This is a genomic window from Bradyrhizobium sp. 41S5, assembly GCF_011516665.3.
Lineage (GTDB): Bacteria > Pseudomonadota > Alphaproteobacteria > Rhizobiales > Xanthobacteraceae > Bradyrhizobium > Bradyrhizobium quebecense.
The window spans coordinates 4,966,340-5,077,482 of the sequence record NZ_CP083721.1; the positions used below are offsets into that span (position 1 = coordinate 4,966,340).

At 65.0% G+C, this 111,143-nt stretch carries 114 protein-coding genes, 2 tRNA genes, 2 pseudogenes and 1 riboswitch (2 of these 119 running past the window's edge); of the genes and pseudogenes, 34 read left to right on the top strand and 84 right to left on the bottom strand.

The features are described 5' to 3' along the window. Positions 1-913, bottom strand: partial view of a serine hydrolase domain-containing protein gene (locus HAP47_RS24230; RefSeq protein WP_231168356.1) — the 5' portion only. The gene continues 209 nt to the left of window position 1, outside the view; the window shows 913 of its 1,122 coding nt (coding positions 1-913); the start codon lies at positions 911-913; its stop codon lies beyond the left edge, outside the window. 138 nt (positions 914-1,051) lie between these two features. Continuing rightward, on the bottom strand, positions 1,052-1,975 hold the full coding sequence (locus HAP47_RS24235; RefSeq protein WP_173642453.1) for a division plane positioning ATPase MipZ: 924 nt from the start codon (positions 1,973-1,975) through the stop codon (positions 1,052-1,054). A 284-nt stretch (positions 1,976-2,259) separates the two neighbouring features. Between HAP47_RS24235 and panC the strand changes: the two genes are divergently transcribed. Continuing rightward, the gene (gene panC / locus HAP47_RS24240; RefSeq protein ID WP_173642452.1) at positions 2,260-3,111 is read left to right on the top strand and encodes a pantoate--beta-alanine ligase; all 852 of its coding nucleotides are present in this window, start codon (positions 2,260-2,262) and stop codon (positions 3,109-3,111) included. Between the two features lie 134 nt (positions 3,112-3,245). Here panC and HAP47_RS24245 read toward each other — a convergent pair whose 3' ends face one another. The 5 genes from HAP47_RS24245 to HAP47_RS24265 all read right to left on the bottom strand — a co-directional run bounded on the left by HAP47_RS24245 (position 3,246) and on the right by HAP47_RS24265 (position 6,456). Next, positions 3,246-3,686: a DUF1489 family protein gene (locus HAP47_RS24245; protein WP_173642451.1), complete on the bottom strand. Its 441-nt coding sequence runs from the start codon at positions 3,684-3,686 to the stop codon at positions 3,246-3,248. A gap of 119 nt (positions 3,687-3,805) precedes the next feature. After that, positions 3,806-4,747, bottom strand: coding sequence for a hypothetical protein (locus HAP47_RS24250; RefSeq protein ID WP_173642450.1), 942 nt, complete (start codon positions 4,745-4,747; stop codon positions 3,806-3,808). A gap of 151 nt (positions 4,748-4,898) precedes the next feature. Next, positions 4,899-5,102 (bottom strand): hypothetical protein, encoded by a 204-nt coding sequence (locus tag HAP47_RS24255; RefSeq protein ID WP_092114848.1) that lies wholly within the window; start codon positions 5,100-5,102, stop codon positions 4,899-4,901. 214 nt (positions 5,103-5,316) lie between these two features. Beyond that, positions 5,317-5,685, bottom strand: a complete 369-nt coding sequence (locus HAP47_RS24260; protein WP_173642449.1) for a YidB family protein — start codon at positions 5,683-5,685, stop codon at positions 5,317-5,319. 117 nt (positions 5,686-5,802) lie between these two features. After that, positions 5,803-6,456 carry a glutathione S-transferase family protein gene (locus HAP47_RS24265; protein WP_173642448.1) on the bottom strand — a complete coding sequence of 218 codons (654 nt, stop codon included), beginning with the start codon at positions 6,454-6,456 and terminating at the stop codon, positions 5,803-5,805. Between the two features lie 124 nt (positions 6,457-6,580). On the opposite strand from HAP47_RS24265, the gene HAP47_RS24270 reads away from it, so the two are divergent. Continuing rightward, positions 6,581-7,258, top strand: a complete 678-nt coding sequence (locus HAP47_RS24270; protein ID WP_173642447.1) for a DUF599 domain-containing protein — start codon at positions 6,581-6,583, stop codon at positions 7,256-7,258. Between the two features lie 13 nt (positions 7,259-7,271). On the opposite strand, the gene HAP47_RS24275 is transcribed toward HAP47_RS24270, so the two are convergent. From HAP47_RS24275 to psrA, 14 genes are all read right to left on the bottom strand, one after another. Continuing rightward, complete coding sequence (locus tag HAP47_RS24275) at positions 7,272-8,195, bottom strand: hypothetical protein (RefSeq protein WP_173642446.1); 924 nt, start codon at positions 8,193-8,195, stop codon at positions 7,272-7,274. Positions 8,196-8,388: 193 nt separating this feature from the next. After that, entirely contained in the window at positions 8,389-9,174 is a 786-nt protein-coding gene (locus tag HAP47_RS24280; protein ID WP_173642445.1) for an aldo/keto reductase, read from the bottom strand. A 72-nt stretch (positions 9,175-9,246) separates the two neighbouring features. Further along, positions 9,247-10,566: a cytochrome-c peroxidase gene (locus HAP47_RS24285; protein WP_231168357.1), complete on the bottom strand. Its 1,320-nt coding sequence runs from the start codon at positions 10,564-10,566 to the stop codon at positions 9,247-9,249. Between the two features lie 36 nt (positions 10,567-10,602). Continuing rightward, positions 10,603-12,312, bottom strand: a complete 1,710-nt coding sequence (locus HAP47_RS24290) for a phospholipase C (RefSeq protein ID WP_173642443.1) — start codon at positions 12,310-12,312, stop codon at positions 10,603-10,605. Between the two features lie 313 nt (positions 12,313-12,625). Continuing rightward, a complete protein-coding gene (locus HAP47_RS24295) occupies positions 12,626-13,510 on the bottom strand; it encodes an alpha/beta fold hydrolase (RefSeq protein WP_173642442.1) in 885 nt (294 codons plus the stop codon). Between the two features lie 45 nt (positions 13,511-13,555). After that, positions 13,556-14,968 carry a dihydropyrimidinase gene (gene hydA / locus HAP47_RS24300; protein WP_176396286.1) on the bottom strand — a complete coding sequence of 471 codons (1,413 nt, stop codon included), beginning with the start codon at positions 14,966-14,968 and terminating at the stop codon, positions 13,556-13,558. Then, entirely contained in the window at positions 14,968-15,732 is a 765-nt protein-coding gene (locus HAP47_RS24305; RefSeq protein WP_173642441.1) for an aspartate/glutamate racemase family protein, read from the bottom strand. The genes hydA and HAP47_RS24305 overlap by 1 nt, the downstream gene beginning before the upstream one ends. Continuing rightward, positions 15,729-16,547, bottom strand: a complete 819-nt coding sequence (locus HAP47_RS24310) for a GntR family transcriptional regulator (RefSeq protein ID WP_173642440.1) — start codon at positions 16,545-16,547, stop codon at positions 15,729-15,731. Before HAP47_RS24310 ends, HAP47_RS24305 begins: the two co-directional genes overlap by 4 nt. Beyond that, a complete protein-coding gene (locus HAP47_RS24315) occupies positions 16,544-17,320 on the bottom strand; it encodes a maleate cis-trans isomerase family protein (RefSeq protein ID WP_173642439.1) in 777 nt (258 codons plus the stop codon). Before HAP47_RS24315 ends, HAP47_RS24310 begins: the two co-directional genes overlap by 4 nt. A 54-nt stretch (positions 17,321-17,374) precedes the next feature. Continuing rightward, positions 17,375-18,679: an MFS transporter gene (locus tag HAP47_RS24320; protein WP_173642438.1), complete on the bottom strand. Its 1,305-nt coding sequence runs from the start codon at positions 18,677-18,679 to the stop codon at positions 17,375-17,377. Positions 18,680-19,048: 369 nt separating this feature from the next. Beyond that, positions 19,049-20,365: an MFS transporter gene (locus HAP47_RS24325; protein WP_210285373.1), complete on the bottom strand. Its 1,317-nt coding sequence runs from the start codon at positions 20,363-20,365 to the stop codon at positions 19,049-19,051. Positions 20,366-20,461: 96 nt separating this feature from the next. Beyond that, complete coding sequence (gene phnY / locus HAP47_RS24330; RefSeq protein ID WP_173642437.1) at positions 20,462-21,910, bottom strand: phosphonoacetaldehyde dehydrogenase; 1,449 nt, start codon at positions 21,908-21,910, stop codon at positions 20,462-20,464. Positions 21,911-21,934: 24 nt separating this feature from the next. Next, a complete protein-coding gene (phnA, locus tag HAP47_RS24335) occupies positions 21,935-23,179 on the bottom strand; it encodes a phosphonoacetate hydrolase (protein ID WP_173642436.1) in 1,245 nt (414 codons plus the stop codon). Positions 23,180-23,207: 28 nt separating this feature from the next. Then, entirely contained in the window at positions 23,208-24,338 is a 1,131-nt protein-coding gene (gene psrA / locus HAP47_RS24340; RefSeq protein WP_173642435.1) for an iron-containing alcohol dehydrogenase PsrA, read from the bottom strand. 80 nt (positions 24,339-24,418) lie between these two features. On the opposite strand from psrA, the gene HAP47_RS24345 reads away from it, so the two are divergent. Then, entirely contained in the window at positions 24,419-25,327 is a 909-nt protein-coding gene (locus HAP47_RS24345; protein ID WP_173642434.1) for a LysR substrate-binding domain-containing protein, read from the top strand. On the opposite strand, the gene HAP47_RS24350 is transcribed toward HAP47_RS24345, so the two are convergent. From HAP47_RS24350 to HAP47_RS24365, 4 genes are read right to left on the bottom strand one after another with little or no spacing between them, the layout of a single operon-like run. Next, positions 25,296-26,462 (bottom strand): MFS transporter, encoded by a 1,167-nt coding sequence (locus HAP47_RS24350; RefSeq protein ID WP_173642433.1) that lies wholly within the window; start codon positions 26,460-26,462, stop codon positions 25,296-25,298. The two genes, HAP47_RS24345 and HAP47_RS24350, sit on opposite strands and share 32 nt — an antisense overlap. Next, positions 26,459-26,884: an arsenate reductase (glutaredoxin) gene (gene arsC, locus HAP47_RS24355; protein WP_173642432.1), complete on the bottom strand. Its 426-nt coding sequence runs from the start codon at positions 26,882-26,884 to the stop codon at positions 26,459-26,461. Before arsC ends, HAP47_RS24350 begins: the two co-directional genes overlap by 4 nt. After that, positions 26,881-27,567 carry an aquaporin gene (locus HAP47_RS24360; RefSeq protein WP_173642431.1) on the bottom strand — a complete coding sequence of 229 codons (687 nt, stop codon included), beginning with the start codon at positions 27,565-27,567 and terminating at the stop codon, positions 26,881-26,883. The genes arsC and HAP47_RS24360 overlap by 4 nt, the downstream gene beginning before the upstream one ends. Then, a complete protein-coding gene (locus tag HAP47_RS24365; protein WP_173642430.1) occupies positions 27,567-27,926 on the bottom strand; it encodes an ArsR/SmtB family transcription factor in 360 nt (119 codons plus the stop codon). Before HAP47_RS24365 ends, HAP47_RS24360 begins: the two co-directional genes overlap by 1 nt. A gap of 49 nt (positions 27,927-27,975) precedes the next feature. On the opposite strand from HAP47_RS24365, the gene HAP47_RS24370 reads away from it, so the two are divergent. After that, positions 27,976-28,503: a DUF6428 family protein gene (locus HAP47_RS24370; protein ID WP_173642429.1), complete on the top strand. Its 528-nt coding sequence runs from the start codon at positions 27,976-27,978 to the stop codon at positions 28,501-28,503. Between the two features lie 90 nt (positions 28,504-28,593). Here HAP47_RS24370 and HAP47_RS24375 read toward each other — a convergent pair whose 3' ends face one another. The 4 genes from HAP47_RS24375 to mgtE all read right to left on the bottom strand — a co-directional run bounded on the left by HAP47_RS24375 (position 28,594) and on the right by mgtE (position 31,382). Then, positions 28,594-29,022: a DoxX family protein gene (locus tag HAP47_RS24375; protein WP_173642428.1), complete on the bottom strand. Its 429-nt coding sequence runs from the start codon at positions 29,020-29,022 to the stop codon at positions 28,594-28,596. Between the two features lie 75 nt (positions 29,023-29,097). Next, positions 29,098-29,307 (bottom strand): hypothetical protein, encoded by a 210-nt coding sequence (locus tag HAP47_RS24380; protein ID WP_173642427.1) that lies wholly within the window; start codon positions 29,305-29,307, stop codon positions 29,098-29,100. 198 nt (positions 29,308-29,505) lie between these two features. Beyond that, positions 29,506-29,826 (bottom strand): helix-turn-helix domain-containing protein, encoded by a 321-nt coding sequence (locus HAP47_RS24385; RefSeq protein WP_173642426.1) that lies wholly within the window; start codon positions 29,824-29,826, stop codon positions 29,506-29,508. A 143-nt stretch (positions 29,827-29,969) separates the two neighbouring features. Then, complete coding sequence (mgtE, locus tag HAP47_RS24390) at positions 29,970-31,382, bottom strand: magnesium transporter (protein WP_173642425.1); 1,413 nt, start codon at positions 31,380-31,382, stop codon at positions 29,970-29,972. Positions 31,383-31,481: 99 nt separating this feature from the next. Between mgtE and HAP47_RS24395 the strand changes: the two genes are divergently transcribed. Both HAP47_RS24395 and HAP47_RS24400 read left to right on the top strand, forming a co-directional pair. Continuing rightward, complete coding sequence (locus tag HAP47_RS24395; protein ID WP_173642424.1) at positions 31,482-32,321, top strand: polysaccharide deacetylase family protein; 840 nt, start codon at positions 31,482-31,484, stop codon at positions 32,319-32,321. Positions 32,322-32,417: 96 nt separating this feature from the next. Next, the gene (locus HAP47_RS24400; protein ID WP_173642423.1) at positions 32,418-33,797 is read left to right on the top strand and encodes a polysaccharide deacetylase family protein; all 1,380 of its coding nucleotides are present in this window, start codon (positions 32,418-32,420) and stop codon (positions 33,795-33,797) included. Positions 33,798-33,805: 8 nt separating this feature from the next. On the opposite strand, the gene HAP47_RS24405 is transcribed toward HAP47_RS24400, so the two are convergent. The 3 genes from HAP47_RS24405 to HAP47_RS24415 all read right to left on the bottom strand — a co-directional run bounded on the left by HAP47_RS24405 (position 33,806) and on the right by HAP47_RS24415 (position 34,855). Next, on the bottom strand, positions 33,806-34,180 hold the full coding sequence (locus HAP47_RS24405) for a hypothetical protein (RefSeq protein WP_173642422.1): 375 nt from the start codon (positions 34,178-34,180) through the stop codon (positions 33,806-33,808). Positions 34,181-34,432: 252 nt separating this feature from the next. Continuing rightward, positions 34,433-34,517: transfer RNA gene (locus tag HAP47_RS24410), tRNA-Leu, on the bottom strand. Between the two features lie 92 nt (positions 34,518-34,609). Further along, on the bottom strand, positions 34,610-34,855 hold the full coding sequence (locus HAP47_RS24415; RefSeq protein WP_021080574.1) for a FliM/FliN family flagellar motor switch protein: 246 nt from the start codon (positions 34,853-34,855) through the stop codon (positions 34,610-34,612). Between the two features lie 60 nt (positions 34,856-34,915). On the opposite strand from HAP47_RS24415, the gene lipB reads away from it, so the two are divergent. Beyond that, the gene (gene lipB / locus HAP47_RS24420) at positions 34,916-35,644 is read left to right on the top strand and encodes a lipoyl(octanoyl) transferase LipB (protein WP_173642421.1); all 729 of its coding nucleotides are present in this window, start codon (positions 34,916-34,918) and stop codon (positions 35,642-35,644) included. Positions 35,645-35,647: 3 nt separating this feature from the next. On the opposite strand, the gene HAP47_RS24425 is transcribed toward lipB, so the two are convergent. Further along, positions 35,648-36,073 (bottom strand): tautomerase family protein, encoded by a 426-nt coding sequence (locus HAP47_RS24425; protein WP_028336448.1) that lies wholly within the window; start codon positions 36,071-36,073, stop codon positions 35,648-35,650. Between the two features lie 116 nt (positions 36,074-36,189). On the opposite strand from HAP47_RS24425, the gene HAP47_RS24430 reads away from it, so the two are divergent. Next, entirely contained in the window at positions 36,190-37,047 is an 858-nt protein-coding gene (locus tag HAP47_RS24430; protein WP_173643142.1) for a LysR family transcriptional regulator, read from the top strand. Between the two features lie 32 nt (positions 37,048-37,079). Here HAP47_RS24430 and HAP47_RS24435 read toward each other — a convergent pair. Further along, positions 37,080-37,370, bottom strand: a pseudogene (locus HAP47_RS24435) (DUF1731 domain-containing protein); the annotation flags it as partial. Between the two features lie 150 nt (positions 37,371-37,520). Between HAP47_RS24435 and HAP47_RS24440 the strand changes: the two are divergent. After that, positions 37,521-38,333, top strand: coding sequence for a class I SAM-dependent methyltransferase (locus HAP47_RS24440; RefSeq protein WP_173642420.1), 813 nt, complete (start codon positions 37,521-37,523; stop codon positions 38,331-38,333). On the opposite strand, the gene HAP47_RS24445 is transcribed toward HAP47_RS24440, so the two are convergent. The 5 genes from HAP47_RS24445 to HAP47_RS41360 all read right to left on the bottom strand — a co-directional run bounded on the left by HAP47_RS24445 (position 38,330) and on the right by HAP47_RS41360 (position 42,074). Then, a complete protein-coding gene (locus HAP47_RS24445; RefSeq protein ID WP_173642419.1) occupies positions 38,330-38,629 on the bottom strand; it encodes an acylphosphatase in 300 nt (99 codons plus the stop codon). The genes HAP47_RS24440 and HAP47_RS24445 overlap by 4 nt on opposite strands. Then, on the bottom strand, positions 38,626-39,492 hold the full coding sequence (locus HAP47_RS24450) for an isocitrate lyase/PEP mutase family protein (protein ID WP_173642418.1): 867 nt from the start codon (positions 39,490-39,492) through the stop codon (positions 38,626-38,628). The genes HAP47_RS24445 and HAP47_RS24450 overlap by 4 nt, the downstream gene beginning before the upstream one ends. 101 nt (positions 39,493-39,593) lie before the next feature. After that, on the bottom strand, positions 39,594-41,609 hold the full coding sequence (locus HAP47_RS24455) for an acetyl-CoA carboxylase biotin carboxylase subunit (RefSeq protein WP_173642417.1): 2,016 nt from the start codon (positions 41,607-41,609) through the stop codon (positions 39,594-39,596). A 106-nt stretch (positions 41,610-41,715) separates the two neighbouring features. After that, entirely contained in the window at positions 41,716-41,892 is a 177-nt protein-coding gene (locus HAP47_RS24460; RefSeq protein WP_231168358.1) for a hypothetical protein, read from the bottom strand. Positions 41,893-41,945: 53 nt separating this feature from the next. Beyond that, a complete protein-coding gene (locus HAP47_RS41360) occupies positions 41,946-42,074 on the bottom strand; it encodes a hypothetical protein (RefSeq protein ID WP_256459046.1) in 129 nt (42 codons plus the stop codon). A gap of 158 nt (positions 42,075-42,232) precedes the next feature. On the opposite strand from HAP47_RS41360, the gene HAP47_RS24465 reads away from it, so the two are divergent. Both HAP47_RS24465 and HAP47_RS24470 read left to right on the top strand, forming a co-directional pair. Continuing rightward, positions 42,233-43,030, top strand: a complete 798-nt coding sequence (locus tag HAP47_RS24465; RefSeq protein ID WP_173642416.1) for a thermonuclease family protein — start codon at positions 42,233-42,235, stop codon at positions 43,028-43,030. A gap of 91 nt (positions 43,031-43,121) precedes the next feature. After that, on the top strand, positions 43,122-45,590 hold the full coding sequence (locus HAP47_RS24470) for a PAS domain-containing hybrid sensor histidine kinase/response regulator (RefSeq protein WP_173642415.1): 2,469 nt from the start codon (positions 43,122-43,124) through the stop codon (positions 45,588-45,590). A 19-nt stretch (positions 45,591-45,609) separates the two neighbouring features. Here the strand turns inward: HAP47_RS24470 and HAP47_RS24475 are convergent, their stop codons facing one another. The 4 genes from HAP47_RS24475 to HAP47_RS24490 all read right to left on the bottom strand — a co-directional run bounded on the left by HAP47_RS24475 (position 45,610) and on the right by HAP47_RS24490 (position 50,018). After that, entirely contained in the window at positions 45,610-45,798 is a 189-nt protein-coding gene (locus HAP47_RS24475) for a septal ring lytic transglycosylase RlpA family protein (RefSeq protein WP_371821652.1), read from the bottom strand. A 215-nt stretch (positions 45,799-46,013) separates the two neighbouring features. After that, complete coding sequence (locus HAP47_RS24480; protein ID WP_173642414.1) at positions 46,014-48,725, bottom strand: bifunctional diguanylate cyclase/phosphodiesterase; 2,712 nt, start codon at positions 48,723-48,725, stop codon at positions 46,014-46,016. 132 nt (positions 48,726-48,857) lie between these two features. Further along, a complete protein-coding gene (locus tag HAP47_RS24485; protein ID WP_173642413.1) occupies positions 48,858-49,376 on the bottom strand; it encodes a hypothetical protein in 519 nt (172 codons plus the stop codon). A gap of 147 nt (positions 49,377-49,523) precedes the next feature. Beyond that, positions 49,524-50,018 carry an ArsI/CadI family heavy metal resistance metalloenzyme gene (locus HAP47_RS24490; protein WP_173642412.1) on the bottom strand — a complete coding sequence of 165 codons (495 nt, stop codon included), beginning with the start codon at positions 50,016-50,018 and terminating at the stop codon, positions 49,524-49,526. 93 nt (positions 50,019-50,111) lie between these two features. Between HAP47_RS24490 and HAP47_RS24495 the strand changes: the two genes are divergently transcribed. The 5 genes from HAP47_RS24495 (at position 50,112) to HAP47_RS24515 (ending at position 57,317) form a co-directional block, all read left to right on the top strand. Then, positions 50,112-50,339, top strand: coding sequence for a hypothetical protein (locus HAP47_RS24495; protein WP_097675156.1), 228 nt, complete (start codon positions 50,112-50,114; stop codon positions 50,337-50,339). A gap of 74 nt (positions 50,340-50,413) precedes the next feature. Further along, positions 50,414-50,782 (top strand): hypothetical protein, encoded by a 369-nt coding sequence (locus tag HAP47_RS24500; RefSeq protein ID WP_173642411.1) that lies wholly within the window; start codon positions 50,414-50,416, stop codon positions 50,780-50,782. Between the two features lie 113 nt (positions 50,783-50,895). After that, the gene (locus tag HAP47_RS24505) at positions 50,896-52,119 is read left to right on the top strand and encodes an efflux RND transporter periplasmic adaptor subunit (protein WP_173642410.1); all 1,224 of its coding nucleotides are present in this window, start codon (positions 50,896-50,898) and stop codon (positions 52,117-52,119) included. Beyond that, positions 52,112-55,336: an efflux RND transporter permease subunit gene (locus HAP47_RS24510; protein ID WP_173642409.1), complete on the top strand. Its 3,225-nt coding sequence runs from the start codon at positions 52,112-52,114 to the stop codon at positions 55,334-55,336. Before HAP47_RS24505 ends, HAP47_RS24510 begins: the two co-directional genes overlap by 8 nt. Positions 55,337-55,475: 139 nt before the next feature. Next, positions 55,476-57,317 (top strand): alkaline phosphatase family protein, encoded by a 1,842-nt coding sequence (locus HAP47_RS24515; RefSeq protein ID WP_173642408.1) that lies wholly within the window; start codon positions 55,476-55,478, stop codon positions 57,315-57,317. A gap of 39 nt (positions 57,318-57,356) precedes the next feature. Here HAP47_RS24515 and HAP47_RS24520 read toward each other — a convergent pair whose 3' ends face one another. Next, positions 57,357-57,938: a hypothetical protein gene (locus HAP47_RS24520; protein ID WP_173642407.1), complete on the bottom strand. Its 582-nt coding sequence runs from the start codon at positions 57,936-57,938 to the stop codon at positions 57,357-57,359. 388 nt (positions 57,939-58,326) lie between these two features. Here HAP47_RS24520 and HAP47_RS24525 point away from each other — a divergent pair, with 388 nt between their 5' ends. Both HAP47_RS24525 and HAP47_RS24530 read left to right on the top strand, forming a co-directional pair. Then, positions 58,327-58,986, top strand: coding sequence for a peroxiredoxin (locus tag HAP47_RS24525; protein ID WP_173642406.1), 660 nt, complete (start codon positions 58,327-58,329; stop codon positions 58,984-58,986). 13 nt (positions 58,987-58,999) lie between these two features. Further along, positions 59,000-60,463: a cryptochrome/photolyase family protein gene (locus tag HAP47_RS24530; protein WP_231168359.1), complete on the top strand. Its 1,464-nt coding sequence runs from the start codon at positions 59,000-59,002 to the stop codon at positions 60,461-60,463. 8 nt (positions 60,464-60,471) lie between these two features. On the opposite strand, the gene HAP47_RS24535 is transcribed toward HAP47_RS24530, so the two are convergent. The 3 genes from HAP47_RS24535 to HAP47_RS24545 all read right to left on the bottom strand — a co-directional run bounded on the left by HAP47_RS24535 (position 60,472) and on the right by HAP47_RS24545 (position 63,280). Beyond that, entirely contained in the window at positions 60,472-61,344 is an 873-nt protein-coding gene (locus HAP47_RS24535; RefSeq protein ID WP_173642404.1) for a DMT family transporter, read from the bottom strand. Between the two features lie 241 nt (positions 61,345-61,585). Continuing rightward, positions 61,586-61,960 carry a hypothetical protein gene (locus tag HAP47_RS24540; RefSeq protein WP_210285372.1) on the bottom strand — a complete coding sequence of 125 codons (375 nt, stop codon included), beginning with the start codon at positions 61,958-61,960 and terminating at the stop codon, positions 61,586-61,588. A 144-nt stretch (positions 61,961-62,104) separates the two neighbouring features. Then, positions 62,105-63,280 (bottom strand): MFS transporter, encoded by a 1,176-nt coding sequence (locus HAP47_RS24545; RefSeq protein ID WP_173642403.1) that lies wholly within the window; start codon positions 63,278-63,280, stop codon positions 62,105-62,107. 116 nt (positions 63,281-63,396) lie between these two features. Here HAP47_RS24545 and HAP47_RS24550 point away from each other — a divergent pair, with 116 nt between their 5' ends. Then, positions 63,397-64,206, top strand: coding sequence for an AraC family transcriptional regulator (locus HAP47_RS24550; RefSeq protein ID WP_173642402.1), 810 nt, complete (start codon positions 63,397-63,399; stop codon positions 64,204-64,206). A 323-nt stretch (positions 64,207-64,529) separates the two neighbouring features. On the opposite strand, the gene HAP47_RS41365 is transcribed toward HAP47_RS24550, so the two are convergent. Both HAP47_RS41365 and HAP47_RS24555 read right to left on the bottom strand, forming a co-directional pair. Beyond that, the gene (locus HAP47_RS41365; RefSeq protein ID WP_256459054.1) at positions 64,530-64,652 is read right to left on the bottom strand and encodes a hypothetical protein; all 123 of its coding nucleotides are present in this window, start codon (positions 64,650-64,652) and stop codon (positions 64,530-64,532) included. A 231-nt stretch (positions 64,653-64,883) separates the two neighbouring features. Further along, positions 64,884-65,330, bottom strand: a complete 447-nt coding sequence (locus HAP47_RS24555; protein ID WP_173642401.1) for a hypothetical protein — start codon at positions 65,328-65,330, stop codon at positions 64,884-64,886. A 222-nt stretch (positions 65,331-65,552) separates the two neighbouring features. Here HAP47_RS24555 and HAP47_RS24560 point away from each other — a divergent pair, with 222 nt between their 5' ends. Beyond that, positions 65,553-65,840 carry a hypothetical protein gene (locus HAP47_RS24560; protein WP_173643139.1) on the top strand — a complete coding sequence of 96 codons (288 nt, stop codon included), beginning with the start codon at positions 65,553-65,555 and terminating at the stop codon, positions 65,838-65,840. 85 nt (positions 65,841-65,925) lie between these two features. Continuing rightward, positions 65,926-66,002: transfer RNA gene (locus HAP47_RS24565), tRNA-Arg, on the top strand. A gap of 1,086 nt (positions 66,003-67,088) precedes the next feature. Here HAP47_RS24565 and HAP47_RS41625 read toward each other — a convergent pair. After that, positions 67,089-67,343, bottom strand: coding sequence for a glycosyltransferase (locus HAP47_RS41625; RefSeq protein WP_173643138.1), 255 nt, complete (start codon positions 67,341-67,343; stop codon positions 67,089-67,091). Between the two features lie 718 nt (positions 67,344-68,061). Next, a complete protein-coding gene (locus HAP47_RS24570; protein WP_173642400.1) occupies positions 68,062-68,397 on the bottom strand; it encodes a VanZ family protein in 336 nt (111 codons plus the stop codon). A 600-nt stretch (positions 68,398-68,997) separates the two neighbouring features. Here HAP47_RS24570 and HAP47_RS24575 point away from each other — a divergent pair. Further along, complete coding sequence (locus HAP47_RS24575; protein WP_231168360.1) at positions 68,998-69,900, top strand: sterol desaturase family protein; 903 nt, start codon at positions 68,998-69,000, stop codon at positions 69,898-69,900. A gap of 97 nt (positions 69,901-69,997) precedes the next feature. Here HAP47_RS24575 and HAP47_RS24580 read toward each other — a convergent pair whose 3' ends face one another. Then, the gene (locus HAP47_RS24580; protein ID WP_173642399.1) at positions 69,998-71,008 is read right to left on the bottom strand and encodes an AraC family transcriptional regulator; all 1,011 of its coding nucleotides are present in this window, start codon (positions 71,006-71,008) and stop codon (positions 69,998-70,000) included. 175 nt (positions 71,009-71,183) lie between these two features. Between HAP47_RS24580 and HAP47_RS24585 the strand changes: the two genes are divergently transcribed. After that, on the top strand, positions 71,184-72,329 hold the full coding sequence (locus HAP47_RS24585) for an alkane 1-monooxygenase (protein ID WP_173642398.1): 1,146 nt from the start codon (positions 71,184-71,186) through the stop codon (positions 72,327-72,329). A 90-nt stretch (positions 72,330-72,419) separates the two neighbouring features. Here HAP47_RS24585 and HAP47_RS24590 read toward each other — a convergent pair whose 3' ends face one another. The 6 genes from HAP47_RS24590 to HAP47_RS24615 all read right to left on the bottom strand — a co-directional run bounded on the left by HAP47_RS24590 (position 72,420) and on the right by HAP47_RS24615 (position 76,325). After that, on the bottom strand, positions 72,420-73,136 hold the full coding sequence (locus tag HAP47_RS24590; RefSeq protein WP_173642397.1) for a hypothetical protein: 717 nt from the start codon (positions 73,134-73,136) through the stop codon (positions 72,420-72,422). Positions 73,137-73,294: 158 nt separating this feature from the next. Next, complete coding sequence (locus HAP47_RS24595) at positions 73,295-73,666, bottom strand: hypothetical protein (RefSeq protein WP_173642396.1); 372 nt, start codon at positions 73,664-73,666, stop codon at positions 73,295-73,297. Positions 73,667-73,803: 137 nt separating this feature from the next. Beyond that, on the bottom strand, positions 73,804-74,097 hold the full coding sequence (locus HAP47_RS24600; RefSeq protein ID WP_173642395.1) for a hypothetical protein: 294 nt from the start codon (positions 74,095-74,097) through the stop codon (positions 73,804-73,806). A 203-nt stretch (positions 74,098-74,300) separates the two neighbouring features. Further along, on the bottom strand, positions 74,301-74,723 hold the full coding sequence (locus HAP47_RS24605; protein WP_210285371.1) for a zinc-ribbon domain containing protein: 423 nt from the start codon (positions 74,721-74,723) through the stop codon (positions 74,301-74,303). 136 nt (positions 74,724-74,859) lie between these two features. Beyond that, positions 74,860-75,312, bottom strand: a complete 453-nt coding sequence (locus HAP47_RS24610) for a MaoC/PaaZ C-terminal domain-containing protein (RefSeq protein WP_173642393.1) — start codon at positions 75,310-75,312, stop codon at positions 74,860-74,862. A 149-nt stretch (positions 75,313-75,461) separates the two neighbouring features. Continuing rightward, positions 75,462-76,325, bottom strand: a complete 864-nt coding sequence (locus tag HAP47_RS24615; RefSeq protein WP_173642392.1) for a bifunctional 5,10-methylenetetrahydrofolate dehydrogenase/5,10-methenyltetrahydrofolate cyclohydrolase — start codon at positions 76,323-76,325, stop codon at positions 75,462-75,464. 15 nt (positions 76,326-76,340) lie between these two features. Continuing rightward, positions 76,341-76,420: riboswitch (ZMP/ZTP riboswitch) on the bottom strand. 217 nt (positions 76,421-76,637) lie between these two features. Here HAP47_RS24615 and HAP47_RS24620 point away from each other — a divergent pair. Beyond that, complete coding sequence (locus tag HAP47_RS24620; RefSeq protein WP_173642391.1) at positions 76,638-77,054, top strand: hypothetical protein; 417 nt, start codon at positions 76,638-76,640, stop codon at positions 77,052-77,054. A gap of 122 nt (positions 77,055-77,176) precedes the next feature. Here the strand turns inward: HAP47_RS24620 and HAP47_RS24625 are convergent, their stop codons facing one another. Both HAP47_RS24625 and HAP47_RS24630 read right to left on the bottom strand, forming a co-directional pair. Further along, positions 77,177-77,695: a hypothetical protein gene (locus tag HAP47_RS24625; protein ID WP_173642390.1), complete on the bottom strand. Its 519-nt coding sequence runs from the start codon at positions 77,693-77,695 to the stop codon at positions 77,177-77,179. Positions 77,696-77,906: 211 nt separating this feature from the next. Beyond that, a complete protein-coding gene (locus HAP47_RS24630; protein ID WP_176396285.1) occupies positions 77,907-78,467 on the bottom strand; it encodes a hypothetical protein in 561 nt (186 codons plus the stop codon). Between the two features lie 329 nt (positions 78,468-78,796). On the opposite strand from HAP47_RS24630, the gene HAP47_RS24635 reads away from it, so the two are divergent. Continuing rightward, positions 78,797-79,180 (top strand): VOC family protein, encoded by a 384-nt coding sequence (locus tag HAP47_RS24635; protein ID WP_173642388.1) that lies wholly within the window; start codon positions 78,797-78,799, stop codon positions 79,178-79,180. A 15-nt stretch (positions 79,181-79,195) separates the two neighbouring features. Here HAP47_RS24635 and HAP47_RS24640 read toward each other — a convergent pair whose 3' ends face one another. Further along, entirely contained in the window at positions 79,196-79,627 is a 432-nt protein-coding gene (locus tag HAP47_RS24640; RefSeq protein ID WP_371821653.1) for a hypothetical protein, read from the bottom strand. A 238-nt stretch (positions 79,628-79,865) separates the two neighbouring features. Here HAP47_RS24640 and HAP47_RS24645 point away from each other — a divergent pair, with 238 nt between their 5' ends. Continuing rightward, complete coding sequence (locus tag HAP47_RS24645) at positions 79,866-80,216, top strand: GrlR family regulatory protein (RefSeq protein WP_092114933.1); 351 nt, start codon at positions 79,866-79,868, stop codon at positions 80,214-80,216. 45 nt (positions 80,217-80,261) lie between these two features. After that, entirely contained in the window at positions 80,262-80,579 is a 318-nt protein-coding gene (locus HAP47_RS24650) for a PAS domain-containing protein (RefSeq protein WP_173642387.1), read from the top strand. Positions 80,580-80,613: 34 nt separating this feature from the next. On the opposite strand, the gene HAP47_RS24655 is transcribed toward HAP47_RS24650, so the two are convergent. The 10 genes from HAP47_RS24655 to HAP47_RS24700 all read right to left on the bottom strand — a co-directional run bounded on the left by HAP47_RS24655 (position 80,614) and on the right by HAP47_RS24700 (position 94,757). After that, the gene (locus tag HAP47_RS24655) at positions 80,614-83,295 is read right to left on the bottom strand and encodes a PAS domain S-box protein (protein WP_173642386.1); all 2,682 of its coding nucleotides are present in this window, start codon (positions 83,293-83,295) and stop codon (positions 80,614-80,616) included. 272 nt (positions 83,296-83,567) lie between these two features. Further along, complete coding sequence (locus tag HAP47_RS24660; RefSeq protein WP_173643136.1) at positions 83,568-84,449, bottom strand: DMT family transporter; 882 nt, start codon at positions 84,447-84,449, stop codon at positions 83,568-83,570. Between the two features lie 35 nt (positions 84,450-84,484). Next, complete coding sequence (locus HAP47_RS24665) at positions 84,485-85,429, bottom strand: alpha/beta hydrolase (protein ID WP_173642385.1); 945 nt, start codon at positions 85,427-85,429, stop codon at positions 84,485-84,487. Between the two features lie 117 nt (positions 85,430-85,546). After that, on the bottom strand, positions 85,547-86,347 hold the full coding sequence (locus HAP47_RS24670) for an NUDIX hydrolase (protein WP_173642384.1): 801 nt from the start codon (positions 86,345-86,347) through the stop codon (positions 85,547-85,549). 2 nt (positions 86,348-86,349) lie between these two features. Further along, entirely contained in the window at positions 86,350-87,306 is a 957-nt protein-coding gene (locus HAP47_RS24675; protein ID WP_141340969.1) for a dihydrodipicolinate synthase family protein, read from the bottom strand. A 111-nt stretch (positions 87,307-87,417) separates the two neighbouring features. Further along, on the bottom strand, positions 87,418-88,296 hold the full coding sequence (locus HAP47_RS24680; protein ID WP_173642383.1) for an SDR family oxidoreductase: 879 nt from the start codon (positions 88,294-88,296) through the stop codon (positions 87,418-87,420). Between the two features lie 80 nt (positions 88,297-88,376). Continuing rightward, on the bottom strand, positions 88,377-89,237 hold the full coding sequence (locus HAP47_RS24685) for a MaoC family dehydratase (protein WP_173642382.1): 861 nt from the start codon (positions 89,235-89,237) through the stop codon (positions 88,377-88,379). 206 nt (positions 89,238-89,443) lie between these two features. Continuing rightward, complete coding sequence (locus HAP47_RS24690; protein WP_173642381.1) at positions 89,444-89,833, bottom strand: Zn-ribbon domain-containing OB-fold protein; 390 nt, start codon at positions 89,831-89,833, stop codon at positions 89,444-89,446. Beyond that, positions 89,833-90,990, bottom strand: coding sequence for a thiolase domain-containing protein (locus HAP47_RS24695; RefSeq protein ID WP_173642380.1), 1,158 nt, complete (start codon positions 90,988-90,990; stop codon positions 89,833-89,835). The genes HAP47_RS24690 and HAP47_RS24695 overlap by 1 nt, the downstream gene beginning before the upstream one ends. Positions 90,991-91,262: 272 nt before the next feature. Beyond that, complete coding sequence (locus HAP47_RS24700) at positions 91,263-94,757, bottom strand: indolepyruvate ferredoxin oxidoreductase family protein (RefSeq protein WP_173642379.1); 3,495 nt, start codon at positions 94,755-94,757, stop codon at positions 91,263-91,265. A 234-nt stretch (positions 94,758-94,991) separates the two neighbouring features. On the opposite strand from HAP47_RS24700, the pseudogene HAP47_RS24705 reads away from it, so the two are divergent. Further along, positions 94,992-96,217: pseudogene (locus HAP47_RS24705) on the top strand (c-type cytochrome). A gap of 24 nt (positions 96,218-96,241) precedes the next feature. Here the strand turns inward: HAP47_RS24705 and HAP47_RS24710 are convergent. Continuing rightward, the gene (locus HAP47_RS24710) at positions 96,242-96,883 is read right to left on the bottom strand and encodes a trimeric intracellular cation channel family protein (RefSeq protein ID WP_173642378.1); all 642 of its coding nucleotides are present in this window, start codon (positions 96,881-96,883) and stop codon (positions 96,242-96,244) included. A 153-nt stretch (positions 96,884-97,036) separates the two neighbouring features. Here HAP47_RS24710 and HAP47_RS24715 point away from each other — a divergent pair, with 153 nt between their 5' ends. Next, the gene (locus HAP47_RS24715; RefSeq protein ID WP_173642377.1) at positions 97,037-97,450 is read left to right on the top strand and encodes a hypothetical protein; all 414 of its coding nucleotides are present in this window, start codon (positions 97,037-97,039) and stop codon (positions 97,448-97,450) included. 68 nt (positions 97,451-97,518) lie between these two features. On the opposite strand, the gene HAP47_RS24720 is transcribed toward HAP47_RS24715, so the two are convergent. From HAP47_RS24720 to HAP47_RS24730, 3 genes are read right to left on the bottom strand one after another with little or no spacing between them, the layout of a single operon-like run. Beyond that, the gene (locus HAP47_RS24720) at positions 97,519-98,337 is read right to left on the bottom strand and encodes an isocitrate lyase/PEP mutase family protein (RefSeq protein WP_173642376.1); all 819 of its coding nucleotides are present in this window, start codon (positions 98,335-98,337) and stop codon (positions 97,519-97,521) included. A 56-nt stretch (positions 98,338-98,393) separates the two neighbouring features. After that, positions 98,394-98,747, bottom strand: coding sequence for an antibiotic biosynthesis monooxygenase family protein (locus HAP47_RS24725; RefSeq protein ID WP_173642375.1), 354 nt, complete (start codon positions 98,745-98,747; stop codon positions 98,394-98,396). 32 nt (positions 98,748-98,779) lie between these two features. Further along, the gene (locus tag HAP47_RS24730; RefSeq protein WP_173642374.1) at positions 98,780-99,088 is read right to left on the bottom strand and encodes an NIPSNAP family protein; all 309 of its coding nucleotides are present in this window, start codon (positions 99,086-99,088) and stop codon (positions 98,780-98,782) included. Positions 99,089-99,190: 102 nt separating this feature from the next. Between HAP47_RS24730 and HAP47_RS24735 the strand changes: the two genes are divergently transcribed. After that, the gene (locus HAP47_RS24735) at positions 99,191-99,886 is read left to right on the top strand and encodes an ArsR/SmtB family transcription factor (RefSeq protein ID WP_173642373.1); all 696 of its coding nucleotides are present in this window, start codon (positions 99,191-99,193) and stop codon (positions 99,884-99,886) included. Between the two features lie 306 nt (positions 99,887-100,192). Beyond that, positions 100,193-100,462, top strand: coding sequence for a GCG_CRPN prefix-to-repeats domain-containing protein (locus tag HAP47_RS24740; protein ID WP_173642372.1), 270 nt, complete (start codon positions 100,193-100,195; stop codon positions 100,460-100,462). 69 nt (positions 100,463-100,531) lie between these two features. On the opposite strand, the gene HAP47_RS24745 is transcribed toward HAP47_RS24740, so the two are convergent. The 3 genes from HAP47_RS24745 to HAP47_RS24755 form a co-directional block, all read right to left on the bottom strand. Continuing rightward, the gene (locus HAP47_RS24745) at positions 100,532-100,831 is read right to left on the bottom strand and encodes a twin-arginine translocation signal domain-containing protein (RefSeq protein WP_173642371.1); all 300 of its coding nucleotides are present in this window, start codon (positions 100,829-100,831) and stop codon (positions 100,532-100,534) included. Positions 100,832-101,252: 421 nt separating this feature from the next. Continuing rightward, complete coding sequence (locus HAP47_RS24750) at positions 101,253-101,600, bottom strand: hypothetical protein (protein ID WP_173642370.1); 348 nt, start codon at positions 101,598-101,600, stop codon at positions 101,253-101,255. Between the two features lie 104 nt (positions 101,601-101,704). Continuing rightward, positions 101,705-103,237: an acyl-CoA carboxylase subunit beta gene (locus HAP47_RS24755; protein ID WP_097675108.1), complete on the bottom strand. Its 1,533-nt coding sequence runs from the start codon at positions 103,235-103,237 to the stop codon at positions 101,705-101,707. Between the two features lie 161 nt (positions 103,238-103,398). On the opposite strand from HAP47_RS24755, the gene HAP47_RS24760 reads away from it, so the two are divergent. Further along, entirely contained in the window at positions 103,399-103,800 is a 402-nt protein-coding gene (locus HAP47_RS24760) for a DUF4260 domain-containing protein (RefSeq protein WP_173642369.1), read from the top strand. Here HAP47_RS24760 and HAP47_RS24765 read toward each other — a convergent pair. Further along, positions 103,793-104,596: a PilZ domain-containing protein gene (locus HAP47_RS24765; RefSeq protein ID WP_173642368.1), complete on the bottom strand. Its 804-nt coding sequence runs from the start codon at positions 104,594-104,596 to the stop codon at positions 103,793-103,795. The two genes, HAP47_RS24760 and HAP47_RS24765, sit on opposite strands and share 8 nt — an antisense overlap. A gap of 280 nt (positions 104,597-104,876) precedes the next feature. Next, complete coding sequence (locus tag HAP47_RS24770; protein ID WP_231168361.1) at positions 104,877-105,803, bottom strand: DMT family transporter; 927 nt, start codon at positions 105,801-105,803, stop codon at positions 104,877-104,879. A 170-nt stretch (positions 105,804-105,973) separates the two neighbouring features. Here HAP47_RS24770 and HAP47_RS24775 point away from each other — a divergent pair, with 170 nt between their 5' ends. Further along, entirely contained in the window at positions 105,974-107,329 is a 1,356-nt protein-coding gene (locus HAP47_RS24775; RefSeq protein ID WP_173643134.1) for an aminotransferase-like domain-containing protein, read from the top strand. 60 nt (positions 107,330-107,389) lie between these two features. Here the strand turns inward: HAP47_RS24775 and blaOXA are convergent, their stop codons facing one another. The 4 genes from blaOXA to HAP47_RS24795 all read right to left on the bottom strand — a co-directional run bounded on the left by blaOXA (position 107,390) and on the right by HAP47_RS24795 (position 111,024). After that, entirely contained in the window at positions 107,390-108,202 is an 813-nt protein-coding gene (gene blaOXA / locus HAP47_RS24780) for a class D beta-lactamase (protein WP_173642367.1), read from the bottom strand. A 131-nt stretch (positions 108,203-108,333) separates the two neighbouring features. Next, positions 108,334-108,597: an EscU/YscU/HrcU family type III secretion system export apparatus switch protein gene (locus HAP47_RS24785; RefSeq protein ID WP_173642366.1), complete on the bottom strand. Its 264-nt coding sequence runs from the start codon at positions 108,595-108,597 to the stop codon at positions 108,334-108,336. Continuing rightward, positions 108,594-110,174, bottom strand: a complete 1,581-nt coding sequence (gene fliK / locus HAP47_RS24790; RefSeq protein WP_173642365.1) for a flagellar hook-length control protein FliK — start codon at positions 110,172-110,174, stop codon at positions 108,594-108,596. The genes HAP47_RS24785 and fliK overlap by 4 nt, the downstream gene beginning before the upstream one ends. Before the next feature lie 64 nt (positions 110,175-110,238). Then, positions 110,239-111,024: an ATP12 family chaperone protein gene (locus HAP47_RS24795; RefSeq protein ID WP_173642364.1), complete on the bottom strand. Its 786-nt coding sequence runs from the start codon at positions 111,022-111,024 to the stop codon at positions 110,239-110,241. Positions 111,025-111,094: 70 nt separating this feature from the next. On the opposite strand from HAP47_RS24795, the gene HAP47_RS24800 reads away from it, so the two are divergent. After that, positions 111,095-111,143: the start of a hypothetical protein gene (locus tag HAP47_RS24800; RefSeq protein ID WP_173642363.1), read on the top strand. 404 nt of this gene lie beyond the right edge of the window; only the first 49 of its 453 coding nucleotides appear in the window; the start codon lies at positions 111,095-111,097; the stop codon falls past the right edge of the window.

The following is a 111,143-nucleotide window of genomic DNA, read 5'->3' on the forward strand; positions in this document are numbered from 1 at the left end:
AAAGGTATCCATAGGATTGATGCTCCGTGGCCTTGAGTTTCGATTCCGTCGAAGTCTCGATCCATGCCTTTGGGACGATCTGGCGACCGTTCCAGCGGCCGCCTGCGAGGACAAGCTGGCCGATCTTTGCCATGTCGCGCGGTCGCAGGCGCAACCCGCCACCGGCATCGCTATCCCCTTTGACCCGGCTCCATTCGAAGCTGGTAATGCCCAGGGGCTCGAACAGCGCGGTGCGCGCAAATTCGTCGAGCGGATGTCCGGTCGCCTTGCGGACGATGGCCGACACCAGCGTAAGCGCACCGGTGTTGTAGAAGAACGCCTGTCCCGGCGGGGCCGTTGCCGAAAGACCGAGGACGTAACGGCACGGATCCGACGCCCGATGCATGCGCACCTCGTCGTTGTCGTCTCCGGTCGCCGGGGTCGCCTCCACCCACGCCAACCCCATCGACATGGTGAGGGCGTGCACGAGCTGGATGCGGTCCTTTTCGGGGGATCGCAGGTCTGACAATTCGGGGAAGAAGCTGAAGATCGGTTCGTTGACGCTGCGTATCAGCCCGCGATCGATCGCGATCCCGACGGCGAGTGACGCGACGCTCTTGGAAGCCGACTTGATGTTGTGCAGCGTATCGGCATTAAACGCGACGTCTTCGACCCGGCTGCCGTAGAAGCGGCTGGGGACCTCGTCGGAACCGCTGAAGTACCGCTCGAACACGAGCTTACCGCTGCGAACGACCAGGACCGCGTGCACATTGGCACCCTTCGCGAGCCGGTCAGCCATCCTGCACAGCGCGGCGCGGTCCGCGAGCCTGTCCTCAGCGATGGAGGCGACGGACCAACCATCGTCCCGCGCGACCGGAACTCCGCAGCCATCGGACTGTTCAGCGTACACCGGCAAGGTGGCGAGCGGTGCCAACGCAGTTCCTCCGAGAAGGGACATGAACCGGCGCCGTTCCATTCGATCCTCCGTTCATCACCTTGCGACCGCCCAAACCAATCGTCTGGCGAATCTGCCCGACGCTGGGCCGCCAGCGGGATTGCCGCCCTTGCGGGTCTAGCTGCCGATGATGTCGTCGACTTCCAACGGCTTGTCGACCTGGCTGAACCATTCGGCCCGGTTGGCGGCGCGGCGGCGGCCGCGCTCGTCGAGCGGCAGCTTGAGCTGGCGCAACAGGCCCATCACCTCCTCGCGAGCGGTGACGTGCCCGAGGCTCGGGCGAGTGCCGAGCGTCGCCTCGTCGATGTCGTCGAGCGCCGTCAGCCCGCGTGGGAAGAATTCGCGGTAGACCACCCGCTCGGCAAAGCCGTCGACCGAACGGAACCCGAGCCGCAGCGACAGCTGCTTCAAGCCATCGGCGACCAGCTGCTTGTTGCGCGAGCCAAGCATCGACAACCGGTTGCGCACCACGATCCAGTCGGTCGAGGCGCCGTCGAGCTGGCGGCGCTTGCGTCTGGTGTCGCGCACCATCTCCGCATAATGGCTTTCGCCGATCACCGCATAGGTCGCGGGATCGACGATGCCCAGCACGTCGAAATCGAGGAAGCTGTCGTTGATCGGCGTCACCAGCGTGTCGGCCATCGAATGCGCGAGCCGCATCAGGTAGCTGTCCGAGCCCGGGGTATCGATGACGATGAAATCATAGGCACGTTCCACCGCGCTCACCGCGGCCATGAACTGCTGGAATTCGGCGTTCTCGTTCTCCTCGATCTGCATCGTCTCGCCGTACTTGATGCAATAGTGCGCGGGGAGTTCGAGATCGAGACCGGAACGCCGCGCCCAGGCCTGGCGATTGCTGATGTAGCGGGTGAAACTTTGCTGGCGGCAGTCGAGATCGATGCTGGCAACGCGCTGTCCGGCCTTCAGGAGCGCAACGGCGATATGCAGCGCGGTGGTCGACTTGCCCGAACCGCCCTTCTCGTTGCCGAGCACCACGACATGTGCGGAGCCGGATTGACCCTGACTAGCCTGCACCAACATGATTCAATCCCCGCAATGATCTTCAAATCGCGCACGGCTGTGGTCAAGTGAAATGCATCACTGCGACAGGAAATCAATTGCAGCCGTCCTTAATGATGAATCGAGCACGCAAGCCGGCTGCGTCGATCGGCGGCACGAGGCCTGCGATCCATGCGCGTCCGAGATCGGGTAATGCTTGCGCGGCGGTTTGCCGATTGCGGTTCGGACTTGGTAAGCTCCGCCACCTGCCGAACGCCAAACGTTCCACCTGGATTCCCCCACCTTGCCCCACGAGTCGAGACCAGATGCCGCGAAATCCCACCGTCGTCCGTACCGTCCCCGCCCTTCGTCGCGCCGTCGACACATTGCGCGCCAAGAAGGCGACCGTTGCGCTGGTCCCGACCATGGGAGCCCTCCATGACGGCCACGTGTCGCTGGTGCGGCTCGCCAAGCGTCGCGCCAAGCGGGTCGTCGTCTCGATCTTCGTCAATCCGACCCAGTTCGCTCCGACCGAAGATTTCGGTTCGTATCCGCGCACCTGGAAGGAAGACGTTGCCAAGCTCGCCGCCGAGGGCGTCGACCTGATCTGGCACCCCGAAGTGAAGGCGATGTACCCCGACGGCTTCGCCACCCGGATCGTGCCCGAGGGACCGGCCACCGCTGGACTCGAGGATCGCTTCCGGCCGCATTTCTTCGGCGGCGTCGCCACCGTGGTCGGCAAGCTGTTCACCCAAGTCCGGCCCGATGTTGCGATCTTCGGCGAGAAGGACTTTCAGCAGCTTCGGGTCGTGACCCAGATGGCCGCGGACCTCGACCTCGGCGTCAAGGTGATCGGGTCGAAGACGGTGCGCGAACGCGACGGCCTCGCGATGTCGTCGCGCAACGTCTACCTCTCGACGGAGGAACGGCGCGCGGCCCCCGAGCTCAACCGTGTGATGAAGGAAGCGGCAGGCCGCCTGCGCGCCGGCGAGGACGCCGCGACCGCAATGGCCGACGGCGCGGCGCAGATCACCAAGGCCGGCTTCGCGCTGGATTATCTCGAGGTCCGCCACGCCGCCTCGCTGGCGCCGATCGGCTCGCTGAAGGACGGTCCGATGCGGATGCTGGTGGCGGCAAGGATCGGCGGCACGCGCCTGATCGATAACATCGCGGTTTAGGGCAGGATCCGGAAAACTGTGACGCGGTTCATGCACCGTGACAGTGCGAGCGGCTCATGAGGGCCCGGCCCCATCTGCGCGGCCCGGGGCGGCGCTTGCGCCGCGCCCGTCCGCGGCAGCCGTCTTCCGATTGCTCACAGCAATCCGAGGTCGCGCAACTCGCGGCGCATGGGCTCCGGCATCGACGCCACGCTGGCTGCGCTCGACTTGGTGAGATCTGCGGGCGCGGAGTCCGCGGTCAGGTAGCGCCAGCCCTGGAACGGCCGCATCGGCCGCGGCGAGACGGCGATCACCTTGGGCTGCATCACCAGCCGGCAGCGTCCGATGCCGTCCTTGTCGCGGAACGGCTCGATCGCGATGATCTTCTCGCGCGCGGCGACCTCGCCACGGATCACCCAATACAGCGAACCGCCGGCGAGGATCTCCTCCTCGCGCTTCGGCGTCATCCGCGTGATGTGGATGTGACGGAGCGGCAGGCCTTTTTTCTTCGCGGTCGCCATCCGTTCGGCGACCCAGCCCTTGAGTTCCTTGACCGAGTCGCAACCGACGGCAAGCTTGATGAGATGAAGCGGCATGCGCCGGATGTAGCGGCCGGCGCGCGCTTTGGAAAGGGAGCGTCATCAGCGGCAGTGGATATCGGGATTTGCTGCTCGGAACGGTGCAAGGACGGCGGCTCAAGCCGCCGTCGTCACGCTCATTCCTGGTTCGCGGCCGCTGGCGCACTCGCCGCGGCAGGCGGCTGCGCTGGCGCCGCAGCCGGCGCGATCTGGACCGGGCGCTTTGCTACAGGCGGCCGCTTCGGGGCGGGCGGCGCAGCGGCGGCGCGCGCGGCCGGCGGCTGGGCCGCTGCGGCCGGCTTCGCCGGTTCGGGCGTCATGATGCTGACTGGCGGCGTCGACGACGCGCTCGGAAACTCGGCGTTGGTCGGCTTGCCCGTGGGCATCGACGGCGGCAGCGCCGCCACCAGGCCGGCGGCGGCCGACGCCTGCGCGCCGGCCGGCGCGTTCCAGGACGCCGCGTAGCGCGTGACCAGATTCTCGTAGGTCCGCTCGTTCATATTGTTGATGATCTGGTGGTTGTCGCCCAGCGAGCGGAACGCGGGGCACGCGGTCGGCGTGCAGTGATCTCGCGCCATCAGTGCGTAGGCCACCAGACCGTAGCGGTCGTGCTCGATGGCGCGGCGCAGCGCCTGCAACTCGGTGGTCGAATTGCGCTCCGCGGTTGCGAGGTCGCCGAGCGCGGTCAGGCGCGAAATCTGCGCCGCCGCATAGCTCACCGCCGCCGCGGCCGTGTCAGACGAGCCGAACAGCACCTTCTCACAGGCGTTGAGGACGGCATCTCCGGCGAGGTCGTCGAGGCAGGCTAGCGCCGGCGCGGTCTGGCTGGTGAATTGCGCCGTCCGTGTGTCGGCAGGCGCCGCCTGCCCGCCCGGCCCGAAGCCGCGGATCGTGGCGGCGACCGCAACCGCGATCGACAGCAGCGTGATGACGGTCAGCGCGCCGTTGGCGACGGACTTTTCCGCGCGCAGCAGCGTGACCAGAACGACAACCCCAAAGAAGCCCGCCGCGGCCAGCGTCAGCCACATCGGGAAGGTCGGTGAGCGCCAGATCTGATCCAGCGAGGAAGCCCAATTCATGCGCGATGTCCCTCAACGCGGCGTAAGCACAACCGGCGACGGCGAGCGCCGCCATCCCGGCGTCCAACCCTCAGCACAATGGGTCTGCGAACAGGGCCTTTTGACGGCGACGGCGCGGAACCCGCTCCAGCCACCGGCTTGCGCACAACGTTCAGGACAGCGCGAGCTGACTCTCCTTGGCTACCCGTTCGAAAGCTTCAGTCGAGCTCTTGATGCGATACTGGCAATCGTCACCATCGGTCGGCAGCAGGCGGATCACCTCATAGGTGCCGCTCGCAGCGGGGCGCGCCACGTTGCTGGCCGTGAAATAGACGATCTCGCCAATCGAGTACTTATGCTTCAACGCCCTCTCCATTTTCTTAGAGATTGCTGGCTGAGCTGACAGTCCCGATAGCTCAAGCCGGCATTTTGAGAACCCTGCGGCAACCTAGCACATCGCACCGCCCCAAATCCAGCAAGATTGGGGCATGGCGAAGGAGCTATTTTGCAGGTTTTTCAGGGCGATAGGCAGCAACTTATGTGCCAGCCGGAAATTGCCCGCCGACCTCGGCCGGAACCCGGTTCCAAGTCTAGGCGGTATGCGGCAACTTGCCGTTCGGGCTAGCGCCGTCGACCGCAGCCGGAAGTTGCTGGGCCAGCACCTTGGACAGCTGGTCGACCGGAATGTTGAACTTGGCGGCGAGTTGCTTGACGGTGTCGCTGCCCAGCACCTGCTGGAGCTGCTCGGCGGTGATCGGCAGGTTCTGGCCGGTGCCGATCCAGGACTTGACCTGCTCGCCGAGGCCGGCCTGCTCGAGCTTGGCCACGATCGCCGACAGCCCGCCCTGCCCGCCATTGCCCATCACCTGGCCCAGCACGACGGGGATGACGGCCGCCCCGAGCTGGCCAAGCATGCCTTTCAGCTCCGGTGAGTTCTCCAGGGAATCGAGAATGCCCATGGTCTAAGTCCTTTCACGACTTGCAAAACCGGTTTTTCAGATTCGACGCCTTCGGCCCCGCGGCGTCAAGCCGCGATCTTTGCCGCCGCTGCCACAATTCGGCAGCGCCAGGACCGGTCAGGCGTCCTCGAATCGCTCGATCCGCAGCGTCTCGGCCAAGCCGTCGCGGGTCCATTGCTGGAACGCCGGAAGCTGCATCATGGCATCGACATAATGCTGCGCCTCGGCCTTCACCGGGATCGCGTAGGTGCGGAAGCGATGCACCACAGGCGCGTACATCGCGTCCGCCCCGGAGAATGCCCCGAACAGGAACGGACCCTGCTTGCCGTAGCGCGCGTGGCAGTCGGCCCAGATCTCCTCGATCCGCGCCACATTGGCCCGCGCATCGTCCGACAGCGCAACGGCGCGGATCGGCCGGTGCAGGTTCATGCCGCATTCGCTGCGCAGCGGCACGAAGCCGGAGTGCATCTCCGCCGAGATCGCGCGGGCATGCGCGCGCGCGGCCCGATCCGACGGCCACAGCTTCGCCTCGGGAAACTTCTCGGCGAGATATTCGATGATCGCCAGCGAATCCCAGACCGTGACGTCGCCGTCGATCAGCGTCGGCACCTTGCCGGCCTTGCTGAAGCTGAGGATGCGGTCCTTGTCGGCCTGGTCGGTGTAGAGCGGCACGAAGATTTCCTCGAACGGGATGTCGTTGGCGCGCAGCGCCAGCCAGGGCCGCATCGACCATGACGAATAGTTCTTGTTGCCGATGACGAGCTTGAGCATGCTTGTGAATCCTGTTGCCACCTCAGTTTGCCATAGTGCATTGCACGCGTTCAACCTGTACATGACGCGGGATGCGGATGCAGCGCGACGCGGACCTGCCGCGCATCGACGGAGGAAGGCACCAATGACCGGCTATTGGGTCGACATCCTGGCCGTCGGCTTCTTCGCACTGGAATGGCTGGTCTACGCCATCACGCTCGAGCACACCGCCTACGGACGCGACAGCCTGTCGGCGCGGATGCATGTCTATCGCGAGATCTGGGTGCGGAATCTGCTCAACCGCGATGCGCGGATGGTCGACATGCAAATCATGGCCAGCCTGCAGAACGGCACCGCGTTCTTTGCCTCCACCAGCCTGATCGCAATCGGCGGCGCGCTGGCGCTGCTGCGCGCGACCAGTGACGCGCTCGCGGTGCTCGGTGCACTGCCGGTCAACCTGACGCCGTCGCCCGCGCTGTGGGAGATCAAGTGCATCGGACTGATCCTGATCTTCATCTACACCTTCTTCAAATTCGCCTGGGCCTATCGCCTGTTCAACTATGTTGCGATCCTGTTCGGCGCGATGCCGCCGGCCGGGGAACGCGATACGCAGGAGGCCGAGGCCCATGTGATCCGCACCACGCGGCTGTTCGAGACCGCGGGCCGGCACTTCAACCGCGGCCAGCGCGCGTTCTTCTTCGCGCTCGGCTATCTCGGCTGGTTCGTCAGCCCCTGGGTGCTGTTCGCCACCACCGCCGCGGTCGTCATCGTGATCTGGCGCCGGCAGTTCGCCTCGAATGCCTGGCAGGCGATGGGAAGCTGAGACTTGCCTCCGCTCACGATGCAAAATCGCGCGGAGTGAAGTCGAGGTCGAGCACCTTCCATTCGCCGTAGCGATCCCGCGGCAGCATCGCATAGGGCTGACAGGCCTGCAGCGCCTCGGTCGCGCTCTTGAGCAGCAGCGGCCCCTTTTCCGATGCGGTGGCTTCGATCAGCAACGGCGCTGCGCCGAGCTTGCCGTCGGGCTTCATGAACACCCTGAGCTTGATCCTGACGTCATCGCCAGTGCTCAGCGTCGCCGGGAGCTTCATGCAGCTCTTCAGATGACGGCGGAATTCGGCGACCACGCTGGAGCCGACGTCGGCCTGCTCGGTGGCCGCGGCGTCGAAATTGTCCTTGCCGGGACCGGGGCCGTGCGGCGCTTCGGCCGGCGGCTTGATGGGGATGTCGGGCGGCAAACCGAGCATGACATTGTATTTGACGGACAGGTCCGGCTCGGGCTGCACATAGGCAGGTGGCGACGGCGTCGCTGCTTGCTGCGCCATTGGCTGGGGCATCGGCGGTGTCTGGGGTGCCGGCGTCTGCGGTGCCGGCGGCGGCTCGACCGCGGCATGCTGCGGAGCCGGGCTGGGTTTGGGCTCCGGCGGCGTCGCCTGCTTCTGCGGCGGTTGCTGCTGGGCCTGCTGCGGCTGAGATGCCGGAGCTTGCGCCGGTGGTTCGGACTTGACGGTGTCGACCGGCTTGTCGAGCGACGGCAACTGCAGCTCGGGTGTCGGCGACGGGCTCGGCACCGGATCGGGCTTGATCTCGCTCTCGATCTCGCTCCTGGCGACCTCCTGCGGCGTCACGATCTCGACCGGCACCGTGTCAGCGGCGACTGGATCGAACTGATGCACCTCCGAATACAGGAAAATCAGCGCGAGCAGCATCAGGTGCACGAACACCGAAGCCATCAGATCCGCGTTTGGCCGAAACTTCATCCCACTCGATCACATCAGTGTCGTCTCCCCGCCGGTCACAATACCGGCTGGAACCCGCCTGCCTCAATCCCCATTCGGTGCAAAACCGCAATCGGCCTGGGCGCAATAGCATGATCCGGACCGCTGCCCAGCCATTTTCCGCGCGGCGATTCACAGGCAAGGACCCATGCGCCATGGACGTTCAGATGGGCCGTCAGCGCGCGGCCGCGCCCCCGATTGCCGAAATCTCGCGCATGTCCTCATCCGACAACTCGAAGTCGAAGATGTCGAGATTTTCCTGGAGCCGCTCGAGCTTCGAGGTGCGCGGGATCGCCGAGACATTTTGCTGCACCAGCCAGCGCAGGCAGACCTGGGCAGCCGTCTTGCGATAACGGTCGCCGATCCGCGACAGCGCGCGATCACCCTTGACGCGTCCCTTCGCGATCGGGCTGTAGGCGACGAATGCCATGCCATGGCGCGTGCACGCCTCGATCACGTCGGCCTGGACCAGATAGGGATGGTACTCGACCTGATCGCAGGCGAGCGGCTCGGGGCACGCCGCCACCGCCTCCCCGATCAGCGCCGCGTTGAAGTTCGAGACCCCGATATGCCGCGCCAGCCCCGCCTGCTTGACCCGCGCCAGCGCGCCGAGCGTCTCGGCAAGCGGCACGTGCGGATGCGGCCAGTGCAGCAGCAACAGATCGACCTCGGTCAGACGCAAGCGCGCCAGGCTCTCCTTGGCCGAACGTTCGAGATCCTTCGCCATGAAATGTGTGGTCCAGACCTTGGTGGTCAGGAACACATCGTCGCGCTTGATGCCGGAGGCGCGCAGCCCCTCGCCGACCTCGCGCTTATTGTCATAGATCTGGGCGGTGTCGATGTGCCGGTAGCCGAGCCGCAACGCCTGCTCGACGATGCGAGCGCAGGTCCGCCCGCGCAGCTCCCAGGTGCCGAGCCCGATCGCGGGAATACCGGCACCGTTGCCTTCGACTACATTCATGCACGCATTATGCGCGCATGACGAGGACCTGCCAACTCACGCATGGGTTCCGCCATGAGCCGTTGCGACCGCTCACCACTCCGGCTGGTAACCGTCGGTCAACGTCTTCAGGAAGGCGATGATGTCGGCTTCGTCCTGCGCGGTCATCGCGGGTGTGTCGCCGAGATGGCGCTCGAACGGCGGATCGGCGACGTCGACATTGCCGTGATGCTTTTCCGGCAGATCGTCGTATTTCCGCACTGTACCGTCGGCCGCACGCGGGTAGACCTTCTCCGGATTGGTATCGCGGAAGTTATAGAAATCGAGCACCTGCTCAAGGCTCGTGAAGACGCCGTTGTGGAAGAACACGCGGCGGGCTGCGGTGTTGCGCAAGGTCGGCGTCAGAAACATCCCGCAATATTGCGTCTGCTCGGCAATGTCGGTGCGATACGGACCGCAGACCCCGAGATCGAAGTAGTTCGGATCGCGGTTGCTGGCGAGCGCGGCGTTGCGCGGCGCGCCAAGCGCCTCATACTGGTGATCGGTAAACAGCGGCGGCAGGCCGTCGCGGGTCGGCGCCGAGGTATGGCAGCCGGCGCAATTGGCCTTGTCCGGATCGTTGAACAATTGCAGGCCGCGCAACTCGTTCTCGCCCAGTCGTGCCCTGCCTTCCAGCCAGTAGTCGAACTTGCTGCTGTAGGGATGGAAGCTCGGTTCCTCGACCTGATAGCGCGCGACCGCGAACATCGCCTCCGCGACCAGCAGCCGCGTGTTGTCGAAGACCTGAGCGCCGAACAGTTCGGCAAAGCGCGGGGCATAGCTAGCCTGGCGCAGCTTCTGCGCCACCACCTCGATGCTGCCGCCATCCATCTCATTGGGATCGAGCAGCGGGAAGATCGCCTGGTCCTGCAGCGTATCAGCGCGGCCGTCCCAGAACAGTCCACCCTGCGGCACGATGTTGACCGCCGACGCCGCGGCCACGGTCGCGACCTTTTTCGCACGCGCAGCCTGCTGACCTGCCGCGGCCAGTTGCGCGAAGTCGACGACGTTGTCGTCCTCGTCCTTCTCCGGCCCGATGCTGAAATTTGGTTGCCGCTCCAGATAGGTCAGGCTTGGCACGGCGCGCGTACCCTGCCGCGATTGCGCGGGCCCGCCGGACATGACCGCGGCATCATTGGGCGGTCCGTAGGCGTGATCCGGACTGTGACAGGAGGCGCAGGACAATGCGCCCGACGACGACAGCGACGCGTCGAAGAATATCTTCTGGCCGAGCTGCGCCATGCCGGACAGCAGGGCGATCGGCGGACGCCTGAGCTGCACCGGATGCGGATTCGTCCCCGGAAGTCCTTGCGTCTCGACTGCCGCAACAGCGCCGGCCATGCAGAGCAGGCCGGCGCCGAGAAGCCACAACATGCGGCCGTTCATATGACGTCCAGTGATCCCAGAGCGTTAGTGATGGTGATGATCATCAGACGGGCTAACGATGACCGTGCCGGCCGTCGGATCGAGGAACAGCTTGTTCTGCTGATCGTCGCGGTCGTGATCGTGATCGTGATCGTGGCCATGATCGAAGTCGAACATGTCGGTGATCGATTCGACGCTGTCGTCGAATGCGCCGCCGCCGAGACGCTGGCCGTGCAGCCAGTTGTCTTCGATGAAGCGCACGACGGACGCCTGCGAGATGCGCGTGTGGCTGACGAAGTTCTTCTTGGCGTAAGGTGAGATCAGCAGGAACGGGATCCGCGTGCCGGGACCGCAGCGGCCGTTCACCGGCTGGCCGTTGAGGCCGTTCGGCTGCGTCTGCTTGCCGATACCGCGGCCGCACTGACCGGGACCGTTGACCTGGTCGGCGGTCGGATCATACGAGGCGCTGGTCGGTGCGATGTACTGGTGGTCATACCAGCCGTCGGAGTCGTCATAGGTGATGATGACCGCGGTCTCGCGCCACTCCTTCTGCGTCTGCAGGAAGTTGATCAACTCGACATTGCCCGCCTGCTCGTCGAGCGGATCGGAGTTGCCGGGATGGCCGTCCTGATAGGCCGGCATCTTGATGTAGGAGACGGCCGGGAAGTTGCCGGCCTTCACCGAGGCATAGAAGTCCTCGAGATCGTAGGCATGATTGGCCGGATCGACCGTCTTGCTGCCGGGAACGTAGGTGTGGCCGATCGCGTTCACCGAGCTAGGCCGCGCATGGGTCGGGTTGGCGGTCGACTTGTAGTACTGGAACCAGGCGTGGTGCGGGATGTAGTCAACGATGCTGCCGTTGACGTTGCTCGAGAAGGTGCTGCGGAGGCAGTTGGTGGTGCCGTTGCTGTTCTTGAGCGTCAGGTCGAAGCCGCCCATGAAGCTGCCCCAGCTGATGTGCTCGGCGTTGAGCAGGTCGCCGATGTTCTTGCTGGTCATCAGGACCTGGCTGGTCGTGCTCGAGCAGGAGTCATAGGCAGGGTCGGTATCGCCGATCAAGGTCAGGCCGCCCTGCCCGTCGGCGATCGACGACGTCGTGCCGACGATGTTCTGCGCACCGTTGGTCTGGCCGGCGACCACCTCGAGCGCGCCGGGCGTCGACGGACCAAAGGTGTCGGTCCAGGTGTTGTCGCTCATCGCGAAGTTCTGGGCGTAATTCCAGAACGCGGTGACGGTGTTGCCGTCGAAATAGCCCATCACCTGCCCGTTGGTGCCGAACGCGCCGACACCGCCGGCGGTGCCGCGGCCGGTGAACTTCGGAAACAGGTCTTCGTTGCCGTTGTCGACCGCCTGCTGCTCGGGCGTGTAGGCGTGGTTCTGCGAGCGCGTGTTGGCCTGGGTGCGATCGAGCCGGAACGGATTGGTCGCGCCCGTGCCGTTGGCCGGGTTGAGGTTCGGGTTGTTGGTCAGCAGATTGGCGTTGGCGAGGTTGTTGACCTTCGGTGTATGCGGCTTCGCCTTGAACGGAATGGAGCCGGTCGGGTTGGCCGCATTCGGGTAGGTTGCGAAATAGTGATCGAACGAGCGGTTCTCGTTGAAGATCACGACGAGATGCTTGATCGGCGTTGCCGTGTGAATGTCGTGCGGATGACGATGATCGTGATCTCTATCATCGTCGTGAGCAGCCGCGCTGCACACCACTGCAGCAGCAGCGACAAGACAGACTCCGACCGTTGAAAGGAATTTCACCTTCACTTCTTGCCCCATTTTTTAAGGATTTATGACGTCGACATGCGACACATTAGCCAGCGCGCGTAACAGCCCTGTGTCGGTTTTGCGATTGATGCGTCATCGCGACGCAATCGTCATGCGTTCGATTTCACGCGCCGGTTGCGGCACGCGTGAACAGATATTGCATCGATGTCATCAAATCGATCGCGACCCCAATGACGCCGGCACGCGCGTCATGATGAGACCTACATCCGCGCGTACCACGTTTTCATGCGCGCACGATCCAGGACTATTCCTGTAGTCGCACAATTCAACGCGACGTATCCGGCCGAGCCAACTAGTCCTTCATCCCCGTGATCGAAGCACTCACCGCTCTCGGATCGCGCTGCGGCCAGCGGCGGCTTTCGACCTGCGCCAGGAATTCGCCGACGATCCGGTTGTACTCGTCGGGCTCCTCGATGTTGATGGCATGACCGCAGTTCGGCATGACGGCGAGCGCGGCGGACGGAATGCTCTGCTTCATCAGGATGCCCGGCAGCAGGCACGGCCAATCCTCGTCGCCGGTGATGATCAGTGTCGGCACCGTGATGCGCTTCATCTCGTCGACCAGCGTGTAGAGCGAGGGACGCTCCTTCTGCACGCCCTGCTGGGTGTTGGCGGATCCCACCGCCGAGTGCTGGGCAAGCATGGCCTTGAACTCGGCGTGGCCGCGCGGGTCCTTGTTCTCGTACTGCACGCGGGTCGGACCGTAGGCGTAGCGTTCGGCGAACGCCGGCATGCCGTCCTTGCGGATCATGGCCGCGATCACGTCGGCTTCGGCGCGAAACGTCTCGCGCTTGTCGAGCTCCGCACCATAACCGCAGCCGCCGATGCACAGCGACAGCGCCCGCGTCGGGTGACGCAGTCCGAAGTGCAAGGTCGCGAAGCCGCCCATCGAGAGGCCGATGATATGCGCCTTCGGCGCGCCGATGTGATCGAGCACGGCAAGAATATCGTCGGCGGCGCGTGCCTGCGAATAGGACGAGACATCGTCGGGCACGTCAGACGGCGGAAAGCCGCGCGCATTATAGGCGATGGTGCGGAAGCGCTTGCCGAAATGCCGCATCTGCGGCTCGTAGCTGCGCAAATCGCCGGCGAATTCATGGACCAGGATCACGGGATGGCCGGATCCGGTCTCCTCGAAATAGAGCCGCACGCCGTCATCTGTTGTCGCGTAGGGCATGGTGGTCTCCTGCCTTCTTGTTTCGCGGGTTACTTCCTTCGCGTGTTACGGGATGGTCGCTCCCGCCGGAGGTTTGGCGCGCGGCAAGTATGTGCCGTGCTCCTTGCTGCCGACAAGGGCCCCGTCGTCGACGACCACCTTGCCGCGCACCATGGTCAGCACCGGCCAGCCGGTGACCTCGAGCCCTTCATAGGGCGTGTAGTCGGAGCCGTCATGGATCAGCTCGTGGCGGATCGTCACCTTGCGCTTGGGGTCCCACAGCGCGATGTCGGCATCGGAGCCGACGGCGATCGTGCCTTTGCGCGGATAGAGGCCGTAGATCTTGGCGTGATTGGTGGCGCTGAAGGCGACGAAGCTGTTGAGGTCGATGCGCCCCTTCACCACGCCCTCGGAGAACAGGATCGGCAGCCGCGTCGCCACCCCCGGGATGCCGTTCGGCACCCAGCGGAAGCTGGTACGCCCCTTGGGCGCGAGCTTTCCTTGCGGGTCGTCGTAGCGGAACGGGCAATGGTCCGACGAGAACACCGAGAACACTTTCTGCTGCAAGCCTTCCCAGCACGCCTGCTGGCTGGCGACATCGCGCGGCGGCGGCGAGCAGACGTACTTTGCGCCTTCCATGTTGAGCTGGTCGAGATCCTTCTCGGTCAGGACAAGGTATTGCGGACAGGTTTCGCCCATCACCCGCAAGCCCCGCTGCTGCGCGCGCCGGATCTCGTCCATCGCCTCGCGGTTCGAGACATGCACGATCATGATCGGCACGTCGACCAGCTCGGACAGCGAGATCGCGCGATGGGTGGCCTCGCGCTCGACCGGGATCGGCCGCGAGGCGGCGTGGAAGCGCGGCGCGGCGTTGCCGGCGCGTTCGAGCCGGTCGGTTAGGAAGCGGATCGCGTCGAAGTTTTCCGCATGCACCATCAGCATCGCACCGGTCTCGCGCGCGACCGACATGGTCTCGAGCAGCTCGCGATCCGACAGCGCCAGCCCCTCATAGGTCATGAAGACCTTGAGCGAGGTATAGCCGTCCTCGACCAGCGCCGGCAGCTCCTGGCCCAGCACGTGCTCGGTCGGATCGGTGACGATCAGATGGAAGGCGACGTCGACATGGCATTCGCCTTCGGCCAGCGAATGGTAGTGCTTGAGCGCCTCGCGCAGCGTCTGGCCCTTCTCCTGCAGGCAGAACGGCAGCACGGTGGTGTTGCCGCCGAACGCCGCCGAGCGGGTACCGCTGGCAAAGCCGTCGGCCATCACGATGCCGTCGCCCGACGGCTGGGCGAAATGGACGTGGCTGTCGATGCCGCCGGGCAGCACCAGCCGGTCGGTGGCGTCGATGATCGTGGCCGCATCGCCGAGATCGCGGCCGAGCGCCGTGATCTTGCCGTCGCGGATTCCGACGTCGCAGGCGAAGGTGTCGGCAGCGGTCACGACCGTGCCGCCGCGAATGATGGTGTCGAAGGACATCAGTCGGTTCCCTCTTTCGGTGAGCGATGTTCGATGATGGCGGCAAGCGGCTCGGCCAGCCCGAGCGTTGGTTTCGGATCGGGCCGTCGGAAGGTGCCGGCGACGGCCTTGCGCGGCTTGAGCACGGCAAGCGTCTCCGCCTGGCGCACGGCGGCCGCGACCGGATCGACGACGGGCACCGGAATGCGGTCGCGGACCTTCGCCGCGAGCCCGGCGAGCGGCGCGCCCGACAGAATGACGACGTCGGCGCGGTCCTGTTCGACCGCCCGGTTGGCGAGCGCGACCAGCAGTTCTTCCTTCTCGGCCTGCACGTCGGAGATCGACTGGAAGCTACCGTCGAGCGTGCGGATGCCGGCGCAGCGTGAACTCAGCCCGTGCATGGCGACGCATTCCTCGTACCAGGGTGCCAGCGCGCCGGCGAAGGTCACGATGGAGAACCGCCGGCCGAGCATGCAGGCGGTGAGCATCGCGGCCTCGGCCAATCCCACCACCGGAAACGCAAACAGCTCACGCGCACCGAACAGGCCGGGATCGCCGAATGCCGCGATGATGGCGGCATCGATGCCCGAGCCGGCCTCGGCCAGCATTTCCAGCGCGATCGCGCCGCCGATCTGCGCCTCGGCACGGGTCGCGATATAGGGCACGCCACGCGTCGCAGTCGCAGACACGAGCTCGGTGCCGGCTGAGGCTGCCTTGCTGCCGGCAGTATGGAGCAGATCCGTCACCGCGACTGTCGTGTTGGGATTGAGCAGCAGAATTTTCATGGCGCAACGTTCCTCATCTTGCGGCCGCGCGGCTTTGCCGGAGCGTCCGGTGCCGCGGCGTCATCCGCCCTGTCGTTGAGTGTCTTGCCATCCAGCGTCTCGGCGACGATCTCGCCGGTGCGGCGAACATGGTGGGCCAGGATTTGCCCGGCCCGCGCCGCATCGCGGCGCCTGAGCGCGGCCAGGATATCCTGGTGCTCGCGCACCGATTCATCCCAGCGCCCGAGCACCGAGAGCGCGAAGAAGCGCGCGCGCTCGGCCCGCGCCAGCAGCGCCTCATGCGTCGCCTTCAGCACCGCGTTGCGGGCGAAGCCGACGATCGCCGAATGGATCTGCTGGTTGACCTGAAAATAGTCGCGCAGCTCGCCGCGGCCGTGATGCCACTCGATCTTGTCCTGCAGCGCGTCGAGCCGTTCGAAGTCGGCGTCCTCCATCCGCAGCGCGGCGAGTTCGGCGGCGCAGCGCTCGATGCCGCTGACGGCCTCGAACAATTCGGCCAATTCGGCGCGGCGGAGCGGCGCCACCACGGCACTGTGGTTAAGCCTGAGTTCGACCAGGCCTTCGTTCGCCAATTGCTTCAGCGCCTCGCGCAGCGGGGTCCGCGAAATGCCGAGCGCGTCGGACAGGTCCGCCTCCCCCAGTGATTGCCCTGGCGCCAGCTCGCCGCGCACGATCATGGTGCGCAGCCGCGCCGCCGCCTGCTCGTGCAGTCCGACCCGCGGCACGCGCAGCCGGCGCCGTTGCTGCGCCGTGATCGCGCGCTTGGGATCCTTGCTCCGTCTGGTCGGCTTGGCTCTGGTCTTGGCTTCGGTCACCGCAAGCCTTCATCGTCATGATCGGGGATCGCGGTCGCTGCGCGCAGGTCGGGGTTGGTGAACAGGCTGCCCCAGCCGTGCACGCGCGACGGATCGCAGCCCACAGCTGTGAGACACGCCCACAGCGTCACCGCGATCGAATCCAGCACCGGCACGCCAAAACCGCGCTCCAGCCGTTCGGCGGCGCCCGCGCCGCGCATGTTGGTGCAGAGCACGACGGCGGCATCGCAGCCCTCGCGCACCACTTCCTCGATCAGGCTGGCGACCTCGGCTTCGCTGACCTCGGCAAAGGAGAAATTGTCCTGCAGCGCGAGATGCCGCTCGGCGAAGCAGTGCAGCCCGGCCGAGTTCCAGTTGGCGATGATCCTGTCCTGCACGTCCCGGCGATACGGCGTGACCAGACCGATGCGCTCGGCGCCGATCCGCCGCAGCAGGTCGCGATAGGCCAGCACCGTGGTGCAGGCCTTGATCCCGGTTGCCGCGGTAATCTGCTCGGACAGGCTCTCGTCGCGGTCGAAGCCGAGCCAGCTTGCCGAGGTGCCGTTCCAGGCGATGACGTCGACCTTGGCATGCGCCAGCAATTCTGCCGCGCGAAGAATCTCGTTGGCGTCGAACTGGCGCAGCGCCTGCTCCGACAGCGCGATCTCCGTCACCTTGAAGCGCGAGAAATGCGCCGAGACGTCGTCGACGCCCGCCAGCATCGCGCAGGTGATCGGCTCGAGTGCAGTATTCGACGACGGCGTCAGCATGCCGAGCCTGATAGGACGTGTCATTCGCGAGGCCTCATCAACCGGCCGAATCCCTGGCAGGATTCGGCCGTCTTCGTTTCAGACCGGGAGCTTGCGGCTGTAGTCGATCAGGATCGAGCAGATCAACAGCGCAATGCCCGCGGCGGCAAAATACATCAGGGCGAGGAAGTAGGAGCCGGTGACCTGCACGATGAAGCCGACGATCAGGGGTGTCGTGATGCCGGCGATGTTGCCGCCGAGATTCATGCAGCCGCCGAGGAAGCCGGACTTGCCCCGGCCCGCCAGCGCCGACGGGATCGCCCAGTACATGCCGCACCAGCGCAGGAAGAACAGCGTCGTCGACAGCAGCACCACGACCGCGACCGCATTGGTGACGTAGGCGACGAGGAAGATCGACACCGTCGCCATGATCGCCGCGATACCGAACAGGGTGCGGAACACGGTGTTGGGCGCCCCGCCCCGCGCCCGCCAGCCGTCGCCGATCCAGCCGCCGACCAGTTCGCCGACGAAGCCCGCGAAGAAGATGATGAAAGAGGCGCCGCCGAGCGCCTTGATGTCGAAACCGTGCACCTTGAACAGATAGGTCGGCATCCAGGTCAGCAGGCCATAGAACGTGGTGTTGAAGAACATCCAGCCCAGGCACATGCACCAGACCGAGCGGAAGCGGAAATAGGCCATCCCGCTTGCGCCGGACGACGGCGGCGTCGCCGCGTCCTCGATCGCATGCGCCTCCTCGAGATAGCGCGCCTCTGCTTCATTGACCGACGGATGCTCGCGCGGCGCGTTGCGGATGTAGTACCAGGCCCACAGCCCGCACAGCATCGTGCCGATGCCCGCGACGACGAAGGCGACGCGCCAGGAGCTGAACGCCGCCATCAGCCAGGCGATCACGATCGACCCGAGCGCAGCGCCAAGCGGCGCGCCGCCGTCCAGCAAGGTGGCGCCGCGGCCGCGTTCTGTCTGCGTCATCCAGATCGCATTGAGCTTGCCGCCGGCCGGATAGATCGGCGCTTCCGACGCGCCGAGCCCGAGCCGGGTCAGCAGCAGCAGCATCCAGCTGGTGGACAGCGCCGCCAGCGCCTGGAAGAAGCCCCAGAACAGCGTTGCGAGCGCGATCACGATCCGCGGCTTGAACCGATCGGCGAGCATGCCGCCCGGCACCTGCATCAGCGCGTAGGTCCAGAAGAACGAGCTCAGGATCAGGCCCTGCATCGCCGGATCGATGTCGAACTCCTTGGCGATGACGGGCATTGCGACCGAGAGCGAGGCGCGATCGATATAGTTGATCGAGATCAGGAACAGCATCAGCAGGAAGATCTTCCAGCGCACGCCGGAAGGCTTCGCCGTATCTGCCATTGCGATGGTGGACACCTGATCGCTCATTGCTCGCTCCTCTGCCGGCAGATTGTTTTTCGCCACGCGCGACCTTCGTCATTGAAGGTCATCGGACCCTCTCCTGCCCCGCGAGAAGTCTGCTTCAAGCCGCGTGAGGCGACAAGCACATTTTGCATTCTGCATGCAACTTTATCTATCATATTGATATTTATAGGTATTATTGATAATTAGACCTATTATTGGTCAGCCGTGGTGAGGAATTGGGCGTCAGCTCATGTACCCGCGGGAGCAATTTCAGGAAATTGGCCCGGCGTTGCGCCTCCGGCGATCGCGCACGGCGTCTGCTCATTTCAAAAAAATAGTCCGCGCTTCCGTGGAAGCGCGGACCTGTCGTGAGCCGCCGACGCGGATCGCGCGTCAGCGGCGGATGAAGGCCGCCACCACCGCGCTGGAGGTCGCGCAGACCGCGACCACGAGAAACACCAGCGACGTCTGGTTATGCTTGTCCATGAAATGGCCGATGATCGGCTCGCCGAGACCCGCGAACAGATAGGCGAAGGAGTTCATCACCCCGGTCGCGGTCCCTGCCCGCTTGTGGCCGACCAGATCCGGGCATAGCGCCCAGAACGAGGATTGCGGGCCGTAGGTGAAGAAGCCGCACAGGAACAGCACGGTCATGCCGAGATAGATCTCGGTGGTCGGGATCGCGTACATGCACAGCGCGGTGACCGCGGCGAGCACCATATAGAGCACGATGGCGAGGTAGCGGCGCGAGCCGAACACCTTGTCCGAGACCCAGCCGTTGCTGAAGGCGCCGACCGCCATGCCGACCGGCAGCGCGATGCTGATCCAGCGCGGATCGATCACCGAGGTGGCTCCGGCCTTGGACCAGTTGCTGCCGAGGAAGTGCACGGGCACCCATACCAAAAGGCCGTAGCGCGCTGCGTTCTGGAAGCCGATCGAGACGCCGGCGACCAGCAGGCGCCAGTTCGACAGCACCGCCTTGTAGCGCGCGAGCGAGCCCTCATTGGCGTCGACCGCGGCTTCGGTTGCGGTGTCGTCGTCGGCCTCGTCATGCGGCGAGGCAAAGCCCATGTCCTCGGGCTTCTCGCGCGCGATCAGATAGAACGCGATGCCACCGAGCAGCAGCAGCACCACCGGGATGCGGAAGATCCAGCGCCAGTCGAGCTGGAAATAGCCGACCACGACCAGCGAGGTGACGAACGACAGCACCGAGGCGAGACCGGCGGCGAACGTATAGAGCCCGTAGACCGTGCCGCGCTCGTGGCGGCCCCACCAGTTCGACAGCAGCCGGCTGCCCGGCGCCCACCCCATCGACTGGAAATAGCCATTGATGCCCCAGAATGCGGTGAGGCTGACGATGCCGGTCGAAAGGCTGGTGGCCCAGTTCATGATGAAGGACAGGATCGCGCCCGCGCTCATCACGCGGCGGCCGCCGAACTTGTCGCCGAGATTGCCGTTGATGGCCTGCCCGACCGCGTAACACCAGAGCAGCGCCGCGCTGGCCCAGCCCAGCGCCTCCTTGCTGACGCCGAACTCGGCCTGGATGCCGGGAATGGCGAAGCCGAAGGTTTGCCGCCCGGTGTAGAAGAACAGATAGCAGAACATCGCCGCGAACAGCATCCGCCACTGCGCGCGGCGGAACGATGTCGCAAGCTCCGGATTCTGGACTCCGACCGAGCCGACGCCCGCCGGACTGAACGTGATCGACATTGCAGCCTCCCCTGATGATTGTTTTGTTGTTCACCCTCGGCCGCCGCGCCGTTGTTGTTGTGCGCGTGCGGCCCTCCCTCGGATCGACGCGCGTCCCTAGACGGGCCAGGGCAGCGAATAGGTTTTGACGTTGGTGAAGCTCTTGATCGCCTCCTGCACGCCTTCCTTGTAGCCAAGGCCGGAGTCCTTGATCCCGCCGAATGGCGACATCTCGATCCGGTAGCCCGGCACTTCCCAAACGTTGACGGTGCCGACGTCGAGCTCGTTGACGAACCGCGTGATGTAGTCGAGCCGGTTGGTGCAGACACCGGACGACAGGCCGAACGCGGTCGAATTCGAAATCCGGATCACGCTCTCGATGTCGTTGGGCACGCGGATGATCGGGATGACAGGACCGAAAGTCTCCTGCATTACGAGCTCGCTGGTGTAGGGAATCCGGTCGACCACCGTCGGCGGATACAGCGCGCCCTTGCGGTCGTTGCCGTGCAGGAGCTCGGCGCCGTCGGTAACCGCAGCGTTGACGCGGCGCTCGAACTCCTTCGCCGCGCCCTCGTGAATCACCGTGCCGACATCGACCGTCGGGTCCATCGGATCGCCGCACTTCACTGTGCGCGCCTTCTTCAGAACCAAGGCGGCGAAATCGTCGGCGACGGCCTCGACGCAGAGGATGCGCTTCACGGCCGTACAGCGCTGGCCGGAATTCTTGGTCGCGCCGGTGACCGCAAGCTCGGCCGCCTTCTCGAGATCGGCGTCCTCCATCACGATCAGGGGATCGTTGCCGCCGAGCTCGAGCACCAGGCGCTTGTAGCCGGCTCTGTCGGCAATGTGCTTGCCCACCCTGACCGAGCCGGTGAAGGTCACGAGATCGGCGTCCGGATCGGTGATCATCGCGTCACCCATCGAATGCGGATTGCCCGTCACCACCGACAGCATCTCCGGCGGCAGCCCGGCCTCGTACAGCACGTCGGCGAGCGCGAGCGCGGTCAGTGGCGTCAGTTCGGTCGGCTTCAGCACCACGCGGTTGTTGGTCGCGATCGCCGGCGCGATCTTGTGGCTGACCATGTTGAGCGGATGGTTGAACGGCGTGATCGCCGAGATCGCGCCGAGCAGCGGCGTCCGCGTCGTGAAGATCTTGCGCGCCTTGCCCTGCGGGCTGATGTCGCAGGAAAACGTCTCGCCGTCGTCCTTGATCGCAAGCTGGCCGGCGAACGAGTAGACGTCGTAGGCGCGGCCGGCCTCGTAGAGTGAGTCCTTCCAGCACAGCCCGGACTCGGCGGTGATCAGCCGCGCGAATTCCTCCTTGCGGCTCGCCAGTATCTCGGCGGTGCGCAGCAGGATGCGCTGGCGCTCGTAGCGCGTCAGCTTTGGCTTGAACGCAGCCGCCCTGGCGAACGCGCTGCGCACATGCTCCGGGCGCGCCGCCGGAACCGTGCCCACGACCTTGTTGGTGTAGGGATTGAAAACCTCGACATGCTCGTCGGTGTCGACGAGGCTGCCTGCGATGCGCATCTGCTCATGGCGAACGGCCTGGCTCTGGATGTTCATGGTGGTGTCCTCCAGGTCTGGATGTCACTGGATGCGGTTGAGCGCGACGTCGAAGGCGTCGAAGTTGCGCAAGGCGTGACCGGCCGGCAGCGCGATCTTGCGGTTGGCGATCAGCGGCACCCGCTGCTCGGTGAGCCCGCCATGCGAGCGCAGCGGCTCGGTCAAGCCGGACAGATCGTGACGAGATTCGCTGGTGCCGAGCACCTTGTGCCTGGTCGAGATCACGACGATGTCGCCGATCCGGTCGGGCGGCAGCTCGAACCGGGCGCAGGCATCCTTGCGCGGCAGCGCCACCTCGATGCCCTTGATGTCGCGTAGCCGCATCAGCAGCGTGTCGACGTCGACACCATCGGGTGTGTAGATCGTCGCGAACGAGCCGAGCGAACCGTGATGGGCGACATAGGGATCGGTGATCGGCAGGATCACCCGTGCGGCGCCCGTACCCGTCCAGTCGTCCATGACGTCCTGGAGATAGATGACGTCGGGCCTGCCGTCGGGCAAGAACTTGTCGTTCATGCCGTGATCGGCGGTCGCCACGATGTTGCAGCCGAGCGCATCGAGCCTAGCGAGATAGCCGTCGATCATCGCGTAGAAGTCGTTGGCGACCTTGGTGCCGAACCCGACCTTGTGCTGGATGTAGTCGGTGGTCGACAGATACATCAGGTCCGGACGATGCCGCTCGACCAGCTTGACGCCGGCCGCGAACACGAAGCGCGACAGATCGGCCGAATAGACTTCGGGCAGCGGCAGGCCGACGAAGTCGAGCACGTTGTCGATGCCGTTGGCGGCCCTGGTAGCCTGGTCGGCCTTCTCCGATGAGAAGGCGATGGCGCGGCCGCTCGCATAGTCGAGCCCATAGGCGAGCAAGGTGCGCAGCTTGTCCTTGGCGGTGACGGCGGCGACCTTGTGGCCGGCGTCATGCACGCCGGCCAGGATGGTCGGCGCGCGCAGGAACTTCGGATCGTTCATCATGACTTCGGCGTCGTTTGCCGTGTCGTAGAAATAATTGCCGGCGATGCCGTGCACTGCGGGCGGCCGTCCGGTGATGATCGAAAGGTTGTTCGGATTGGTGAAGCTCGGGATCACGCTGGCGGCATGCACATGCGCGCCCTCCTTCATGAAGCGCGCGAAGGTCGGCGCAACGCCGGCCTCGATCGCCTGCTCGATATAGCCGGGCTCCGAACCGTCGAGGCAGATCACGACCGTCGGCCGCGTCGGCGCGTCGTAACGGCGTCCGTTGACAGTGATGGTTTTGCGATTGTTTTGCATTGTATCTCTCCCTATCGCTATGCCGTCGTCACGCGCTCGCCGCGCTCGGCATCCGCAGCATCTGCGATGCCTCAATCAGCCGTTCCTTGGACCCCAGGAAATTGCGGCCGCGCTCGCCCTCGAGCGAGTCCGCGATCAGCGCGTGCCACTCGCTACGCTCGATCCTGTAGGCGGCCGGATTGCAGGAGATGCCGAGACGGGCCATGAAGTCCTCGAGATCGTCGGCCCCGCGCGCCAGATCGGCGCCGAAGATCTGCCGGAGGCTGTCCTCGCAGAGCCCGCCGGCTCCCTTCACGCTCCGCAGCACCATCGGCAGCGAGAACGAGCAGGCGATGCCGTGCTGCACGCCATGCCGCAGCGTGATCGGATAGGACAGCGAATGCGCGATCGCGGTCTTGGTGTTGGAGAACGCGAGGCCAGCGAACAATGCCGCCTGCGCCATCCGGCTGCGCAGCTCGATATTGCCGAGATCGTTGGCGAGCCTCGGCAGCACGTCGAGGACACCGCGTGCCGCGGCCACCGCATGGTTGGCGGAGACCGGGTTGTTGTTGACGTTCCAGATGCTCTCCAGCGCATGCGACAGCGCGTCGAGCCCGGTGCTGATGGTGAGGAGCTGCGGCTTGCCGAGCATCAGGCGCGGATCGATCACCGCATGGGTCGGATAGAGCGACGGCCGTGCCAGCGAATATTTCTTGCCGTTGGCCTCGTCCCATACCGTGCCCCAGCACGTCACCTCGCTGCCGGTGCCTGCGGTGGTCGGCACGGCGATGATCGGAATGGCGGATAAGCGCTCGGCGCCCTGCTGCGTCTCCAGATAGGTTTTGACGATCGCAAAATCGCCGCCGGCTGCCGCGAACACCTTTGCGGAATCGATCACCGAGCCGCCGCCGAGCGCGACGATCACCTCGGGCTGTTTGGCGAGCCCGGCAAAGCGCCCGGTCTGTTCGGTGAGCAGGCGGTAGTCCGGATTGGGCGCGACATCGCGAATGGTCAGGACGGAAGGACCCGCCGCAGCGCGCAGCCGCCGCTCGAGTTCGGCGAAGACCGGCTCGTCATAGGTCACGAGCGCATAGGCGCGCTTGCCGATCAGCGCCGGCAGCTTGTCGAAGCTGTCGGCTCCGAATTCAACTCTTACCGGGTTGGAATAACTCCAGTTCATTCGCGCGTCCTCCATTTGGCGCGAAGGTACGGCGCCGGATGCTATTGACAAATTCATTCTTCGGATGCGTTCTATTTATTATGTCAATAGTGTTCAGCCAGCTGCGTGCCTTCCATGCGGTCGCAACGCATGGCGGCTTCACCGCGGCCTCGCGCGTGCTCAATGTCGGGCAGCCGACGCTCACGATCCAAGTCAAGGAGTTGGAGGAGACCTACGGCGTCGAGCTTCTGATCCGCAAGCCGCGGCACACCGAACTCACCGAAGCCGGCGCCGCGCTGTTCGAGATCACCCGCGGCATCATGACGTTCTGCGACGAGGCGCACGAACTCTTGGCCGCGCACGGCAAGGCAACCAAGGGGCATCTACGGGTTGCGACCGTCGGGCCGTTTCATGCCACCGAGATCATCGCCGCGTTCAAGCGCGATCACCCCGAGGTGCAGATCTCGACCCTGCTCGGCAATTCCGAACGCACTCTACGTCACATCGTCAATTTCGAGGCCGACGTCGCGATCCTGGCAGAGGTGCCGGAAGATCCGCGCGTCACCATGATTCCCTACCGCACGCATCGCGTGATCGTGTTCGTCAACCGGGATCATCCCTGGTTCAAACGGAAATCGGTCAGGCTGCGCGAGCTCGCCGACCAGCCCATCGTGCTACGCGAACGCGGCTCGACCACCCGACGCGCCTTCGAGGCGACGATGCAGGCCGAGGGCATCAGGATCGAGCCGGTGTTCGAGATCGAGAGCCGCGAGGGCGTGTGGAAGGCGGTCGAGCGCGGGCTCGGCATCAGCGTCGTCGCCGACTTCGAGTTCGTCCCGCATCCGAACCTCCGCGCGCTCGAGATCAGCGACCGCACCATCAAGACCCAGTACAGTATCGCCCATCACAGCGGCCGCGGCCACTCGCCGATCATCAAGGCGTTCATCGATACGGTTCGCCGGATGAAGGGTCGTGACGCTACCGCGAGGGCGTCGTCGGTTCGGCCTTGAGCGCGAACAACGCCAGCAGCGCGGCGAGACTGAGAGCCGACGTGACTGCGAACGTATAGCCGCCAAGTGGCGAGATCAGAAATCCGAATACCAGGGGCGCGATCGCTTGCGACAGTCGCGACGGCGCGCCGAGCAGCCCCAGCCGGTAGCCGTAATCCTTAGGACCGAATATCGCGAGCGGCAGCGTACCGCGCGCTATCGTCAGGATGCCGTTGCCGGCACCATGCAGCAGCGCGAAGATGCCGGCGAAGCCGCCGCCGAACAGGCCGATGACGCAGGCGCCCAAGGGGTGCGTGATGCAGGCCAATCGCGCCGACCATAGCGGATGGAAGCGCTTGAGCAGGCTCGCTTCGACAATCCGTGCCGCCACCTGCGCCGGGCCGATCAATGCGCCCGCCGCGATCGCCTGTGTCTGCGTCGCGCCCAACGCCTCCAGAATTCGCGGCAAATGCACCGCCATCGCGGACGTGACGCTCCAGGCGGCCGCGAAGGCAAAGGCGAGCAGCACCATCGCGCGGTCGATCGGAATATGCGGCTTTGGCGTGTCGGCCGCGATCCGATGCTCGCTCTTCAGCTTGGGGACCACGAAGCCGTTGAGCGGCAGGCAGATCAGAATGTGCGCCGCCGCCCAGCCGAAGCAGGTCCAGCGCCAGCCGATGGTTGCGAGGCCCCACGCGGTGAGCGGCCAGCCGATCGTGCTGGCAAATCCCGCGATCAAGGTGATGCCGGTGATGGAGCGGCGGGCGGTGTTGCCATAGATGCGCCCGAGTGCCGCGAAGGCCGCATCATACAGGCCAAGGCCCATGCCGACGCCGAGCAGCAGCCAACTTGCGGCCATCAGAACGCAGCCTTGCGAAAGCCCGAGCAGGATCAGGCCGGACGCCAGAATCAGGTTGGACGCGCAAAGCACTTCGCGCCCGCCCATGCGGTCGATCTGGCGGCCGACGCGGGGACCGAGCAGTCCTGATATCACGAGCGCCATCGAGAACGCGGCGAACAGCCAGTTCGTGGATATGCCGAGGTCACGTGCAATCGGGTCCGCGAGAATCGCGGGCAGATAATAGCTCGACGCCCAAGCCAGGGTTTGCGTGGTGCCGAGCGCGACGATCAAAACATTATCTGCACGGCGGCTCATCTAGCGTGCGCACCCGGCGTCCTCGGCGGAATCACTTCGCCGTCTTCCTTGACGAATCGGCCGATGTCGGCAACGGCGAGGAGATCAAGGACGGCCTCGGACGGCCGGCACAGCTTCACGCCTTTCGGCGAGACGACGATGGGCCGATTGATCAGGATCGGATGCGCCATCATGAAATCGATCAATTCGTCATCGCCCCATTTCGGATTGGCGAGATCCAGCTCGGCATAGGGCGTGCCTTTCTCGCGGAGCAGCGCACGCGGCGCGATGCCCATGGCAGCGATCAGCGCGATCAGCGTGTCGCGCGAGGGAGGAGTCTTGAGATATTCGACGATCTCGGGCTCCTCCCCGCTTTGGCGGATCATGGCCAGGGTGTTGCGCGACGTCCCGCAATCGGGATTGTGGTAGATCGTGATCGTCATCGGACTGCTTCCTTGGTGGTTTCGGCGCCCCGCAATAGCCAGGTCATGAATGCCAGCGCGACCATGGCCCCCAAAACCTCGGCGACGATGAATCCCGGCAGATCCTGCGCGCGGATGCCCGAAAACGTGTCGGTGAACGATCGCGCGATGGCGACGGCCGGATTGGCGAAAGACGTGGATGCGGTGAACCAGTACGCGGCCGTGATGTAAAGCCCGACCAGCCAAGGAATTGCGGCCTCACGAAACCGGAGGCCACCAATGATCGTTGCGACCAGTCCGAACGCGGCGACGAATTCGGCGAACCATTGCGGAAATCCCGTCCTTGCCTTGGCCGAGAACTCCAGGAGCGGCAGGCCGAACATGGCGTGCGCGACCATTGCGCCCAGGATTCCCCCGAGCACCTGCGCCGCGACGTACTGCGCGGCATGCGGCGGACGGAGCTCGCCCTTGAGCATGAAGACCAGCGTGACCGCCGGATTGAAGTGCGCGCCGGATATTGGCCCAAGGATCGTGATCAGCACCACCAGAATGGCGCCGGTCGGAAGGGTGTTGCCGAGCAGCGCCAACGCCACGTCCTTGGTCAGCGTCTCGGCCATGATGCCGGAGCCAACGACGGTTGCGACCAGCAGCAAGGTACCGAGGCCCTCGGCCACAAGGCGCCGCGGCAGGTCGAAGCCGCGCATCAGGCCCGCGCCTTCTTCTTGGCCGTGGACGGCCCGCACCGGGCATCGGCGAGCGCCGGCGCGCAGATTTCCGGGTGGCCCGCGCAGCAATCCTTCATCAGAAAGCCGATGAGATCGCGCAAGCCGGTGAAATCCGCCGAGTAGATGATCGAACGCGCCTCGCGACGCGGCACGATCATGCCGGCATGCTCGAGGTCCTTCAGATGAAACGACACATTGGATGGCGACACTTCGACCGCCTCGGCAATCGCGCCTGCCGCCATGCCATCCGGGCCGGCCTGTACCAGCAACCGCACGATCCGCAGCCGCGTTTCCTGCGACAGCGCGGCGAAAGCGGTTCGGGCTTGACGCTCCTCCATCTTTCGATAATCCTACAATTCAAGAATCATTGAAATGAGGATAGCAGCCATGGACACGCTTGCCAATACCCGATCGCCCGTCGGCGCCCTGCTGCCGGTCGAAGAGCTCTCGTCCGCAGCGCTGCTTTCCGGCCTCGAGGCGCACAAGGAAAAGCCGCTGATCTTCAGTTACGACGGCCGGGATGTCCGCCCCAGCTACCACGTGACCGAGGTCAAAACCGGCTCATTCAGAGGGCTCGATTGCGGCGCGAACCCCGAGAGCTGGAACGAGACCTTCATTCAGCTCTGGGACATCGAGGAGGAAAACCGGGGCTACATGCCGGCCGGGAAGTTCCTTGCGATCATCCGCAAGGTCGATGAGGCGGTCGGCCTCGATCCGCAAGCCAAGCTGACATTTGAAGTCAGCGATGGCATTCGGCCGATGCAAATCTATCGCGCGGAACGCATGGATGCCGGCGACGCCGCGATCCGCGTCTATCTCTCGGCGCGTCCATCGAGCTGCAAGCCGCGCGACCGATGGCTGCAGGAACAGCAGTCTTGCTGCACGCCGAAGGCCAAGCAGCCGTGCTGCGGTTGATGGAGTTTCGGCGAATGCCGTTCCCTCGAAAATGTCACGATATCGCGGGCACGGGTTGATCACGCAAGCGCGGGCCTGATTGCGAAACCATCAGGCAGTCGTCGGTTGAAGCCGACGCTCCCAGGGCAGCTTGGGGACCTTTAACGCAAACGCCCCATCACCCAGCAACGCCTGGACGGCCAGCATGATCGCCCACACCAACGGCATCTCCCAGCCCGCTTCCGTGAACCAGTAGCCCTTTCGAAGCATCCAGAAGTGGGTTGCGCCAAGCATCATGGGGATCGTGTAGATGCTCACCCAGCGCGTATAGATGCCAAGCAGCAGCAGAAGCGCCGATCCGAATTCGGCGCTTAGAGCGTAGGCAAGAACCCATTCAGGATAACCGAGTTTGGAAAGGCCGTTCCACCACAGGTTAATCGGCTTGAGCACGCATTTGCCGTAGAGATGAGCAATGAAAAGTCCGGCAAGCGTAACGCGGAGCAAAAGGGCAGCATAAGGCGCAGTTCTCTGATCGATCATGCATACCTCCCAAATAGAAGTCTGTCGCAATCGCAGAACAACGATGACCAGCTGGCCTAGCGCCCCGGTCGCGAGCTATCCGCCCTCATCGAAGCGAGCCAATGCTCCCTCGATGAGTTCGATCTCCTCCGCGAGGGTGTCGTTCACGACCGATGGCCCGAAACCTGGGACGCTATGGGTTCGAACATCGTCCAGCAGGTGTTGGCGATGGTCTCTGAGCTGTTCCAGCGCTTGACGGTTCTTCAGCAACACGTAACCGGCAATGATCTGCTCGATGGCCTTCATGGGAAATCCACGCTTCAAAATGGGAACGTACTGCAATGCTTCAATTAAAGCGGCCAAACCGCCTTGCTGGCAAGTACTAGTCCAGTGAGATCGTGCCGCGAGCGAGGGCCCCGTTGCCGTCTCCCCGCACGACACCGGTGTTGTGGCCGGCATGCGCGATCAATTGGCCGACAATGACGTCGCGCGCTACATATCAGCTTACGCCGCCGTCGGCTCGCTCGACAGCGCGGCGAACACCGTCTCCGGCGAATGGGCGATCACGGCGAGCAGCGCGCGGGCGGGTCCCCGCGGCGCGCGCTTGCCCTGCTCCCAGTTGCGGATGGTTTCCACGGGTACGCCGAGCTTGGCGGCGAATTCGAGCTGGGTGAGTTGGGCCCGGCGGCGCAGATCGCGCACGGCGGGTTGCGAGGCTGAAGGCTGCATCGCCGCCTCGGCCGGATGTGCGGGCGCGAGCGGGATTTCCTGCCCGTCGCGCAATTCGACGATCCGTCCGTCCGCCTTGAGCCGCAAGCGCTGCATGATGGCCCCGTGATGGCCCCTTGGAGATAGGAGCATCATCCGCCAACCCCGTTAAGGCGCGATTAACGATAAACGCGCCCGCCGGCGCCCCCGTCATGCATGATCTTGTCGGAAAACCGCTTCGCACTTTTCCGGATCATGCGCTATTTCAGCCCGAACCACAGCGTGGCGATGCCGAGAAACGAGAAGAAGCCGACCACGTCGGTGACGGTCGTGACGAAGGTGCCGGAGGCGACCGCGGGGTCGGCGCGCACCCGTTCGAGCACCATCGGAATCAGGATGCCGCCGAGCGCGCCGGCGACGAGGTTGCAGATGATGGCAAGTCCGATCACGATGCCGAGGCCGGGGATTTTGAACCAGGCCACCGCGGCGATGCCGGTGATGACGGCAAAGGCGAGCCCGTTGACGAGCCCGACCATGGTCTCGCGCAGCACCACGCGCGTCGCGTTGAACGCGCCGAGCTCGCGGGTGGCGAGCGCGCGCACCGCGACCGTCATGGTCTGGGTCGCGGCATTGCCGCCCTGGCTCGCCACGATCGGCGCCAGCACCGCGAGCGCCACCATCTTCTCGAGCTGGCCCTCGAACAGGCCGAGCACCGAGGAAGCCAGGAACGCGGTGGCGAGATTGACCAAGAGCCAGTTGAAGCGGCCGCGGGCGATGGTCCAGACCGTGTCGGACAGCTCTTCAGGATGGGTAACGCCGCCCAGCGCCTTGAGGTCCTCGTCAGCCTCCTCCTCGATCACGTCGACGACGTCGTCGATGGTGATCACGCCGACCAGCCGCTCGGTGGTGTCGACCACGGGAGCCGCGACCAGATTGTACTTGCCGAACATCCGCGCGACCTCTTCCTGGTCTTCCAGCGCGGAGACCCGGCGGCGGTCCTCGTCGATCAGGTCCTTGACCGGAACCGGGCGGCGGGTCCGCAGCAGCGCGTCGAGCGGCACCGCGCCCAGTAAGTGCTTGTCGGCGTCGACCACATAGATCTCGTAAAAGCGGTCCGGCAGATCGGGCGTGTCGCGCATGTAGTCGATCGCCTGCCCGACCTTCCAGTCCGGCGGCACCGCGATGAACTCGGTCTGCATGCGCCGACCGGCGGAATTCTCCGGATACAGCAGGCTCCGCTCGATGTCCTCGCGCTCGGCCGCCGGCAGCTTCTCCAGGATCTCTTCCTGGTCCTCCTCGTCGAGGCTTTCCAGCAGCTCGACGGCGTCGTCGGATTCGAGCTCGCGGACGCCCTCGGCAACGGTCTCCGGCTCGAGCTCCTCGAGGATCTCCTCGCGGACCGTCTCGTCGACCTCGTTGAGCGCCGAGAAGTCGAAATCCGTGCCGGTGATCTCGACCAGGGTGACGCGGTCGTCGGGCTCCAGCGCCTCGATCAGGTCGCCGAGATCGGCCTCATGCAGTTCCGCCACCACCTCGCACAGCAGGGGCCGGTCGGCGGCATGGATGGCCCGGGTGATGCCCGCGACGAATTCGGGGCGGAGCTGGCCCTCCTCGTCCCGCATCGGCATCCGGGCGAGCGGGTCGGCCTCGGCAACGTCGATATTCTCGGCCATGCCGTGATTCGCCGGTTTGACAGGAGTGGAAAAAGTGCTCTGATGAGTGCGGAACGGATTACCTAATCGACGGTGCCGAGTGCAATGAAAAATATTGCAATGAGAAACATGTCGAGCGGACCACGGTCAATCGTCACCGTCCTCGCGACGCTGCTCGCGCTCGCGCCTGTTGCGCTGATCCCGATCGCGCCGCTTGCGCTGATCGGCCCGGCGCAGGCTGCCGAATGCCCGCGCAAGGACGCGCTCGGCACCTCGCGTGTGCTCGAGGTCGATCCTGCGACCTATCCGCGCGTCGGGCTGAAGAGCTTTCCGCAAACCCTGCCGCTTCGGGATGGCGAGGTCGTGCTGACCTTCGACGACGGGCCGACACCTGGCGTCACCGACAAGGTGCTGACGGCACTTGCAACCGAATGCGTGCAGGCCACCTTCTTCATGGTCGGCCGCAACGCGGCCGATCATCCCGACATGGTCCGCAAGATCGCGCGCCTCGGCCACACCATCGGCTACCACACGTGGGACCATCCACATTCCAACAAACTCCCGACGGATCAGGCCGAAGCGAACATCAATCGGGGGATCGAAGCAGTCCAAACGGCCTTACGCGGCATCGCGAGCACGGTCCCGAGCACGCCGTTCTTCCGGTTCCCCTATTTCGAGTCGACGCCCGCTTTGCTCGAGCGCCTGGAAAAGCGCGGTATCGCGGTGTTCGGCGCCGATTTCTGGGCCAGCGATTGGAACAAGATGACCCCCGAGGAGGAACTCAAGCTGCTCACCGGGCGGCTCGAGGTCCATCGCAAGGGAATTATCCTGCTGCATGACCCGCAGATGCGGACAGCCGAGATGCTGCCGGCCTTCTTGAGGTATCTGCAGGAGCATAATTATCACGTCGTCCACATCGTCCCGGCGGCGATGAAGACCGTGTCTGACCGGACACATTGAACCCGGGACCCAAGGTGGATTACAGACCGTTAAGGCGGCATGCATGGGGCCGCACCTAAGGATTCGTCAGTGCGTTTGGAATGCGGCCGAGATGCGATGATTGCAGACGTCCTGGTGATGATCCGGAAGCGGTCGCGGACCGTGATCCTCGCGGCGCTGCTGGGCTGCTGCTTGATGACGCCGCAGGCCGGCCTCGCCGCGGATTGCCCGGGTAACCCCAACGCGCTCGGCACCTCGCGGACCATCGTCGTCGATCCCAGGGAACATCCGCGGATCGGCACCATGCAGTATCCGGAGACGCTGCCGCTCGCCGATCACGAGGTGGTGCTGACCTTCGACGACGGGCCGCTGCCGAAATACAGCAACCAGGTGCTCGCTATCCTCGCCAGCCAATGCGTCAAGGCGACCTTCTTCACCATCGGCTCCCAGGCCCGGTTCAATCCGGAGGGCGTGCGCAAGCTGGTCGCCGCCGGGCATACCGTCGGCACGCACAGCCAGAACCATCCGCTGACGATGAACAAGATGCCGCTCGAGCGCGTGCGGCAGGAAGTCGACGACGGCATCGCCTCGACGCTCGCCGCGCTCAACGGCGACAAGAGCAAGCTCGCGCCGTTCTTCCGGATCCCCGGCCTGATGCGCGCCGATATCCCCGAAGCATATCTGGCGTCACACGGCATCCAGGTCTGGAGCGCCGACTTCCCGGCTGACGACTGGCGCCATATCTCGCCGCAGCGGGTCTACGACCTTGCGATCCAGCGGATCGAGGCCAAGCACAAGGGCATCCTGCTGCTGCACGACATCCAGCCGCGCACCGTCGCGGCGCTGCCGCGCATCCTCAACACGCTGAAGGAGCGCGGCTACCATATCGTCCATGTCGTGCCCGCGACAGCGGACCGCCCGGCGACGCCGACCGAGCCGCAGCAATGGTTCATGCGTCCGCCGACCGAGACGGTCGCGATCACGCGCTGGCCCAAAATTCCGAATTTCGTCTTCACCGCGACGCGGACGCTGCCGGCCCCGGTGTTTGCCGACACGGATTGGCGCGATGCCGACATCCTCGATCACGCGCAGCGCGCGCGCGTCGGCGCATCGGTCCGCACGCTTTGGCCGCAGCCGCAGCCTGCCCAGTTGGCGTCGGCCTCGACATTGCCGATACCGGCCGGTGACGTGTTTCGCATTCCCGAAGCGCTGGACGTGACCCTGCTCGCGGCCCGCTCGGCGGCCGATCGCCGCCTCGCACAGCGTGCAACAGCTGCTGTCCCCGGCGTCGGCGCACCGCGCGCGCAGGCGATCTCCGCGCGCCAGGCCAGGCATCCGAAGCAGGCCGCGCATCAGATTCCCGCTGCGGCTCACGGCCGACTTCACGCCGCGCCGCTGCGTGTCGCACCGCCGGCCGCGAGCAATGCGTCGGTCCACGTCGCCAGGCGCACCCCGCGCGCCGAGGCCTCGGCGGCCAGCAAGCGCGTGCCTGACTAGCGCGCGATCTAGCTGACCACGATCTTGGCGACGCAGAGCAGGATCACCAGCGCCAGGAAGAAGATGTCGATATAGGATTTGATCTCGCCGGCATGCCTGAGCGCGGTGACGTCGGCGACGATCTGCTTGCGCGAGGCCACGGCATTGGGCCCCTCGCCGACCGCAGCGGCGAGCCGCCGCGTCTCGCCTTCAAGACGCTCGATACGCTGGAAGAAATAGAACGAGCGCAGGCCGGACAGGGCATGCATCGTTGCATAGACCAGGACCAGGATCGCGACCGTCGCGCGCTGCTCGTATTTCTCCAGCAGGTTCGGCGTGAAATAGACCAGTCCCAGGAACACGAAGTTGGAGAGGACACGGTACACGTAGCTAGCAAAGATCATCGAGATCTCCGGGTGGGGGCAGGCTTGCGGCCGCGCGGTCGGGAGACGCGGCGGCCTCCGGTCGGCAGCGCCACACCGGCAAAAGGCCATGCATCCGCGAATCTACCTGACCGGTGTTACAGGACCGCATCGACCGGCGCCTTCACGTCGCGCGCCGGCACTCGTCGGACCTGCCCCGGGGCGCGGGGCCGGCACCGCCAGGCCGCGGCCACGCTTCGAAAAATCCAGCGATTTCAAGGATCAACTGAGGTATGGTGCGCTCGGAGGGACTCGAACCCCCACGGTGTTACCCACTGCCACCTCAAGGCAGCGCGTCTACCAATTCCGCCACGAGCGCTAAGGATGTCGGATGGAACCCTAAGGCGCCGCCGCATCGAGGGGGCCATGTAACAAATCACGGATGCAGGGACAAGGCGCTTGATGCGTGAATTAACTGCGAACCCCGGGAGATTTCGGCAGCATCTGCTTGACCTCCACCGCAATCCGGTTGCGGTCGACCAAGACGACGCCGCTGGCCACCGGCAGGTTGTTGGCGAGGATCTTGACCTCGTCGGCCTCAGTGGCATCCAGTTCGATGATGGCGCCGCGGGATAGCCGCATGACCTGGTGAATCGGCATGGTGGTCGTGCCGAGGACCACCATGAGATCAACGCTGACTTTATCGAGGGTGGGCACTTCTGAACCGCCGAGCGGGAACTAAATTGTGGGTTCACCTGACCACGTTAGGGTTAGCTAATGGTTAACGACCGCCAAAGCCTGGATTTGACGACCTTTGCCCGCCCTTCGGGCGGCGAAGCGGTCGAATGGCGGATCGCGGACCGTCCGATGCCCTACCCCGATTCGCTCGCCGAGATGGACGCAAGGGTGGCGGCGATCGCCGAGGGCTCGACGCCGGAACTGGTGTGGTTGCTCGAGCATCCGCCGCTCTACACTTCCGGCACCAGCGGCAAGGCCGACGACTTGCTCGACCCGCGCTTTCCGACCTTCCAGAGCGGCCGCGGCGGCCAGGTCACCTATCACGGCCCGGGCCAGCGCGTTGCCTATGTGATGCTCGACCTCAAGCGGCGCCGGCCCGATGTGCGCGCCTTCGTCGCCTCGCTGGAGGAATGGATCATCCGCACGCTCGCCGCCTTCAACGTCCGCGGCGAGCGCCGCGAGGACCGCGTCGGGGTCTGGGTGCGGCGCCCGGACAAGGGGCCGGGCCATGAGGACAAGGTCGCCGCGATCGGCGTGCGGCTGCGCCGCTGGGTCTCGTTCCACGGTATCGCGATCAATGTCGAGCCCGACCTCTCGCACTTCCAGGCGATCGTGCCCTGCGGCGTGGTCGATCCGCGCTACGGCGTCACCTCGCTGGTCGATCTCGGACTGCCGGTCACGATGGCGGATGTCGACATCGCGCTCCGGCAGGCATTTTCCGAGGTGTTCGGGGACACCGCAGCGCGCCTGCCGGAAGCGACGTTGTAAGGCTCACGCCGCTTTCTGCGGCGCGACCTCGAGCTTGCCGGCGATGTAGCGGCGCTCCTGGGTCAGTCCGCCGAAGCCGTAGGCATCGCCCTTCACCTCATCGACATGGGCGTAGCTCTCGGTATGGAGCGGCCCGAGCAATTCACCCATCCGCTTGAACAGCGCCGCGAGATAGGCCGCCTTCTCGTCCTTGGTGTTGGTGCCTTCGGTAACGTGGATGTCGAGCCAATAGCTCGCGAGCCCCTGCTCGGCGAGCGACTTGCCGCCGGCGAACCAGTCGGCCGCGTCGGCGGACTTCACGATGATTGCAGTGACCTTGGGATCCTTGTGCAGAATCCCTGCGGTCAGGTCCGACACGGCAGCGGCGATGTCGGACTTCAGCGACGGCCTCTCGCGGGAAGTCGCATAGGTGACGGTGATGAGCGGCATGATCGGTCTCCTTGAACTCGGTTGGCGCGCGGTCAATCGCGCCTCCTCTAGCTAGACCCTTACGTATCATCTTGGTATCTTATCTATCTGGATAGCAATGATAACGTCTCTTGATCATGACGACGACGCTCGATATCGACACCGTGCAGGCCTTCCTCCTCGTCGCCAAGCTGCAGGGCTTCACCCGCGCGGCCGAGGCACTCGGCACCACGCAGGCGGCGATCAGCATGAAATTGCAGCGGCTCGAAGCCGTGCTCGGCAAGCGGCTGGTCGAGCGCTCGCCGCGCGCGGTGCGGCTGACCGCCGATGGCGCGGCCTTCCTGCACCACGCCCGCGCGCTGATCGAGGTACATGACCGCGCGCTGTCCGGCGAGACACCGGCGCGGCAGCGGTTGACGCTCGGGATCAGCGATCACGCCGCGGGGCCGGAACTCGTGCCGCTGCTGGAGCGGCTGCACGCAATGGCGTCCCAGCTCGCGCTCGCCGTGACCATCGGCTTCTCGCGCGAGATGCTCGACGCCTACGATGCGGGCGAACTCGACGCCGTGATCGCGCGCCAGGAAGGCGGCCGACGTGGCGGCGAGAAACTGGCCGAGGACGAATTCGGCTGGTTCGCGGCCAAGCGCCTCGTCTGGCCGCCCGGCGATGCGCTGCCGCTCGCAACACTGGCACCGCCATGCGGCGTGCGCGCCCTTGCCGTGCGCGCGCTCGACAAGGCCGGCATCGCGTGGATCGAAGGCTTCGTTGGCGGCGGCGTCACGGCGGTGGTCGCGGCCGCGCTCGCAGGCCTTGCCGTCGCCCCCCTCGTCCGCCGCATCGCGCCGCCGGGCCTGATCGACATCGGGCCCACGCACAAGCTGCCGCGGCTCGGCGCGTCAAAGGTGATGCTGCATTCGAAGGTGAGCGATCCCGCGAAGCTCGCGGCGTTGCGGACGCTGGCGGCAACATTTCGGAGCGTTGCCGCCGCGGCGTAGCACGCGCGAGAACACCGGCTATCCCAACCTCCTCACAAGATCGCCTCGAAAGCGCTGCGCAAGGTTTCGTGGCGGAACACAAAGCCGTTGCTGAGCGCCTTGTTCGGCAGCACGCGCTGGCCGCCGAGCAGCAGCTCGTTGGCGAAGTCGCCACCGACGCCGCGGAGCAGCGCGGCAGGCACGCGGAAGATCGCGGGCCGGTGCAAGCGGCGTCCGAGTTCCTCGGCGAATTTCGTGTTGCTCACCGGGATCGGTGCCGTCGCATTGACCAGGCCGGACAGTTCGGGTCTTGCGATCACATGCGCGATCAGCCTGACGACCTCAGCCGTCATGTCGATACGCGAGGCGATGATCTTGGGACGCTTGGCTTCAGTCCAAAAACCGAGGCGTTGGCGGGAGCGGATCGCTGGTTCATACTTCGGCGGCCTCGGGCCGTGACGGCCAAGGCTGGCCCGCTTTCGAAGGAACGCGTCATGACGGCCCCTCTTTCCGACAAGGTGTTCGCTGGATCGGTCCCGCAGCTCTACGACCGGCTCATGGTGCCAATGATCTTTGCACCCTATGCCCGAGACCTCGCGCAGCGCATCAAGAACCATCGGCCGCGTGACCTGCTGGAGATTGCGGCGGGCACCGGCGCCGTCACGACCGTCCTGGCGACGGAATTGCCCGACACCAGTATCACCGGCACCGACCTCAACGAGCCGATGCTGGCGCAGGCGAAAACGCACCTCGCGGGCAAAGCGAACATCAGCTGGCAGCAGGCTGACGCACTGTCCCTCCCCTTTGGCGATGCGAGCTTCGATATCGTCGCCTGCCAGTTCGGCGCGATGTTCTTCCCTGACCGTGTCAAGGGTTACGCCGAAGCGCGGCGTGTGATCAGGCCCGGCGGACGTTTCTTCTTCAACGTCTGGGACAAGATCGAGGAGAACGATTTCGCCGACGTCATGCAGCAGACGATGCATCGGGTGTTTCCAAACAATCCGCCGCAATTCATGGCGCGGACGCCGCACGGCTATCACGATCCGTCGCGCATTCACGCCGACCTGATCGCTGCAGGCTTCCGCGACATTGCCATCGAAATGGTCACCAATCGCAGTCGCGCCGGCTCGCCACAGGATGCCGCTCTCGCCTACTGCCAGGGCACGCCGATGCGCGGTGAGATCGAGGCGCGGGGGCAGCCCGGTCTCGAGGCTGCAACGCAGCGTGTGGCAGAGGCGTTGGCACACCGCTTCGGCAACGGTGCTATCGAGGGAAAGATTCAGGCGCTGGTGATCTCGGCGGCTTAGAGCGTCGGCAGGAGCGCGAACCGCTCGCCCGCCCCGCGCAGGTTCAAAAGGTCGGACGAGCCGGCACCTGCCTGCACACTGTCGACGAGCGCCGATGACGGCCCGCGCCAGCAGGCCGCGATCATGTCAGCGACAACGGCCTCGGGGCCAGCGAACACCGCCTCAACGCTGCCGTCGCGGCGATTGCGGACCCAGCCTTCGAGGCCGCGCGAGTTCGCCTGCTCGTCCACCCACGCACGATAGCCGACGCCCTGCACGCGGCCGCTGATCGTGACATGGCGGATCACACCGCTCATTTTCTCAGGCCGAGGAACTCGCCGCTGCGCGCCCTGGTCTGCACCTCGCGCATCACGCGGCTCGTCAGTTCGGACGAGGCGATGCCTTTCAGATTCTTCGGCGAGGTGCCTTCGCGCAGCGCCTTCAACGTCTCGTAGACGGCCTGGGTTGCGGCCGCGAACGGCGCGTGGCCCTGCAGCGCAATCCTGACGCGCTGGCTTGCCAGATAATCCAGCGCGGTCATCTCCTCCGGCGCGCCGCCAAGCACGATCGGCAGCGTCGTCGCGGCTGAGAGCGCCTCGAGTTCGCCGCGCGACGTGATGCCGGTGAAGAACAGTCCATCGACGCCGACTGCCTCATAGGCCCTGGCGCGCGTGATCGAGTCAACGAGATCAGTGATCGAAACGGCGCCGGTCCGGCCCAGGATGACGAGCGATGGATCGCTGCGGCCGTCAAGCGCGGCCTTCATCTTGCCGACGCCCTCCTCGAGCGGGATCAGCTGCGGCTTGGCTTGGCCGAACGCCTGCGGCAGCAACGTGTCCTCGATGGTAAGGCCGGCGGCACCGGCAGCTTCGACCTCCTGGACCGTGCGGCGAACGTTGAGCGCATTGCCGTAGCCATGGTCGGCATCGACAAGCACAGGCAAGGTCGACGCACGCGACATCCGGCGCACCTGCTCGGCGAATTCCGTCAGCGTGATCAGCGCAATATCGGGATCGCCGAGCACGGCGAGCGATGCCACCGAGCCGCCGAACATGCCGAGCTCGAAACCGAGATCCTCCGCAATCCGGATCGAGGTCGCGTCATAGACCGAGCCCGGGCGGATGCAGGTTGATCCGTTGAGAATCGATCGCAGTGCTTCGCGGCGTTCGCGGAAGGCCATGTATTCCTCTCCATCCACGTCATTGCGAGGAGCGAAGCGACGAAGCAATCCATTGTGTACGAGGAGAGATGGATTGCTTCGCTGCGCTCGCAATGACGAGTCTAGGCGAACTCCAGGATCAGTGCGTCGACCGCGAGCGTGGCACCGGCGGCGGCGTGGATCTTCTTGACCGTGCCGTCACGCTCAGCGCGCAACACGTTCTGCATCTTCATGGCTTCCACCACCGCGAGCGTCTCGCCGGCCTTGACCTCCTGGCCCTCGGTCACCGCGATCGACACCACGAGCCCGGGCATCGGACACAGCAACTTCTTGCCGGTGTCGGCGGCCGAGGTCACCGGCATCAGCCGCGCCGAGGTCGCCTCGGTCTCGGTGAAGACATAGACCGGCACCTCATAGCCTTGATGCGCGAGGCGGAAGCCGTTGTTGATCGCGCGTACTTGCACCGCGACAAAATTGCCGTCGATGGTGCCCTGCCACACCGGCTCGCCCGGCGCCCAGCTCGACACCAGATTGTGCGGATTGCCCGGCAACCCGTCGGCGCCGATGAAGCGCACCGCGATGGCGTCATCCTCGCGCGCGACGTCGAGCGCGATTTCGGCGCGATCGAGCCACACCGCGCGGCGGCGCTCGCGCTGCACCACGCGGCCGCCCATCTGGCCGGAAATCTGCCGCTTGCGCTCGCCCAGCACGTGATCGATCGCGGCACCGACCGCCGCGAGCCGCCGCGCGATCTCGCCCTCGGGTGCGCGCGCGGAGAATCCCTTCGGGAATTCTTCCGCGATGAAGCCGGTCGAGAGCCGGCCCTCACGCCAGCGCGGATGGTTCATCAAGGCCGACAGGAACGGAATGTTGTGCCTGATGCCGTCGACATAGAAGGCGTCGAGCGCGGTCGCCTGCGCCTCGATCGCCGCGGCCCGCGACGGGGCATGGGTGACGAGCTTGGCAATCATCGGATCGTAGTGGATCGAGATCTCGCCGCCCTCCTGCACGCCGGTGTCGTTGCGGATCGTGATGCCGTCATGGCTCGCCTCGGCCGGCGGGCGGTATTTCACCAGGCGGCCGATCGAGGGCAGGAAGTTGCGGAACGGATCCTCGGCATAGACGCGGGACTCGACCGCCCAGCCGGTCAGCGTGACGTCGTTCTGCGCGAGCGCAAGCTTCTCGCCGGCGGCGACGCGGATCATCTGCTCGACGAGGTCGATGCCGGTGATCAGCTCGGTGACCGGATGCTCGACCTGCAGGCGGGTGTTCATCTCCAGGAAGTAGAAGCTCTTGTCCTGGCCGGCGACGAATTCCACGGTGCCGGCCGAATCGTAGTTCACCGCCTTGGCCAGCGCGACCGCCTGCTCGCCCATCTTGCGGCGGGTCTGCTCGTCGAGGAGCGGCGACGGCGCTTCCTCGATGACCTTCTGGTTGCGGCGCTGGATCGAGCACTCGCGCTCGCCGAGATAGATCACGTTGCCATGCTTGTCGCCGAGGATCTGGATCTCGATGTGCCTGGGATCGACGATGAACTTCTCGATGAAGACGCGGTCGTCGCCGAACGACGACTTCGCCTCGGCCTTGGCGAGGTTGAAGCCTTCGGCGACCTCCGCCTTCGAATGCGCGATGCGCATGCCCTTGCCGCCGCCGCCGGCGGAGGCCTTGATCATCACGGGGTAGCCGATCTCGTCGGCGATCTGGACGGCGTGCTTGTCGTCCTCGATCACACCGAGATGGCCGGGCACGGTCGAGACCTTGGCCTTGGCAGCGGCCTTCTTGGATTCGATCTTGTCGCCCATCGCGGCGATGGCGCCGGGGTTCGGGCCGATGAAGACGATGCCGGCGGCTTCCAGTGCGCGCGGAAACGCCTCGCGCTCGGACAGGAAGCCGTAGCCGGGATGCACCGCCTGCGCGCCGGTCTTGCGGCAGGCATCGACGATCTTGTCGATCAGAAGATAGCTCTCGGCAGCGGCGGGCGGGCCGATCAGCACGGCGTCGTCGGCCATCTCGACATGCAGCGCGTCGCGGTCGGCCTCGGAGTAGACGGCAACCGTCTCAATCCCCATACGGCGCGCAGTCTTGATGACCCGGCAGGCGATCTCGCCGCGGTTGGCGATCAGGATTCGTTTGAACATGCTCTTCTTGCTTGGGCTTTGGGCAGGATTCCTCCCCGCGCAATCCGGCACGGGCGATTGGGCGTAACCACTCCGTGGTACAGGAAATTGCCCCGGAGGCAACGGTCTAATGCAGACCCGGCCCCGGCGCCTGGCCAGTCCTGACCTCATTCTCCAGGAATTCATTGGCCACGATCAGCGCCCGGATGGTCGCGCGCAAATTGCCGCCGCACGCGGAAATGGCCTGATCGACAGCCGCTTCCAGCCCGTCATCGTCATCAGATTCGGGCCGTGCAGACATCATGGGGCATCCGGGATTCAGGTGGCATATCATGTTCCTATTTTGTTCTCATGAAGTCAATCGGATCTTTGCTCTGAAGCTGTCTGCTCAGGCGCCTTTCGCTTGTGCCGGCAGCGCGCGAGGCATTGCAGCGTCCAGATGTCGGTGATGACATCGGCAATGATGGTGATGATGAACTCGGCCATGTCCGCATCCCTTCGATGGCAAGGTCCGGCCGTTTTACGTCGCGGAATGCCGATCGGGATGTGACGGCCCGCACGCATCTCGTGCGAACAGTCCTTGGTTGGATCGTACCTGCCTGTGCTAGAAGTTCGGCTGCCAGCCAAAGATCTGAAGTGAGAAAATGCGGTTTCGGAATCCGGTCATCACGACGCTTCTCCTGACATGCCTGTCCGCGAGCCCTGTCCTGTCTGCGACGGCTGCGCTGTCTGCGACCGGTGGCCTCTCGACCACGGCGATCGTCAAGGACGCCGGCACCGTTCAGCTCGGCAACACGGTTTATCGGCTCGACGGCATCGACGCGCCGGCGGCCGACCAGCTCTGCATCGACGAGCACGCCGACGTCTGGACCTGCGGGATTGAAGCGCGCGACCAGTTGACCAGACTGATCGGCGGCAAGCCGATTCACTGCGACGACATCGGCGTCGATCCGACCTTCAAGAAGCGCCGCCTCGGCGTCTGCAAGATCGAGGGCGATCCGACCAGCCTCAGCCAGGTGATGGTGCAGAAGGGCTACGCCCTCAACGTCGAGACATCGGCCACTGGCCGATTCAAGCCGGATCAAGCCACCGCCACGGACAATCGTGCGGGACTGTGGAAGGGCTGCTTCGTGGCGCCGCGCGATTTTCGTCTCGGCAGGAAGGACGGCGCCCTGCTCGGCAACGCCTGCCCGGCCGACCGCGACACGCAGATCCGCAATGCGCTCTTCCCCGACGACCTGCCGATGCCGGCAAGCTGCAACATCAAGGGCAAGTATGCCGTACGCGCCCGCGTCACCGGCAATGTCGGCATCTATCACCTGCAGGCGTGCCGCAGTTACCCCGGCCTCGGCAATCCGGATCGCTGGTTCTGCTCCGAGGAGGATGCGCAGGCCGCCGGGTTCCGCAGGGCCTATAATTGCCGCCCGCCCAAAGGCAAATGAAGGGCAAGTGACGGCCAAGTGATCGCCGCAAATCACGCTGGAAAAGCCGCCTCGTCCTGTGTGAAACTGCGCCGAGAGGTTGCCGGCGCGTATGACCCCACCCGATCCCGCTGATGTGCTCCCCGAGGCTGCGGCAGCCGAACGGCTGCGGCAGCACCTTGAGGAGATCGCGCGCGAACGCGATCGCGCCCATCGCGCGCTTCAGGAGCGCGAGGCCGAGCTGGCGCGGATCCAGCGTATCGCGCGGGTCGGCGGGCTCGAGATCGATTTCCGCGACGGCGTGCGCAACCGCCGCTCCCCCGAATATCTGCTGGTGCACGGCCTGCCGCCCGAGGAGGTCAACGAGAGCTATGAGAACTGGGTCGCACGCATCCACCCCGATGATCGCGAACGAACCATCAACCACCTGTTCGGCGTGCTCAAGGCCGGCGGCGAGGATTACACCGCCGAGTACCGCATCATCCGCCCGAACGACGGCGAGAGCCGCTGGATCCGTGTCGTCGCCAAGATCGACCGCGACCGCAGCGGCCGCGCGCTGCGGCTGGTCGGCGCCGATCTCGACGTCACCGACCAGATGCTGGCGCAGGAAACCCTGCGCGAGAGCGAGGAGCGCTTCCGCCTCATCGCCGACAGCGCGCCGGTGCCGATCTGGGTGACCAAGCTCGACCGCACCCGCTCCTTCGCCAACCAGGCCTATCTGGATTTCCTCGGCCTGCCGTTCGAGGAAGCGGTCGTGTTCGACTGGCGCAAAGCGCTGCACCCGGATGATCTGCCGAACATCCTGCAGGAGCAGATCACCGGCGAATTGTCGCTCAAGCCGTTCGTGCTCGAGGCACGCTATCGGAATGCCGCGGGCGATTGGCGCTGGCTGCGCTCGGAATCGCAACCGCGCTGGGACCCGAACGGCAAGCATATCGGCTTCATCGGCGTCGCCCACGACATCACGGCGGCCAAGGAAGCCGAGATCGAGCTGCGCAAGCTCAACGAGTCGCTGGAGCGGCGCATCCTGGAGCGCACGGCACAGCTCGAATCGCGCGAAGCGCAGACCCGCGCGATCCTGGAAACCAGCCATCAATATCAGATGTTGCTCAACCGAGATGGCGATCTGCTCTACACCAACCAGACCGCGCTGGCCGGCATCCGCGCCGCGGCCACCGACGTCGTCGGCAAACCGTTCTGGGACACGCCATGGTTCACTGCTACCGACGGCATCCCGCGCGTGATCCAGAATGCCTTTGCGACCGCGATGCGCGGCGAGGAAATCAAGATCGAGCTGCGGCTGCAGCTGCCGATCGGCGAGCGCTATTTCGATTTCGCGATGCGACCGCTGCAGGACCAGCACGGCACGATCGTCGGCGCGGTGCCGGAGGCCGTCGACATCACCGAACGGCGCCGCGGCGAGGACGCCCTGCGGCAATCGCAGAAGATGGAAGCGGTCGGCCAGCTCACTGGCGGCGTCGCGCACGACTTCAACAATCTGCTCACCATCATCCGCTCGGCGACCGACTTCCTGCGCCGCCGCGAACTGCCGGATGAACGGCGACGCCGCTACATCGATGCGATCTCGGAGACCGTGGAGCGGGCCTCCAAGCTCACCGCGCAACTCCTGGCGTTCGCGCGCAGGCAACCGCTCAATCCCGAAGTGTTCAATGTCGGGACGCAGGTCGATAGCGTGGTGCAGCTGATCCGCCCACTGGTCGGCTCGCGGATTCACATCGACGTCAGGATCGAGGATCCCGACTGCTTTGCGATCGCCGATATCGGTCAGTTCGAGACCGCGATGATCAACCTTGCGGTCAACGGCCGCGATGCCATGAACGGCGAAGGCCAGCTGACGATCGGCGTCAGGAAGGTCAAGCACATACCTGCCCTGCGCGCCCAGGCCTCGCGCAGCGGCGATTTCGTGACGGTCTCGATCCAGGATACCGGCACCGGCATCTCGCCGGAAAATCTCGACGCGATCTTTGAACCGTTCTTCACCACCAAGGAGGTCGGCAAGGGAACCGGCCTCGGACTGAGCCAGGCCTTCGGCTTCGTCAAGCAGTCCGACGGCGACATCGAGGTGACCAGCACGCCCGGGCACGGCGCGACCTTCACCATCTATCTGCCGCAGGCGATGCGCCCTGCGGACGCCAAGGTCGCGGCCAGCGCCGGCACCGAGCAGACCTCGATCGGCCGCGGCTATCGCGTCCTCGTGGTCGAGGACAACGACGATGTCGGCCAATTCTCCACCGAGCTGCTCGAGGATCTCGGCTATTCGGTCAGGCGCGCGGCAAACGCCAGCGCCGCGCTGTCGATCCTCTCCGAGAACGAGTTCGCCGCCGACCTCGTGTTCTCCGACGTGATCATGCCCGGCATGAACGGCGTCGAGCTCGCCGGAGTGATCCGCGATCGCTTTCCCGGCCTGCCGGTGGTGCTGACCAGCGGCTACAGCAACGTGCTCGCCGAGAATGCGCATAGCGGCTTCGAGCTGATCCAGAAACCCTATTCGGTCGAGGCGCTGTCGCGCACGCTGCGCAAGGCGATCGCCGAGCAGCGGGCGACCGTCTCAAAACCCTGATCCCGCCGCCGGCCGCGCGCTAATCGATCACCACATGGGCGACGCCGAGCTGAAGGATGCCGAGCGCACGCGCCGCCGTGGTCGAGACATCGATGATCCGTCCGCGAACGAACGGTCCGCGGTCGTTGACGCGGCAGCGGATCGATTTCCCGTGATAGGACACCGTGACCATGCTGCCGAATGGCCGCTTGCGATGCGCGCAGGTCATCTCGCCGCTCCTGCCGATGCCATGATAATAGGACGCAAGGCCACTCTCTGCGTTCGCCATGCATGAGGTAAATAGCAGCATGGCCGCGGACGTTATTGCGGTGTTCATTGATTGCCTGCCGGTCGAGCCCCGCAATGGAACGCGGCTCCACGATTTCGGTTCCGCGTCGGTCGCGCCGGCATGTCGATTTTTTGGAACTTTTCAGCGAGAAACGCTCAGGCGGCGTCCTCGACGCTATCGGCCGCAAGCAGCGTCCGGAGGTCCTGCGCAGGAACCGGCTTGCTGAACAGATAGCCTTGCATCTGCGTGCAGCCCAGCATCTGCACGGTGTCGCGCTGCTGATCGGTCTCGACGCCCTCAGCTGTCGTGATCATGTTGCGGTCGGCGGCGATCGAGACCACCGCGCGAATGATCGAGGCCGAGCCTGAGTTGCGGGTCACTTCCTTGACGAAGCTGCGGTCGATCTTGATCTTGTCGAACGGGAAGCGCTGCAGATATTGCAAAGACGAGTAGCCGGTGCCGAAATCGTCGAGCGCGATGTGGACACCGAGCGCTCGGAGCTGGCCGAGCGTGACCAGCGCCGCATCGTCGTCGGCGATCAGCACCGCCTCGGTGATCTCGAGTTCGAGCCTGCGCGGGTCGAGCCCGCTCTCGGCAAGCGCGCTCGCAACCTTGAGCGCCAGCGTCTCCGACTTGAACTGGATCGGCGAGACGTTGACCGCCAGGCGCACATGCGCCGGCCAGGCCGCCGCCTCGATGCAGGCGGTGCGCAACACCCACTGCCCGATCTCCTCGATCAGTCCGGTTTCCTCGGCGACCGGGATGAACCCCGCCGGCGAGATCATGCCGCGCACCGGATGCCGCCAGCGCAGCAACGCCTCGCAGCCGGTTACCTCGTCGCTGCGCAGGTCGACCAGCGGCTGATAGTGCAGCTCGAAGCGGTCCTCTGCCAACGCACTTCGCAGATCGGCCTCCAGCGCGCGGCGCAGATTGGCCTGCTTCTCCATCGCCGGATCGAAGAAGCGATAGGTCCTGCGCCCGGCGGCCTTGGCCGCGTACATGGCGAGGTCGGCGCATTTGAGCAGGCCGAACAGGTCGGAGCCGTGACGCGGGGCGATCGCGATGCCGATGCTGGCGTCGCTCGACAGCCAATGACCGTGGCTGTCGAACGGCGTACGCAGCGACTGATAGACGCGCGCGACCAGATCGCTGACGTCGTCGTCCGACATGATGTCATGCTGGACGATCGCGAACTCGTCGCCACCGAGGCGTGCGATGAAGTCGTTCGACCCGACCGACTGGCGCAGCTTCTCGGCCACGCGCCTCAGGAATTCATCGCCGATCGGATGACCCAGCGTGTCGTTGATCCGCTTGAACTCGTCGATATCGATGTAATGGATCGCGAACTCGGGGACGGTAGCCTCGCGCAGCAATTCTTCCGCGTGACGCTGGAACAGCGTCCGGTTCGGCAGATTGGTCAGGGCATCGTAATGCGCGAGATACTCGATCTGCGCCTGCGCACGCCGTCCGTCGGTGACGTCCTCGAGCGTGGTGGCCCAGCCGCCGTCAGGTGCACGCTTGTAGATCAGGCGGATGCTGCGGCCGTCGGGCGTCATGATCACCGAGTCCCGGATTTCATCACCCCTGGGATTGGTGAATCGCGCACAATATTCATCGACATCGCCGACGAATGAACCCAGCGCCTGGCGATGCAGGATCAGATCGCGCAGATGGCAGCCGGGCTTGGCGACATCGGACGACAGGCCGAACATGTCGATGTATCGCTGGTTGCAGATCACGAGCCGCGCCGAGGCATCAAACAGCAGAAGCCCCTGCGTCATGGTGTTGATGGCGGTGTCGAGATGTTGGCTCTTCTCGGACAGCCGGCGTTGGGCCGCATCGTGCTGCCGTCGCAGCTGACGGACGATCAGGAAGACCGCGAAGCTGATGACCAGTACCGCCAACACGGCTGCGCAGAATTGCAGCTTGGTCTGGGCGCGCCAGTCCTCCAGCGCGCTCGATGTCTTCGTGGTGGCGAGGATCAGGATCGGAAAATGCGACAGCGATCTGACCGCACCGACGTTCTCCTCGCCCGAGGCGCCGACGAACCGTCCCGACGTGTTGCCGCCAAAGCTGATGACCTTTTGGAAAACCGGCAGGTTGATGATGTTGCGGCCGATCACGCCGGCGTCCTGCGGATAGCGCGCGATGATGGTGCCGTCGCGGTGAATCATCGAAATCGCGGTGTCGCCGTTCAGTGCCAGCGAGGCAAGGAAATCCTCGAAATGGCTTGGCTCTACGCCGCGGCTCGCAAAGCCTATGATCTCGCCGTTGCGGCCGGTGATCTTGCGCGCAAAGATCGTGGTCCAGTTGCCCGTCACCTTGCTCGTCGCAGGTTCGACGATCACCGACGACGTCGGCCGTCCCGAGGTGAACTCCTGGAAATAGCGCCGTTCGGCAATGCTGATGTCGGGCACCGGCCACATCTCGGACGAGTTGATCAGCCATCCCTGGGCATTGAACAGATTGAGCCCGCCGACATGCGGCAGCGCGGCCAGCCGCGTGCGCAACATCTCGTGCGCGCTCAGCAGCGACATGTTCTTTTCGAACTGATCGGCAGTTTCGACCTGCTCCGACCGCAGATAGTTCACGATGTCGTCGTGGACATGCTGGAGGTCGCTGAGCTGCTGGTCGAAATGCCGCGACAGCAACAGCGCGGTGTTGTCGAGCTCGCGTTCGGACATCTCCAGCGCGCGCTCGCGAAACTGCAGCGCGAGATAGCCGGTGCCGAGCGTGATGGCGAGCACCAGCAGCGCGGCGCTCAGGACGAGCCACTGAATGGCGCCCATCCTGGTGGCGCGCAGCACACCCTTGATCGACAGCCGCCGGTGCTCCGGCTTCACGCTGTTCGTTGAGATAACCGACATTTTCCTGCCCCTGCGGGTGCCCTTGTACGGGAGCACAACCCAAGGGGTCGTTAGGAAAATCAGTTATCGGACTGTTAAGGTGGATGAGTACCTGAGCGCGATCCGCACGGGACGCCTCAGGACGCGACCGGCTCAGGCGACCCCGGTCGTCTCCTTCAGGCTGCAGTCGATCAACGCGCCCTCAATGCTGAATTTCGAGAATGGAGAGAACGGCGTCGCGGCCTTCAGCGCGGCGAAGAATTGCGAGTCGCCAGGACTCTTGAGGAGAAAACGGATGTGGCTGGCCGCCAGCGCATCACGCGACAGCCAGACGACGCCGGAGAACAGCGCCACGAGCATCTGCGCGTAAGCGCTGACGTCGGCGAGGCCGAGATCGTAAATCGGAGACACATTGATGAAACGCGCGCTGAGGGCCGGCGACGTATATCGGCTCATCAGGAGACGCCTGACCTGGCAGACCGCGTGGACCCGTTCGCCGTCGGTCAGGTGATACAGCCCCTGACTGTCACCTTCCCTGGCGGTCAGCGCTTCAAAGGCACCGATGCCGCCAAAGGTGGCAAAATCCTCTCCGACGCCTTCAGCGTCCTTCTTCCATTGTGCCTTGATGAGACGCCAGGACCGCTCGGGATCCTTGATTGGCAAAAGCCGCATGGTTAAGGGGCTGTTAGCACGGAGGGGATTCGTCGCTGGGATAATATGTCGCAGGCATTAAGCTTTTGCTTACAGCGGTAGCCGGCTGCGCCGACACGACGACTGCCTGGCGACGTCCTCGCGTCGGTATGCGCGACCGCCCCGAGCTCACGATCTGCAGCAGGCCGAAGCCTCGGGCGGCGCGGCCTGGGGCTGCGGCGCACAACAGGCGCTCTGCTGCCCGTCCAGCTTCTCGTGCGCGACGCGCGCGGTCCGCTCGCCGCTGCCGTCGCCGTAGACGATGCTTTCACCCGTCGTATGGAAGGTCTCCCACGCGATCCCCGCGGGATCGTCGATCCACGACTTCTCGGACTTGGCATAGCAGCAAACCGTCTGGCCCTGCTCGATCACCTCGCCGCCCGCCTTGCGTAGCCGGCCATAGACCTCGCCGAGCTCCTCGGCGCTTTCCACCTGAATGCCGAGATGATCGAGCCCCGGCTCGCGGCCGCGGGTCGAGATCGCGAAGTTGACGCGGGGATCGTCGAGCATCCATTTGGCATAGTCGGATTTCACGACCGTCGGTTCGGCGCCGAACAACGCCGAGTAGAAGCCGACCGATTGGTGGATGTCCTTGACGGCGACGTGAACATGCATGCGCTTCATGGGGGCAATCCTTCGGGCGGCGACGCTGGATGGATATTCCAGCCCAAGCATGCTCAGATATCAACAGCGTTACAACAGGAGTCCTGCTGCGGAATGGATGCGCTCACGCTGTTCGGTTTGTTCGCCGTGACGATGATGCTCGTCTGCTACGCAGCCGAAGATCGCAGCCCGTGGTTCATCCTGGCCTTCGCGGTCTCCTGCGCGCTCGGCTCGGCCTACGGCTTCCTGCAGGGCGCCTGGCCGTTCGGGCTGGTCGAAGCGATCTGGGCCGTCGTCGCAGCGCGCCGCTGGTTGATGCGCCGAACCGCTGAGAGCGTGTAACGTTATAGTATCCGCGGCAATTCCGTCGCAGCGTCGAACTTGAATGCGCGCGGTCGCGGCGCTAATTAGGCCCCATGGACGCATCGCGCACCCTGATTCAGTCTTCCGCCCATGCAGCAGGATCGCGCCGCTGGCGCAGCCTGCTTGCGGGACTGATTTCGCTTGCGCTGGTGCTGTCGTTCTTTCACGGCTGGGCCTTCGACGGCGATGACGATGCAGCTTCCGGCTTCTCGATCGCTCAGTCGATCATCGACACCGGCGGCAAGGCTCCCGCGCATCCGGCCTCACCGCACGGCGATCACTGCCTGACCCACGTCGCCTCCGTGGCGCCGCAGGAGACCGCATTCCCGATCGCCTATGCGCCGCATAGCTACGGCGACGGCAGCATCGGGCTGCCGACGTCGGCCGATCGCCTCTCCCCCTTCAAACCACCCCGCGCCTGATCCGGTCGGCATGACCGGCCGTGCGCCGCTGCCATCCGGTAGCGCGCACGCTTCCGCACAGATCGATGTCGCGACAGCGCAGGCCCATCGGCATGCGCTGCGGAGAGGCGCACATGAAACGGGTTGTTCTATTTTTCGCCGGCGTGGCTGCCGGCATTGCACTGATCATTCTCGCGGCCGGATGGATCGGCTGGCCGGTCAAGTTCCCAGCCGCGACGCAGGAGACTGCGACCGCAGATCCACCGAGGGCCGAGGCCAGGCATGAAGCCCCGGGACATATCGAACTCAGCGAAGACCAGATTCGTGAATCTGGCATCACGCTCGCACCGGCCAGCGGCGGCATGCTGAAGCGACATTTCCTGGCGCCGGGATCGCTGATCCCCGACGCCGATCATATCGGCCGCGTCTCGGTCCGCGTGCTCGCGACGGTCACGGAACTGCGCAAGCGACTCGGCGACGTGGTCGAGAAGGGCGAGATTGTCGCTGCGATCGAAAGCCGCGAGGTGGCCGACGCCAAGAGCGAATACCTCGCCGCGCGGCTCACCAACGACCTGCAGCAGACCCTCTATGCCAGACAGAAGACGCTGGTCGAAACCCGTATCGTCTCGGAAAACGAGTTCCTGCGCACGCGGCTGACCGCAAACGATGCCCAGATCAAGCTCGACGGCGCGCGGCAGAAGCTGTTTGCGCTCGGTCTGTCGGAAAGCGAGATCGCCGATCTGCCCAGCCAGCCGCCCGAAAGCCTGCGGACGCAGTTCCTGCGCGCGCCGATCAGCGGCCGGGTGTCCGAACGGCGCGTTGACCTCGGCGGCCTGATCGGGCGCGAGGGCCAGGAAAGCGAGCTCTACGTCATCGTCAATCTCGACGACATCTGGGTCGATCTGGCGGTCTCGCCGGAGGACATCAGCGCAGTTCGCGAAGGCGTGTCGGTCAAGATCCGCGCTATCGGCACCGAGGATGAAGCCAGTGCCGGCGTGATCTTCGTCAGCCCCCTGCTCGACCGCGAGACCCGCAATGCCCGCGTGATCGCGACCATGCCCAACAAGGATCACCGCTGGAAACCGGGCACCTTCGTCACCGCGGAGGTCCCGCTGTCAGGCGCGCCATCAACCGTGATGGTTTCGAAGAAGGCCATTCAGACCATCAAGGGGACGCCGACCGTATTCGTACGTGATGCCGACGGCTTCGAGGCAAGGTCGGTGCGGACCGGCCGTGAGGACGACGACGACCTCGAAATCGTCGCGGGTCTTGCCGCCGGCGAGACCATTGCAGTGCAGAACACCTTCACATTGAAGGCCGAGGTCGAGAAGGACGAAGCGGAGCACGACCATGATTGAGCGCATCATCGGTCTGGCGATCCAGCGGCGCTGGGTCGTCGTCACACTGGCAGCGGTCCTGATGTTTCTCGGCGGCCTCGCATTGACGAAGCTGCCGATCGACGCAGTGCCCGACATCACCAACAAGCAGGTCCAGATCAACACCGTCGCCCCGGCGCTGTCGCCGACGGAAATCGAGAAGCAGGTGACCTTCCCGATCGAGACGGCGCTGGCGGGCGCGCCAGGGCTGGAGAGCACGCGGTCGCTCTCGCGCAACGGATTCTCGCAGATCACAGCGGTGTTCAGCGAAGCCACCGACATCTATTTCGCCCGCCAGCAGGTCGGCGAGCGCCTGACCGAAGTTCGCGCGCGCCTGCCGCAACGCATCGAGCCGCGCATTGGCCCGACCACGACCGGTCTTGGCGAAATCTACATGTGGACCGTCCATTACTCCGGCCAGAAGGTGCAGACCGACGGCGCGCCGGGCCTGCAGAGCGACGGCCGCTTCCTGACGGCGGACGGCCAGGTGCTGCAAAGCGAGGTCGAGAAAGACGCCTATCTGCGCACGGTGCAGGACTGGATCATCAAGCCGCAGATCAAGATGGTGCCCGGTGTCGCCGGCGTCGATTCGATCGGCGGCTACCTCAAGCAGTACCAGGTCCAACCCGATGCGGCGAAGCTGATCGCGCTCGGCCTCACCTTCGCCGACGTCGCCAAGGCGATCGAGAGCAACAATGTCAGCCGCGGTGCGCGCTATATCGAGCGCAACGGCGAAGGATTCGTGGTGCGGTCCGGCGGTCGCCTCGAGAACATCGAGGAGCTCGGTGCCGTCGTCGTCACCACCCGCGGCGGCGTCCCGGTCCGGATCCGCGACCTCGCCTCGCTCTCGATCGGCGGCGAGACGCGCACCGGCAGCGCCAGCGAGAACGGACGTGAGGTCGTGGTCGGCACCGCACTGATGCTGATCGGCGCCAACAGCCGCACGGTATCGGCCGCGGTCGACGCCAAGCTGCGCGCGATCACGCCGTCCTTGCCGGCAGGCGTCGCAGTCGAGACCGTGCTCGATCGCACCCAGCTGGTCGATGCGACCATCGATACGGTGGCGCGCAACCTCGGCGAAGGCGCGCTGCTGGTGATCGCGGTGCTGTTCGTGCTGCTCGGCAATTTCCGCGCGGCATTGATCACGGCATTGGTGATCCCGATCGCAATGCTGATGACGGCGATCGGCATGTGGCAGGGCCGCATCAGCGCCAATCTGATGAGCCTCGGTGCGCTGGATTTCGGCCTGATCGTCGACGGCGCCGTCATCATCACCGAGAACAGCCTGCGTCATCTCGCCGAGAAGCAGCATGCGCTCGGCCGCGTGCTGACCCGCGACAAACGGCTGGCGACGGTACGGGCGTCTGCTGTGGAAATGGTGCAGCCGAGCCTCTACGGGCAGGCCATCATCCTGCTGGTCTATGTGCCGCTCCTCACCTTCAACGGCGTCGAAGGCAAGATGTTCGAACCGATGGCGCTGACCGTGATCCTGGCGCTCGCTGCCGCCTTCGTGCTGTCGCTGACGCTGGTTCCCGCGCTGATCGCGATCGGCATCACCGGCCGCGTGCAGGAGAAGGAGAACTGGCTCGTTGCCACATTAAAGCGCTGGTACAGCCCCCTGCTCCGGCGCGCGGTTGCAACGCCCCTGCCCGTCATCGCCGTGGCGGTCGTGTTGTTTGCGACCGCGCTGTTCGGCTTCTTCCGGCTCGGCCAGGAATTCATCCCCTCGCTCGACGAGAAGAACATCGCCATGCACGCGCTCAGGATTCCGAGCACGGCGCTGTCGCAGTCGCAGGTGATGCAACTCTCTGTCGAGAAGGCCGTCAGCCGCTTCCCGCAGGTGTCGTTCGTGTTCTCCAAGACCGGCACCGCGGAGGTGGCGAGCGACCCGATGCCGTCGAACGCCTCCGACACCTTCATCATCTTGAAGCCGCGCGCGCAGTGGCCGGATCCGTCGCTGACCAAGGAGCAGTTGATCGAAGACATTTCGAAGGCGGTCGGCCGGCTGCCGGGCAACGTCTATGAATTCACCCAGCCGATCCAGATGCGCTTCAACGAACTGCTCGCCGGTGTTCGCGGCGACATCGCGGTCAAGGTGTTCGGCGACGAGTTCGAGCCGATGCAGAAGGCCGCCAACCAGATCGCCGCCGCGCTGCGCGGCGTGCGCGGCGCGACCGACGTCAAGGTCGAACAGGCCGGCGGCCTGCCCGTGCTCGAGATCAAGGTCGACAAGGCGGCGATCGCCCGGCGTGGCCTGAGCGTCTCCGAAGTCCAGGACGTGATCGGCGCGGCGGTCGGCGGCCAGGATGCCGGCGTCGTCTACGAGGGCGATCGCAGCTTCGATATCGTGGTGCGCTTGCCGGAGAGCGTGCGCTCCGATCTCGAGGCGTTGAGCAATTTGCCGGTCGCCTTGCCGAAGGCAACGCCGAGTTCGCCGGTGCAGAGCCTGCCGCTCAACCGCGTTGCGCAGTTCTCCTTCACCGAGGGACCGAACCAGATCAGCCGCGAGAACGGCAAGCGCCGCATCGTGGTGACGGCCAATGTCCGCGGCCGCGATCTCGGCTCGGTGGTCGAGGAAGCTCAGGCAAACGTCACGCAATCGGTGCAGCTGCCGCCCGGCTACTGGATGACCTGGGGCGGCCAATCGGAAAATCTCGCCGCGGCGCGCCAGCGCCTTGCAGTCGTGGTGCCGGCCTGTTTTGCGATGATCTTCCTGTTGCTACTGGCGGCGATGGGTTCGGCGCGCGATGCGCTGCTGGTGTTCAGCGCGGTGCCGCTGGCACTCACCGGCGGCGTCGCGGCGCTGTGGCTGCGCGGCATGCCGTTCTCGATCTCGGCGGCGGTCGGCTTCATCGCGCTGTCCGGTGTTGCGGTGCTGAACGGGCTCGTGATGCTGAGCTTTGTCAGGCAATTGCGCGAGCGCGGTGTGCCGATCCGGGAGGCCATCGAGCAAGGCGCCCTCACCCGCTTCCGACCGGTGGTGATGACCGCGCTAGTCGCTTCGCTCGGTTTCGTGCCGATGGCGTTCGCCACCGGCACCGGCGCCGAGGTGCAGAAGCCGCTCGCGACCGTCGTGATCGGCGGCCTGATCAGCGCGACGCTGCTCACGCTTGCCGTCCTGCCCGCGCTCTATGCACGGTACGGGCATGCCGGCAGCGCTGCGCGCAATGAGAGAACTGCCGTTCAGCCCGCGGAATGACGGCCTGCTGACCGGCCGCCGCCAACAAAAATCCGGCAGTTGCAGCGCCCGGCAGGCGCTGTAACATTTCTGTCATATGGCAAAACTAAACGAAAGCTGCGGCGGCCTGCCGCGGGGTTTCATCAGGGGGAACAACAAAATGCGCCGTGCCATTACACTACTCTCCGCGAGCATGATCGCGCTCTCGGCGGGCGCCGCTTCCGCGCAAAATGCAAGACCCCGCAACCTCATCCTGTTCGTCCCCGACGGCCTGCGCGGCGGCATCGTAAACGCGGACACGGCGCCGACGATGGCCGACATCCGCGACAAGGGCGTCCACTTCAAGAATTCGCATTCGCTGTTTCCGACCTTCACGATGGCGAACAGCTCGGCGCTGTCGACCGGCCACTATCTCGGTGACACCGGCACCTTCTCCAACACGATCTATACCGGCTACACCTCTGCGCCCGCCGGCGACACCGTTGTCCCCTTCATCGAGAACGACGCCGTGCTCGCCGACATCGACGATCACTTCAATGGCGATTACCTCAACGAGGAGACGCTGTTGAAGATGGCTCGCGGCCAGGGTTTCAGCACCGCGGCCATCGGCAAGGTCGGCCCGACCCTGCTGTTCGATCACACCGATCGCGGCAAGAACACGATCGTGGTCGATGACTCCACCGGCGGCAAGACCGGCGTTCCGCTCTCCGACGAGATGAAGGACGCGCTGACCAAGGCCGGCCTGCCGCTCGCCACCCCGGGCCGCGGCGACAATGCCAAGGCCGGCGATGCCAAGACACCCGGTACCACGGTCGCCAACGTTGCCCAGCAGGCCTACATGGCCGACGTCGCGACCAAGGTCGTGCTGCCGATGTTCAAGGCGCGCAACAAGCCGTTCGTTCTGGTGTTCTGGTCGCGCGATCCGGACGGCAGCCAGCACAACACCGGCGACAGCCTCAACACCATCGCCCCCGGTATCAACGGCCCGACCTCGATGGCCGGCATCAAGAATGCCGACAACAACCTCGCCCAGCTCCGCAAGGCGCTCGACGAGCTCGGGCTTGCCGCCAACACCAACATCATGGTCTCCTCGGACCACGGCTTCTCGACGATCTCGAAGGAGAGCAAGACCAGCCCCTCGGCCAAGATCGCCTATGACGACACGCCGAAGGATTTCCTGCCGATGGGCTTTCTGGCGATCGATCTCGCCAAGGCGCTGAACCTGCCGCTGTTCGACCCCAACGACAAGAACGCCAAGGTCGCCGACAACGCCCATCCGAAGGCCGGCAATGGCGTGCTCGGCCAGGACCCGGCCAAGCCTGATGTCGTGATCGCCACCAATGGCGGCTCGGACCTGATCTATCTGCCGCACCGCGACAAGAAGCTCGCCGACCGCGTCATCAAGGCGCTGCTCGGGCAGGACTATGTCAGCGGCCTGTTCGTCGACGACAAGCTCGGCAACTTCCCCGGCACGCTGCCGATGTCGAACCTCAATTTGAAGGGCAAGGCGGTGACGCCGAACCCGTCGATCGTGGTCAATTTCCGCTCCTGGTCGAGCGGTTGCGAGATCCCGACCAACTGCTCGGTGCAGATCGCCGATACCGTGCTGCGCCAGGGCCAGGGCATGCATGGCAGCTTCAGCCGCGGCGACACCTTCAACTTCACCGCGGCGATCGGCCCCGACTTCAAGGCGGGCTATGTCGATCCGCTGCCGGTCAGCAACGCCGATGTCGGCATGACCGCGGCGCAATTGCTCGGGCTGCGCGCGCCGAACAATGGGGGGCTGATCGGCCGAGTGATGTCGGAGGCACTGCCGAACGGCATCGTGCCGAAGATGGCCGAGGGCACCATCATGTCGAAGAAGCCGTCGGCCAACGGCCTGCGCACCGTGCTGAAATTCCAGCGCGTGCTCTCGACCCGCTATTTCGACGTCGCCGGGTTCCCGGGGCGGACGCTCGGGCTCGAGGCTATCGACGGCAAACAGAAAACGGCGGGGAAGTGATCCCCGCCGCTCTCGCCTGAAGCCGTTGGTTCGGGATGATCACATCATCCCGATGTCGAACACGTTGGGCAGCTGGGCTGCGAGCGGCAGCGCGGTCGCGCCGACCAGCGTCGCCACCATCGCCGCGAGCGCACGGCCGGTGCGGCGCTGACCGCGCATCCGGCCCGCGATCCATTCCAGAACCTTGGTGTCCATGTTGGTGCCTTGGGTCGGCGCCCAGCGATCGATGTTCGTGTCCGGCGACAGCGCCACCGTGCGCGGCGGCACCGGCAGGCCGGACTCCGACGCGGCGTGATGGGCGATCGCCTTGGCGAGCAGGTCGTCGAACCGGCCGCCATCGCTGCGCTCGGCAGCGGCCTCGTTGATCGCGAACAGCGCCTCGATCTCGGCCCGGCTGACCGGCTGATGCTCGACCGCGGCCGCCGTCAGGATGCGCGCGCACCAGGCAGCATCATCGGCATCGAGTGACCGGGAGAAATGGATACGGCCCTTGGTGGTGGGGCCTTCGCCGGTGATCACGCCATCGCGCACGATGGTCAGCGCATGGGCGGCGGTCTTGCGGCAGGATGGATGCAACGCACCGCTGAGAGCCTCAGCGGTCTTGGTACTTGGGGTAGACATTGTGGGAGCTTTCAATTCCTATCTGAGGCCAGCTTTTCCATGCGGGCGTAAACGAGTGGTTAACGATTCGAAACTTGCGTTCCGAGATTTTTAGATGGTTGCCATTTGGTCGCTTTAAACGCTGTCGCAGTTCAGTCCTATAGCAGCCGGGGCCGGCGTGATGACGGCGATAAGCGGCTTTATCTGGGCATTTCCAAGCCTTTGTGCCGCAGCTGATATTTCGCCGCACGAGTACAGATCAAAACAAATTGCTTGGAATTCCACTCTCAAGGAGAAATGTCTCACCTTTTTTCAGAACCCGTTCACTTAAGCCTTTCTGCGTCCTATACTGGAACAGACCACCTCAAATACAAATTTAGATGCAACTTCAAAGAGATGAGGTAAAATCATGGCACTTCAGATCGGCGCCGTCGCCCCCGACTTCGAAGCCGAGACCACCGAAGGGAAGATCAAGTTCCACGACTGGATCGGCAATAGCTGGGTGCTTTTGTTCTCCCATCCCAAGGACTTCACCCCGGTCTGCACCACCGAGCTCGGTGCGCTCGCCCGCCTGAAGCCCGAATTCGACAAGCGCGGCGTCAAGCTGATGGGCCTGTCCGTCGATCCGGTCGATCGTCACGCCAAATGGTCCGAGGACATCAAGGAAACCCAGGGCGCGGCGCCGAACTATCCGATGATCGGCGACATCGATTTCAACGTCTCGAAGCTCTACGACATGCTGCCGGCCTCGACCTCGGGCGATCCCCTCACCCGCACGCCGGCGGACAATCAGACGGTCCGCAACGTCTTCATCATTGGCCCCGACAAGAAGATCAAGCTGGTGCTGGTCTACCCGATGACCACGGGCCGGAACTTCCAGGAGATCCTGCGCGTCATCGACTCGCTGCAACTCACCGCCACGCACCGCGTCGCCACCCCTGCCGACTGGAAGCAGGGCGAGGACGTGATCATCGCGGGCTCGGTCAGCAATGACGAGGCCAAGACGATCTATCCGCAGGGCTGGAAGGAACCGAAGCCCTACATCCGCATCGTGCCGCAGCCGAAGTAACGGCCGGGACGCAGTGGCCCGCGCACAGCCTGTTATCGTCTGGTTCCGCGATGATCTGCGGCTGTCGGATCACCCGGCCCTTCATGAAGCGGCCACCCGCGGCGCGCCCGTGGTTGGCCTCTACGTCCGCGACGAAGCAAGCCGTGCCCTGAAACCTCCAGCCGCGCGCTCCCTCGGGGGTGCGACGCGCTGGTGGCTTGCGCAGTCGCTGCGCGCACTCCGCAAAAGCCTTGAGGCGATCGGCGGAACGCTGGTGCTGCGCACGGGACCGGCCGCTCCCGCAATCGCCACGCTGGCGCGCGACATCCATGCGGACGCCGTGTTCTGGAACGACATCGCGCAGGCGCCGCATCAAGCGATTGCCGCAGACGTTGCATCCGCGCTCGCAAGCGACGGTATCGCTTCGCAGATTTTCCCTGGCGACCTGCTCGTCGACCCCAAGGTCATCCGCAACAAGGACAACCGTGGCCTGCGCGTGTTCACGCCGTTCTGGCGGCGTGTGCAGGCGCTCGGCGATCCGCAAGAGCCGTTGCCGGCACCGAAGAAGCTCACCTCCATCGGCGACATCACGAGCGAGGCCGTCGACGACTGGAATCTCGAACCGACCCGGCCGGATTGGGCCGGCGGCCTGCGCGAGACCTGGATCCCGGGCGAAGCCGCGGCACAGGCCCGGCTAAAGGCGTTCCTCGATGAGAATATCAGCGGCTATGCCGGCGATCGCGACCGGCCCGACCGCGACGGCACCTCGCGCCTCTCCCCGCATCTGCGCTTCGGTGAGATCAGCCCCCGCCAGGTCTGGCACGCCGCCCGCTTCGCCGTCGCCGAGCACCCGCGCCACGCCGGCGACATCGACAAATTCCTCAGCGAGCTCGGCTGGCGCGAGTTCTGCCGCCATCTGCTGTTCGACGTCCCCGACATGGCGGATCGGAACCTGCAGGAACAGTTCGACGCGTTTCCGTGGAAGCGTAACGCGCTTTTCCTGAAGGCCTGGCAGCGCGGCCTGACCGGCTATCCCATCGTCGATGCCGGCATGCGCGAACTCTGGCACACCGGCGTGATGCACAACCGGGTGCGGATGGTGGTGGCCTCGTTCCTGGTGAAGCACCTGCTGATCGACTGGCGCGCCGGCGAAGAATGGTTCTGGGACACGCTGGTCGATGCCGATGCCGGCTCCAACCCGGCGAACTGGCAATGGGTCGCGGGCTCCGGCGCCGACGCCGCGCCCTATTTCCGCGTCTTCAATCCGATCTTGCAGGGCGAGAAATTCGATCCTGACGGCGCCTATGTCCGGCGCTGGGTGCCAGAGCTCGCGCGTTTGCCGAACGACCTCATCCACCAACCCTGGACTGCGACGCCGATCGAACTTGCGAGCGCCGGCATCGAGCTCGGCAAGACCTATCCGCCGCCGATTGTCGATCACAAGCAGGGCCGCGAACGCGCGCTCGCGGCCTATGCAAAAATCCGCGGCAAGGAGTAGAGCAAGAACTAAGCGCGGCGGTTGACCACCAGTACTGCCGCGGCGCAGGCCGCCATGCCGGCCATCGCGACGTAATCCAGCCGCTCGCCAAACAGCACATAGGCCATCAGCGCGGTCACCGCCGGCACCAGATAGAACAGGCTCGCGACCGAGGTCGCTGCATGGTGACGGATCAGCCAATACAGCAGCCCGATCGAGCCGATCGACAGCGCGAACACCAGCCAGGCGATCGCCAGCACGAACTCGCTGGTCCAATGCACGACATTGGTCTCGAACAGCCAGGCACCGATGCCGAAGAAGATCGTCACCGCGATGTACTGCACCAGATTGCCGGCGCGCCAGTCGATCTGGTTGCAGTAGCGGCGCTGGTACAGTGTCCCAAGCGTGATGCTGATCAGCGAGACGCCGGAGGCAAGCCAGCCCCACCCCGCATCGCCCGTCATCGGCCGGTTGTGCAGGATCAGCACGACCCCGGCGAGACCGAGCACGAGCCCGGCCCATTGCAGCGGCGTGACGCGCTCGCCGAGCCAGCGGTTAGCGATGGTCGAGGTCAGGATCGGCTGCAAGCCCGGGATCAACGCCGACAGGCCTGCGGGAATCGAATGCGCGATCGCAATCGCGGTGCCGCCGAGATAGAAGCCATGCACCAGAATGCCGGCCACCGCACTGTGGAAAACACCTGTCCGGTCCGGCCATTTCGGCCGCGCGACCGCGGCGATGGCCGCCATCACCACCACCACGAACGCCATCCGGATCGCCAGATAGGTCAGCGGCTCCGCGTTGTTGATGACGTATTTGGTGCCGATGAATCCCGTGCTCCATAGCACGACAAAAATCGCCGGTGCCAGACGAGCGGCAGTTTCCTCGAAGCTCTTGTTCATTGCAGGCCGTCATTGCCTGAAGAAGAGGCAACCGGCAATCGCGAATTTTTGGGGTGGCGGGCGAGCCTACCGCTGCAAGCGGTGGCGCCTCACCCACAGTGTCGTCCATGCGAAAGCAGAGACCCATAGCGGCGGCGGATGTTGTCGTGCCCGATCCAACGCTTTTCGGCACCGCCTTCGTACCGATCACCCTCGATACCTCCCGCCACTGGAAGGCAAGGTCGCTCCGCACGTCACATCGTCATCTGAGGTGATACTTCCTGCCGTTCGTGTTCGGGTCGGTATTGTCGCTTGTCGAGAACATCAAGGCCGGTCCGAAATAGCCCCAGCGATCCCGGTAAAGTCCGAATCGGCCGGCGCCCTTGTCGATGATCTCTTGCTGGGTGCTGTTCGCCGGACCGAGAAGCCTGTCATCTTCATACAGCCGGGCAGTCTTGATCTCGCCATCCACGTATTTGACCGGGACGAGAAACGCGTGCCCCTGATAAAAGTGAAAGGTGCCGCGCAGCAGAAGTCTGTCGATCGGGCTCGCCGGAACCAGATAAAGCAATGCACTCGACGCCAGGGCAAAAAGCGTCGATCCGATCACGATGCGCGTATTGGCGGATATCCTCAACGGCACTTTCCTCGGGCTTTTGCTTGCCAAGCGTCTCTGTAGCGCGCGGCTTCATCGCATACAACCGACGGGCATCTGCCATCCCCTATACGCCGCCGGTGCGGAAGCCGATCTGACAGGCCGTATGTCCGCACAGAACAGGCATCAGATCGTTGACGCGCGTCCGGCGAAGTTGCCAAGGACTGCCATCAGTACGGTCGCGACGGCACAGCAGACAAGCGCAACCTCCCAGCCTCCGGTCGCATCGTGGGCAAGTCCGGCAAGCGGCGGACCTGCAGCCGCGAGCGTGTAGCCGAGGCATTGCGCCATGCCTGACAGTGCGGCCGCCTGATGGCTGTGCGTAGTTCGCAGGCTGACGAATGTCAGACCGAGGATGAAGGCAGCTCCCGCTCCGAAGCCGAACAGCGCGACCCACAACATCGCAAGCGACGGAAGCTGCCACAAGCCGAGCAGCGCGACGCAGGTCGCGAGCGACACGACGATCGCGATGCCGCGCTGATCCTTCATGCGCCGGACCATCGGACCGAGGATCAAGCCGGGAACCGCCGTCGCCAATTGCGACGCGCCATGCAGCGTACCCGCCGCCGCCGGTGAATAGCCTGCCTGCCCCAGAATGGCGGGCAGCCATCCGACGATGATGTAGAACACCAGCGAGGTCAGGCCGAGAAAGCCGGTGACCTGCCAGGCGAGCAGCGAGTGCCAGATGCGCCCGCGACGCGACGGCGAGCCAGGCTCGGTCGCCGGAGCCGAGTGGATCCCCAGTTGTGGAACCCAGGCCACCAGCGCCACCAACGGAAAGATCAGTGTGCCCGCAAGCGAAAGGTGCCAGCTCGATCCGGGAAATAGAGCAAGCGGGATCGCCACGACGGATGCCAGCGCCTGGGCCAATGCGGACGTGATCGCGTAGGCGCCCGTCAGACTGGCGATGCGGGTCGGGAAGTCCCGCTTGAGCAGGCTCGGCAGCAGGACATTTGCAACAGCGATCCCGGCACCAATGGTGGCAGTGCCGGCGAACAGCGCCCAGACCGGACCGGACGAGCGCAGCGCGATCCCGGCCGCGATGACCAGCAACGCGCCGAACAGCGACCGCTCCATGCCGCATCTGCGCCCGAGGATGGCTGCAAGCGGTGAGATCGCGGCGAACGCAAGCAAGGGCAGCGTGGTCAGGACCCCTGCCTCTGCCGCGCTGACCCCGCGGATCATGCCAAGCATCGGCGCCACGCCGGTGATGGGGGCACGGAGCGCCGAGGCGATCAGCAGGATCCCTGCGACCAGGAGCCCCTGCCCGCCCAAATTTCGCATCGGCGCAATCATCGTCATCGCATGCTCCCGGCTGTCTGCACGCGCGGAAACTATCGACTTGGCTGCCAGAAGAATTTACATATCTATTCTATTGATCGCTAAATTCAGTCACGCGGTTGGTTTTCAACTCCGCTATGGGTTTTCAACTTCGTTATCCCTGGCCGGACCTCGATCCGGATGACGTCGCGGTCCCGGCCCTCGCCATTCGCCTCGACGTCACCGAGAACAAGGTCGAGGCGGCCGAGCACGCGCACCGCAAGGGACAGCTGGTGTTTGCGCTCGGCGGCGGCGTGATGTGCCGCGTTCCGAACGGACTGTGGATGGTGCCGCCGCATTGCGGCGTCTGGCTCCCCGGCGGCACGCGCCACACCAACATCGCAACCGCCAATGCGCGGATCTTCTTCGTTTTCGTCGAGCCCGGTGCCGCCGACCTGCCCGACCGCTGCTGCACGCTGTCTATCTCGCCGCTGCTCCGCGAGCTCATCGTCGCGCTGTCGGATCGCATGCAGCATGATGTCGGCGATGCGTCGCTCGTCGCGCAATTGCTGCTGAACGAATTGCCGCGAATGCCGGTCCAGCAGCTGCATCTGCCGATCTCAGGCGAACCGCGCCTGCGACGGATCGCGGCTGATCTCGCCGACGATCCCTCCGATCGCAGCACGATGGCCGAATGGGCCGACCGTGTGGCAATGAGCGAGAGCAGCCTCGCACGTCTCGTCCTGAGCGAAACCGGCCTGACGTTCGGCCGTTGGCGCCAGCAGCTGCATTTGATCGTCGCGTTGCGCGAGCTGTCGGCCGGCGCAAGCGTTCAGCAGGTCTCGACCGCGCTCGGTTATGAATCCGTCACGGCGTTTATCACCATGTTCAAGAAGGCGCTCGGCAAGCCGCCGGCGAAGTATCTCAGCGACAGGGTGCAAGGCGGCCGTTCGGCCTTTGCGGGGTGATGGGCTCCGGCTTCGGTCCCGGCTGGCACGGAAGGCCGCCGACCGGCGCCTAGAGATCGCAAACGCGTGATTGGCGCAACCGACCGTTGCCTTCATTTGGGCATCTATGAGGAACAGGGTTCCCCAGCAGAGAGCAAAGGCGGCCGCCGCAGGGGGTGCCTGCAATTGACGTATCGATCCCACAGCAGCTGGCAGGACGTGGATCTGCGCAATCTCGTTCGGGTCATCTCGGCCTGCACCCTCGGACTCTGGGCATTTGCGGCCGGCCTCCTGATCGGGACCTTCCTGTTTTCATGACTGGCTTGGTGGACGCGCCGCCCGGTCTACCCGCCGCTCAGGTGATGTGCGGCGACGAACAGGACGAGCGCGCTCAGCACCAACGCTGACGCGGCGCCCGCAACACCGCGGGCGAGCTCGGCCTTCGAAAGATTGGACCTGGTTGCCATCACAACCTCCTGTGCGGGCGAGCTGGGCCGGTCCGCTCCGGCGATGAGGCTCGCTCTCGCTGCTCGGACCACCATCGCATCGTCAGGATGAACGCATCATGAGCAAAACGAATGGCTCGTGCTGCCGGTTCCAGATTCTGACTGCAGGGTTTCGGATCGCGGGCACTGGCCGCACGCGGCAAGGGGCAGCGCCGCGCTGGAAGAAGGTCCGGAGCGCGCGAGCGTGCGCGCCTACCACTCTTCCGGACAGGGATCGACGATCCTCCAAAGATCGACGCCGTTCTTGATCTTCTTCATCTCGGTGGTGAGCCCGCCATTGCGGCGGATCCAATCCTTCACCGTATCGGGATAATAGGACATCAGGTCGGAGGTGCCCTCGAGGCTGGTGACCTTGATGCCGAAAGTGAATGCCTTGTCGTAATAGGCCTGGTGGAAACCGATGCTGGCTTTCGGCGTCACGCAGATCTTGTTCAGCGGCACGATTCCGAACACCAGCGTGCAGGCCGAGTTGCAGATGCCGTCGATCACGACACGCTCGCGGCGCTCGCGGATCTGCTTGTACTTGGCCTTGTACTCCTCGACATAGCCGCCATGGTCACGCGTAATGTGCAGAACGGCCCGCGCTGGCGTGACCGCCAGAACCGAGAGCAGCAAGGCAACAAGAGGCGTGATGCGCATGGAATGTTCGAAACCAAGGGAAAGGCGGCCCGGGCGGACCTGACCGCAAGACTCTGGCCGGACTGTGTTGGCAATCCGTTAAGCATCCCCAAAAAGGCAAAATTTGGCGCGCTGTGGCTGATTTCCCGCAGCTTTTGGCCGGATTCCGGGTTAAATGAAGCGCCAGAGGATCTTGGAGCGGCTGCGCAAGCCGATTCCAGCTTGAATACCAGGAGGCCGCCAATGACCAAGAGCAAGCTTTTCGCCGCCCTCGCCGTGACCGTTTCCCTGGCCATCCCGGCCCTCACCCCGGCTGCAGCGGCCGACCTCTCGGTCACCCCGCGCCACCACCGGCATCACCACCACCACGCTTATTGGGGCCTGCCCTACCACATCAGCTATCTGCACAATTACGGCCCGGGCCCGGCCGCCGGCAGCTTCGCCTATTATGACGGCCCGTCGACCAACAAGTGCCACCAGGGCTCGGCCGCCTATATCGGCCAGGATCATCGCCGGCATCCCTGCTTCTGAACTCAAAGCAAGGCCGGCGGGAGGCGTGGACGCCGTGCCGTCCCTGCTGGCCCCGACAGCCCAAGTCTGATAATCGACCCGCAACGCGCTCGTAGCTCAGCTGGATAGAGCATCGGATTTCGATTCCGAGGGTCGGGAGTTCGAATCTCTCCGAGCGCGCCAGCGTTTTCATTGATCGTACAATGGTTTAGGACGAGCCAATTTCGTTCTGGATGATCGTTTTCGTGCTGCGAGCAAGCTTGACTCGCTGCGAGCAAGATCAAGACATTACCAACCGCTGCAAATCACTCAGCGCAACAAGGGCGCAACTTGGGCGCGGTTTGGCGTTTGTTCTGAAATGCGTTTGCACAATGAGGAACGACCCCGACGCGGACCGCGCGCCGAGGTCGCCATTCGGTCAACTCCCGACCGGGTGGGGGTGTAAGGGTCGGGAGCCGACAGACTACCTCTGATATCGCCGCTCGTTCCGCCCCTAAGCATTGCCGTTACGGGTTACTCCCGCCCCGGTCTGCCGGAAAACGATATCTATTCGCCGCTTGTCGAGGGCTAGCCGAGCGAGGCCGTTAGCAAATCAGCAAGCAGGTCGGCGCAGGCTTCTCAGAGGGACGGGACCGGATTGGGGAATGTCTTACGGTCTCCGTTTCGGAGGAGCTGGCGTACAGGCCCTGGCGCCGGCTCCTCTCAGCTTTCTGCGTCGGCTACCGACACCACAACGGCGGCTGAAGCTGTCCGACCTTCCCGACCGGGACTGGTACGACATCGCACCTCAAACGCACTTCCTGCGGCAAGGTTCGGTGGGTCGATGCTCGGCTGGACGGGGCGAGGTAATCAACTTCGCGATGGGCGTTTCGGGCTGGTCCAAGTAGGCTGAGAGTTCCAAGTTGCCAGCCTCTGCTTGATCTGCTCGGCCTGCTCCTTCGTCAGTTTCTCGGCCAAGCTGTAGTCGTTCAATTGGGCCGCCCCCTTGCGTTGTCGATCGTAAACCATCCAGTCAGTGCTTCCCTTTCGAACGAGGAACCTTGGCTGTATCGGTGCCGTGTAATTCACCGTAAACTCCGTCAGCAATATGAACGACCGCAATATCTTGTTAAGCGTAGCACTTGGTTTTCGATGCTTCTGTGAACTTGCACACACGCGCCGAACGCCACATCTAGATATTTCGTCCGATGCCCCCTACCCGACGAACCGCTCGAGATCCCGCCTGAGGTTCGCCGTGCAAGTTCGCTGCTGACGCCAAATCCGATCCGATCAAGCGCAATAGAGCATCGGCGGGGTCAGCAAGAGGTCCGAAACATTTCGGCCATATGGCCGCTGCGAAGAGCCGAAAATTTTCACGGAGTCCGCACGAGGCTGCTGCACAAAGACGAGCATCGGATCAACGTAGTGCGGCGCGTAGTAATCATCGTCGTCGAACCGGACTATTATCTCGCCTTGCGCAGCCCGACATAGAGCTTTCCGCTTCGCTGCAATCGTTATCGGCGCAGGCTCGTCAAAATACCGAATCCGGGATCACCGATTGCATCGAACATGGTTCCGCGGTTCTGGCGCGCACGAAATCGATAATCCGTCCGAGATCTGACCGAGATCCGCGGCCGATGTAGATGGCTCCGAGGTCACAGAAGTGTGTCGCGCTCGCAACGTCACAACAGTTCCCTGTGTGGATGAGCGTGTTTTGGACTTCACTGCGTTGCGCATTTGCCGTCTACTAATATCGGACCTTCGGCGGCGATTTTATTTCCAAGACGTCCATTTGAAATCGAGGTCCAGGAGGCCGCTGTTCAGCGGCCAGCGGCCTCTTTCGTTATTCGAGACTCATCGATTGCAATGACATCTTCCGACGCCAAGCTGCGTCAATCGGACTGCCATTAGGTCATGGGGACAAAATGATTGAAGAACGCAAACCTTACGTGGCATTTGGAGTAGACCCGGCCGGCGTCGCACGCGCAACGTATGAACTTCGTTGCAGTGACGACGAAGAAGCAAAGCGCCGAGCTGAGGGTTTTTTGGACGAGCACGAATTCGTCGAGTTGTGGATCGACTACAAAAGGATCGCTCGTCTGAAACGAAGCTAGGAAGAGCGTAGACGCGGTATCAAACTCCGAACGAATGCCTCATTTGAACGGAGGCCGTCAGCGTCTGACTGTCATGCTCGCTTCAGCGAGGCGGCTTTTCTCGCCCCGGGAGAAGCTGCTTGTCCGTTCGCGAAGTTCATCGGTTGAAGTCACCGGCGGGACAGCTTGCGCAGAACGGGCAGCAGTAGAAGCTGGCCCGCTCCGATGCCGGCGAGGCCTCCTGCAACCTTGACGATTGCGTCGGCCAGGTGGCCGTGCCGGTCGGGCGTTAGCAATTGCATTGCTTCGAGCGTGAACGCGCTGAAAACGACTAATAGCACGACCAGCATGGCGCGCCGGGGATAACCCACCACAAGGGCCAGTGCCATCACCGCGAAGGCGGCGAAATGCTCGACGTGCGGATCAGCAGCGAACGATGGGCGGTCCCGGATCGGGGACAATGTGGCGAACGCAATAAAGGCCAGCGTTAGCCAGCCAATGACCATTCCGAACGTCCTGATCCTTGATGCAAGCAAGCAACAGTTTCCAAATCGTGGTGCCCTGGATGCACTGTCGCTGAATTAGCCCATCGCGCGTGTCAGCGACAGGCGGGATCGGCGCAAAACCGGGTCGCCCGCAAGGACTAATCCCGATGGCTTTCCCGTAGAGCTCCCGTAAGTCGAAATTCCAACTTCTCGGTGCGCAGCAAGCGTTACGATGAACAACGAGGGGGCGGCACCTCACCTTTAAAGGCAGCGAGGCCGTTATGGAGCGCTTATACCTGGGCATTACCGTTACCAGCACATACGTCTTGGTCACGATTGCGCTGATCGTGGCTTTCATGCACTGACCGGCAGATAGGTCCGGCACGGCTGGTCTTGTGGCGAGCCACAACAACTTTCACCGACCCGCAACTATCGACGAAAGCCCCGAAAGCCGATCGAGATCCGGCGGGAGGTCGCCCGTCAGTTTGCGGCCGAAATGCAGGCCGGTACCAAGTTGCGGTTGAGCGAGGTCAAACGACTTTTTGAGTTGATGCGAACCGGGCCGATTAACGCTCCCGCTTAACGCTCCTTCAGCTTGGGCTTTCCTTCCTATTGACGTTGTTGGGAGCCGAGGTGATAGGCTACCGTCATTTCAGGCGGCCATTTTCAATGCGCGATTTATTTGGACTTAGTCAGCTTTTGCTGGCGGTTTTGATCTTCGTGCCTTTCGAGCGACTGTTCGCCGCGAGGCCTCAGAAGATTTTCAGGCGTGGCCTGCTGACCGACATGGCCTTCCTGTTCATCAACGGGGGACTGGTGCTGGCCGGCGTGATCGCCATCATGACGGCGGCCATTCTGGTCAATCAATCGATCCTGCCTGCGGCAGTGACGCAGGCGATCGGCGATCTTCCCTATCTGGTTCAGGTGCCCCTTGTGATCCTGATCGCCGACCTCGGCGTCTACTGGACGCACCGCATCCTGCACGTCGTGCCCGCCATGTGGCAGATCCATTCCGTTCATCACGCGGTCGAGGAACTGGATTGGCTCGCCGCGATTCACCAGCACCCGCTCGACGTGATGTTCATGAAGGCCGGCGCGCTGTTTCCGCTTTACGCGCTCGGCTTCTCCACCGAAGCGATCGGAACCTACCTGCTCGTCTACTACTGGCAGGCCTGGCTGGTTCACGCCAATGTCCGCCTGAACTACGGACCGTTGCGCCACATCCTGGTGTCGCCGGAATTTCATCACTGGCACCACAGCAGCGAGACGGCAGCCAGAGACAAGAACTTCGCCGGGCTGTTCTCGTTCTACGATGTGCTGTTCGGGAGCGCCTACCTTCCGAAGGGGCAGGATCCGAAGGCATTTGGCGTCGATCATCCAATGCCCTCCAGCTATCTGGCGCTCCTGGCCTACCCGTTTGTCGCGTGGACCTCCAAGCGCAAGCGCGGCGATCCGTCAGCCACCCAACCTCTCTCGCAAGGTGGAGAGACTGCGCAGCCGCGCCAGAGCGCGCCGCTGAGCTAAAGCATGATCCGGAAAAGTGCGAAGCGGCTTTCCGAAAAGATCATGCTCAAACAAGGAGCTAAAGCGCGATGACGATTCAACCTGATCTCATCGCGCTTTAGCTGTGCAAACTCTTCTCGCCGAACCAGCGCCGGCAGGCGCGGCTTAAGCTCGTGGCGTCGGTGTAGCCGAGCGCGGCCGCCATCTCGTCGCGCGATTGGGCGCCCGCCGCGAGCATTGTCCGGGCGCGCTCCCGCAGCACGCCGTCGAGCAGCGGCCGGAAGGCGCAGCCCGCCTCCGCCAGCCGCCGCACCAGCGTCCGCCGCGAGGTGCCGACGAGACGCGCGGCCTCCTCCTCGCCGAGCCGCTGCGGCAGCCGCGCCGCAATCAGGCTCTCGACGATCCGCGCCAGCGCCGCGGTGTCCGAGCGCGGCCTCTCGATCTCCTCGAGCGCTTCGATCGCCTTGGCGTGCAATTCCGGATCGGCAAACGGCGAAGGCCGCGCGCACAACGCCTTCGGCACGTCGAAGATGAAGGCGGCGGCGTTGAACTTCACCGCGCAGGAATAATGCTGCATCAGCCGCTCCGCGCTCGCAGGCGGCGGCCACGGAAACTGCAATGTCGCCTGGTCGATCGCATCCTCGAGCAGCTGCGCATAGACCGCATGCACGTTGAGGCTGACCGCCAGCGCCACGGCGCGCCACAGCGCGGCATCCATGGCGACCGCAGGAGAGATTTCAATCTGGATCGAGCGCGACGTTGTGCGCAGCCGGTTGCGGATGAAGGGCGCGCGGGTCGACCCGAAGCGCGCGCCGGTGTTGAGCGCATCCGCGATGGTCGGCGCCGTCCTGGTCGCAACGTCGAGCGCCCCCTGCAGCGACGTCGACCAAACCGCCGCGGCCGACAACGGCCACAGCTCGCCATGTCGGCGGGTGATGTTGGCGGCGAGGATCACCAGCGACGACACCGGCATGTGAGCGCCGGGCTGGTCGAGCACGTCCTGCTGGATCGCGGTACCCTTCAGCAGCTCGTCGCGTTCGCCCCGCGTCTTGCCGAACGCCCGCACCAGTGCCCGTGCATAGCTCACGGACACCGGCGTGCGAAGGGCATCCGCCTCCGATCCCTGCATTGCCTTGGCGCCCCTCCCTCTCGAGCGTCCAGCCGAACGGACCTGATGGAACAGGCTTGGCGCAAAATGCCACAAAATTGGCCTGTTGGGAACTGGCGGCGCAGGCCCGCCTTGCGGCATCCTCTGCACAACAACGGCGAATGCCGCCTCGACAAGAGATGCTGGAGGGAATGCGATGATCTTCACAGGCACCAATGCCGCTGGCGAGACGATCACCTACCGGGACGGCAAGCGCTATCTGTGGATGCTCTCGTTCATCCCGCCGCTGATCCCGCTGTTGTCCTACTGGCTCTTCCTGCGGACGCACAATCCGCTGGTGACGCTGATTCCGTTCGTCTTCATCTTCATCCTGATCCCGCTGCTCGATGTCCTGTTCGGCGAAGACACCCACAATCCGCCGGCGGAAGTGGTCGCCGCGATGGAGGCCGATCCCTATTATCTACGGCTGGCGCGCATCACCGTGGTGTTTCCATGGATCAACTACGTCGCCCTGATCGCCTTCTTCGGCACGCAGGAGCTGCCGTGGTGGTCTTATGTCGCTTTGCTGCTCGGTGTCGGTACCATCAATGGCGGTGCGCTCCTGATCGGGCACGAGCTCGGCCACAAGGCTGATCGCCTCAACATCTTCTTCGGCATGCTCGCCAACTGCGCGGTCGGTTACGCCCATTTCCGCGTCGAGCACAATCGCGGCCATCACACCTGGGTCGCGACGCCGGAGGATCCCGCCAGCGCGCGGTTCGGCGAATCGATCTATGCCTTCGCCACGCGTGAACTGCCGGGCGCGTTCAAGCGCGGCTGGCGCAATGAGGCCGAACGGCTGACCCGGCGCGGCGAGCCAGTCTGGTCGGTCAACAACGAGATCCTGCAGGGCTTTGCGCTGACGCTCGTCGTCGCGGCCCTTCTGATTGCGCTGTTCGGCTGGAAGGTCGCGCCGTTCATCGTCGCGCACCATTTCCTCGGCTGGTACGCGCTGACCCAAGCCAACTACGTCGAGCACTACGGATTGCTGCGCGAGAAGCTGCCGAACGGCCGCTACCAGGCGGTCGAGCCGCGCCACTCCTGGAACACCAACCACATCGTCTCGAACCTGATGACGTTCCATCTGCAACGTCATTCCGATCACCACGCCAACCCGATGCGCCCCTACCAGTCGCTGCGCGATTTCGACGACATCCCGCGGCTGCCGAACGGCTACACCGGCATGTTCGGCCTGGCTGCGATCCCGCCGCTCTGGTTCCGCGTCATGGACCCGAAGACGCTGGCATGGGCCGGCGGCGACAAGAGCAAGCTCAATCTGGGCGAGCGGCCGGCGAACGCGTGATCGCGACGGTCGCCCGGCTTCTACGTCTGCCCGGGCCGCCGCTTCATCGCGCCGATGCCGAGGAACGAGCCGTTCACCGACGGATACTGGCTAATGAATTCGAACCCATCGAAGCCAGGTGCTTCGAATTCCTTCAGCGCTTTCCAGAGCAGCGTCGTATCCGGACAGGCCTGGGAGTGGATGTCGTGATGTACGATAATGCTGGCGTGGGAGCGCACCAGCAGGTGATCCTGCAGCGCGCCGCAGGCTGTGATCGCCGTCGATGAAGACGAAGTCGGGCTTCAGCCGGTCGACATGCGCACCGACCAGCGGTGACGTTGAATAGGCCTGGAGATAGACCGGCTCGATGCCAGCCTGCTCCTGCAGCAGTTCGAAATAGGTCGCGATGAAGGGCGTCGGCGCGATCGGATCGAGCGCGATCACGGTCTTGAGATCGGCGCCGCTGTGCCTCAGCCACTCCGCAATCAAGATGAACATGCCGCCCCAGCGGCAGCCGATTTCCATATAGGAGGAAATGCCGGACGCGTTGCGCGCAAGCCAGGCCAGATACGGCGCGAGCTGATTCGGATACTGCCAGAGGTGGAGACCCTTGCCGAAGCTCGGTGCAAGCTCCGGCGGCTGCTCGTGAAGCAGTTCGTCATTGAGCCCCAGTCCAGGGATGAATTCTCGTTCGAGGAATTTCACATCCAGCCGCTGCGCCGGGCTCAATGCGGCGATGGAGCTGATCGCGTCACGAACGAACGGCGCAAGATCGGCGAAACGCTGGTACCGGTCATCTGGAGCTTGAACTTGCTGGACGTTGAGCATCGGTGCGATCGGGCCGGATGGTTGGATGGACGGGGGGGACCGCTGGATGTCAGTCTCCTCCTCCTTCAACGGCGCGAGTGCCCTTCCCGGGCGGAGAATCTCGCATCCCGCCGCGCGATCGCGCGTCGGTCCCCGGCACATCTTGCCGCCGCCGGTTTTCACCCGCTCGGGATCTTCCGGCGGACAGCCTCCACGCCGGCGTCGGTCACGCGATATTTCCGTCCCATCTCCGGGAGGATCCAGCCCTTCTCGATCATTCCGGCAATGGTGCTCGGGCCGACACCCGCGGGAAACGGCCGGCGATTTCGGATCGCGTCAATTGCGACCCGCTCAAGATGGGTGGCGACATGCGAGGGGCGCGCGCGAAACGCCTTGGCCATGATGAGGACCGACAGCACTTCGGCGCGACGGCGCACGGCCGAAGCGCTGCGGGTCAGTTCGTTGCTGATCTCGAGAGCATTCTTGCCGGCCCTGGCGAGTTCTCTGAGCTTCTCGTCCTCGTCAGAGCTCCAGCGCCGCACGATCCCCATCTGCTCCTCACCGCCTGGATACCCATCTCGAACCGATGCATACGCAGGCGGCGCTGATTTGCCATGTGACTTTCGGCACCTCTTGACGTGACGTTGGAGACTGTCACCATCAAGAAGGCCGATTGCGAAAAGCACTGCTAGTGCTTGCTGGGTTCAAGCGTGATGAGCACGCCGGTCGGTTCGGGCTCGTGCGGCCGAAGCGACGTCAGCTCCGGATCGCTCCACTCGGCAAGGCGCACCACCTCGCCGGTCTGCCCCGGCATGTCGGAGGTCTGGGCGGGTTCGAGCACCTTGAGTCCGGTGGTGTCGACGAAGAATGTGTGCTCGCCGAACACGCTGTTCAGCTGCGCCACCGCCGGATGATCATCCGGAAGCACCTGCGCGTTCAGTTGCGTCATGGTCTGCTTGACTTGCGTGGAATTAAGCTTCATCCGCTGCTCCTGCTCGTTGGTTCCGGCCTTTGGATGTTTCCCTGGCTGGTTCCTCCCCGCCCACACCCCTCGCCGGGGGCTTCGAAGTCTCGAACCGATCTGGCAACGAAACGTTCCGCACGCGCGACGCATTGACCGCGTACGCGCGGGTTCCACATCCATCGCTATGTGAAGTGTGGCGCGACGTCGGCTGCACCCGCTCTCTACGAGGCGGAAGGCTTCTTTCTGGCGAGCCCCTCCAGATGCACGCGGCGCGCGGCGGACTTGCGTGCGCGCGCCCTGGTGCGGCAGGCCCGACAGCGCACGGCCTTGGTGAACACGTCGCCCTTGGCGGTCTCGTACCACCATTTCTGCTGCAACGGCGTCCAGACCTCGGCAAAGCCGCAATCCTTGCAGACGAAAGGCTCGGGCCGATAGGTTGCGCGTTCGACGAAATCAGGAATCGAATAGCTGTTCGTGGGCGCGAGTCGGCTCGTGACCACGGGGACCTCGTCGCGCGCCAGCGCGATCTTGTAGTCGCGCAGGCGCCGCCGTTCGGCGGCGCGTTGCGCCAGCGTGCGACGCCATTCCTCAGCCTTGCGCTGTTTGGCTTCGATCTCGCCCCGCGTCTGCTTGCTGCGCTTCACGCCCATACCATCCATCTTGCACCGACGAACTTGCCGCCCGGCAGCCCGGCCATATCAGGACGACGTCATTGATACGCTTTGGCGATTGCCAGATAGCCGCAGCATCGCCGGGCGGCCAGATCGATCCGGGCGGAGGTTACGTCCGCCCCTGCTCCGCCGGCCGCATGTGGATCAGCGCATCGAGAACCAGGACAAGAACGGGACGCTGCTCGTCATTGACGAGCTCGGTCTTGAAGATCACGACGGCGTCGCGCCGCTCCGGCCTGATGGTGATCATCTGGATCTGGGATTGGCCGGTGAGCGTGGCTCCCGGGCGAACCGGGCTCGGCAAGCGGATCTCAAAGCTCCGCCCGACAATGCCCGCCACCTTGGTCCAGATCGCCTCCACGACGAGCCGCTGATAGATCGCAATGGTGTTGAAGCCGCTCGCGATCAGGCCGCCGAACGGGCCCGCCGCAGCCGCGACGGGATCGGTATGGATCGGCACCGGATCATATTTGCCGGCGAACTCCAGGATCTCGGCTTCGCCGATCGTGTAGGTGCCGAGCTGGAATGTCTGGCCCTCGGTGAGATCTTCCGCATATAGCATCGCGCGTCTCCGTTTGTCGCGCGACGATAGACCAATGCTGCGGGCTTTCCATGACCTCCGGGGTCAAGTTCTTCGCGCACCGTACTGCGCGCACAAAGAAGAGACGCGCGCGGCGCCGGCCGCTCGCGTCTCGCTGCAAGCCCCCGCGGCTATTGCAGCCGCGCCGCCCTCGCCTTCGCGGCCTTCACCGTGTTCTCCATCAGGCAGGCGATCGTCATCGGGCCGACGCCGCGCGGCACTGGCGTGATCGCGCCGGCGACCTGCACCGCTTCGTCGAAGAAGACGTCGCCGCACAACGCGTAGCCGCCTTCCGGCTTCTCGACGCGCGTGGTGCCGACGTCGATGACGATGGCCTGCGGCTTGATCCAGTCGCCGCGCACGAGGCCCGCCTTCCCCACCGCGCTGACCAGGATATCGGCCTGACGGCAGATCTTGCTGATGCCGCGGGTGTGGATGTGGGTCTGCGTCACGGTCGCCTGCTCCTGCAGCAACAGCGCGGCCATCGGCTTGCCCACGATGTTGGAGCTGCCGATCACCACGGCATGAGCGCCGGTGAGATCTGGCCGGATCGACTTTATCAGCCGGAGACAGCCGAGCGGCGTGCACGGCACCAAGGCATCGTCGCCGTGAAACAGCCGGCCTGCATTCAGCGCGTGCAGGCCGTCGACATCCTTGGCAGGATCGACCGCCGCCATCACGCGCAAGGCGTCGATATGCGCCGGCAGCGGCAGCTGGATCAGGATGCCGTCGATATCGTCGCGTGCGTTGAGCGCGTCGATCCTGACACGCAGATCGGCCTCGCTGGCGTCATCCGGCAGGCGTTCGACCTCGCCGCGCAGGCCAAGCCGCTCGGCCATCCTGACCTTGCTCTGTACGTAGATCTGGCTCGCCGGGTCACAGCCAACCAGCACGACCGTGAGCCCGGGCGCGCGGGGCAGCCGGTCCAGTTCGCTCGCAACCTTGTCGATGACAATTTGGGCATGTGCATGCCCATCAAGAATGTTCGCCGTCATGGCACCTCCGTTTCGAAGCGGTGCCCAGGCGCGCGGCGTTCAGTCTCTGCGCTCCCCGATGGTGGTCCATCCAAGCGCCAGTCGCGCAGATGCGATCCTCATAGCCGCCCGGCCCGGCAAACGCAAATCACCCCCGCTTGCGGCCGAACCGGCGACGAATTGCCCCTCCTTTTGCCGGTGGATCGGTGCCGGGCGGGGCCCCTCCGGGGGTAGGATTCGGGCAGAACTTGCGATAAGCCTCGGCGCTTGCCGGGCTTTTCCGATCCCCGGCGCCATCCTTCCGGTCATCACGCCACTTCGGACATTTTCACCATGAGACATATCATCCTCGCGCTGGCGCTCCTCTGCCCGGCTGCCGCGCTTGCTCAAGGCACCGCTCCAGCCACCACGCCACCTCCCGCCGCCGACAAGCCGGCGGCGGCCTCGCAGCCGATGGTCGGCGACAAGCCGCTGGTCCAGGTCGGCAAGAAATCGGCGGCCAAGAAGGGCGAGAAGGCTGCAGCACCCGGCAAGCCCCAATCGGTCGCGCAGAAGCTCCAGGCCTGCCAGGACATCGACGACGCCACCAAGGAGCGGCTGATGTGCTACGACGAGATCTTCAAGCCGCAGCCCAAGCCGAAGGCCGCCCCTGCCAAGGGCGTCGCCGAATGCCGGTTCGTCAAGGAAGAGGACGAGCGGCTGACCTGTTACAACGGCTTCGCCGACAAGATTCCGCGCCTGCCGCGGTAAATACTTCGGGCCAACCGGGCTCCGGCCGGCAACCGGTTACCCGGTTGGTATTCGCGGACGAGAAGATGCCGCCGCAAGTGTTTGCGGCGGCGCATCGATTGCCGGCTGCGGCGTGTCCTTGTCTACCAGGTACCGAAGCCGCCGAAGAAGCCCATGCGCGGCTGCTGCTGAGCGACACGGTAAGGCTGATACATGCCGGGCTGGGCCAGCCGCATCGGCTGCTGGGAATGGGTATGGCTGCGCGCGATCTTGCGCTTTTTCGGCGCCTGCACCGGCTGCTCGGCCGGTTTCGCCTCGGCCACGACCGGCTCCTTGCGCGGGTCAGCCTTCTCCGGCGGAATGAACTGGGCGAACGTGTCACGGACGCGGCCCTGCGCCGACACATCGCTGGCACCCGGCGGGGTCGCTGCGGCGACCGCGTTCACCTGCGACGGAACAATGGTCGGCAGGTTGGTGTCGTACACCACCCGCTCCGGCAATTTCTGGGTCGACTTGATGCGTACCATGGTCTTGCCGTCGACGCCGGGCGACGACAGGCCCTGGCTGGCGACCACGGCCTCCTGCGGAACGATGGCATTGACGACGAAGAGCAGCGCGAGCAGCACGCCACCAACGAACAGGAAATAACGCGCCACAGGCATTTTGGTAGCTCCCCCCGCGCTACAGCGCGGTTCAACTCGACGCGACGACATCATCGCGCAACGAATTCATCGTCTGCGCATGATCACCCGGACAGATGCCATCCGCGCTCCCGGGTCGTTCTCTAACGGTTGGCTTATTAGTTAGTTCCTGCCTCGCCGTTACGGTTCACCCGACAAGTCAATTCCCGGTCACTTTTTCGGGATGCAGCGTTCAAGCGCGGCTGGCGGTCACGACCGTGCATTTCGCCTTGTTTGCGTTAACGTTTACGAACCCGATCAGCATCCGCGGGTAGGTCTTGCGGCTCTTCATGGCGATGGTGTCCGGGATCAGCCGCTTGCGTTCGGTCACGGGGCTGCGGTCGCCGCGGACGAAGGCGCAGGCGATCTCGATATCCTTCACCGCGAAATCATTGGCGTTGCGCAGCGTCAGGGTGACCAGCACCTTCGAACCCAGCCCGCCGCGCCGCCAGGATTGCGAGGCGATCCGCAGCCTGTCCAGCGGCGATCTTTCGGTGCCCGGCTCGGATGTTTTGGCCGCCTCGGCCGGCTGCGCGGCGGTTGCCACGCCGACCGTGGCGGGTTCGCTCGCCGGTGCGGCCGGGGCATCCTTCGCGGCTTGATTTGTGATTTGGGCAGGCTGCGCCCCGGTCGATGCATCCTGCGCGGCGCGGATGACGGCGGAAGACATCGGCCAGACATCCTGGTCTCCGGCATCGCTCGGCTCGGGGAGCATGAACCACGCCGCAATTCCGGCGACCACGATCACCGACACCAGCAGGCTGGCGTAAAGCCCGCCCTCACCGAGACGTCCCGCGGCAAACCTTCGAAACGACGCCAAGCCGATCCGCATCGTCGTGCCCTCACCTCGACGCCCGATCAAGCCGCCACCAGCACAGAAGCGCAGGCATCGCGGGACGGCTGCAGGTCGAGCGGCCACGCGAGATCAATCACCGATGGCCGGAATGGTTTCATTCCGGGACGACAATCTTGCGGCTGGCATCACGGAGGGATGGTATCCCAACGGACCGCTCGCTAGATTTGCGCCGCCCGAGCGCGAGTGCCGCTCACCCAAGCGCGCGCGAGAACAACAAGGAGACCGCAATGCCTGTCGTCACCTGGGACCACGTCCATCTGCGCAGTCCCGATCCCGAGGCCACCGCGACCTGGCTGCGTGACATTCTCGGCGGCGAGATCATCCGCGGCCCCGGCCGCATCGACGTCCAGCTAGGCGGCGCCAAGGTGTTCATCGCGGAGGTGACGCAAGGCGACGGCGTCAACGCCCCGCCGGTGACGCCGTATCAGGGGCTCGATCATTTCGGCCTGACCGTGAAGGACATCGACGCGGTCGCGGCCGAGATCAAGGCCAAGGGTGTCGAGTTCACCAAGGAGCCGACCACGATCCGCCCCGGCGTGCGGATCTGCTTCATCCGCGGCCCGCAGGGCATCTCGATCGAACTGCTCGAGCGCGACCAGAAATACGCGTGAGCGACGACCGATCCGCTACGTCATGCTGCCGGGCATGAAGCAGCGGATCGTTACGCCCATGTAGCTCTTGATCGGCCAGACCATCGCGCGGCCGACCCGGTTCGGCTCGGTGACCACGGCCTCGTCGGGAACATCGACCCAGGCCCCATCGAGGCGCACGCGGTAGTGCCCGTCCTTCGATTCCCAATCGACGTCGCTGACCGCGCTGCCGTCGGCATCCGAGCAACACGGTCCCTTGCCGCTGCGCAGACCGTCGAACCATTCCTTGAGCGGCGAATTGGCGTAGCGGCCGTCGGGATCGCGCGCCCGCGCGATTTGTACGGCCGCCGCCAACACCAGCATCATCAGCCCGAGAGACACCATCATACGGCCCGCACGACGGGCCCAAGTTCCATTGGCATTGCGAGGGCGCGCCAAACGGCCGCCCGATTCAATCCAGTCTGACATGTGTTCGCTCCAGCACTCACCGGCCAGTGCAACCAGAGCTATGCATTTCGCGGGCCAGTTCGATTCGCGCGCACGGTCCGCTGTCATCGCGCCGTCACACCGCCTGGCAGGAACCGAGGGTTCACGGTCAGTCCGGATACCCCCGGAATCAACCTGCCGCATTGCACGAGGTTGCTCGCTTTGGCATAAAAAACCAATCCGGATTGCTGCGGGCGCGGCAGCCGGTACATGGGACGTTATGAAGAACGGACTGTACTCAATCCACGTCACCCTGCTGGACGGACGCGTCGGCAAGGGCAGCGGAGTGATTCTTTTCCGCGACGGGCAAATTCTCGGCGGCGATGCCTATCTCTATTACACCGGCAGCTACACGGTGAAGGGCGACGCCTTCAAGGGCGAGGTCCTCGTGCAACGCCACACCACGCCGCGTGAGACCGACAACCCGCTGTTCGGCGGGCCCGCGCCGGTCGGCATCGGCGTCTCCGGCACCTTCACCGACACCCGCGGCACCATGAGTGGAACCGCGCTGGTCGGCAAGGCGAGCCTGATCTTCGGCGCCACGCTGCACAAGCTCGCGGATATCAATTAGCGCGCTGGACGACACCCGACGATGTACCTCCTGAGGCAACACGGAATGACAGCAATCGTCAGGGTCGATCGAGACGGGATCATCAGCCACTGGAACAGCGCCGCTGAGCGTCTCTTTGGCTTCACTCAGCCTGAGGCCATCGGAAGCTCGCTGGAATTAATCATCCCGCAGCCGTCTCATGCTTGCCATCGAGATGGCTTCGCGAAGTATGTCGCGTCGGGAACTAAAACGCTGCCGGCCTCGGTCACCGCGGTCGGCCGACACAAGAACGGTCAACCCGTCAAGTTTCGGATTTCTACCACGGCAATGCGAGACGATCGAGGAGCGATCGTTGGAGTGGAAGGCCTGATGCTCGCTGATTGAAGCGAAGCCTCTGCTCGGTTAGACGCGCAAATGACTACTCCGCCGCCTGCTCCAGCGGTGCGACGCGCGGCAGGATCATCTGGATGCGGGTGCCGCTGCCCGGCGCTGACTCGAGCGAGAGCCGGCCGCCGAGGCGCGTGGTGACGATGCTGTAGACGATGTGCAGGCCGAGCCCGGTGCCGCCCTGGTCGCGCCGCGTCGTGAAGAACGGATCGAAGGCGCGGCGGCGCACGTCGAGGCTCATGCCGCAGCCATTGTCGGCGAAGATCACTTCGACATAGTCGTTCCCGGAGGCGTGCACCTGGATCTCGACCTCGCCGGCCTTGCCGTCCGGGAAAGCATGCGCGACCGCGTTGAGGAACAGGTTGGTCAGCACCTGGCCGTACGGTCCGGGATAGGAATTCATGATCAGGTTTGGCTCGCAATCGACGTTGAGCGTCAGATTGTGCTTGCGCAGGCCGGGCCGCAGACTCATCACCACCTGCTCGGTGAGATCGCCGAGATCGAAGGTCCGCTGGTCCGAATAATTGCGGTCGGCGGCGACCTGCTTGAACGACTGGATCAGTTCGGCGGCGCGGTTGAGATTGGCGACCAGCTGCGAGGAGGCATCCCGCGCCGTGTTCAGGAAGTCGTTGAGGCTCGAGCGGCGCAGGTCGCCGCGCTCGACCTGGGTCGCGAAGTTCGCGGTCTTGCGCTCCAGCGCCGAGGCCACCGTGAGGCTGATGCCGACGGGATTGTTGACCTCATGGGCGACGCCGGCGACCAGGCGGCCGAGCGCGGCGAGCTTCTCGGCCTCGATCAGCGAATTCTGGGTTTCCCGCAGATTGCGCAGCGCCGCCTCCGCGGAATCCCTCGCCTTGCGCATCTCTTGTTCGGAGCGCTTGCGCTCGCCGATGTCGAGCGCGACCGTGACGATGTTCTCGATGTCGCCCTGGGCATCGAGGATCGGCAGCTTGTTGACGAGCCATTGCCGCATGTTGCCGGCTGCGTCCTTGTACTCTTCCTCATAGAAACCAAGCTCGCGGCGCGCCGACAAGACGCGCTTGTCGTTCTCGTCGGTCTTGGCTGCGCCGTAGCGCGACATCAGCTCGGCGGTGGTCTGGCCGATCGCGTCCTGCGGCTCGATGCCGAAGATACCCGCCATGTAGCGGTTCATCAGCACGTAGCGCAGGTTGCGTTCCTTGACGTTGATGACGGCGGGCACCGTGTCGATGACCATCTGCAACAGCCGGCGGCCTTCGGCGATGGCGTCCTCTGCGCGCTTCTGGTCGGTGATGTCGCGCACGGTGCCCTCGTAGCGGACCACCTCGCCCTCGTCGTTGCGCACGACGGTCGCGGAATCGGACAGCCACAGCACGGTGCCGTCGCGCGAGCGCACCTGATACTCGTAGTCGCGCACCGTGCCGTCGCGCAGCATCAGCTGCTGGTACTGCTCCCGTGCCGCCGGATCGACATAGACGGTGGAGGCGATGTCGCCGATGCCGTTGATCAGGTCCTGCGGCGTGGCATAGCCCATCATCCGCGCCAGCGCCGGATTGGCATTGAGCAGCGCGCCCCCCGGCGTCGTGACGTAGATGCCGTCGACGGATGCCTCGAACAGTTTGTGGTAGCTCTCCTCGGCGAGCCGCTGCTCGGCAAGCGCGCGCAGTGCGGCCTCGCGCGCGCTGTCGGCATCGACCAGGGTCTGCCGGAACACTTCGGCGGCGCGCGCGATGTCGCCGATCTCGTTGTCGAGATCGGCGCCCGGAATGAACGCGCTCTTTTCGCCGCCCGCAACCTTGCGGATCGATCCGGCGATCCGGGCGAGCGGGCGAACGGTACGGCGAACCACCAGCACCGAAGCGAACAGGCCGATCAGCACCCCCGCCGTGCCGAGCACGATGCTCTGCCATTTTGCCTCCGCCAGCGTGCGCGCGAAATCGCGCGACAACACATGGCCGCGGCGCGAGCTGAGCTCGCGCAACAGCTCGGTGACCTTCTGGATCAGGCGGCCTTCGGCGCCGAGCACCTCGCGGTCGATGTCGGCGATCTGGCCCTCGCGCACCGAAATCGCGCTGATCGCCTCGGCATAATTGTCGACCGCGCCGCGCAGGGCGGGTTCGGCGATGGTCATCGCCCGCATGCTTTGCGCGGCCTGCTCGGCGGCCGACGTGTTGTGCGCCAAGAGCGCGGTGGCAATGCGGCTCTGCGCCTGCAACAGCGTGTTGGCCAGCGCCGCATCATCGCTCGCGGCGACCGCCTTGTCGAACGCGTCGCGCAGCGGCGGCAGCCCGGCGACGATTTCCGCGCGGCGGCTGAGCAGCGCCGAGATGCGCTCGATCCCGCTGCGATAGGTCGCCAGCCGCTGGGTAACGCCGTCGATCATGTCCTGCTGCTCGGGCGCCAGCTCGATCCGGGTCTTCTTCAGGATTTCGCTCAGCGACTGGGCTGCCTCTGCGACCTGGGCCGACTGGTTGCCGGGCTCGGTGACGAAGTCCCGCGCCGCCAGCCGCAGCTCGTTGGTGCGACGATCGATATCTTCGGCGATGTCGCCGACGCTTTGCAGCCGCTGCAGCTCGGCGAAGGTCGTATCGATGTGCCGGATCGCGATCACGCTGGCCGTTGACGTGATGATGATCACAGCCAGCACCAGCAGGAAGCTGCCGAACGTAAGCTGGCCAATGGAGAGGGAGAACGCACGCGGCGCTTGCGAATTCGGCGGCAATTCAGCGGTCATGTCATCAAGGCCGGGGTCCAACGTGCCCCAATATAAGGGAAATTACGGGCTTTGGGGAAACATGCTGAGCCCCTCGCCGGCCGGCGGTGTGACCCGTGTCACCCGGGGGCCGCAGGTGGCCGATTCCGGCACAGGGTGACGTCAGGCCTCGTCCGGCGGGATGCCGGCCTCCTTGATGCATCCGGGGACATCCAGCCGGCAGCCGGTTTCGGGAGACAGGACATCAGGCGCCGGCAGCCTTCGGCGACGGGATCGCCATCGCGGCGATGACCTCAGGCCGTGGTGATCCTGCGCGCAGGAATCGTCATCGCGGCGACGCCGATCACGACGCAGGCGAGCCCGAGCCACGCCGTCGGGCTCAGCCGTTCGCTCAGAACGGCGACGCTGAGCGCAACCCCGATCGGCACCCGCAGATAGGCCTGCGCGGTGGTGCCGACCGAGCCGAGGGTCTGGATCAGGCGAAAGTAGATCACGAAGGCGATCGCGGTCGAGAACACCGCAAGCGCCAGCAAGGCGAGCAGCGAGCTGGTCGATGGCGTCAGCGTCCAGGGCCGTTCGACGGCGAGGCTGAGCGGTATCAGCACCGCCGCGCCCGCGATCAGGGAGCCCGCGGCCGGCGCCATCGGATCGAGTCCCTTGAAGCCGCGGCTGAAGATCGCGGCGCAGGCATAGCAGATGGTGGCGGCGACGATCGCGACCTCGGCCACGATGCCCTCCCCGAGATCGCGGAACGCATCGACGCCGACGATCAGGCAGATGCCGGCCATGCCGGCAATCACCCCGAACAGCTTGCGCGGGCTCAAGGCCTCATGGCGGGTGATCGCGGCCGTGAACAGGAAGGTGAAGATCGGCGAGGCCGAATTGAGGATGGTGGCGAGGCCGGCATCGACGAAGCGTTCGCCCCAGGCGATCAGCGTCCACGGGATCACGCTGTTGAGGCAGGCCTGGAAGATGAAACGGCGCCAGGTCGCGCCGTCCGTCGGCATCGTCACGCCGCGCATCCGCACGATGACGAGCAGCAAGAGCCCCGCGATCGCGGTCCGCGCCGCGATCAGCGTGATCGGCGGAATGGTCGCGACGCCGAGCTTGATGAAGGTGTAGGAGCCGCCCCAGAGGGTGGCGAGCGCGAGCAGCAAAGCCAGCTCGAAGCCCATGTTGGGCTGACGCGCGTCGCCAGTCGCGGGGCCGGTCACGACGCGCTCCGTGCAAGCCATCCGGTGGTCGCCGCAAACAGGCCTTCCCGCCCGTGTTCAAGATGCATCAAATGCGTTGCCCTCGGCACGACGACATCGGCCTTCCTTGAGGCGCCCAGCGCATGTGTCAGCCAGGCTGCGTCGGCATCCTGGCAAAGGTTGTCCCATTCACCGCGGACGATCAGCGTCGGCGCCTGAACGCGGCGCGGGTCGTAGGCGAGCTGCCCCGACATCGCGGCGATGATGTCGGCCTGCGGCCCGTTTGGAATCCGGACCGCCGGCGGATTGCGTCCGGTCGCGCCGGCATCACTTGCCAGATAGGCCGGCCCCCACTCGGCGAGGTCAGGCTCGATCAGCACCGGCGAATGCGACGGGGGGACGTCCTCGACAAATCGCTTCAACTGGTCCGCGATGGTGACCTCGCGCCATGCGCCGATGCTCTCGGGTCGTGGCAGCCCCTGCAGCTCCCGCCGGACGATCGGCCCGAACAGCACGAGGCGGCCGACGGCATCCGGACGATCGGCTGCAAAACGGCCGGCCGCCATCGTGCCCCATGAATGCGCGACGATATGAACCGGCGCACCGGCGCGCACCTTGCGGATGTGATCGACCACCGCACCGACCTGGTTGGCGGCTTCCGGCGCACGGCCGAGCGGCAGGACCCCGCTCGCGGGCATCGACATCGGCCGCGGCCTGCTCGAGCCGCCGAAGCCTGTGAAATCGAAACCCCAGACATCGAAGCTGGCGGCATTGAGATCGTCTGCCCAGGATCGTCCGCCAAAGCGATAGCCGACCGACAGCGACGACGGGAACGTCGCGCCGTGAACGTAAAGCACGGGATCGCCCGCGCCCGGCCAGTGCCGCAGCAGCAGCGTGTCGTCGCTGCCGGGCAGCGTCAGGTGGTCTTCGAGAGATATTGCCGCTTTGAAAGATGTTGCCACGTCGGTTCCTTTGCGTCGGGCCGTTCGCCCAGCGCGGTGATTGGCGTGGTTATAGCGGGCTTCTGGTGGCTATATTTCGATGCCCGCCGAAGTATCGCGGCTCGGATCCGCGGGAGCTCAGCCCATCGCGCCGACGTCGAACACCTCGCCGTCATAGCCCGCTTCCTTGGGGATCCGGAGCTGGCGGCCGGTGGCGGTCTTGGTCATCACGGGCATCACGGCGACGATCGACTTGCCCTTGCTGTCGGCGAGCGCAGCGCCGACGTTCGGCTGCTTGCCGAGCCTGATCAAATTGCGCGTGGTCGGGAACGGCAGCTTGAAACGCCCGCTCTCGCCGCCCTCGAGCGCCTCGCGCGTTGAGACCCAGATCGAGTCGGTCGATTCCTTGCCGTCATGGGCGCCGAGCTGCTCGGGCGGCGCGGCGGCGAGGAAGAACCAGGTGTCGAAGCGCTTCGGCATGCCTTCCGGCGTGATCCAGTGCGCATACGGCACGAGCTCGTCGAGCGCGAGCACCATGCCATTGTCCGTGAGCACCTTGAGGAAGGTGATCTTGCCTTCGTTCAGCGCCGCACGATGCGCGGTCGCGATCTCGTCCGCGCGCTTCGCGTCGACCAGATCCTTCGCCCCCCGCGGCCGCGCCAACAGGATGCCGCTCTCCTCGAAGGTTTCGCGGATCGCGGCAATGCGAAAACCGAGCGCGTCGCCGTCGAGCCCTTCTCCCCCCGAATAGAGCGCGGGATCGGCGGCGATCTCCTTGTCGTTCTTGTCGACGCTGCCGCCCGGAAACACCAGCGCACCGGAGTTGAACTCGATCTGGTGATGGCGGACCATCATGAAGACTTCGATTTCGCGCGACGGCGTTCCATCACGCAGCAGCAGCACGGTCGAGGCAAGGCGCGGAGCAACGATTTCGGTCATTATTAACCTGCTGCACTGGATTGCGGTTGCAGATTGGCGCGACGGTCGACGCGCGCCACGCGGGAGAGCAGATAGTCGACCTCCGCCCTCGCCTGCGGCGTGATGACGGCACCGGGCTTGCGCTGGGCGCTGGAGGAGATGATGCCGCGCTTCTGCAGCACGTATTTGCGCACGGTCAGGCCAACGCCGGGCTGCTGCTCGTAGCGGATCAGCGGCAGATGCGCGTCGAACAGATCATGCGCGGCATCGCGCTTGCCGGCCTTCGACAAATTGACGACGTCGATCAGGAGCTCGGGGAAAGCATAGCCCGTCATCGCGCCGTCGGCGCCGCGCTCCATCTCGAAATCGAGGAACAGGCCGCCATTGCCGACCAGGATCGACAGCGGCCGCAGCGAGCCGTCCTTCTGGAAGTTGCGCAAGGTCGAGATCTTCTCGAGGCCCGGCCAGTCCTCGTGCTTGAGCATCACACAGGACGGCGAGTCCATCACGATCTTGCGGATCACCGCGGGCGTGAACACGACGGTGAGCGTCAGCGGGTAGTCCTGCAGCACCCAGGGAATATCGTCGCCGATCGCTTCCTGCGCCTGCTTAAAGTAGCCGATGATCTGGTCGTCGGTGCGCAGATGCGGCGGCGGCGCGATCATGACGCCGGCGGCGCCGGCATCCATCGACTTTTTGGCCAGCGAGCGCATCGTGGCAAAGCCCGGCGCCGAGACACCGACGATCACCTGCAGCTTCTTGGCGCGCTTGACGAAGCGCAGCGCGACCTGCTCCGCCTCGGCGGCATCGAGCTTGGGCGCCTCACCCAAAATGCCCAGCACGGTGACGCCGTCGCAGCCGACCTCGGTGTAGAAATCGGTCAGCCGGTCGATCGATGCCTCGTCGATGCGGCCGTCGTCGTGGAACGGGGTCGGCGCGATCGCGAAGGTTCCTGCGGCCTGGGCGGTGAGTTTGGTCATGGTGGGTTTATCCTCCGGTCCGTCGTTCCGGGATGGTGCGACAGCACCAGACCCGGAACCTCGAGATTCCGGGTTCGACACTGACGCATCGCCCCGAAATGACGGTATACATCAGAACCGCCGCGCGCCCATCTTGATCTGTTCCTCGGAGAAGAAGATCTCCTTGGCATGGGTGGCGATGTCCTCGGCCTTCCAGCCGGTAAATGGCGGCTTCCAGCCCTCCATTTCCATCATCCGCATCTCGCGGACGCCGCGCGGGCCCGAGACGCCGAGAACCTTGCCGGTCTGGTCGCCCGACAAATCGCTGACCATGTAGAGCACGGCCGGCGCGATGCCGTCCGGGCCGAGCGCCGCACCCGGATTCTCCTTGTAGCGGGGCAGGTCCGCGGTCATGCGTGTCAAGGCGCCGGGCGCCAGCGTCCAGATCCGGATGTTGTACTTGCGGCCCTCGATCGCCAGCACGTTGGAGAGGCCCCAGATGCCGCCCTTGGCCGCGCCGTAATTGCTCTGGCCGAAATTGCCGATCAGGCCCGAGGTCGAGGAGGTGTTGACGATGACGCCGCCGCCATTGTCGCGCATCCATTTGAACACCGGCTGGGTGCAGCAGAAGGTGCCCTTCAGATGCACCTTCATCACCCTGTCCCAGTTGGCTTCCTTGGCCTTGTGGAAGGTCTCGTCGAGCAGGATGCCGGCGTTGTTGACCAGGATGTCGGCGCGGCCGAAATGCTTGATGGCGTCGTCGAAGACCGACTGCCCGCCGGCGATGGTCGAGATGTCGGCGCCGTTGGCGACTGCGCGGCCGCCCTCGGCCTTGATCGCATCGACCACCCTGTCGGCCATCGACTTGTCGGAGCCCGAGCCGTCGCGCGGGCCGCCGAGGTCGTTGACCACCACCGCCGCGCCCTCGCGCGCAAACAGCTTTGCGTAGGCCTCACCCAGTCCGCCGCCGGCGCCCGTGATCAGCGCCACCTTGCCGTCGAGTAATCCCATGGTCGTTTCTCCGTTGTTGTTCTTTCTTCTTCACCTCGCCCCGCCTGCGGGGAGAGGGAGCCGACGGCCTCGACGGGTGGCTACGCCAGCACCGTCTTGCCGCTCTTGATCACGGTGACGCCGCGCGACTTCACCTTGGCCTCGAACGACACCACGTTGCCGTCCTTCCACAGCTCCATCGTCACGGTCTCGCCGGGAAACACCGGCGAAGAGAATCGCGCCGCGTGCTGCTTGAAGGCTGTGGGATCGTAATCGGCGTAGGTCTGCAGCACGCCGCGGCAGGTGATGCCGTAGGTGCACATGCCGTGCAGGATCGGCCGCGGGAAGCCGGCCTTCCTGGCGAATTCCGGATCCGAGTGCAGCGGGTTGCGGTCGCCACACAAGCGGTAGATCAGTGCCTGGTCAGGCCGCGTCGTGATATCGACCACTTGGTCCGGCGCGCGCTCCGGCACCTTGTGCGGCTCGGGCTGGCCATCAGATGGACCGCCGAAGCCGCCATCGCCACGGGCGAAACGCGAGGCCACGAGCGTTGCGAGCTTGTCGCCCTTCTCATCCCTGAGCACGGTCTGGTGGCGGATCACCGCGCCCTTGTCCTTGCCCTTGTCGAACACGTCGAGCACGGTCGAGTCGGCCGTGATGTGGGCTGCCGTCGCGAACGGCTTGTGGAAGGTGATGTCGCGCTCGCCGTCGACCACCATCACGCGGTTGAGATTCATCTCGCCGGGGCCGGCGCCCCAGGCCGCGACCGACGCGAAGGTCGGCACCACCTTGAGCGGACGCGGCGTCAGCACGCCTTCATTGACGAAGGCGAGCTCGTTCTCGTCCATCGGATCGGCGCCGAGACCGATGCCATAGGCATAGAGCATCACGTCGCGATCGCTGTAGCTGTATTTCTGGCCGAGATTCTTCAGGGCCATCAGCTGTTCGTACACGATTGGCATTGTCGTTTTCTCCCCGAACTCTGTTCTGTCTTCGCTGCTGCCCGTTACTGCGCCCTCTCCCCTTGCGGGAGAGGGCCACACCGGCATCAAACGCAAACTCGTTTGGGAGAGGGGTTGCTTCCGCAGATGCATCTCCCGCGTGGAGAGAGACCCCTCTTCCGGCAGCTGCGCTGCCACCTTCCCCCCGCAACGGGGGAAGGTACTTCTCAGGCCGGCGTGAAGAACGGCAGCGGCGCACCGTCGGTCGGCTTCCACACCACCTTCACCTTCTGGCCGATCCTCACCGTCTCCAGATCGCAATCGACGATGTTGGTCTGCAGCGACGGACCTTCCTTCAGCGTCACATAGGCGATCGCATACGGACCGGTCGGCGATTTCCGCATCAGGCTGTAGGTATAGACCGTGGCCTCGCCGCTCGACTCCTCCCACACTGTCTTGTCGGAGAAGCAGAACGGGCAGATCGCGCGCGGGAAGTAATGCGCTTCGCCGCAGGTGTTGCAGCGCTTGATCATGAACTTGCCCGCCTTCGCCGCTTCCCAGAACGGCGCAGTCTCCGGATTGGTCACCGGGGCGTTGTACTTCTTGGCTTCAGACATCACGCACGCTCCAGAATGCAGGTTGAGGCGGCGTGGCGAACGCCGAGCAGACCGCCGGTGCCGTGGGCAATCGCGAGGTCGCAGTTCTTCACCTGCACCTTCGGATGCGCCTCGCCGCGCAACTGGCGCACCGCCTCGAGGATCTTCGTCATGCCGCCGCGATTGACGGGATGGTTGCTGCACAGGCCGCCGCCGTCGGTGTTGAACGGCAACTTGCCGACGCCCGAGATCAGGTTGCCGTCGGCGACGAACTTGCCGCCCTCGCCCTTCTTGCAGAAGCCGAGGTCTTCGAGCTGCATCAGCACCGTGATGGTGAAGCTGTCATAGATCGAGGCGTATTTGATGTCCTTCGGTGTCACGCCCGCCTCTTCGAAGGCACGCGGGCCGGACCACACGCCAGCGGAATAGGTAAGATCGAGATCCTTGCCGCCGCGCGGGCCCTTCATCGCCTCGCCATGGCCGATCAGGCGCACCAGCGGCTTCTTCAGGCTCCTCGCAATCTCCGGCGTGGTGACGATCATCGCGCCGCCGCCATCGGTGACGACGCAGCAGTCCATCCGATGCAGCGGGTCCGAGATCATCGGCGAGTTCAAGACGTCCTCGACGGTGACGACCTCCTTCAGCATCGCGTGCGGATTGTATTGCGCGTGATGCGAGGCCGCGACCTTGATCCAGGCGAGCTGCTCGGAGGTGGTGCCGTAGTCGTGCATATGGCGCATGGCACACATGCCATAGGCATTGTGCGTGGTAGCCCCGTAGGCCAATTCGAAATCGGCCTCGGCGCCGGAGGCGCGCGGCGGCATCGGACCGGTGCGAGGCTTGCCTGCGAGCGTAACCAGCGCGACCGAGCACTTGCCGGCGGCGATCGCCTCGGCGGCGTGGCCGAGATGGATCAGATAGGAACAGCCACCGGTCTCGGTGGAATCGACGTGACGCAGCTTCTTGGTGTTGAGGCCGAGATAATCGACCATCGGCCACAGCCCGCCCGGCGCATCGCCGGCGCAGAAGTAGCCGTCGATATCGTCCTTGGTCAGCCCGGCATCCTCGATCGCACCCTTGGCGACCTCGGCGTGCAGCTGTGCTGTTGATTTATCGGGTGCATGCCGGGTGGGATGCTCGTAGATCCCGGCAATGTAGGCCTTGCCCTTGATGGTCAAATCGCTCTCCGCTGGCGTTTCTCGCTCCAGCGTTTTTCTGAACCGACGGCGCGACCTTGGCAAGCGCGGAAATATTCCGTCAGGCGAGACTGCGAGAGCGCACAATATGCGCGCCGCAAACGGATGTCGTCCCGGCGAAGGCCGGGACCTATAACCACCGCTGTTCGTCGCTGCGCGACGCTGGGGCCGCAGCTCAATCTAACAACTCGACGCTGTGGTTATGGGGCCCGGTCGCGCTTCGCTTGCCCGGGACGACACCAAATATGCAGCGACTACTCCGCCGCCATCTGCCTCGGAGCGGGCGGCGGGTTGGCGAGGTCGGCGGCGAGTTGCGCGTAGCGAACCTTGGCCTCCTTGATCGCCTTGTCCTTCACCGGGCCGTAGCCGCGGATGCGGTCGGGCAGCGACAGCAATTCGACCGCGATGTCGTGGTTGAGCGGCGACAGCAGGGTCAGCACCGTCGCGACATCCTTCTCGTAGCCCGCGATCAGGTCGCGCTCGAGCTTGCGGTCGGCGTTGTAGCCGAAGACGTCGAGCAGCGTACCGCGCAGGAACCGGAATCGCGCCATCACCTTGAAGGCCGACATCATCCACGGCCCGAAGGCGCGCTTCTTCGGACGGCCCTGCGCATCGAGCCCGCCGCCGAGGATCGGCGGGGCGAGATTGAAGTTGAACTTGAAGTCGCCCTCGAACTGGTCGCGCAGCTGCTTCTCGAAGCGGCCATCGGTGAACAGCCGCGCCACCTCATACTCGTCCTTGTAGGCGAGCAGCTTGGCGTAGTTGATCGCGACCGCACGCGGCAGCGCCTCGCCATAACCGCCCTTGGTGGCGGTGTCGCGGACCTGGTCGACCAGCTTGCGGTAGCGTTTTGCCAAACGCGCGTTCTGATAGCCGGTCAGAAGATCCATGCGATGGGTGATGATCTCGTCGAGCGACATCGCGTCCAGCGACTTTGCCGGCGCGACGTCGTCATCCTGCCCCTTCATCATCGCGGCGAGCCGCGCCGGATCGGCCGCGGCCAGACGCCCGAGCTGGAATGCCTGCGTGTTCATCTTGATCGAGACACCATTGACCTCGATCGCCTGCTGGATCGACTCCGCCGACAGCGGCAGCAGGCCGCGTTGGTAGGCAAAGCCCATCATCATGATGTTGGTGGCGATGGAGTCGCCGAGCAGCGTTTCGGCCGGCTTGGTGAAGTCGAAGAAGGCCGAGTCCTTGCGCAGCTCGGTCTCCAGCACGCTGTTGACCTTGCGGCTCTGGAAATTGAAGTCGCGGTTCAGGATGAAATCCGCGGTCGGAATGATGTGGCTGTTGATGATGCCGACGGTACGGCTCGCATCGCACAGCGTAATAGTGTCCTTCGACACCGCCACGACTTCGTCGGCCGCGAGCACGAGATCGGCCGTGCCGGTCACGATGCGCGAGCAGGTCACGTCGGCGGTGTGCTCGGAGAGCCGGACATGGCTGAGCACCGCGCCGCCCTTCTGCGCGAGGCCGGACATGTCGAGGATCATCGAGGCCTTGCCCTCGATATGCGCGGCCATGCCGAGCAGCGCGCCGATCGTCAGCACGCCGGTGCCGCCGACGCCGCCGACCGCGATGTTGTAGGGCCGGTCGAGCGCGGGCTTCGAGGCCGGCTCCGGCAAGGCGCCGATATCGCCGAGTTCAGTGGGCGCGCGACGCTTGAGGGTGCCGCCATCGACCGTGACGAAGGACGGGCAAAAACCCTTCACGCAGGAATAGTCCTTGTTGCAGGTCGACTGGTTGATGGTGCGCTTGCGCCCGAGCTCAGTCTCCAGCGGCTCGACCGAGATGCAGTTCGACTGCACCGAACAGTCGCCGCAGCCTTCGCAGACGGCCGGATTAATCAGCACGCGGCGCGCCGGATCCTCCATAAGGCCGCGCTTGCGGCGACGGCGCTTTTCCGCGGCGCAGGTCTGCACGAACACGATCGCCGAGGTGCCCTTGGTGTCGCGGCACATCTTCTGGACATTCTCGAGCTCGTCGCGGTGGAACAGCTTGACGCCCGGCGCGATGGTATCAGCCGGATAAGAACCCGGATTTTCCGAAACCAGGTAGATTTCGCGGATGCCTTCGGCGTGCAGCTGGAAGGTGATCCGCTGCGGCGACAGATCGCCGTCGTGGTGCTGGCCGCCGGTCATGGCGACGGCGTCGTTGTAGAGGATCTTGTAGGTGATGTTGGCCTTGGAGGCGATCGACTGGCGGATCGCCAGAATGCCGGAGTGGAAATAAGTCCCGTCGCCGAGATTGGCGAAGATGTGGTTCTCGTTGGTGAACGGCGCGATGCCGACCCACGGTACGCCCTCGCCGCCCATGTGGGTGAAGGTCTCGGTCGAGCGGTTCATCCACAGCGCCATGAAGTGGCAGCCGATGCCGCCGAGCGCACGGCTGCCTTCCGGCACCTTGGTCGAGGTATTGTGCGGGCAGCCCGAGCAGAAATACGGCGTGCGGCTGACGGGTGCGGTCGCCTGCATCTGCGACGACTGGCGGCCGTTGAACCAGTCGGCCTTGGCGCGCAACATCTCGGCGATTTCAGGATTGAGATTAAGTCGAAGCAGCCGCTCGGTGAGCGAGCTTGCAAGCGAGGCCACGCTCAGCTCGGCGGCGAAGGTCAGGAAGCGCTTGTCGTGATCGTCCATCTTGCCGACGATGCGCGGGCGCACGTCGTCGCGCCAGTTGAACAGCTCCTGCTTGACCTGGTTCTCGACGATCTCGCGGCGTTCTTCGACGATGAAGATCTCTTCGAGGCCGACGGCGAAGTTGCGCACGCCTTCCGGCTCCAGCGGCCAGGGCATGCCGATCTTGTAGAGGCGGATGCCGATCTTGGCGGCGATCTCGGGCGTGATGCCGAGCTCACGCAACGCCTGGCGGATGTCCTCATAGCTCTTGCCCGAGGCCATGATGCCGTAGCGCGCGTTCGGCGAATCCATCGTGACGCGGTTGACCTTGTTGGCGCGGGCAAAGGCGATCGCGGCAAAGCCCTTGTAGTCCTGCAGCCGGCGATCCTGCTCGAACCGGTCGTCGGGCCAGCGGATGTTGAGGCCGCCCGGCGGCAGCTCGAAATCGGCCGGAATGATGAAGGGCGTCATCTCGTCGGTGAGGTCGATCTCGGCCGTGGTCTCGACCGTCTCGGTGATCACCTTCATGCCGACCCAGCAGCCGGAGTAGCGCGACATCGCGATGCCCAGCAGGCCCATCTCGATCATTTCGTGGATGCTGGAGGGGTAGAGGTAGGGCATCAGCGCGGAGATGAAGGCGTGGTCGGACTGATGCGGGACGGTGGAGGACTTTGCGCCATGGTCGTCGCCGGCCAGGCAAAGCACGCCGCCGTGCTTGGCGGAGCCCGCCGCATTGCCGTGGCGGAAAACGTCGCCGCAGCGGTCGACGCCGGGGCCCTTGCCGTACCAGATGCCGACCGCGCCATCATATTTGGCGCCGGGCGACAGGGCGAGCTGCTGCGAGCCCCAGATCGCGGTGGCCGCGAGGTCCTCGTTCACGCCGGGCTGGAATTTGATGTTGTACTGCTCGAGATGCTTGCGGGCGGCGAACAGCTGCTGGTCGTACCCGCCGAGGGGGGAACCGCGATAGCCGGAGATGAAGCCTGCCGTGTTGAGGCCTGCGGCGCGGTCGCGTCTGATCTGCGCCATGGGCAGGCGGACCAGCGCCTGGATGCCGGTCATGAAGACGTGGCCGGTGCCTTGGGTGTATTTCTGGTCGAGGCTGATAGGCCCTTGGTCGATTCCCATTTAGCCCTCTTTGCGCTGGTCGCGACGCCTGCTTTTTAGCTAGTCATCCGAACTTGTTAGAACCAGTCTATGTCGGATTTTCTGGCCCGCGCAGCACAATTCTGGACGACCAAGCCCGTCGCTCGAAAATCGCAATTTCGTGCCGGGAATATCGGAGCGCCGTTTCGGTTTCTGTCGCTGGACAGGCCCGCGGCGAAACGGCGTGACGCGTCGTGTGGACCGGAAGGTGAATGGATGCGGCGACAACCTCGAACGACCGGTGCGATTCTGGCCGGTGCGCTGTTGTGCAGTGCGTTCGCGGCCCGCGAATGCACCGCCGCGCCAACCGACGACATCATCGCCCGCGGCAAGGCGCTCACGATCGCCGGCGACTGCGCGAGCTGCCATACCGCCGACCCGGCAAAGCCCTTCGCCGGGGGCAAGCGGATCGACACGCCGTTCGGTGCGGTGTTCTCGCCGAACCTGACGCCCGACCGCGATACCGGCATCGGCGGCTGGAGCGACGACGATTTTCTGCGCGCGCTGCGGATGGGCATCTCGCCGAACGGGGTGCATTATTATCCCGCCTTCCCCTACCCGTATTTCTCAAAGCTGATCCGCGACGACATCCTGGCGATCCGCGCCTATCTCGCGACGCTGGCGCCGGTCAGCAACAAGGCGCCGCCGCCGGAGCTGCGCTGGCCGTTGAACTACCGCGTGCTGATGCGGGCCTGGAACGCCCTGTTCTTCACGCCGGGCATCATCCAACCGGACCAGAGCGAGACCGCGGAATGGAATCGCGGCCGCTACCTCGTCGAGGCCCTCGCCCATTGCGGCGCCTGCCATACGCCGAAAAACGCGTTCGGCGCCGACAAGCGCGACCAGGCGCTTGGCGGCAACATGGTGCAGGCCATGTTCGCGCCCAGGCTCGACGGCGCCGAGCGAAGTGGGCTGAAGTCCTGGAGCACCGGTGACATCGCTGAATATCTGCAGAGCGGCCGCAACGGGCAAGCCATACCGGTCCGTTGATGTCCGAGGTGGTGGTCAATTCGACCTCGAAGATGAGCGACGCCGATGTGCGCGCGATCGCGGTCTATCTGAAGAGCCTGCCCGCCGGCGCGTCGGAGCCTGTGGTCACCCCGCCCTCGCCGGCGCAGATGAGCAACGGCGAGCGCATCTATCGCGGCGCCTGCGTCGCCTGTCATGAGCTCGATGGCTCCGGCGCGCCGCGGATCTATCCGCCGCTGCCCGGCAACGCCAATCTGCAATCGGCTAGTCCTGCGAGCACGCTGCGCATCATCCTCGACGGTGCGCAGACCGTGACCACGCCGCGCGCACCGAACGCCGGCTCGATGCCGGCCTATCCGAAGCTCACCGACCAGGAGGTCGCCGATGTCGCGACCTATATCCGCAATGCCTGGGGCAATGCGGCGCCCGCCGTGACGGCGGACGAGGTCGCCAAGGCGCGGACAGCGAAATAAAGGCGCGGACGGCGAAATAGCCGTTCAGCGCTCCTCGTCGCTGAACACGAATTTCGGCATCTCCCATTTGTAGCGGATCGCCAGCATCCGGAACGTCAGTCCGAGTACGAAGGTCAGCAGGGTCCAAACCGGTTGGTTGAGGTTCAGTCCGAACGCGGTCGCATAGAACAGCCCGGTCACCACCGAGACGCTGGCGTAGAGCTCGCTGCGAAACAGCAGCGGCACCTCGTTGCACAGGATGTCGCGCAGCACGCCGCCGGCGCAGCCGGTGATCATGCCGGCCACGATCACGATCGGCAGCGAGGAGTCGACCTGCCAGGCCACGTCGCAGCCGGCCATGGTGAACACCACGAGCCCGATCGCATCGAGCACCAGGAACGCGAGATTGAGCCTGACCACCAGCCGCGCCAGCAGGATGGTGGCGAAGGCGCCGGCCGCCGCGATCGCCAAGTAGATCGGTTGCGCAACCCAGAGCAGCGGATAGTGCCCGAGCAGCACGTCGCGGATGGTGCCGCCGCCGAGCGCGGTGATCGCCCCCAACATGCAGACGCCGGCCCAATCCATGCTGCGTCTGCCGGCCGCGAGCGCCGCCGTCATCGATTGCGCCGCAACCGCGATGAACGAGAGCACGTGCAGCACCGAATCGGTGGGCGGCATGGTCCACATTGAAAAGGCCTCATGGAACAGGAACCCTGGGAATCGGCGGTTCCAGCATGAACAGGTTGCAACATTGGCGCGGAACATCCGCACGCGCCAGCCATTGTCTCCAGCGTTTAGCCTACGCGCTTAGCCTTGGGGGGCTAACGGAGGAACTTTGAAATGGCTTACAACCCTGACGATCCGTATCGCGCCAACCTGACCGATGACGAAATCCACCGTCAGGCGCGCTTAAACAGCCTGGACAACGAGCTGCAGCCGGATCCGGAACTCCAGGAGGGACCGGCCAGCGGTACCAAGGTCGCGATGTTCGCAGTCGCGGTGGCCGTGGTGCTGGGCGCGCTGTTCTATGGGTTGAACAATACGTCGGTCAATCAGGCTGGCACCACGCCGCCGACCCAGACCGCGCAGCAGACTCCCGCCAATCCCACCGCGCCGCCTCCCGGCATGCGCGACGTGACGCCGAAGCCGAACAGCCAGCCCGGCGTAACCACGGGCGCGGCGCCGGCCAACCCGTCGACCCCGCCGTCCGACATGAACAAGCCGGCGGCCCCGCCGGCCGAGAATGCGAGGTAACGCTGACGACATTTGACCTGGCGCGAGCGGCGGGCCCAAGCGGCCCGCCGCTTTCTTGCGCGCGAGGTCTACTTGAACATCCTGTTGAGCTCGCCGCCGGGATAGCCGTTGACGAATTCGGTGAAGGTGCCCTTTTCGGCCATCTCCTTGGCCGCCTTCATGACGCCGGTCCAGGCCATCCGCGCCAGCGCGCCGCCGACGCTGATCCGGCGCACGCCGAGGTCGCCGACCGCTTGCAACGTCAGGTCGGACGCGCCGCCGATCAAAAGATTGACCGGCTTCGGCGCCATCGCCTTCACGACCGCGGAGATCTCCTCCTTGGTCGAGATGCCCGGCGAATACAACACATCCGCCCCGGCTTCCGAATAGGCCTGCAGCCGCTCGATCACCAGATTGAGGTCCTTCTTGCCCCACAGGAACGCCTCGCAGCGGCCGGTGAGCAGCACGCCGCTGTGGTCGGCATCGATGGCTTTGCGCGCCGCCCTGATGCGCTCGACCGCGAGCTTGTGCTCGAACAGCGGATTGGCCGCGTCTCCCGTGGAGTCCTCGATCGAGAGGCCGGCAACACCGGTCTTGACACCGCGCGCGACATTGACCGCAACCTTCTCCGGCTCGACCGCGAAGCCGCCCTCGAAATCGGCGTTGACGGGAATATCGACCGCCGCGCACACCGCGGTGAGGTGGTCGCAGACGTCATCGACGGTGACGCGGTTGTCGGCCTTCGCGATAGTCCAGGCGAAGCCGGCGCTGGTCGAGGCCAGCGCCTTGAAGCCGAGATGTTGCAAGGCGCGGGCGCTGCCGACATCGAACGGGTTCGGAATGATGAAGCACCCGCTCTCGTGCAGCTTCTTGAAGGCGGCTCGTTTGTCAGCAGTTGGCAGTGGCATTGGTCGCTCCCTAGAGTCATTGGCCGCGCAGAGATAGGCACGCATATATGCGAGCGCTAGAGTTTCGCTTCATGCACCGCGCGGCTGTCCTTCGGGGCCTGATCGCGTTCGTTCAAGCCGTAGTCACGCATCACGCTCGCGACGCGCAACCGGTAATTCTCGAAGATCCGGGCGCGGCCCTTGGCCTGGGTGCGGCGGTGCTCGACCGTGTTGCGCCAGGCTTCTACCGCAGCCTCGTCGCGGAAGAATGACAGCGACACGAACTTGCCCTTCTCGGTCAGGCTCTCGAACCGCTCGACCGAGATGAAGCCGTCGATCTCCTGCAGGATCGGCTTCAGCTCGGCGGCTAGGTCAAAATAGAACTCCCGGTGCTCGGCCTTCGGCCAGACTTCGAAGATCACGGCAATCATGGGCGCCTCCGCGCATTGTTGTTGTGGAGTGACTATAGCTCGACCTTGCGCAGAAATGTCCGCTCCTCGGCGAGGATGAAGCGGTTTTGTTCCGCGAAGTTGAAGTTCGCCACGCCCTCGCTGTCCTGGCGCAGCCGCGCGCGATAGGCCTCGTAGGCGGCGAGACTTTCGAACGAGATCAGCGCGAAGGCGATGTTGTTGGTGCCCTCGTGCGGCATCCAGTAGCCGAGCAGATCGCCGCCGCAGCGCGGGATGATCGAGAGCCAGTTCCGCGAATACTCCTCGAACATCGCGCGCTTGAACGGATCGAGCTGGTAGCGGATGAAAACGGTGATGGTCATTGATTGCCTCCTGAACTTTCCCGTCATCGCGAACCATCGCGATGTCAGCACGGTGAAGACTACCCGCTTGCCCGACTTCGATGCTTCGTCTACCATCGAACTATGAAAGCAGGACCCGACATTTCCCGGATCGCCGCTCTGGTCGGCGATCCCGCACGCTGCAACATGCTGACCGCGCTGATGACCGGCCGCGCGCTGACCGCGAGCGAGCTGGCGCAGGAGGCCGGCATCACGCCACAAACGGCGAGTTCGCATCTCGCCAAGCTCGAGGCCGGCGGCCTGATCGAGCCCGAGAAGCAGGGCCGTCACCGCTACTACCGGCTCTCTGACCCCGACGTCGCCGATGTGCTCGAAGGGCTGCAGGGCATCGCCGCCCGAGCCGGCCATATGCGCGTGCGCACCGGGCCGAAGGATCCGGCGTTGCGCCGCGCCCGCATCTGCTACGACCATCTCGCCGGCGATCTCGGCGTGCAGATGCTCGACAGCATGAAGCGGCAGAAGCTGGTGCGCCAGAGCAAGCAGGCGATCGAGCTCACCGGCGAAGGCAAGCGCTTCATGGCCGAGGAGTTGCAGATCGACGCCGATGCGCTGACGCATCCGCGCCGTCCGATTTGCAAGGCCTGCCTCGACTGGAGCGAGCGGCGCCACCACCTCGCCGGCACGCTGGGCGCTGCCATGATGGACCGCTTCACCGAATTGAAATGGGCCGCGCGCGATGCTGCACCGGGCAGCCGCGTGGTCAATTTCTCGCGCAACGGCGAGAAGCGGTTCGCGGCGCTGTTCGGCGCGGGCGAGTAATATCGCGCGTTCAAGTCGGCATCGGTCATGCGCGAGCCCCTTGTCTTGCTTGTCTCGCTCTCCGATACAGTTTGCATCCTCGTCACGGCGCGTACTGCGATCGCGGCTGCGAAATGTTTCAGATCAATGCTGGGCTCACTTGCGGCGCACTGACGCAGCTGTGACGCGCAACATTCATGTCGTATTCAGCCCGCAACATTATGCTCGGCGAAATCGGGCACGGCGTCTGCAATGATCCCGCCGGGCGAAACGGTAATCTAAAGTTTGTTGCGGTGCCGCAGCGCGGCCGAACTAAAAGGAGAAGACATGAAGTATCTTTTCGCAGCAGCAGTTTTGGTGTCGACCGCATTCGCCGGCATCAGCGCGGCTGACGCGGCCGGCGGTTGCGGTCCCGGCTGGCACCGTGGTCCCTATGGCGGCTGCGTCAGGAACCGCGGCCCCGTCGTCGTCGCTCCCGGTGCGGTCGTGGTTGGGCGTCCCGTCGTCGTCGCACCCGGCCCCGTCGTGGTTGCGCCGCGTGTCCGCGCCTGCCCCTATGGCTTCGGCTGGCGCTACGGCCGTTGCCGCCCGATCTGATCGCGGCACACCTGCGCAAACAAAACCCCGCTTCGCGCGGGGTTTTTCTTTTCTATCGTAGTGTTGATGTCACCAGCGGCGCCAGTGATGATGCCTGCGCCAGTGGCGGTGGCGCCAGCCCCAATGCCTATGGTGCCAGTGCCGATGATGCCAGCGTCCGTGACCGTGATGCCAGCGCACCTCCAGGGGCTTCAGACGATCGACCTCGTCGCCCGTGGTCACCGCCGGATGTTCATCATTGCCTGTCGGCGATCGTGCATCCCCTTTGAGGGGGAGCGGCGCGAGCGGCGCCGCCCGGGCGGTCGCTGCAAAAGTCGCCACACCGGCGGCGACACCGAAGGCCATCTTCAGAAAATCCCGGCGTTCCATCAGAGTTCCCTTTATTGCTGAGTTGGACCAACTGCGTCAGCCAGTTTTTTCGCCGCGACCTGAACGCCGGCTGAACCGCACATTCACGTTTCGGGGATTTCGACGCCGCGGCCGCGTTTGCAACGGCGTGACGTCACATCACCTGCACGACGCCCGCCGCCTCGCGTTCTACCCGTCATGTCCATTCCGCCGGTTTCGAGAACCGTCGAACGGAACTAGCATTGCTCATCGGGTTACTATGCCGCAGCCGGCGCGAGCAGGCTTGATTTGCGCGACTGATACGTTAGCCGCGTAGCCCGCATGAGCGGAGCGATATGCGGGAACGATGCCATACGGATAAAGCGGCCCCGGATGTCGCGGAGCCTGTCATCGGGCGCGCGTTCGCGCGACCCATTGACTCATCCGGCTACGGAGTATGGCCTCACATCAGCTTCAGCGGCGCGTCGTGCACCAGCCGAAGATCGATGTTGCCGATCAGTCGCGCACGGCGCGCCTCGGCGCTGCTGATCGCGGCCTCGGTCTGCCGCAACGTGCTGACATTCGATCCGAGCGACACGATGCCGCCGAGCACCAGCGCGATCGATCCGAGCGCTGCGGTCTGGCCGGCGCCGAACAGCCCAAGCAGCGCGATCAACAACAGCGCGAACCCGGCTGCGGTCGCGACCTTGGACCCGAGAATGATCCGGCGGGATCGTTCGGCGCTTTCGGCAAGCTCCTCGATCTGCGCCTCGATCTCGGAAATCTCGTCGGTCGGATCGTCTTCGGTCATCAGGTTCGAACCTGTCGGGCGGGTCAGGCGAAGCCGTAACCCACCGCGGGTCGTACGGAACGAAGATGGCGGGTTACGCTTGCGCTAACCCGCCTGCGCACTCCTCACAACGGCAGATTGTCGTGCTTCTTCGCGGGGATCTCGACCTTCTTATCCCTAAGCATCGCCAGCGCCCGCGCGATCCGCCGCCTTGTCGAATGCGGCATGATGACGTCGTCGATGTAGCCGCGTTCGGCGGCGATGAAGGGCGACAGGAAGCGGTCTTCGTATTCCTTGGTGCGCGCGGCGATCTTGTCGGGGTCGCCGATGTCAGAGCGGAAGATGATCTCCACCGCGCCCTTGGCGCCCATTACCGCGATCTGCGCGGTCGGCCACGCGTAGTTCATGTCGGCGCCGATCTCCTTCGAGGCCATGACGTCGAAGGCGCCGCCATAGGCCTTGCGGGTGATGATGGTGACGAGCGGCACCGTGCACTGCGAATAGGCGAACAAGAGCTTTGCGCCGTGCTTGATCAGGCCGCCATATTCCTGGGCGGTGCCCGGCAGGAAGCCCGGCACGTCGACGAAGGTGACGATCGGGATGTTGAAGGCATCGCAGAAGCGGACAAAACGCGCGGCCTTGCGCGAGGCGTCGCTGTCGAGCACACCCGCCAGCACCATCGGCTGGTTGGCGACAAAGCCCACGGTGCGGCCGGCGATGCGGCCGAAGCCGGTGACGATGTTCTTCGCGAAGGTCTCCGAGATCTCGAAGAAATCGCCCTCGTCGACGACCTTGAGGATCAGCTCCTTCATGTCGTAGGGCTTGTTCGGATTGTCGGGGATCAGCGTGTCCAAGGACATGTCGACCCGGCCGATGTCGTCGAAGCTCGGCCATTCCGGCACGCCGTCGGTGTTGTTCGACGGCAGGAAGTCGATCAGCCGGCGCATCTGCAACAGCGCATCGACATCGTTCTCGAAGGCACCGTCGGCGATCGAGGAGCGCGTCGCGTGCACCGAGGCGCCGCCGAGTTCCTCCGCCGTCACCACCTCGTTGGTGACGGTCTTCACCACGTCGGGGCCGGTGACGAACATGTAGCTCGTGTTCTTCACCATGAAGATGAAGTCGGTCATGGCGGGCGAATAGACGTCGCCGCCGGCGCAGGGGCCCATGATGACGGAGATCTGCGGGATCACGCCCGAGGCCTGCACGTTGCGGCGGAACACGTAGGAATAGCCTGCCAGGGCAGCGACGCCCTCCTGGATGCGCGCGCCGCCGGCGTCATAGAGGCCGATGATCGGCGCCCTCGCCTTCATCGCCATGTCCTGAAGCTTTGTGATCTTCAGCGCATGGGTTTCCGACAGCGAGCCGCCGAACACGGTGAAGTCCTTGGCGAACACGAAGGTCTTGCGGCCGTTGACGGTACCCCAGCCGGTGACGACGCCGTCGCCGGGGATCTTGGTCTTCTCCATGCCGAACTCGATCGAGCGGTGCTCGACGAACATGTCGAATTCCTCGAACGAGCCCTTGTCTAGCAGTAGCTCGATCCGCTCGCGGGCGGTCAGCTTGCCGCGGGCGTGCTGTGCCTCGATGCGCTTTTCGCCGCCGCCCAGCTTGGCGCCGGCGCGCCGCTCTTCGAGGGTGTCGAGGATGTCTTTCATTTGTTTCCGCCCGTGTTAGCTACAGTCCGCGTCCCCGCGCGAGGTGCGGGGCCGCTTCGTTCGGAATGGCTTTAGCACGGCCATTTCGGAACCGGAAAGGCGCTTGTGGGCAGGTTCGGGCGCAAAAACGGTAGGATTTTCCGACATCTGGGGAGACAGCGATGACTGATACGACCACGGCCGAGACCGGCGCCGCGACCGGCGGGGTGCGCACCCTGCTCCGGCTGGAGGGGCTGGTGCTGTTCGTCGGGATGACCGTGCTCTACTACAAGTGGGAGGGTTCCTGGCTGGTCTATGTCCTGCTGTTCCTGGTGCCGGACATCAGCTTTGCCGCTTACCTGATCAGCCCGCGGGCCGGCGCCATCGCCTACAACGCCACCCACACCTATCTGGCGCCGGTGGCGCTGATGACGCTGGGTTTTGCCGGCGAAGGACCGCTGGTGCTCTCGATCGCGATGATCTGGCTCGCCCATATCGGGATCGACCGCGCGCTCGGCTACGGGCTGAAATATTCCAAAGGCTTTGGCTTCACCCATCTCGGGCGGATCGGCGAGCTCAGCTGAACTGGACGCCGATCCGGCCTTTCCTGCGCCAGACCACGCGGCAATGCCGCTCCGTCGTCTCCATTTCCAGCACAAGGCGGAAGCTCTCGGGGATATCGGCGGGATTCGTCGCCTCGACCGCGGCGCCGGACGCCGAGAGGTTGCGCACGATGCAGGTCATGCTGCGCCGGGCAAAGCTAATGCGCGCCGCGCGCGCAACGTTGCGCCTGAGAGCCCTGCGCTGGTCGCCAGCGGCCTCGCTGGTCGCGCCGGTCGAGAAGCCGGAACGGATCCTGCCTTGCAGCCGCACGTCCGCCTGCATGTCGAAATGCTTGAGAATGCGTGGCCGGCTTCCGACCACGGTCAATTGCAGGGACGCCAGCAGATGCTCGACCTTCTCGCCGTCGCTGCCGAACGGCAGCAGCAGCCGCTCGCAATCGACCTGCTGGCCGCTGGCGTCGATCGTGGAGAACACGATGTAGACGGCGCAACCGCTCGTCGCGCATTGCTTCGCCGGCGCCAGCGTAATGCGCCGGAGCGACATCGAGACCACCTGCTCCATGGTCTTGCCTGCCCAGGCGGAATTGAACGCCTCGGCGACATGCTCGCCCTGATACATCGCACGGAATTTGCGCAGCCGCCCCTCGCCTTCGACCGCCCATGCGACGAGCTGCCGGGGATCGTGCAGCGCAGGATCCGGCTTCAACTCGGCGAATGCGGGAAATGGCCGGCCGGCGGCCAGTTGATCCCACTGCTCCAACAGTGCGCGCTGGCTTGGCGACCTGATCGCGTCAGGCGCAATGAACCTGAAGGTCATCTGCCCCTCTGATGTCGCGTCAGCGCGCAAGGTGGGCAGCTCCGCTTAAGGATCACTGAAACCCGATCCGTAACAGTGCGGGGCCGTGCCGCCGACGGGGTGAATTAGCGCTTGGCATGGTTAGCGCGCGCTTTACAATTCGGCCGAATCAGAGGGGGAAGTCATGCTCAGCTACGGCCGATCGGCCACCATTGGAGCAGTGCTTCTCAGCATGCTGTTGTTCGCCTGCATCGAGACCAGCGCGCAGCAGACGCTGTTCAAGCTGGGCTAGCCGCGCTCGTCACGCGAAGCGGCGCGCGAACACGACGCAGGCGACGACCAGCAAGGTCGCTGCGATCATCGACCAGCGTACCTGCTCATGCAACAGCAGCCCGGCCAGCGCGAGGCCGAAGAACGGCTGCAACAGCTGCAACTGGCCGACGCTGGCGATGCCGCCCAGCGCAAGGCCGCGATACCAGAACACGAAGCCGACCAGCATGCTGAAAACAGAGACATAAGCGAGCCCGAGCCAGGCCGGCGCGCCGATGCCCTGCCAGCTCGGCGGCAGCGTCATGATGGTCATCACGAGCACCACCGGCACCGAGAGCACCAGCGCCCAGGAGATCACCTGCCAGCCGCCGAGCCGGCGCGACAGCGCCGCACCCTCGGCATAGCCGAGGCCGCAGACGGTGATGGCAGCGACCATCAGCAGGTCGCCGGTCAGCGACGCCGATCCGTCGCCCGACAATGCGAAGGCGCCGACCGTCGCGCTGCCGATGCAGGAGAACAGCCAGAACAGCGGCTTCGGCCGCTCGCCGCCGCGCAGCACGCCGAATACGGCGGTGGACAGCGGCAATAGCCCGATGAACACGATCGAATGCGCCGAGGTGATGTGCTGCAGCGCCAGCGCGGTCAGCAGCGGAAAGCCGATCACGACGCCGACGGCTACGATGGTCAGCGACACCAGGTCCTTGCGCTGCGGCCAGGGCTGCCGCAGCAGCGCGAGCAGTGCCGCGCCGAGCAGCGCCGCGATCGCGGCGCGCGCCGAGGTCAGGAACAGCGGCGAGAACCCGGCGACCGCGACGCGGGTGGCCGGCAGCGATCCGCTGAAGATGATCACGCCGAGCAGACCGCTGCCCCAGCCCTCCAGCGAAGCGCTGCTGCGCCCCTCGCCCGCCCAAGACTTCCCCGACCAAGACTTCCCCGACAACGTCTTCGAATCGCTCATCGCACACCTCATTCTTCGCGAGGCGAAGATAGCGGCGGTGGGCTGGCCAAGGCAGTTACGGATCAGTACAATATCGCCAAACTGTATGGGTAAAGGTAGGCATACACTTGCGGCAACCAGCCAACCATCGCACCGTTTCGGCGCCAAAGGCGACCCGGACCACCGGCGTGATGAACGCGATCCGCGCCAGGATCGCGAGCCGCGCGCTCGTCGCCGACGACCGCCTGCCCTCGATCCGCAGCTTTGCCGCGACCATGGGCGTCTCGCCCTCGACCGTGGTCGAGGCCTATGACCGGCTCGCCGCCGAGGGCCTGATCCGGGCGCGGCCGGGCTCGGGCTTCTATGTCTCGTCGGCGGCGCTGCCGCCGCTGGCGCTGGCCAACGACCAGCCGCAGCACGACCGCGCCGTCGATCCGTTCTGGGTGTCGCGGCAATCGCTCGACGCCGCGAGTGGCGCGCTGAAGCCGGGCTGCGGCTGGCTGCCCGCCGACTGGATGCCGACCGAGGCGCTGCGGCGCGCGTTCCGCGGCCTGGCGCGGGCCGACGACGCCGTGCTCGCCGATTACGGTGCGACGCGCGGCTCGCTGGCGCTGCGCCGCATGCTGATGGCGCGGTTCGCCGACGAGGGCCTCGAAGTGTCGCCCGAGCAGGTGCTGCTCACGATGTCCGGCACCCAGGCAATCGACCTGATCTGCCGCTTCCTGCTGCGGCCCGGCGACACGGTGCTGGTCGATGATCCCTGCTATTTCAATTTCCGGGCGCTGCTGCGCGCCCATCAGGTCAAGCTCGTCAGCGTGCCCTACACCCCATCGGGCCCCGATGTCGCAAGCTTCGAGGCGGTGCTCGAAGCCGAGCGGCCGCGGCTCTACATCACCGTGTCCGGGCTGCACAATCCGACGGGCGCGACGATGTCGCCGCAGACCGCGCACCGCGTGCTGAATGCCGCGGCGGCATATGACTTGACGATCGTCGAGGACGACATCTTCGCCGATTTCGAGCCGGAGCCGTCGGCGCGGCTCGCGGCGCTCGACGGGCTGAACCGCGTGATCCGGATCGGCAGCTTCTCCAAGACGCTGTCGGCGTCGTTGCGCTGCGGCTTCATCGCGGCGCGCGCCGACTGGATCGAGCAGCTGGTCGATCTGCAGGTCGCGACCGGATTCGGCGGCCCCTGCGCGGTCGCGACCGAAATCATCGCGAGCGTTTTGGCGACCGGCTTCTACCGCAAGCATGTCGAGGAGCTGCGCCGGCGGCTGGCGCGCGCCCGCCGCGACGTCGGCGAGAAGCTGCAGCGCATCGGCATCGAGCCGTGGCTGATGCCGCGCGGCGGCTTCCAGCTCTGGTGCCGCCTGCCCGACGGTTGCGACTCCGCCGACGTGGCGCGCGCTGCGCTCGCCGACAACATCGTGCTGGCGCCGGGCAACGTGTTCAGCACCACGCAATCGGCCACCGGCTTCATGCGTTTCAACGTCGCGCAGTGCCGCGACCCGAAACTGATGCCGGCCTTGCTGCGGGCGATCGGGCGCTGAAGCGCTGCAAGGCGTTTGCCTGGACGACAAACGCAAAAGCGCTGCGTAGCGATCAGCCCGTCACAGCGCGACGATATCGGTGAGGCATTGCTGCGTGACGCTCATTCGCGCGTCGATCTGCGCCTGGGTCTTGCAGTCCATGTTCATCGCGAACACCGTGATGTCGCTGCCCTTCTCGGCCCAGCCGACCAGCCAGCCGAACGCGCCGTGCTCCTTGTCGGTCAGACCGGTCTTGGCGCGAATGACGGCGTCGCCGACCTTAGTGACCGGAAGAATGTCGCACACCAGCTCTTGGCTGCGCTTGCCGACCGGCAGCACGCCGCGGCGCAGCCGATCGAGGAAATCGATCTGCTGCACCGGATCGATCCGCAGATTGCCCGTCACCCAGAACTGGTCGATGCCGCCGCCGATGTCGCGGTTGCCGTAGTCGATGATGTCGAGATATTTCTGCATCCGCTCCGCGCCGATCCGGCGGGCGATCTCCTGGAACACCGGGAAGGCCGACACCGCGATCGCCGAGCGCAGCGTGTGATCCTTGTTCCAGGCCTCGATGCTGCGCGTCGTGCCGTCCCACTTGAAGACGTCCTTGTCGGGATCCTGCACCACGCCGGTCTCGAGCGCGATCAGCGCGTTTGGGATCTTGAAGGTCGAGGCCGGCAGCCTGCCCTCGCCCGAGCGAACCTTGTCGCTCGCGATGATCAGATAGTCGTCGACCTTGTAACCAACGAAGGTGCCCTCGGTGCCGAGATCGAAGAACCGCTTTTGCAGGTCCTCACGAAACTCGCTGCGCTGGTAGGACACATTGGCGAAGCTGCGCGACGGCAGGATGCTCGCGGCAGCAAGCAGACCGAGCGCATGGCGGCGATGGATCACGACGGGACCTGATTTGGTTCGGGTTGACGACGATGCTGATGCCATCGTGGTGAAAGGATGGCAATGAGACTCACTTGTTTGACGCGTTTTCTTCACGCAAACCGGTGCCCGCTTCGCTGAAAACGCTATCGCTACCGCGCCCGACCCGACAGCCGCAGCACGAACACCAGCACCTCGGCGACGGCTTTGTAGAGCTCGGCCGGGATCTCGTCGCCGAGCTCGACATTGGAGAGCGCGCCGGCCAGCACCTCGTTCTCTTCGATCGGGATGTCGTTGGCCTTGGCGACCTCGATGATCTTGGCGCCGATCGCGCCCTTGCCTTTCGCCACCACGCGCGGCGCGCCGGCGTGGTCGTAATGCAGCGCGACCGCGAGCTGGTTCTGCACCTCGCTCATGATGCGCGGTCCAGGAAATGGCCGGCGCGCGCGGGGGCGGGTTGCGGCGGACTGCCGTCGCGGATCTCGATATCGCCAGGCGTGAGCTCGGCCCTGGTCAGCGCCTGGCTCAGTTCGAAGGCGCCGGCGCGCAGTTGCGCGGCGGTCGAGGGACGCTCGGCCCACATCCGCACCGAGGTGCGCTCGCCGTTCAGCGAGACCAGCGCATGCACCGGCCCGGCCGGCTCGACATCGAGCGTGAAGCGCGCCCGCCACACCCGCTTGGCGGCTTCGACCTCATTGCCGCCGCCGTCGCGGGAAATCTCGAACTGCGCCATCGCCGTGCCCTGCTGGGTCAGGAACGGGATCTCGAAATTCCAGCGCGGCACCATGGCGTCGAGCTGCGGACGCGTGCCGTCGCCACGATCCGGCAACGAGGCGATCTGCAGCAGCGTCTGCCGCGCCAGTGCCGCGTCGGTGTTTTCCAAGAGGCGATGCGCGGCGGTCGAAAGCGGCGTGCCAGGGGCAATCGACGGCTCCGCAACGGCCTGGGCCGACGGCAGCGCGCCGTGAAACGGCGGTGGCGGCGTGCTGCCGCGTGCGGGCATCTCGCCGGGCAGCATCTCCCGCGGCGCGGCGCCCTGCCGTGCCGGGTTGCCGAGCTCATGCAGCGCTTCCTGAATGAGATTGAGCGCGCCGCCCGATGACGGGCCGGCATCGAGCGCATCCGCGAGCTCGCCGGCAAGGTGGGTGGCGCCGCGGGTGAGATCCTCGGTAACCGGCACGCGCGCCTGCGGCAGCAAGATCTCCTGAACCTCAAGCTCGGGCATTGCCGGCGGCACGATGCTTGGGGCCGTGCCGGCACTGGCAAGCGCCGGCTGCTGCAACGGCGTGGACGCCGGCCCCGTGGCATCGCCGGCGCCGAGCGAGGTCAGCGCCTGCCGCAGCACGATCAGCGCAGCCTTCAGATCGGGCACGCTGCCGTTTGGCGACGCAACGCCCGAGGCGAGCGTCGCCTCCAGCAGCAGTCCTGATTTCTGGAAGCCGGCCTTGACGGCATCGCCGCTCAAATTCTGGTCGAGGCCGGTCTGCTGCGCCAGCACCAGCGCGATCGCGGCCTGCAGCTTCGGCGGCAGATTGGCCGCGGTGACCGCCGTGAGATTGGCAAACAGCGGCGCCTGGCTGCCCTGCACCGCCGCCGCATGCTGCGCCGTCGCGGTGATGGTGACGCGCTCGAGCGGCGACAGCGCAGCCTTCGGCGCCGTGGCGACGGATTGCGGAGCGGCGCTGGCGTTGACCGCCCCCGGCGACAATTGCACGGCATCGCCCGTGTCGGCGCCCGGCCCGACCAGTTGCAGGCGGATGCCGTCGCTGGTCTGCGACACCGCCAGCTGGAGGTTTTGGCCCTGCTGCAGCGGCACCTCGGTCTGGACGTCGATCGACAGGCTCGCGATCGCGATCCGCACCAGATCGGCCGAAAGCACCTTCAAGACTTGCGCGTTGACGACGCTGCCGGCCTCCAGCGTGAGGTCCGGCGCAACGCTGTCCGCCTCCTTCGAGGCGAGCACCGGCAGCACGGGATTGACGGCGATAGCCATGTCGGAGGTCTCGGCCAGGCGGCAGGATCACGCCGCAGGCTAGCCCGGCGCCGTAAAGGTCTCGTTAACCGGCATCCGGCCTGAACTCCCTCAGGACGCCGGCGGCGGCCCTGAAATCGACCTGCCGGGCGGCGCGACGCGCGGCGACCTCCTCGTCGACGCCCCACTTCTCGATGTTCCAGTCCTCGTCGACATGGGCGGCGGCCCAGACCTGGTCCTCGTCGCGGACGCCATGGGCGAGCGCCAGCGCCAGCAGAGCCGAGCCGGTCAGCGTCGTCACCACATGGAGCGCCGCGACTGACCATGGATCGGTCGGGAACGCCGCACGCGCCGCCTTGATCGCGGGCTCGGGCTGGCCGACATGCATGACCCCCTCGGCCATCACGAAATGGGCGCCGAGCGTATCGGCGGCCCAGAACAGGATCGGGTCCCAGTGCCGGGCCTCGCGCGCCACCAGCGTCTCGGGATGCCCGGCGCGATAGAACAGCAGATCGCTGCCGAGGAATTTTGCCGCATCGTCAGCGACCTCGTCGACGCGGTCGATCACCCCCTCGATCACGCTGTTGGCGAGGCGCGTCAGCGGCATGGTCATGGGATCGATGGTCTCGCCCTGTGCATTCCATTCGACCGCGACCGCATCCGCAATGGCACGGCTCGGCACCACGATCGGCTTGCCGGACGGCGAGCGGATCTGCTTGCCGTCGAGCGTGATGGAAAATCCGCCATCAGCCTCGGCCACGCCGGCGCTGGTGTAGAACCGCTTGCGCTGCGGCCTGCGGATGTGGCGGCGCACCGCCTCCTGCGGGTCGAGCGGGGATTGGTCTGGGACGTCGTCGAAGAGTTCGCGCATCGCGCCGGCCGGCTTTCGTTCGGAAGGAGTTCCCTGCAAGATACGTCAGCGGCAACGGCAAATAAAGCTGATGGGACGCGGCAAATTCCTCGCGGGTTTTTCACTGGTGGCGACGGTTT

Bases quoted from the DNA above. Each gene is read 5' to 3' on its own strand.
- HAP47_RS24235 (WP_173642453.1), bottom strand. From the start codon at position 1,975: ATGTTGGTGCAGGCTAGTCAGGGTCAATCCGGCTCCGCACATGTCGTG.
- panC (WP_173642452.1), top strand. From the start codon at position 2,260: ATGCCGCGAAATCCCACCGTCGTCCGTACCGTCCCCGCCCTTCGTCGC.
- HAP47_RS24245 (WP_173642451.1), bottom strand. From the start codon at position 3,686: ATGCCGCTTCATCTCATCAAGCTTGCCGTCGGTTGCGACTCGGTCAAG.
- HAP47_RS24250 (WP_173642450.1), bottom strand. From the start codon at position 4,747: ATGAATTGGGCTTCCTCGCTGGATCAGATCTGGCGCTCACCGACCTTC.
- HAP47_RS24255 (WP_092114848.1), bottom strand. From the start codon at position 5,102: ATGGAGAGGGCGTTGAAGCATAAGTACTCGATTGGCGAGATCGTCTAT.
- HAP47_RS24260 (WP_173642449.1), bottom strand. From the start codon at position 5,685: ATGGGCATTCTCGATTCCCTGGAGAACTCACCGGAGCTGAAAGGCATG.
- HAP47_RS24265 (WP_173642448.1), bottom strand. From the start codon at position 6,456: ATGCTCAAGCTCGTCATCGGCAACAAGAACTATTCGTCATGGTCGATG.
- HAP47_RS24270 (WP_173642447.1), top strand. From the start codon at position 6,581: ATGACCGGCTATTGGGTCGACATCCTGGCCGTCGGCTTCTTCGCACTG.
- HAP47_RS24275 (WP_173642446.1), bottom strand. From the start codon at position 8,195: ATGAAGTTTCGGCCAAACGCGGATCTGATGGCTTCGGTGTTCGTGCAC.
- HAP47_RS24280 (WP_173642445.1), bottom strand. From the start codon at position 9,174: ATGAATGTAGTCGAAGGCAACGGTGCCGGTATTCCCGCGATCGGGCTC.
- HAP47_RS24285 (WP_231168357.1), bottom strand. From the start codon at position 10,566: ATGTTGTGGCTTCTCGGCGCCGGCCTGCTCTGCATGGCCGGCGCTGTT.
- HAP47_RS24295 (WP_173642442.1), bottom strand. From the start codon at position 13,510: ATGCCCTACGCGACAACAGATGACGGCGTGCGGCTCTATTTCGAGGAG.
- hydA (WP_176396286.1), bottom strand. From the start codon at position 14,968: ATGTCCTTCGACACCATCATTCGCGGCGGCACGGTCGTGACCGCTGCC.
- HAP47_RS24305 (WP_173642441.1), bottom strand. From the start codon at position 15,732: ATGAAAATTCTGCTGCTCAATCCCAACACGACAGTCGCGGTGACGGAT.
- HAP47_RS24315 (WP_173642439.1), bottom strand. From the start codon at position 17,320: ATGACACGTCCTATCAGGCTCGGCATGCTGACGCCGTCGTCGAATACT.
- HAP47_RS24320 (WP_173642438.1), bottom strand. From the start codon at position 18,679: ATGAGCGATCAGGTGTCCACCATCGCAATGGCAGATACGGCGAAGCCT.
- HAP47_RS24325 (WP_210285373.1), bottom strand. From the start codon at position 20,365: ATGTCGATCACGTTCAGTCCGGCGGGCGTCGGCTCGGTCGGAGTCCAG.
- phnY (WP_173642437.1), bottom strand. From the start codon at position 21,910: ATGAACATCCAGAGCCAGGCCGTTCGCCATGAGCAGATGCGCATCGCA.
- phnA (WP_173642436.1), bottom strand. From the start codon at position 23,179: ATGCAAAACAATCGCAAAACCATCACTGTCAACGGACGCCGTTACGAC.
- psrA (WP_173642435.1), bottom strand. From the start codon at position 24,338: ATGAACTGGAGTTATTCCAACCCGGTAAGAGTTGAATTCGGAGCCGAC.
- HAP47_RS24345 (WP_173642434.1), top strand. From the start codon at position 24,419: ATGTCAATAGTGTTCAGCCAGCTGCGTGCCTTCCATGCGGTCGCAACG.
- HAP47_RS24350 (WP_173642433.1), bottom strand. From the start codon at position 26,462: ATGAGCCGCCGTGCAGATAATGTTTTGATCGTCGCGCTCGGCACCACG.
- arsC (WP_173642432.1), bottom strand. From the start codon at position 26,884: ATGACGATCACGATCTACCACAATCCCGATTGCGGGACGTCGCGCAAC.
- HAP47_RS24360 (WP_173642431.1), bottom strand. From the start codon at position 27,567: ATGCGCGGCTTCGACCTGCCGCGGCGCCTTGTGGCCGAGGGCCTCGGT.
- HAP47_RS24365 (WP_173642430.1), bottom strand. From the start codon at position 27,926: ATGGAGGAGCGTCAAGCCCGAACCGCTTTCGCCGCGCTGTCGCAGGAA.
- HAP47_RS24370 (WP_173642429.1), top strand. From the start codon at position 27,976: ATGGACACGCTTGCCAATACCCGATCGCCCGTCGGCGCCCTGCTGCCG.
- HAP47_RS24375 (WP_173642428.1), bottom strand. From the start codon at position 29,022: ATGATCGATCAGAGAACTGCGCCTTATGCTGCCCTTTTGCTCCGCGTT.
- HAP47_RS24380 (WP_173642427.1), bottom strand. From the start codon at position 29,307: ATGAAGGCCATCGAGCAGATCATTGCCGGTTACGTGTTGCTGAAGAAC.
- HAP47_RS24385 (WP_173642426.1), bottom strand. From the start codon at position 29,826: ATGCAGCGCTTGCGGCTCAAGGCGGACGGACGGATCGTCGAATTGCGC.
- mgtE (WP_173642425.1), bottom strand. From the start codon at position 31,382: ATGGCCGAGAATATCGACGTTGCCGAGGCCGACCCGCTCGCCCGGATG.
- HAP47_RS24395 (WP_173642424.1), top strand. From the start codon at position 31,482: ATGAGAAACATGTCGAGCGGACCACGGTCAATCGTCACCGTCCTCGCG.
- HAP47_RS24400 (WP_173642423.1), top strand. From the start codon at position 32,418: ATGATTGCAGACGTCCTGGTGATGATCCGGAAGCGGTCGCGGACCGTG.
- HAP47_RS24405 (WP_173642422.1), bottom strand. From the start codon at position 34,180: ATGATCTTTGCTAGCTACGTGTACCGTGTCCTCTCCAACTTCGTGTTC.
- lipB (WP_173642421.1), top strand. From the start codon at position 34,916: ATGGTTAACGACCGCCAAAGCCTGGATTTGACGACCTTTGCCCGCCCT.
- HAP47_RS24425 (WP_028336448.1), bottom strand. From the start codon at position 36,073: ATGCCGCTCATCACCGTCACCTATGCGACTTCCCGCGAGAGGCCGTCG.
- HAP47_RS24430 (WP_173643142.1), top strand. From the start codon at position 36,190: ATGACGACGACGCTCGATATCGACACCGTGCAGGCCTTCCTCCTCGTC.
- HAP47_RS24440 (WP_173642420.1), top strand. From the start codon at position 37,521: ATGACGGCCCCTCTTTCCGACAAGGTGTTCGCTGGATCGGTCCCGCAG.
- HAP47_RS24445 (WP_173642419.1), bottom strand. From the start codon at position 38,629: ATGAGCGGTGTGATCCGCCATGTCACGATCAGCGGCCGCGTGCAGGGC.
- HAP47_RS24450 (WP_173642418.1), bottom strand. From the start codon at position 39,492: ATGGCCTTCCGCGAACGCCGCGAAGCACTGCGATCGATTCTCAACGGA.
- HAP47_RS24455 (WP_173642417.1), bottom strand. From the start codon at position 41,609: ATGTTCAAACGAATCCTGATCGCCAACCGCGGCGAGATCGCCTGCCGG.
- HAP47_RS24460 (WP_231168358.1), bottom strand. From the start codon at position 41,892: ATGATGTCTGCACGGCCCGAATCTGATGACGATGACGGGCTGGAAGCG.
- HAP47_RS41360 (WP_256459046.1), bottom strand. From the start codon at position 42,074: ATGGCCGAGTTCATCATCACCATCATTGCCGATGTCATCACCGACATC.
- HAP47_RS24465 (WP_173642416.1), top strand. From the start codon at position 42,233: ATGCGGTTTCGGAATCCGGTCATCACGACGCTTCTCCTGACATGCCTG.
- HAP47_RS24470 (WP_173642415.1), top strand. From the start codon at position 43,122: ATGACCCCACCCGATCCCGCTGATGTGCTCCCCGAGGCTGCGGCAGCC.
- HAP47_RS24475 (WP_371821652.1), bottom strand. From the start codon at position 45,798: ATGACCTGCGCGCATCGCAAGCGGCCATTCGGCAGCATGGTCACGGTG.
- HAP47_RS24480 (WP_173642414.1), bottom strand. From the start codon at position 48,725: ATGTCGGTTATCTCAACGAACAGCGTGAAGCCGGAGCACCGGCGGCTG.
- HAP47_RS24485 (WP_173642413.1), bottom strand. From the start codon at position 49,376: ATGCGGCTTTTGCCAATCAAGGATCCCGAGCGGTCCTGGCGTCTCATC.
- HAP47_RS24490 (WP_173642412.1), bottom strand. From the start codon at position 50,018: ATGAAGCGCATGCATGTTCACGTCGCCGTCAAGGACATCCACCAATCG.
- HAP47_RS24495 (WP_097675156.1), top strand. From the start codon at position 50,112: ATGGATGCGCTCACGCTGTTCGGTTTGTTCGCCGTGACGATGATGCTC.
- HAP47_RS24500 (WP_173642411.1), top strand. From the start codon at position 50,414: ATGGACGCATCGCGCACCCTGATTCAGTCTTCCGCCCATGCAGCAGGA.
- HAP47_RS24505 (WP_173642410.1), top strand. From the start codon at position 50,896: ATGAAACGGGTTGTTCTATTTTTCGCCGGCGTGGCTGCCGGCATTGCA.
- HAP47_RS24510 (WP_173642409.1), top strand. From the start codon at position 52,112: ATGATTGAGCGCATCATCGGTCTGGCGATCCAGCGGCGCTGGGTCGTC.
- HAP47_RS24515 (WP_173642408.1), top strand. From the start codon at position 55,476: ATGCGCCGTGCCATTACACTACTCTCCGCGAGCATGATCGCGCTCTCG.
- HAP47_RS24520 (WP_173642407.1), bottom strand. From the start codon at position 57,938: ATGTCTACCCCAAGTACCAAGACCGCTGAGGCTCTCAGCGGTGCGTTG.
- HAP47_RS24525 (WP_173642406.1), top strand. From the start codon at position 58,327: ATGGCACTTCAGATCGGCGCCGTCGCCCCCGACTTCGAAGCCGAGACC.
- HAP47_RS24535 (WP_173642404.1), bottom strand. From the start codon at position 61,344: ATGAACAAGAGCTTCGAGGAAACTGCCGCTCGTCTGGCACCGGCGATT.
- HAP47_RS24545 (WP_173642403.1), bottom strand. From the start codon at position 63,280: ATGACGATGATTGCGCCGATGCGAAATTTGGGCGGGCAGGGGCTCCTG.
- HAP47_RS24550 (WP_173642402.1), top strand. From the start codon at position 63,397: ATGGGTTTTCAACTTCGTTATCCCTGGCCGGACCTCGATCCGGATGAC.
- HAP47_RS41365 (WP_256459054.1), bottom strand. From the start codon at position 64,652: ATGGCAACCAGGTCCAATCTTTCGAAGGCCGAGCTCGCCCGCGGTGTT.
- HAP47_RS24555 (WP_173642401.1), bottom strand. From the start codon at position 65,330: ATGCGCATCACGCCTCTTGTTGCCTTGCTGCTCTCGGTTCTGGCGGTC.
- HAP47_RS24560 (WP_173643139.1), top strand. From the start codon at position 65,553: ATGACCAAGAGCAAGCTTTTCGCCGCCCTCGCCGTGACCGTTTCCCTG.
- HAP47_RS24570 (WP_173642400.1), bottom strand. From the start codon at position 68,397: ATGGTCATTGGCTGGCTAACGCTGGCCTTTATTGCGTTCGCCACATTG.
- HAP47_RS24580 (WP_173642399.1), bottom strand. From the start codon at position 71,008: ATGCAGGGATCGGAGGCGGATGCCCTTCGCACGCCGGTGTCCGTGAGC.
- HAP47_RS24585 (WP_173642398.1), top strand. From the start codon at position 71,184: ATGATCTTCACAGGCACCAATGCCGCTGGCGAGACGATCACCTACCGG.
- HAP47_RS24590 (WP_173642397.1), bottom strand. From the start codon at position 73,136: ATGCTCAACGTCCAGCAAGTTCAAGCTCCAGATGACCGGTACCAGCGT.
- HAP47_RS24595 (WP_173642396.1), bottom strand. From the start codon at position 73,666: ATGGGGATCGTGCGGCGCTGGAGCTCTGACGAGGACGAGAAGCTCAGA.
- HAP47_RS24600 (WP_173642395.1), bottom strand. From the start codon at position 74,097: ATGAAGCTTAATTCCACGCAAGTCAAGCAGACCATGACGCAACTGAAC.
- HAP47_RS24610 (WP_173642393.1), bottom strand. From the start codon at position 75,312: ATGCTATATGCGGAAGATCTCACCGAGGGCCAGACATTCCAGCTCGGC.
- HAP47_RS24615 (WP_173642392.1), bottom strand. From the start codon at position 76,325: ATGACGGCGAACATTCTTGATGGGCATGCACATGCCCAAATTGTCATC.
- HAP47_RS24620 (WP_173642391.1), top strand. From the start codon at position 76,638: ATGAGACATATCATCCTCGCGCTGGCGCTCCTCTGCCCGGCTGCCGCG.
- HAP47_RS24625 (WP_173642390.1), bottom strand. From the start codon at position 77,695: ATGCCTGTGGCGCGTTATTTCCTGTTCGTTGGTGGCGTGCTGCTCGCG.
- HAP47_RS24635 (WP_173642388.1), top strand. From the start codon at position 78,797: ATGCCTGTCGTCACCTGGGACCACGTCCATCTGCGCAGTCCCGATCCC.
- HAP47_RS24640 (WP_371821653.1), bottom strand. From the start codon at position 79,627: ATGTCAGACTGGATTGAATCGGGCGGCCGTTTGGCGCGCCCTCGCAAT.
- HAP47_RS24645 (WP_092114933.1), top strand. From the start codon at position 79,866: ATGAAGAACGGACTGTACTCAATCCACGTCACCCTGCTGGACGGACGC.
- HAP47_RS24650 (WP_173642387.1), top strand. From the start codon at position 80,262: ATGACAGCAATCGTCAGGGTCGATCGAGACGGGATCATCAGCCACTGG.
- HAP47_RS24655 (WP_173642386.1), bottom strand. From the start codon at position 83,295: ATGACCGCTGAATTGCCGCCGAATTCGCAAGCGCCGCGTGCGTTCTCC.
- HAP47_RS24660 (WP_173643136.1), bottom strand. From the start codon at position 84,449: ATGGGCTTCGAGCTGGCTTTGCTGCTCGCGCTCGCCACCCTCTGGGGC.
- HAP47_RS24670 (WP_173642384.1), bottom strand. From the start codon at position 86,347: ATGACCGAAATCGTTGCTCCGCGCCTTGCCTCGACCGTGCTGCTGCTG.
- HAP47_RS24675 (WP_141340969.1), bottom strand. From the start codon at position 87,306: ATGACCAAACTCACCGCCCAGGCCGCAGGAACCTTCGCGATCGCGCCG.
- HAP47_RS24680 (WP_173642383.1), bottom strand. From the start codon at position 88,296: ATGGGATTACTCGACGGCAAGGTGGCGCTGATCACGGGCGCCGGCGGC.
- HAP47_RS24685 (WP_173642382.1), bottom strand. From the start codon at position 89,237: ATGCCAATCGTGTACGAACAGCTGATGGCCCTGAAGAATCTCGGCCAG.
- HAP47_RS24690 (WP_173642381.1), bottom strand. From the start codon at position 89,833: ATGTCTGAAGCCAAGAAGTACAACGCCCCGGTGACCAATCCGGAGACT.
- HAP47_RS24700 (WP_173642379.1), bottom strand. From the start codon at position 94,757: ATGGGAATCGACCAAGGGCCTATCAGCCTCGACCAGAAATACACCCAA.
- HAP47_RS24710 (WP_173642378.1), bottom strand. From the start codon at position 96,883: ATGTGGACCATGCCGCCCACCGATTCGGTGCTGCACGTGCTCTCGTTC.
- HAP47_RS24715 (WP_173642377.1), top strand. From the start codon at position 97,037: ATGGCTTACAACCCTGACGATCCGTATCGCGCCAACCTGACCGATGAC.
- HAP47_RS24720 (WP_173642376.1), bottom strand. From the start codon at position 98,337: ATGCCACTGCCAACTGCTGACAAACGAGCCGCCTTCAAGAAGCTGCAC.
- HAP47_RS24725 (WP_173642375.1), bottom strand. From the start codon at position 98,747: ATGATTGCCGTGATCTTCGAAGTCTGGCCGAAGGCCGAGCACCGGGAG.
- HAP47_RS24730 (WP_173642374.1), bottom strand. From the start codon at position 99,088: ATGACCATCACCGTTTTCATCCGCTACCAGCTCGATCCGTTCAAGCGC.
- HAP47_RS24735 (WP_173642373.1), top strand. From the start codon at position 99,191: ATGAAAGCAGGACCCGACATTTCCCGGATCGCCGCTCTGGTCGGCGAT.
- HAP47_RS24740 (WP_173642372.1), top strand. From the start codon at position 100,193: ATGAAGTATCTTTTCGCAGCAGCAGTTTTGGTGTCGACCGCATTCGCC.
- HAP47_RS24745 (WP_173642371.1), bottom strand. From the start codon at position 100,831: ATGGAACGCCGGGATTTTCTGAAGATGGCCTTCGGTGTCGCCGCCGGT.
- HAP47_RS24750 (WP_173642370.1), bottom strand. From the start codon at position 101,600: ATGACCGAAGACGATCCGACCGACGAGATTTCCGAGATCGAGGCGCAG.
- HAP47_RS24755 (WP_097675108.1), bottom strand. From the start codon at position 103,237: ATGAAAGACATCCTCGACACCCTCGAAGAGCGGCGCGCCGGCGCCAAG.
- HAP47_RS24760 (WP_173642369.1), top strand. From the start codon at position 103,399: ATGACTGATACGACCACGGCCGAGACCGGCGCCGCGACCGGCGGGGTG.
- HAP47_RS24765 (WP_173642368.1), bottom strand. From the start codon at position 104,596: ATGACCTTCAGGTTCATTGCGCCTGACGCGATCAGGTCGCCAAGCCAG.
- HAP47_RS24770 (WP_231168361.1), bottom strand. From the start codon at position 105,803: ATGAGCGATTCGAAGACGTTGTCGGGGAAGTCTTGGTCGGGGAAGTCT.
- HAP47_RS24775 (WP_173643134.1), top strand. From the start codon at position 105,974: ATGAACGCGATCCGCGCCAGGATCGCGAGCCGCGCGCTCGTCGCCGAC.
- HAP47_RS24785 (WP_173642366.1), bottom strand. From the start codon at position 108,597: ATGAGCGAGGTGCAGAACCAGCTCGCGGTCGCGCTGCATTACGACCAC.
- fliK (WP_173642365.1), bottom strand. From the start codon at position 110,174: ATGGCTATCGCCGTCAATCCCGTGCTGCCGGTGCTCGCCTCGAAGGAG.
- HAP47_RS24795 (WP_173642364.1), bottom strand. From the start codon at position 111,024: ATGCGCGAACTCTTCGACGACGTCCCAGACCAATCCCCGCTCGACCCG.